At 61.1% G+C, this 115,343-nt stretch carries 95 protein-coding genes (2 of these 95 cut by a window edge); 28 read left to right on the top strand and 67 right to left on the bottom strand.

The window, feature by feature from the left end:
• From NZ746_08635 to NZ746_08400, 48 genes are all read right to left on the bottom strand, one after another.
• Nucleotides 1-6, bottom strand: partial view of a PEP-utilizing enzyme gene (locus tag NZ746_08635; protein MCS6817433.1) — the start only. The gene continues 333 nt to the left of window position 1, outside the view; 6 of the gene's 339 nt are visible here — the first part of the coding sequence; it begins with the start codon at nt 4-6; its stop codon lies off the left edge, out of view.
• Between the two features lie 33 nt (nt 7-39).
• Nucleotides 40-2,304, bottom strand: coding sequence for a hydantoinase B/oxoprolinase family protein (locus tag NZ746_08630; GenBank protein MCS6817432.1), 2,265 nt, complete (start codon nt 2,302-2,304; stop codon nt 40-42).
• Nucleotides 2,305-2,345: 41 nt separating this feature from the next.
• Nucleotides 2,346-4,508 carry a hydantoinase/oxoprolinase family protein gene (locus NZ746_08625; protein ID MCS6817431.1) on the bottom strand — a complete coding sequence of 721 codons (2,163 nt, stop codon included), beginning with the start codon at nt 4,506-4,508 and terminating at the stop codon, nt 2,346-2,348.
• 41 nt (nt 4,509-4,549) lie between these two features.
• On the bottom strand, nt 4,550-5,707 hold the full coding sequence (locus tag NZ746_08620; GenBank protein ID MCS6817430.1) for a hypothetical protein: 1,158 nt from the start codon (nt 5,705-5,707) through the stop codon (nt 4,550-4,552).
• A gap of 14 nt (nt 5,708-5,721) precedes the next feature.
• Nucleotides 5,722-6,849 carry a hypothetical protein gene (locus NZ746_08615; GenBank protein MCS6817429.1) on the bottom strand — a complete coding sequence of 376 codons (1,128 nt, stop codon included), beginning with the start codon at nt 6,847-6,849 and terminating at the stop codon, nt 5,722-5,724.
• Nucleotides 6,850-6,872: 23 nt separating this feature from the next.
• Nucleotides 6,873-8,147 (bottom strand): MFS transporter, encoded by a 1,275-nt coding sequence (locus NZ746_08610; GenBank protein ID MCS6817428.1) that lies wholly within the window; start codon nt 8,145-8,147, stop codon nt 6,873-6,875.
• Nucleotides 8,148-8,189: 42 nt separating this feature from the next.
• Entirely contained in the window at nt 8,190-9,146 is a 957-nt protein-coding gene (locus tag NZ746_08605; protein ID MCS6817427.1) for a hypothetical protein, read from the bottom strand.
• A gap of 64 nt (nt 9,147-9,210) precedes the next feature.
• On the bottom strand, nt 9,211-10,008 hold the full coding sequence (locus NZ746_08600; GenBank protein ID MCS6817426.1) for an enoyl-CoA hydratase-related protein: 798 nt from the start codon (nt 10,006-10,008) through the stop codon (nt 9,211-9,213).
• An 18-nt stretch (nt 10,009-10,026) separates the two neighbouring features.
• Nucleotides 10,027-11,034: an electron transfer flavoprotein subunit alpha/FixB family protein gene (locus NZ746_08595; protein MCS6817425.1), complete on the bottom strand. Its 1,008-nt coding sequence runs from the start codon at nt 11,032-11,034 to the stop codon at nt 10,027-10,029.
• 13 nt (nt 11,035-11,047) lie between these two features.
• Nucleotides 11,048-11,860: an electron transfer flavoprotein subunit beta/FixA family protein gene (locus tag NZ746_08590; GenBank protein ID MCS6817424.1), complete on the bottom strand. Its 813-nt coding sequence runs from the start codon at nt 11,858-11,860 to the stop codon at nt 11,048-11,050.
• A gap of 58 nt (nt 11,861-11,918) precedes the next feature.
• The gene (locus NZ746_08585) at nt 11,919-13,082 is read right to left on the bottom strand and encodes an acetyl-CoA acetyltransferase (protein ID MCS6817423.1); all 1,164 of its coding nucleotides are present in this window, start codon (nt 13,080-13,082) and stop codon (nt 11,919-11,921) included.
• Entirely contained in the window at nt 13,075-14,475 is a 1,401-nt protein-coding gene (locus tag NZ746_08580) for an OB-fold domain-containing protein (GenBank protein ID MCS6817422.1), read from the bottom strand. The genes NZ746_08585 and NZ746_08580 overlap by 8 nt, the downstream gene beginning before the upstream one ends.
• Complete coding sequence (locus tag NZ746_08575; GenBank protein MCS6817421.1) at nt 14,475-16,121, bottom strand: hypothetical protein; 1,647 nt, start codon at nt 16,119-16,121, stop codon at nt 14,475-14,477. The genes NZ746_08580 and NZ746_08575 overlap by 1 nt, the downstream gene beginning before the upstream one ends.
• Nucleotides 16,122-16,123: 2 nt before the next feature.
• Nucleotides 16,124-17,500: a phenylacetate--CoA ligase family protein gene (locus NZ746_08570; GenBank protein ID MCS6817420.1), complete on the bottom strand. Its 1,377-nt coding sequence runs from the start codon at nt 17,498-17,500 to the stop codon at nt 16,124-16,126.
• Between the two features lie 18 nt (nt 17,501-17,518).
• Nucleotides 17,519-18,016, bottom strand: a complete 498-nt coding sequence (locus NZ746_08565; protein MCS6817419.1) for a VOC family protein — start codon at nt 18,014-18,016, stop codon at nt 17,519-17,521.
• 31 nt (nt 18,017-18,047) lie between these two features.
• Entirely contained in the window at nt 18,048-18,872 is an 825-nt protein-coding gene (locus tag NZ746_08560) for a 3-oxoacyl-ACP reductase FabG (GenBank protein MCS6817418.1), read from the bottom strand.
• An 18-nt stretch (nt 18,873-18,890) separates the two neighbouring features.
• Nucleotides 18,891-20,096, bottom strand: a complete 1,206-nt coding sequence (locus tag NZ746_08555) for an acyl-CoA/acyl-ACP dehydrogenase (GenBank protein ID MCS6817417.1) — start codon at nt 20,094-20,096, stop codon at nt 18,891-18,893.
• Between the two features lie 4 nt (nt 20,097-20,100).
• Entirely contained in the window at nt 20,101-20,841 is a 741-nt protein-coding gene (locus tag NZ746_08550; GenBank protein ID MCS6817416.1) for a TetR/AcrR family transcriptional regulator, read from the bottom strand.
• Between the two features lie 122 nt (nt 20,842-20,963).
• Nucleotides 20,964-22,874, bottom strand: coding sequence for an FAD-dependent oxidoreductase (locus NZ746_08545; GenBank protein MCS6817415.1), 1,911 nt, complete (start codon nt 22,872-22,874; stop codon nt 20,964-20,966).
• Nucleotides 22,871-23,668 carry a hypothetical protein gene (locus NZ746_08540; GenBank protein ID MCS6817414.1) on the bottom strand — a complete coding sequence of 266 codons (798 nt, stop codon included), beginning with the start codon at nt 23,666-23,668 and terminating at the stop codon, nt 22,871-22,873. Before NZ746_08540 ends, NZ746_08545 begins: the two co-directional genes overlap by 4 nt.
• Before the next feature lie 3 nt (nt 23,669-23,671).
• The gene (locus tag NZ746_08535) at nt 23,672-24,565 is read right to left on the bottom strand and encodes an acyl CoA--acetate/3-ketoacid CoA transferase subunit alpha (GenBank protein MCS6817413.1); all 894 of its coding nucleotides are present in this window, start codon (nt 24,563-24,565) and stop codon (nt 23,672-23,674) included.
• Nucleotides 24,566-24,585: 20 nt separating this feature from the next.
• Nucleotides 24,586-25,983, bottom strand: coding sequence for an FAD-dependent oxidoreductase (locus NZ746_08530; protein MCS6817412.1), 1,398 nt, complete (start codon nt 25,981-25,983; stop codon nt 24,586-24,588).
• Nucleotides 25,984-25,999: 16 nt separating this feature from the next.
• Nucleotides 26,000-27,148: an acyl-CoA dehydrogenase family protein gene (locus NZ746_08525; GenBank protein ID MCS6817411.1), complete on the bottom strand. Its 1,149-nt coding sequence runs from the start codon at nt 27,146-27,148 to the stop codon at nt 26,000-26,002.
• A 30-nt stretch (nt 27,149-27,178) separates the two neighbouring features.
• Nucleotides 27,179-27,595, bottom strand: coding sequence for a Zn-ribbon domain-containing OB-fold protein (locus NZ746_08520; GenBank protein MCS6817410.1), 417 nt, complete (start codon nt 27,593-27,595; stop codon nt 27,179-27,181).
• Nucleotide 27,596: 1 nt separating this feature from the next.
• Nucleotides 27,597-28,064, bottom strand: a complete 468-nt coding sequence (locus tag NZ746_08515; GenBank protein ID MCS6817409.1) for a Zn-ribbon domain-containing OB-fold protein — start codon at nt 28,062-28,064, stop codon at nt 27,597-27,599.
• A 35-nt stretch (nt 28,065-28,099) separates the two neighbouring features.
• A complete protein-coding gene (locus NZ746_08510) occupies nt 28,100-29,263 on the bottom strand; it encodes a thiolase family protein (GenBank protein ID MCS6817408.1) in 1,164 nt (387 codons plus the stop codon).
• A gap of 6 nt (nt 29,264-29,269) precedes the next feature.
• Entirely contained in the window at nt 29,270-30,388 is a 1,119-nt protein-coding gene (locus tag NZ746_08505; GenBank protein ID MCS6817407.1) for a thiolase family protein, read from the bottom strand.
• Entirely contained in the window at nt 30,385-31,176 is a 792-nt protein-coding gene (locus tag NZ746_08500) for an enoyl-CoA hydratase-related protein (GenBank protein MCS6817406.1), read from the bottom strand. Before NZ746_08500 ends, NZ746_08505 begins: the two co-directional genes overlap by 4 nt.
• Before the next feature lie 3 nt (nt 31,177-31,179).
• A complete protein-coding gene (locus NZ746_08495; protein MCS6817405.1) occupies nt 31,180-32,034 on the bottom strand; it encodes an amidohydrolase family protein in 855 nt (284 codons plus the stop codon).
• On the bottom strand, nt 32,031-32,459 hold the full coding sequence (locus NZ746_08490) for a VOC family protein (GenBank protein MCS6817404.1): 429 nt from the start codon (nt 32,457-32,459) through the stop codon (nt 32,031-32,033). Before NZ746_08490 ends, NZ746_08495 begins: the two co-directional genes overlap by 4 nt.
• Nucleotides 32,460-32,495: 36 nt before the next feature.
• Nucleotides 32,496-32,726, bottom strand: a complete 231-nt coding sequence (locus NZ746_08485) for a hypothetical protein (GenBank protein MCS6817403.1) — start codon at nt 32,724-32,726, stop codon at nt 32,496-32,498.
• A gap of 114 nt (nt 32,727-32,840) precedes the next feature.
• Nucleotides 32,841-33,077 (bottom strand): hypothetical protein, encoded by a 237-nt coding sequence (locus NZ746_08480; protein MCS6817402.1) that lies wholly within the window; start codon nt 33,075-33,077, stop codon nt 32,841-32,843.
• 52 nt (nt 33,078-33,129) lie between these two features.
• Nucleotides 33,130-36,066: a TonB-dependent receptor gene (locus NZ746_08475; GenBank protein MCS6817401.1), complete on the bottom strand. Its 2,937-nt coding sequence runs from the start codon at nt 36,064-36,066 to the stop codon at nt 33,130-33,132.
• A gap of 72 nt (nt 36,067-36,138) precedes the next feature.
• Nucleotides 36,139-36,630, bottom strand: a complete 492-nt coding sequence (locus NZ746_08470; protein MCS6817400.1) for a DUF2889 domain-containing protein — start codon at nt 36,628-36,630, stop codon at nt 36,139-36,141.
• Nucleotides 36,627-37,664 (bottom strand): LLM class flavin-dependent oxidoreductase, encoded by a 1,038-nt coding sequence (locus NZ746_08465; protein MCS6817399.1) that lies wholly within the window; start codon nt 37,662-37,664, stop codon nt 36,627-36,629. Before NZ746_08465 ends, NZ746_08470 begins: the two co-directional genes overlap by 4 nt.
• 40 nt (nt 37,665-37,704) lie before the next feature.
• The gene (locus NZ746_08460; protein MCS6817398.1) at nt 37,705-38,748 is read right to left on the bottom strand and encodes an LLM class flavin-dependent oxidoreductase; all 1,044 of its coding nucleotides are present in this window, start codon (nt 38,746-38,748) and stop codon (nt 37,705-37,707) included.
• A 72-nt stretch (nt 38,749-38,820) separates the two neighbouring features.
• Nucleotides 38,821-42,150 (bottom strand): TonB-dependent receptor, encoded by a 3,330-nt coding sequence (locus tag NZ746_08455; protein MCS6817397.1) that lies wholly within the window; start codon nt 42,148-42,150, stop codon nt 38,821-38,823.
• Nucleotides 42,151-42,257: 107 nt separating this feature from the next.
• Nucleotides 42,258-43,949 carry an AMP-binding protein gene (locus NZ746_08450; protein MCS6817396.1) on the bottom strand — a complete coding sequence of 564 codons (1,692 nt, stop codon included), beginning with the start codon at nt 43,947-43,949 and terminating at the stop codon, nt 42,258-42,260.
• 29 nt (nt 43,950-43,978) lie between these two features.
• Complete coding sequence (locus NZ746_08445; GenBank protein ID MCS6817395.1) at nt 43,979-44,371, bottom strand: nuclear transport factor 2 family protein; 393 nt, start codon at nt 44,369-44,371, stop codon at nt 43,979-43,981.
• A 32-nt stretch (nt 44,372-44,403) separates the two neighbouring features.
• Nucleotides 44,404-45,180, bottom strand: coding sequence for a glucose 1-dehydrogenase (locus NZ746_08440; GenBank protein ID MCS6817394.1), 777 nt, complete (start codon nt 45,178-45,180; stop codon nt 44,404-44,406).
• 9 nt (nt 45,181-45,189) lie between these two features.
• Nucleotides 45,190-46,344: an LLM class flavin-dependent oxidoreductase gene (locus NZ746_08435; GenBank protein MCS6817393.1), complete on the bottom strand. Its 1,155-nt coding sequence runs from the start codon at nt 46,342-46,344 to the stop codon at nt 45,190-45,192.
• Nucleotides 46,345-46,358: 14 nt separating this feature from the next.
• A complete protein-coding gene (locus tag NZ746_08430; protein MCS6817392.1) occupies nt 46,359-47,165 on the bottom strand; it encodes a hypothetical protein in 807 nt (268 codons plus the stop codon).
• A 3-nt stretch (nt 47,166-47,168) separates the two neighbouring features.
• Nucleotides 47,169-48,065 carry a CoA transferase subunit A gene (locus tag NZ746_08425; protein ID MCS6817391.1) on the bottom strand — a complete coding sequence of 299 codons (897 nt, stop codon included), beginning with the start codon at nt 48,063-48,065 and terminating at the stop codon, nt 47,169-47,171.
• Nucleotides 48,062-48,622: a pyridoxamine 5'-phosphate oxidase family protein gene (locus NZ746_08420; GenBank protein ID MCS6817390.1), complete on the bottom strand. Its 561-nt coding sequence runs from the start codon at nt 48,620-48,622 to the stop codon at nt 48,062-48,064. Before NZ746_08420 ends, NZ746_08425 begins: the two co-directional genes overlap by 4 nt.
• Nucleotides 48,623-48,638: 16 nt before the next feature.
• Entirely contained in the window at nt 48,639-49,922 is a 1,284-nt protein-coding gene (locus tag NZ746_08415; protein ID MCS6817389.1) for a hypothetical protein, read from the bottom strand.
• Nucleotides 49,923-49,937: 15 nt separating this feature from the next.
• Nucleotides 49,938-51,131: a hypothetical protein gene (locus tag NZ746_08410; GenBank protein MCS6817388.1), complete on the bottom strand. Its 1,194-nt coding sequence runs from the start codon at nt 51,129-51,131 to the stop codon at nt 49,938-49,940.
• A gap of 20 nt (nt 51,132-51,151) precedes the next feature.
• Nucleotides 51,152-51,685 (bottom strand): VOC family protein, encoded by a 534-nt coding sequence (locus NZ746_08405; GenBank protein ID MCS6817387.1) that lies wholly within the window; start codon nt 51,683-51,685, stop codon nt 51,152-51,154.
• A 414-nt stretch (nt 51,686-52,099) separates the two neighbouring features.
• Nucleotides 52,100-54,109 carry a heterodisulfide reductase-related iron-sulfur binding cluster gene (locus NZ746_08400; protein ID MCS6817386.1) on the bottom strand — a complete coding sequence of 670 codons (2,010 nt, stop codon included), beginning with the start codon at nt 54,107-54,109 and terminating at the stop codon, nt 52,100-52,102.
• Nucleotides 54,110-54,178: 69 nt separating this feature from the next.
• Here NZ746_08400 and NZ746_08395 point away from each other — a divergent pair, with 69 nt between their 5' ends.
• From NZ746_08395 to NZ746_08380, 4 genes are all read left to right on the top strand, one after another.
• The gene (locus NZ746_08395; GenBank protein ID MCS6817385.1) at nt 54,179-54,304 is read left to right on the top strand and encodes a hypothetical protein; all 126 of its coding nucleotides are present in this window, start codon (nt 54,179-54,181) and stop codon (nt 54,302-54,304) included.
• Nucleotides 54,305-54,503: 199 nt separating this feature from the next.
• Nucleotides 54,504-55,214, top strand: coding sequence for a DNA/RNA nuclease SfsA (sfsA, locus tag NZ746_08390; protein MCS6817384.1), 711 nt, complete (start codon nt 54,504-54,506; stop codon nt 55,212-55,214).
• Nucleotides 55,215-55,706: 492 nt separating this feature from the next.
• Nucleotides 55,707-57,755 (top strand): sodium-translocating pyrophosphatase, encoded by a 2,049-nt coding sequence (locus NZ746_08385; GenBank protein ID MCS6817383.1) that lies wholly within the window; start codon nt 55,707-55,709, stop codon nt 57,753-57,755.
• A 78-nt stretch (nt 57,756-57,833) separates the two neighbouring features.
• Nucleotides 57,834-58,328, top strand: a complete 495-nt coding sequence (locus NZ746_08380) for a 3D domain-containing protein (protein ID MCS6817382.1) — start codon at nt 57,834-57,836, stop codon at nt 58,326-58,328.
• 8 nt (nt 58,329-58,336) lie between these two features.
• Here the strand turns inward: NZ746_08380 and NZ746_08375 are convergent, their stop codons facing one another.
• A complete protein-coding gene (locus tag NZ746_08375; protein ID MCS6817381.1) occupies nt 58,337-60,418 on the bottom strand; it encodes an anaerobic ribonucleoside-triphosphate reductase in 2,082 nt (693 codons plus the stop codon).
• A gap of 165 nt (nt 60,419-60,583) precedes the next feature.
• Between NZ746_08375 and gltX the strand changes: the two genes are divergently transcribed.
• From gltX to mutS, 8 genes are all read left to right on the top strand, one after another.
• Nucleotides 60,584-62,104, top strand: coding sequence for a glutamate--tRNA ligase (gltX, locus tag NZ746_08370; protein ID MCS6817380.1), 1,521 nt, complete (start codon nt 60,584-60,586; stop codon nt 62,102-62,104).
• 404 nt (nt 62,105-62,508) lie between these two features.
• Nucleotides 62,509-62,847, top strand: a complete 339-nt coding sequence (locus NZ746_08365; GenBank protein MCS6817379.1) for a YtxH domain-containing protein — start codon at nt 62,509-62,511, stop codon at nt 62,845-62,847.
• A gap of 24 nt (nt 62,848-62,871) precedes the next feature.
• Nucleotides 62,872-63,405 (top strand): hypothetical protein, encoded by a 534-nt coding sequence (locus NZ746_08360; protein ID MCS6817378.1) that lies wholly within the window; start codon nt 62,872-62,874, stop codon nt 63,403-63,405.
• On the top strand, nt 63,402-66,212 hold the full coding sequence (gene ileS / locus NZ746_08355) for an isoleucine--tRNA ligase (protein MCS6817377.1): 2,811 nt from the start codon (nt 63,402-63,404) through the stop codon (nt 66,210-66,212). Before NZ746_08360 ends, ileS begins: the two co-directional genes overlap by 4 nt.
• On the top strand, nt 66,209-66,712 hold the full coding sequence (gene lspA, locus NZ746_08350; GenBank protein MCS6817376.1) for a signal peptidase II: 504 nt from the start codon (nt 66,209-66,211) through the stop codon (nt 66,710-66,712). The genes ileS and lspA overlap by 4 nt, the downstream gene beginning before the upstream one ends.
• 12 nt (nt 66,713-66,724) lie before the next feature.
• Nucleotides 66,725-67,552 carry a prolipoprotein diacylglyceryl transferase gene (gene lgt / locus NZ746_08345; protein ID MCS6817375.1) on the top strand — a complete coding sequence of 276 codons (828 nt, stop codon included), beginning with the start codon at nt 66,725-66,727 and terminating at the stop codon, nt 67,550-67,552.
• 51 nt (nt 67,553-67,603) lie between these two features.
• Nucleotides 67,604-68,308 carry a hypothetical protein gene (locus NZ746_08340; GenBank protein MCS6817374.1) on the top strand — a complete coding sequence of 235 codons (705 nt, stop codon included), beginning with the start codon at nt 67,604-67,606 and terminating at the stop codon, nt 68,306-68,308.
• The gene (gene mutS, locus NZ746_08335) at nt 68,290-70,857 is read left to right on the top strand and encodes a DNA mismatch repair protein MutS (GenBank protein ID MCS6817373.1); all 2,568 of its coding nucleotides are present in this window, start codon (nt 68,290-68,292) and stop codon (nt 70,855-70,857) included. The genes NZ746_08340 and mutS overlap by 19 nt, the downstream gene beginning before the upstream one ends.
• Nucleotides 70,858-70,860: 3 nt before the next feature.
• Here the strand turns inward: mutS and lepA are convergent, their stop codons facing one another.
• The gene (gene lepA, locus NZ746_08330) at nt 70,861-72,678 is read right to left on the bottom strand and encodes a translation elongation factor 4 (protein MCS6817372.1); all 1,818 of its coding nucleotides are present in this window, start codon (nt 72,676-72,678) and stop codon (nt 70,861-70,863) included.
• A gap of 6 nt (nt 72,679-72,684) precedes the next feature.
• Nucleotides 72,685-73,650: an ROK family protein gene (locus NZ746_08325; protein MCS6817371.1), complete on the bottom strand. Its 966-nt coding sequence runs from the start codon at nt 73,648-73,650 to the stop codon at nt 72,685-72,687.
• Between the two features lie 185 nt (nt 73,651-73,835).
• On the opposite strand from NZ746_08325, the gene fusA reads away from it, so the two are divergent.
• Nucleotides 73,836-75,941, top strand: coding sequence for an elongation factor G (gene fusA / locus NZ746_08320; GenBank protein MCS6817370.1), 2,106 nt, complete (start codon nt 73,836-73,838; stop codon nt 75,939-75,941).
• A gap of 67 nt (nt 75,942-76,008) precedes the next feature.
• Complete coding sequence (gene rdgB / locus NZ746_08315) at nt 76,009-76,617, top strand: RdgB/HAM1 family non-canonical purine NTP pyrophosphatase (GenBank protein ID MCS6817369.1); 609 nt, start codon at nt 76,009-76,011, stop codon at nt 76,615-76,617.
• 24 nt (nt 76,618-76,641) lie between these two features.
• Here rdgB and NZ746_08310 read toward each other — a convergent pair whose 3' ends face one another.
• From NZ746_08310 to NZ746_08265, 10 genes are all read right to left on the bottom strand, one after another.
• Nucleotides 76,642-77,493 carry an NAD+ synthase gene (locus NZ746_08310; GenBank protein ID MCS6817368.1) on the bottom strand — a complete coding sequence of 284 codons (852 nt, stop codon included), beginning with the start codon at nt 77,491-77,493 and terminating at the stop codon, nt 76,642-76,644.
• Nucleotides 77,477-78,361 (bottom strand): carbon-nitrogen hydrolase, encoded by an 885-nt coding sequence (locus NZ746_08305; protein MCS6817367.1) that lies wholly within the window; start codon nt 78,359-78,361, stop codon nt 77,477-77,479. Before NZ746_08305 ends, NZ746_08310 begins: the two co-directional genes overlap by 17 nt.
• Before the next feature lie 14 nt (nt 78,362-78,375).
• Nucleotides 78,376-79,020: a hypothetical protein gene (locus NZ746_08300; protein ID MCS6817366.1), complete on the bottom strand. Its 645-nt coding sequence runs from the start codon at nt 79,018-79,020 to the stop codon at nt 78,376-78,378.
• 65 nt (nt 79,021-79,085) lie between these two features.
• Nucleotides 79,086-80,372: a putative DNA binding domain-containing protein gene (locus NZ746_08295; protein MCS6817365.1), complete on the bottom strand. Its 1,287-nt coding sequence runs from the start codon at nt 80,370-80,372 to the stop codon at nt 79,086-79,088.
• A 166-nt stretch (nt 80,373-80,538) separates the two neighbouring features.
• Nucleotides 80,539-81,819, bottom strand: coding sequence for a DUF3808 domain-containing protein (locus NZ746_08290; protein ID MCS6817364.1), 1,281 nt, complete (start codon nt 81,817-81,819; stop codon nt 80,539-80,541).
• A gap of 23 nt (nt 81,820-81,842) precedes the next feature.
• Nucleotides 81,843-82,742 carry a diacylglycerol kinase family lipid kinase gene (locus NZ746_08285; protein MCS6817363.1) on the bottom strand — a complete coding sequence of 300 codons (900 nt, stop codon included), beginning with the start codon at nt 82,740-82,742 and terminating at the stop codon, nt 81,843-81,845.
• A 21-nt stretch (nt 82,743-82,763) separates the two neighbouring features.
• Nucleotides 82,764-84,221, bottom strand: a complete 1,458-nt coding sequence (gene guaB, locus NZ746_08280) for an IMP dehydrogenase (GenBank protein MCS6817362.1) — start codon at nt 84,219-84,221, stop codon at nt 82,764-82,766.
• 92 nt (nt 84,222-84,313) lie between these two features.
• The gene (gene prfA / locus NZ746_08275; GenBank protein MCS6817361.1) at nt 84,314-85,396 is read right to left on the bottom strand and encodes a peptide chain release factor 1; all 1,083 of its coding nucleotides are present in this window, start codon (nt 85,394-85,396) and stop codon (nt 84,314-84,316) included.
• A 96-nt stretch (nt 85,397-85,492) separates the two neighbouring features.
• Complete coding sequence (gene rpmE / locus NZ746_08270) at nt 85,493-85,714, bottom strand: 50S ribosomal protein L31 (GenBank protein MCS6817360.1); 222 nt, start codon at nt 85,712-85,714, stop codon at nt 85,493-85,495.
• A gap of 91 nt (nt 85,715-85,805) precedes the next feature.
• Complete coding sequence (locus NZ746_08265) at nt 85,806-87,167, bottom strand: cystathionine beta-synthase (GenBank protein MCS6817359.1); 1,362 nt, start codon at nt 87,165-87,167, stop codon at nt 85,806-85,808.
• 129 nt (nt 87,168-87,296) lie between these two features.
• Between NZ746_08265 and NZ746_08260 the strand changes: the two genes are divergently transcribed.
• Entirely contained in the window at nt 87,297-87,701 is a 405-nt protein-coding gene (locus NZ746_08260; GenBank protein ID MCS6817358.1) for a hypothetical protein, read from the top strand.
• A gap of 3 nt (nt 87,702-87,704) precedes the next feature.
• Here the strand turns inward: NZ746_08260 and NZ746_08255 are convergent, their stop codons facing one another.
• Entirely contained in the window at nt 87,705-88,514 is an 810-nt protein-coding gene (locus NZ746_08255) for a BtpA/SgcQ family protein (protein MCS6817357.1), read from the bottom strand.
• Between the two features lie 360 nt (nt 88,515-88,874).
• On the bottom strand, nt 88,875-92,096 hold the full coding sequence (locus NZ746_08250) for a carboxypeptidase-like regulatory domain-containing protein (GenBank protein ID MCS6817356.1): 3,222 nt from the start codon (nt 92,094-92,096) through the stop codon (nt 88,875-88,877).
• Nucleotides 92,097-92,391: 295 nt separating this feature from the next.
• On the opposite strand from NZ746_08250, the gene NZ746_08245 reads away from it, so the two are divergent.
• The gene (locus NZ746_08245) at nt 92,392-93,591 is read left to right on the top strand and encodes an ArsA family ATPase (GenBank protein ID MCS6817355.1); all 1,200 of its coding nucleotides are present in this window, start codon (nt 92,392-92,394) and stop codon (nt 93,589-93,591) included.
• Between the two features lie 8 nt (nt 93,592-93,599).
• Here the strand turns inward: NZ746_08245 and pyk are convergent, their stop codons facing one another.
• The 3 genes from pyk to hflX all read right to left on the bottom strand — a co-directional run bounded on the left by pyk (nt 93,600) and on the right by hflX (nt 99,552).
• Nucleotides 93,600-95,030 (bottom strand): pyruvate kinase, encoded by a 1,431-nt coding sequence (gene pyk, locus NZ746_08240; GenBank protein MCS6817354.1) that lies wholly within the window; start codon nt 95,028-95,030, stop codon nt 93,600-93,602.
• Between the two features lie 77 nt (nt 95,031-95,107).
• Complete coding sequence (locus tag NZ746_08235) at nt 95,108-97,615, bottom strand: HDIG domain-containing protein (protein ID MCS6817353.1); 2,508 nt, start codon at nt 97,613-97,615, stop codon at nt 95,108-95,110.
• Nucleotides 97,612-99,552: a GTPase HflX gene (hflX, locus tag NZ746_08230; GenBank protein ID MCS6817352.1), complete on the bottom strand. Its 1,941-nt coding sequence runs from the start codon at nt 99,550-99,552 to the stop codon at nt 97,612-97,614. Before hflX ends, NZ746_08235 begins: the two co-directional genes overlap by 4 nt.
• Nucleotides 99,553-99,584: 32 nt before the next feature.
• Here hflX and NZ746_08225 point away from each other — a divergent pair, with 32 nt between their 5' ends.
• The 6 genes from NZ746_08225 (at nt 99,585) to trxB (ending at nt 106,390) form a co-directional block, all read left to right on the top strand.
• Nucleotides 99,585-100,406 (top strand): uroporphyrinogen-III synthase, encoded by an 822-nt coding sequence (locus tag NZ746_08225; GenBank protein MCS6817351.1) that lies wholly within the window; start codon nt 99,585-99,587, stop codon nt 100,404-100,406.
• Nucleotides 100,403-101,482 (top strand): uroporphyrinogen decarboxylase, encoded by a 1,080-nt coding sequence (gene hemE, locus NZ746_08220; protein MCS6817350.1) that lies wholly within the window; start codon nt 100,403-100,405, stop codon nt 101,480-101,482. The genes NZ746_08225 and hemE overlap by 4 nt, the downstream gene beginning before the upstream one ends.
• Nucleotides 101,483-101,513: 31 nt before the next feature.
• The gene (gene hemN, locus NZ746_08215; protein MCS6817349.1) at nt 101,514-102,902 is read left to right on the top strand and encodes an oxygen-independent coproporphyrinogen III oxidase; all 1,389 of its coding nucleotides are present in this window, start codon (nt 101,514-101,516) and stop codon (nt 102,900-102,902) included.
• Nucleotides 102,903-102,915: 13 nt separating this feature from the next.
• Nucleotides 102,916-103,914 carry a ferrochelatase gene (gene hemH / locus NZ746_08210; GenBank protein MCS6817348.1) on the top strand — a complete coding sequence of 333 codons (999 nt, stop codon included), beginning with the start codon at nt 102,916-102,918 and terminating at the stop codon, nt 103,912-103,914.
• Nucleotides 103,911-105,284, top strand: coding sequence for a protoporphyrinogen oxidase (gene hemG, locus NZ746_08205; protein ID MCS6817347.1), 1,374 nt, complete (start codon nt 103,911-103,913; stop codon nt 105,282-105,284). The genes hemH and hemG overlap by 4 nt, the downstream gene beginning before the upstream one ends.
• Before the next feature lie 110 nt (nt 105,285-105,394).
• Entirely contained in the window at nt 105,395-106,390 is a 996-nt protein-coding gene (gene trxB / locus NZ746_08200; GenBank protein MCS6817346.1) for a thioredoxin-disulfide reductase, read from the top strand.
• A 299-nt stretch (nt 106,391-106,689) separates the two neighbouring features.
• Here trxB and NZ746_08195 read toward each other — a convergent pair whose 3' ends face one another.
• Nucleotides 106,690-108,378, bottom strand: coding sequence for a D-aminoacylase (locus NZ746_08195; GenBank protein MCS6817345.1), 1,689 nt, complete (start codon nt 108,376-108,378; stop codon nt 106,690-106,692).
• Nucleotides 108,379-108,484: 106 nt separating this feature from the next.
• Between NZ746_08195 and NZ746_08190 the strand changes: the two genes are divergently transcribed.
• From NZ746_08190 to NZ746_08165, 6 genes are all read left to right on the top strand, one after another.
• A complete protein-coding gene (locus tag NZ746_08190) occupies nt 108,485-111,271 on the top strand; it encodes an ATP-binding protein (GenBank protein ID MCS6817344.1) in 2,787 nt (928 codons plus the stop codon).
• A gap of 13 nt (nt 111,272-111,284) precedes the next feature.
• Nucleotides 111,285-112,181, top strand: a complete 897-nt coding sequence (locus tag NZ746_08185) for a mechanosensitive ion channel family protein (GenBank protein MCS6817343.1) — start codon at nt 111,285-111,287, stop codon at nt 112,179-112,181.
• A gap of 283 nt (nt 112,182-112,464) precedes the next feature.
• Nucleotides 112,465-112,716: a 4Fe-4S dicluster domain-containing protein gene (locus NZ746_08180; GenBank protein ID MCS6817342.1), complete on the top strand. Its 252-nt coding sequence runs from the start codon at nt 112,465-112,467 to the stop codon at nt 112,714-112,716.
• An 11-nt stretch (nt 112,717-112,727) separates the two neighbouring features.
• Entirely contained in the window at nt 112,728-113,828 is a 1,101-nt protein-coding gene (locus NZ746_08175) for a 3-methyl-2-oxobutanoate dehydrogenase subunit VorB (GenBank protein ID MCS6817341.1), read from the top strand.
• Nucleotides 113,779-115,230: a 2-oxoacid:acceptor oxidoreductase family protein gene (locus NZ746_08170; protein ID MCS6817340.1), complete on the top strand. Its 1,452-nt coding sequence runs from the start codon at nt 113,779-113,781 to the stop codon at nt 115,228-115,230. The genes NZ746_08175 and NZ746_08170 overlap by 50 nt, the downstream gene beginning before the upstream one ends.
• A gap of 62 nt (nt 115,231-115,292) precedes the next feature.
• Nucleotides 115,293-115,343: the start of a response regulator gene (locus NZ746_08165; protein MCS6817339.1), read on the top strand. Its footprint extends 321 nt past the window's final position; only the first 51 of its 372 coding nucleotides appear in the window; it begins with the start codon at nt 115,293-115,295; the stop codon falls past the right edge of the window.

Raw genomic sequence — 115,343 nt, 5'->3', positions numbered from 1 at the left:
TCGCATCTTGTCCTCCCCCAAAGCGAAGCTAGCGCGCGGTCATATCTTCTGAGGCTCGATCTGAATATCCCACAAGGGTGCATCCGAAGGCCGAGCTAGCTCAGTTTCAAGGAGCGCGCCACATCCCGGACAGTAAAAGTGGCGCCACTCGATTGTTTCCTCGATGTAGGTCTTCGGATCGAGGATATGCGGGTTGGCCTCTTCGAGGGAAAAGCTCTTTTGGAGGCAACGGAGCTTGTAATTCTCCGCTGCCGGCGCGAGAGGATGATCGCAATACCGGCAACGGATCCATCCCTCGATGAGCTTCAGACCTTCCGCCAAAATTCGAGCCTCGGGCTCATCAGTCGCCGTTTGCGGCTTCGGTTCAGTCCCGATGCGCTGACGGCGCATCTGCAAGCGCAAGTGCTCCGTCTCGCGAGGAATAACGGCTCCGACCTCGTCGAGCAGGACGCCATAGGCGCGCCGCGCCCATTCTCGCGTGATGCGTCCTTCACGATAGTCTTCAGCAACGCGCTCGGGATCGCGGAGCAATGGATCTCCGTATCCCCCGGCCGATGCCCACGCCATCATGAAGACGTCCTCGGGACCTTGGACGATATTGAAAGCCTTCGGCGGCAGGTGCTCCATCTGACCGCCCAGGACGTCGGCGCGATCCGGCATGCGCCCCGCCGACATGAGCTGTCGCGCGTGGGCTCCGCGAACTAAAGTATATCGTGTCGTCGAAGTAGGGAATCCTCCAAATAGTCCCGGTCCTGGCACAGCGCAGTGTCCCGTCGCCGTAAAGAGCGTGATGCGCTCCGTTCCATGGGGGATGAAGGCCAACTCTGCGGCGTTTCCGCCACGAAACTTCCCCGCCCCTCCTGAATCCGGCAACTCACGACGCCAGAGATAAAGGATCGGATAGAACCATTCAATCTCCTCGACGTTCGGCATCGTGCTCTGTAGGTCCCACGGCCAGCCTCCTGTATCCACGCCGTCCCGCCACGAGAGTCCAGCCAACGCGGCCCCAACTGGATCGAGGAGGAATGAGACATATGGCGCCCCACGCTGATTCACGCCGCTGAGCGCCACGATCGGATACATGGGTGCTCCCATGCAGCTCTGCACCTCTGTCCGTAGCTCCGGATCGTTCGAGCAAGCGAGCATTTTTGAGATCACGAGCCCAGAGAGGGCGATCGTTTGAAGGAGCGTGAGAGCGGGAGCCGCGCTCACCGCCGCTGGGAAGAGCGCGCATGTGAGCGTGCCCGGTTGGACGTCGAACTCCACGTGACGATACGCCCCCTCAACGACAAACATCTGATCGAAAAGCATCTGCGCCGAAACCATCGCCATGATGGCTCCCCGCCAGGCAACGAGGGTGCAATTGAGGGTGCCCGCTTGTGGATCCGTCCCCTCGTTGGAGAAGATTAACCGATCCCCGCGCTTGGTGAGCGTCAAACAGTTCCGATAGATATGTCGATCATCGGGATGTGCCCACTCCACCCATCCGACCTCGCGCCATGTACCGTCAGGGATGGTCTCTAACCTCCTCACGAAGGCTTTCTCCGAATCGTCCTGTAGCTTGCGCATGACGCCTTTGACAGTCGCTGCCCCATATCGGGCGAGCAACTGCTTGATCCGCTCGCGAGCGACATGGCATCCGGCGATCTCGGCGCGCAGGTCCAAAGCGACCAGCTCCGGCATACGAGATCGGCGAATGTATTCCTCCTCGAGATCGCGACGCAGCCGTCCGCGCTCAACGATCTTGATCGGAGGGATGCATCCGGCCTCCCAGTAGACGTCCGGAGCCATGGGATTGAATCCCCCGGGCGCTGTCCCCCCGAGGTCCCATTGGTGCAGGGTGTTTCCCACCCAGCAAAATAGCTCCCCCTCCCAGAAGACGGGCGCAATCAACGTCACGTCCGATTGGTGCGTCGCCCCAATCCACGGATCATTCGTCAAGAAGATGTCGTCTTCCTCGATCCCAGGATTCTCCGAACGGTATTCCAGCGTCCACTTCACCGCTGAGCTGGTCGCCGAGGAGAGGTATTGAAGGAACGGGCCGAAGAAGACGAAATCTCCCTTCTCGTCCAGAAGACACGGATTGAAATCATGCCCATAGGCGCAAATGGGAGAGCCGGAGATCTTCATGATCGTCAATCCATGCTCGACATTAATGTTCCACAAGGCGTGGCGAATGACCTCGTAGGTGATTGGATCGATCCATTCGGCAGCTTCCATGTGCACTTTCAAGCCAGGATCGATCTTCAATTCCCGACCGTAGACGTAGGGATATTGGCGGCCATCCCACTTCACTGAAGACATGTTCGCTTTCCTCCTTTCGTCCATGAGCCCCTCAAATCCGCTCAGGCGAGGGTCAGGATGAAATTCCCGTATTCATCAGTCGTGAGCACACTGTCTGGTCGAACGACGATCGTCGTCACGGGGAGCTCGAGGATCGCCGGGCCTTCGATCACCCCTCCGCGAGGCATGGTCTCCCCATTGAAGATGGGTGTCTGATGATGGCTTCCAAGCTCGCGCCAGTAGACGTCGCGCTGCCCGATGGGCCTCAACTCCTGAGCGCGCTCGCAGGTCTTCTTCCGCATGCCCCGAGGGGCGACGCGACCGAGCCCGATGACGCGCAACAGGCCGATCTCCATCCCCGCCGCCGTGTACGCGGATCCGCGCCCATAGAGCGACTCGTACTTGTGAACAAATGTCCGCTCCAGATCGCGCATGTCTTGATCGGTCAAAATCCCTCCAGGGACGGGAACTTCAACACGGTGGATCTGCAGGCGGAACTTCATCTCGACGAAGCGCTGAAGGAGAACGCGGTCTTCTGGAACTCCCTCTTCGCGCAGTTGGCGTCGCACTCGTTCTTCCAATTCGAAGAAGATCTCAGTGACGCGCGCGGCTTCGAAGGGCGCGATGAGCAGCTCCGCTTTCTCGTAGACGTGCTGAATATCGGTCGAGAGAATGCCAAAGGCCGACCAGGTCGAAGCTAAAGCTCCCCCTGGGACGACAACCGTGCGACACCCGAGTTCCCGCGCATAAGCGGCCGCATGCGCTCCAGCCGCTCCGCCATATGCATAGACGACAAAATCGCGCGGATCATACCCGCGCTGAATCGTCATCTGCCGGATGAGGTCAGCCATGTGCGTCTCCACGATCCGCGTAGCTCCATCCGCTGCTTCCAAGACCTCGAGACCGAGTGGCTCAGCCACCGTACACATCGCCCGATACGCGGCCTCGCGATCGAGCTTGAGCTGACCGCCCAAGAAGAAGTCCGGGTTGTAATAGCCCAGAAGCAGATCAGCGTCCGTCACCGTCGGTCGCATGTTCCCCCGTCCATAACAAGCTGGCCCCGGATCTGCCCCCGCCGATTCAGGGCCGACCTTCATAGTCCCGCTCAGCTCATCCACCCAAATGATGGAGCCTCCACCAGCACCGATGGAAATGATGTCCAGACGCGGCATGAAGAACGTGTATTGATGGAGCGTCGTCTCGGAGGCCGAGAGTGGTCGCCCCTCGACGATGAGGCCGACGTCGAAACTCGTCCCTCCCATATCGGTGGCGATGACGTGTGAGTGCCCAAGCGTCTCAGCTAAGAAGCGGGCCCCCATCAGCCCCCCTACAGGACCCGATCCGATGGTGAACAAGGGCGCCCGTAAGATCTCTTCGGCTGGGGTCACGCCGCCCGCCGCCTGCATGACGAGCAACGGAGCCGTATAACCGAGTTCACGAGCGCGCCTTTCCACCCGCTGCACGTAATGTGCGGTCTTTGGTCCGATGAAGCAGTTGATCACGGTCGCCGCCGTCCGTTCGTACTCGCCCGGCTTGGCAATCAGCTCATGAGCACATGTGACGAACAGATCGGGAGCCATCTCCTGAACCATGCGGCGCACTTCCTGTTCGTGAATGGGATTGATGAACCCCCAGAGGAACGCAATGGCGATCGCCTCGACCTGCTGTTCCAACAGCTCCTCGATAGCCCGTCGCGCCTCATCTCGATTCAACGGCACGATGACCTTGCCCTGCCAATCCACGCGCTCGCTCACTTCGCGGATGAGATGGCGAGGGACGAGCGGTTGAGGCTTCTGATGGCGCGAGACGTGTAAGAGCCTCTCGATCGGCAACCCGGCCGAACGCCCCACCGAGCGCATGATGAGAAGCGCATCGCCATGTCCCCGCGTCGTGATCAGCCCTACGCGCGCGCCCTTCATCTCCACTATGGCGTTGGTTCCTACCGTCGTTCCGTGAAGAAGCATCCGCGTACGCGCCATCAACTCCGCGAGCGTGAGTCCCAACTGTTCGGCCGCAGCCGAAAGCGCGGCGAAGAATCCCTCGGAGAAATCCCACGGCGTCGAAGGGCTCTTGGCGAAGCTCAGATTCCCTTCCGAATCGCGGACAACACAGTCGGTGAACGTCCCGCCCGTGTCCACAGCGCAATAATATTCCCTTGCGTCCCGAATAGGCTCCGAACGTTCTCGCTCAAGGTCATGCGGAGTGAGTTCGCTCCTCATCTTCATTACCCCTCATCCTCATCGTTTGCGCCGACGATCCCTCTCGTTCACTGTGGCAGAGAGACCGGATAGAAGAAATCCCCCTCCGTCGTTGCCATGAACGGCCAGATCGAAGGCGGCTCGGCTTCATCGAGCAAGCGGCGAAGGAACGGAGCCGCCGCCTCTTGGAATGCTCGTCGAATTCGCTCCCCAGCCTCCATACCCGCGATGTCAAAGAACGTCTTCATATGGTTCGCGAAGAGATGCAGGCCGTACTCGATCCTGAAGCGCGGCGACCAGGAGAGCGCCACTCGGTATAGCTCCAACTGCGCATCGGCCGCGCGCGCCTCGATCTTCGCGATCTCCTCGAAAGGAACAGGGCATACCGCCCCATTGTCGCGGGCGGTCAGGAGCGCGCAGGCGCGCACGCGATCCGCGTATTCCGAAGGCTCTATGTGCACGCCGCCGAAGAGGTCGAATCGCACCTTCACATCCCGAAGGACGAGCGCGAGCGCCAGATTCGGGTAGGGATTTCGCGCGCGCGTTTGAGCCCAGGGGAGATACGTGTTCTGCAGATCGGTGAACTCACGAACGACGAGCACATCCCGATCATCCAGAGCGTATGGTCCGTGCGCGAAGAGGCCATCGCGTTGCTCCCCGTGCAAGATGAATGCGTACAGCTCCAGTGTCGCCGCCATTCGACGCAAGCGCTGGAGCGTGAGCGGATCCGCATCGACGAGATGATTCCGCAGCGCAGCGATCGCTGCCGACGGTAAGATTCGCATCGTCGCTTCCGACCCGTTCGGAAGGAGTTCATCGGCCTCGCGATACGCCCGACAGACTCGCCGCCAGAAATCCACGACGAATCCGATCTGCTCCAGATCATCCTCAGGAAAGGGCTCACCCGGCTTCACCCCCAAATCGAGAATATGTTGCTGACGCCCGCCGAGGTAGCAACAGATCAGGACGCTCAAAGTGAGGAAGTTCGGGCGCGCGCACACGCGCTTCATGCGTCGCCCGATCGCCTCGGGAGCGATGACTGTCGTCATCTCCGCGAGCAGCGGATACGCCGTGCGATAGAGGCATTCCCATCCAAGCGAGGAGCGGCGCGGCACATCGAAGAGCGCTGATCGCAGAAGCGCTCGGCGCTCCGACCGCATGAAGGCTTTCAGGCTCTGGGAGACAATCCGAATGTGATGATTGACCTCTTCGAGCGTCATCCTCATGATCATCCGCTCCCTCACTCCAAGGGGCTATAGATCTCTCCCTCCGTCTCCGCAATATGCCGCAGAATGAGCGGAGGCTCGCCCGCCAGCAGAGCCTCCAGGTGCCGTTCCACGCTCTCGCGAAAGCGCTCGCGGATCTCCTGGGGAAAGGCCGCTCCGAGCCCAGCTTGATCGCCGAATACTCGAAGAAGATTCCCATATAACTCCGCCCCATAAGCGATGCGGCGACGATCATCCCATGTGAGGAAGCGCCGGTAGAGGCGCATTTGGGCATCGGCGGCTCGTGCCGCGATGTCTTCCAATTCCTCAAGCGCTACAGGGCGAAGGCCTGCCTCCTCCGTTGTGAAGAGACCATAGGCTATGACGTTTCGGCTATACTCTTTGGGGTCGGTCCAGAGCGATCCAAAGAGGCCGATCCGCACCGCGACATCCTTCAGGCGCATGACACACGTCAGATGCGCGACGGGGAGCCGCACGGATTCGTCCGCCCAAGAGTAGAAATCATCTTGCAGTCCCAATTGCTCTTTGATGAGCAAGCACGTGCCGTCCGACAGCGGATAGGGTCCGTGGTGAAAGATCCCCACGCGCGCTTCGCCATTGAAGACGAAGGTGAGGAGGTCGAGCGTCGCCAGCGCGCGATGCAAACGTCGACGCCGCGCTTCCTCCGGCTCAGGACGAAGCATCGGCAGGAGCCTCTCCACCATCTGGTCCTCTAAGACCGGCAACGTGAAGCCGCCCTCCTCCGGCAAGAGCCGACCATCTCGACGATAGACGGAGAGAAACCGCGCCCAAAAATCCAAGAGGAAGGCGATCTCGTCAGCTTCTCCCTCCGCCAGATGACCGAGTAATCGCTTTTGCTCGCGGCCGTTCAGGTACCCGAGCAGCAGCGAATTGATGTGGATCTCATTGGGCCGCGCGCCAAGTCGCTTCACCCGATGCGCCAGCGCTTCTGGAGACAGTCGTTCGACGACTTGCCCGAGCAATGCTACCAAGTGCTCATGATAGCAGTAGCTCCCTAAAATCAATCGCCCGGGGAGATGAAAGAGTGGCGAGAGGAGCTGCGAACGCTGTTGCGTGCGGAAGAATCCGCGAACGCTCTCCCCGAACTGATGGAGGAACATATTCATATGAGCTCGTTCCATGTCTCTCCTCAACGCGCCAGAGCCTATGCGCGAGCTGCTCGTCCCCATGCAGGTTCCGCATGATATGTTCCCAAACGGGTCAGGAGTCCGGAGGCTATGAGAGTCATCAAGAACAAAACGAGCAAGATTTCCCGATAGGATCCAAGCTTCTCAAAACCCACGCCCATGAGAAAGGGGCCGACTATGCCTCCGAGAAGATACAGGGAGAGACTGTATCCATAGATCTCCCCAAAGGAGCAGAGGCCGAAATATCGGCTCACCAGGTAGGCGATGATGTCTATTTCCGCTCCCATTGTGAGTCCGATTAAGAACGCCGCGACGAAGGCGATGATGCCCCCTACTCCTAACCACAAGAGCAGAATGCCTACTCCGGCGAGGCTGAAAAAGGCGACCGCGACAAAAGGAGCGAAGAACCGATCCAACAAGACGCCGCAGATGACTCGTCCCATGAGAAGGGCGGCGCCGAAGATAGACATAGCCAAGGCAGCCCGTTCGGCCGATAGACCCCGATCCACAAGCAGTGGAACAAGGTGAATCATGATCCCGATCGCGCAGAGGGACATGAGAAAGAAAGCCATGCCCATAATCCAAAAGGTTCGCGTCCGCAGCGCTTCGGATGGGCTCAATCCCGAAGGCGCTCCCGATGACGAAGGGACTTCTGCCCCGAACCGACGGTCTCCTTCGTTCCCCCCAACCCCATCTGGCCAAAGCCCTAGGTCCTCAGGTTTCTCCTTAAGCAAGAGTCCCGCGATCGGGACGACGGCGAGAATTGGAAGGCTCCCCAAGAGGGCATAGGCGGCACGCCATCCCAAGTGTTGGATCAGGAGATGAGCGAGGAAAGGCATGAAGGTCGTCCCTATCCCTAGCCCCGCCATAGAGAGCCCTAAAGCCAGGCCTCGCCTCCGATCGAACCAGTTTGAGATCACCCGCGCATATGGGACGTGAGCCGATCCCCCACTGAGCATCCCTATCACGGCGAAGACGACATAGAGATGTCCGAGATGAGGGGAGAGCCAGGCGAGGCTCATCAGCGCGCCGCCGAAGAGCGCGGCGGCCGGAATGATGACTCGGCGTGCTCCCCAACGATCCACGAGCTTTCCGACCACAGGGGAACATACAGTCATAGCCGAGAGAGAGATCGAATATGCCGCAGCGATCTCCGCGCGATTCCAGTTGAACTCATCGGCCAGCGCGTTTAAGAATATCCCGAAGGTAACTCCGACGAGAGGACCGAAGCTGAAAAGATAGGATATGGCCGCTACTAAGACAATCACCCATCCATAGAAGATCGCCGCCATCGCATTTCCCACAGGGGATGGATTGAACAGTCAGGCGACCGTTCAGAATTCGATCACCGACGGCCGCTCATCTGCGGTGACGAAGCTCCAGGTCAGGCACCCATATCCCTTCGTCCCTTGGACGTCATACTCTCCGATGGAGAAGAGCAAATGATCGAACCGGTGGGGCCAGTGATGCGACGTATCAATGATGCCAAGCGGTCGCGCCGAGAGCGCGAGCGAGCGCCCACGCGCATCGGTGACGCGTACCTCTACTCGTTCGATGGATTTCCAGCGCCGCTCGCTCCAGGTGATGGCCAGACGGGCCGAGCGCAAGAGCGCGCGTTCCCTATCTTGATGGATGTAGCCACAGAGTTGGCGCCGACCGTCGGCGAAGTTCATGGCGGCCACGTTGACGACGAGCGAGGGAGAGAACGGGACCCACAGCACAAGATACCCTCGCCAGAGCGCGCGTGCTCCCCATCCCCACATCCGATCGCGCATTCCGAGCGCGGCGATGTCGATCTCTTCCCCATCGAGATTCATCCACCCTTCGTACCATCCGACCTGATCGAAATGGCGACTCTGTTCCCCCACAGGAGCTTCTTCCATCCAGAGCTTGGCCTCTGCCCAACTGAAGGCGCGGTGAATCGCCCGGAACGTGAGGTCGAACTGCAAGCGCGGGCTATCATACTGCAAGCGCCATCGCACGAACGGCTCGAGCATCTCCAGCTTCAAGGGGCCGAAGCACAGGCGCTCCCGCCCAACGTCGGACGGGATCGCGTAGTCCATCTTCATCAGTTCATAGCCCGGGCGCCCGTCCGTGAAGACATAGAGGGTGAGATCACCTCGACCGGCATTCGGGAAGACGCCTTGGTAGACCTGAAACTGAAGGCGCCTGGCCGGATCGAAGAACTCGAAGTACCATGCTTCGCGCCACCAGGGCTCGGGACCTATGGCATGGATGTCATCATCGGTGAGATCGAGGCCGACGGGGACGAAATCGCGCTCTTCGGACATACGCTCCTCTCCCTATCGCATCATATCGCCTATTGTGAATGGAGAGAATCGAATCAACGACGATTTAACCACCGCGGAAGCGCGGCGACCGCTTCTCGATGAAGGCGCGCACGCCTTCGCGAAAGTCATCGGTCGCCGCGAGCCTACCGACGAGCTGCCGTTCGCGCTCCAACTGCTCGTCCAACGAAGCCGTGAGGCTCGCCATCAGCAGATGCTTGATGGTGACGAGCGCCTGCATCGGTCCTTGCGCGATGCGGGCGGCGAAGGCGCGCGCTTCGTCAAGCAACACCTCTTCGGGAACCACACGATGTATGAGCCCCCATCGCGCTGCTTCCTCCGCTTCGATCAACTCGCCACTCACCATCCACTCGAAGGCTCTCCCCCATCCGATCAACCGCGGCACGATGAACGTTCCTCCGCAATCCGGTGCGATCCCCAGTCGCACGAACGCTTGATTGAAGCGCGTCCCCGCGGCCGCCAATCGGTAATCGCATGCGAGCGCGAGATTACAGCCTCCGCCGCTAGCAACCCCATGAATGGCGGCGATGACAATCTTCGGCATCCCGCGAATGATACGGATCACGTCATTCAAGGGACCGAGTAATTCGTCCAATAAGTGATCGGCCGAGGCGCCTTCCTCCAATCGCCGCTCGAGATACTTCAAATCAGCTCCCGCCGAGAACGCTCGCCCAGCTCCAGTGAGAATCACCGCGCGAACGTCTTCCCGTGCCTGAAGGGTTCGAAAGACATTCCGCAGTTCGGCTGCCAATGCAGCATCAATGGCATTCAACACCTCTGGCCGATGAAGCGTCACCCTGGCCACGGCCTCGCTCACTGTGAGTTGTACGGTCTGTCCGCCCATTCCTCCCTCCTCGTGCGCTCATGTCCGTTCCGCCGCACCCAAACGCTTCACCTCTTCGATCAGGGCCGGCACGATGTTCTCGTAAGCTTCGACGATCCCCAGATCAGCCACTTTGAAGATCGGCGCGCGCGGATCCGTGTTGATGGCGACGATGCACTTGGCCCCGGAGATCCCGACGACGTGCTGGCTAGCCCCAGAAATGCCGACGGCAACATAGAGATCAGGCGCGATCTTCTTTCCCGTCTGTCCGATCTGCCAACTGGCCGGCACCCATCCGGCATCGCACGCCGCGCGCGAAGCCCCAATGGCTCCGCCCAATAAGCGCGCCAGTTCTTCAAGCTGTCGGAAGCCCTCAGGCCCCCCTATGCCTCGCCCACCACCCACAACGATCCGTGCTTCTTCGAGCGGGACGGCGGTCGCCGACTCCTCGCGTATCCGCTCGACGATGCGCGTCCGAGCGCTCGATGGGTCGAGCGTCACCTCGATCGGCTCTAACCGTTCCCCAATGAAATCTCCTTCAAATGGATCGAATGCGCGGGGGCGCACGCAGATGACGACAGGCGGCTGAGGAGCGACCAACACGGCATGGGCCTTCCCCCCATAGACGGGTTTCGTGATAACCACCGCCCCATCTTCAGCCCGAAGCCCGATGACGTCAGTCGCGATCGCCGCCCCTAACCGATAGGCCAATCGCGGAGCGATCTCCAACGCGATCGTCCGACCGGGGAAGAGGATCACGTCCGGTCGAACCGTCGTCAGCAACTGCTCAGTGGCGCTCACGTATAGCTCAGGCGCATATTCCCGGAGCATCGGATGGAGGACGAGGAATGCGCACGTGCTCGCCGATGCCCCGGACGTTGGACTCACGTCCTCTCGACGCTCGGCGATGGATTCCGCAGCCGGACCGATGAGCGCCACGTTCACTTCGGCATCGAACGCGGTCGCGAGGAGGCGGGCTGCGCCGATCGCTTCGCGCTCGCTCCGCCCGACCTCGAGTGTTGGCAGGACGACCAAGATGACACGCATATGCTTTCCTCGCTCAGAGAATTCGCCGCTCCCGCAGTGCCCGCACAAGGTGTGCGGCCTTCTCCCCCACGGTCTCCCCCTCGATCCACTCGCACGCTTTCGACGTGCTCGGGATAACCAACTCTCGCAATTGCAGACGTTCGCTCGCTCCCCAAAGCTCGACCGTCCCCCCCACTAACTCTGAGACCGTCCACACGGGGATCGACGCGCGCGCTGCCATCATCGTGTCTCGGACTTTCGGCAAACGCGGGACGTTCGCCTCGTCGTTCGTGATCGTTGCCACCGCTGGTCGCATCGCGCGCACGATCTCCCATCCTTCGTCCGTTTGCCGCCGCATGAGGAAGCCGTCCTCCGCCACCTCGACGCGCGAAACGAAGTTCACACAGGTCCACCCGAGTGCTTCGGCCAGGAACGATCCGACCAGCCCACCGTGCCAATCTCCGGTCTCACGCCCACAGAGGACGAGATCCACCGGAAGGAGCTTCTCCACCGCTGCCGCTAGGAGGCGAGCGACGACGAACCCGTCAAGTGAAGGACCATCCTCGCTTGAGATCAAGATCGCGCGATCGGCGCGCAAGCTGAGCGCTTTCCGCAACACATCTGCCGTCGAGGGCGGGCCGACCGTGAGGGCGATGATCTCCACCGGTTCGCGATCGGCCATCCGCTCCCGCAGTTGCAAGGCGACTTCCAGTGCGTTTTCATCGAAGATGCTGATGACCAACTGCCCGATCCCTTCGGCTGCTGTCTTTCGTCCTGAATCGAGCCGAAACTCACTGGGCGGAATCTCCGGATCTAAGATCTGTGTCACGCAGACGACGACGCGCATTCCTCCTCCTTTCAAAGGCACACGAGCGTTCAGGGCTTTGTGAGAGGATCGCTGGGAATCAGCGTCCTAAGACGACGACGCAGGCGACCGAGCCTGGTCCTCCGAGATTGTGCACGAGCCCGAGCTCGGCGTTCTTCACCTGTCGGGCCCCGGCCTGTCCGCGCAATTGCAGGACGATCTCCGTGAGCATGCGCACGCCGCTGGCACCAATGGGATGGCCGAACGATTTTAGTCCCCCGCTCGGATTCACCGGCAGATCGCCCGTGAGCGCACTCCGCCCCTCTTCGATGAAGTATCGTCCCTCCCCCTTCTTGCAGAAGCCCAAGTCTTCGTAATTTGAGATCTCCGTCCACGTGAAGCAATCGTGCACTTCCGCGACGGAGATCTCCTGCGCCGGATTCCGAATCCCCGCCATACGATATGCCTCGGCCGCTGCCGCCACCGTCGCTGGAAACCCGACGTATTCGAACGTTGGATCGAAGAACGGCCATCCCGTCTCGACGGCCAATCCGATTCCTTTAACGTACACCGGATCCTCTCGGAACCGCCGCGCGAGATCGGCGCGACAGATGATGACGGCCGCGGCTCCATCGGTCGTCGGACAGCAGTCATAGAGTCCGAACGGATATGCGATGATCGGCGCGGCCAGGACTTGCTCTTCGGTCACTTCCATCCGAAAGTGGGCCTTCGGATTGAGAGAGCCGTTATGATGATTCTTGACGGCCACCTTCGCCAGCGTGCGCCGATCTCCACCGAAGCGATGGAAGTAGCGATTCGCGGCTAAAGCGAAAAGGCCCGGCGGCGTCGAGCCCGCTTCCAGATACGGATGCGTGCCCTCCCGCTGCAATCCCCGCACGGGACGATCGCGCAGTTTCTCCGCTCCCACGACCAATACGACTTCGTACACCCCAGCCGCCACCGCCAAGCATGCGTTCCGAAAGGCATCCGTTCCCGTCGCACAATAGTTCTCCACTCGCGTGATCGGCTTCCCATAGAGTCGCAGCGCGTCAGCCAAGGTGACGCTCGCTTTCCCTCCACCGAATCCCGGCGAGAATGTCCCCAACCACGCGGCCTCCACACGCTCGGGCTCGATCCCCGCGTCCTCGTAGGCGGCGAATGCGGCTTCGGCCATCAATTCCGATAGGCTCTTGTCATGCAACTCGCCGAACTTCGTGCATCCGATCCCAATGATGGCCACTTTGTCCTTCAGACTCTCAGCCATCGCTCCCTCCCTCTGGTCGACACTTCCAATAGTAGTGGTAGAGGCCGCCTCCGACCCCTAGCCGCCGCAGCGTCAACCGCACCGGCATCCCAATTCGCACCTCTGAAGGTTCGACGTCGGTCATTTGCAAATAGAGTCGCCCTCCCCCTTCGACATCCACCACTGCCAAGACCGTCGGCGGCATGGGCGAAGCGGCCAGCCAATCCACGGTGTAAGTGAATACTTCCCCCCGCCGCCCGAGCGGGACTTCACGCAATCCCGTCGTGCTGCGGCATCCTTGGCAAATGAACGTCGGCGGAAACTGCCGCAAGCCGCATTCTCCACATTCTGTGCCCCGCAGACGAATCGTGCGCGTCTCTTCCTTCTCGTAAAAGATGTTCGACAGGACCGGCCCATCCTCGTGATGCCGAAAATACTCCCGCGCCTTTCGAAATCGCTCGTAGGACGGGAATCGCAGCCCGCGCCGAAGTTGTGCCGCGATCGGATCACGCACCACATAGTCCTTGATCCGAGGAGTCACCTCTAACAACACGGCATCAGCGCCACTTCCATATCCGACCAGGAGAATTCGATCTCCGGGTCGCGCTTGTTCGAGCGCCGCGCTCAGCAGCAGCAATGGCGTCGCACACCCGATCATCCCCACCTGCTCCAGAAAGGTCTCTTGCAGTTGCTCAGCGCTGAATCCCAATTCCGTCGCCGTCCGCCCCATCGTCTTCGGATCAGCAGGAGGCAGGATCACGCGCGCGATCTCCGAAGGCCGTAGCCCGCTGTCGTCCAATACCCGCGCGATCGCGCGACCCACGATTCGCGTGTACCCCTCCACCGTGAACCGAGAGGCGAAGCTCGTGATCCGCTCGTCCTTATCCCGCCGGACGAAATCCAGGAAATCGTCACTCACACTCGCCCATGCCTTCACCTCAGCCACGACGTCCTGGCGCCCAACGGTCACGGCTGCGGCTCCATCTCCGAACCATTGCTCCTCCGGCGATTCCGGCGGCGCGTCTCGGGCATCGGCGGCGACGACGACAAGTGGTGCCGTCCCTCCTGCCGCCACGCGATCCACAGCCGCGAGAAGCGCCACTGTGCCCGCGCGCAGCGAATGCGCGAAATCCGCGACCGCGATTTCCTCCGGGAGATCGCACGCTGCCGCTAAAATCGCGGCGTTCATTCGCTCCAGATAGGGTGCCGTTGTGGATGCGAAATAGATCCCCCCGCACGCAGACAGGCCCAATCCCTGTACGGCCTCCAAAGCAAGCGTCAACGCATCCTCGTCAATCCCAATGGCCGTTCGCTCCCCCTTCAGGACAGGCGGCATCCCGTGAGCGGCGGCGATCTTCTCCCGCTCGATCCGATGCCGCGGCAGATAGATGGCATGTCCCGTGATCCCGATCATCACTCCATCGCCCGTAACATGCCTCGACGGTCTATCTGCGTCCGCAATAGCCGCAGCTCCTCTGGCGTCGGCGGCGGCGTCTCCGGCACATGGGCCGGGATGACCAACTCGAAACCCGTGTTCTCCCGAATCCGATCCACCGTCACTCCTGGATGACGCGAGACCACGCGCATCCGCCCTTCGGCGTCGAAATCCAATACGGCCAGATCGCTGACGACCCAAAAGGACCCGCCTTCCATGCTTGAACGAGCATAGCCTGGCGCCGAGACGAAATCAACGCGCTCGACGAAGACCTGACGCGTATGCCGACGAAAGAACGCCACACGGCGCCGCACGCAGGGGACCAGTTCTAATCCTACGCTCCCTGGCCCCCTCAGCCGTGGCGCTGACCACGTCCCCACTCCCACCAAGTTCACATTCCCATGCCGATCTATTTGCAACCCGCTCAGGAACATCACATCAAAAGCCCCCCGCAGCTCCAGATCGAATAATTCCTCCAACCGCACCACGGCCTCCGCGCGGGCGATCGCCCGCGCGGAATTCACCGAAGACAACAACTCCTCCAGCTCCGGATTGAGCGCCGCTGTCCCTCCCATAGTGAACGAGAGATTGGGCGCGTGCGTGAGTTGCGCCAACCGCAATCCAGCCGCCACCTCCCAACAGCCCGTACCGACGCCGACGAAATCTCCATCCTTGACCAAGCGAGAGAAAATAACGGCCATAAGCTCTCTGGATGAAGGTGGCGCGTCTTTCAGCGCGTGCTCTGGAGTTTCTCCCTCTCGCTCTTCCGATGCACGTGCGATCCCCGCTCTTCGCAGATAAGCCGACTCATCGGATGCGAGCACGACGTCCTGGAGATAGCGCGCCATCCCCTCGCGCGTCCGACCGTGGGCAAGGTAGGACTGCAGATGCTCACGATCCACATCATAGAGCGGCTCACTCGCCGTCGGATGCGCCGCTCCAAACAGAGGGACGACCGCATTCACCAAGATGGATGGAAGCGTCGTCCGCCACGGTTCCTCTCGCATGGCCTCGTGCGCGATCAGCTCATCGCAACTGAGGATGACGCGACGAGCCGCCCGCGCTAGCAACGAGTCCATGTAGACCGATCCGAGGTGTCGCGCGTTCCCGAAGGGATCACTCTGCTGCGCATGCAGCAATGCCCAATCGGGCACGAGCGCGGGCACGCAGAGGACCTCGGCGCCGGTGAATGGATCGCGCGTGAAGCGATAGTCGGCGTTCACCCGAACCAAATCCGTATAGGCGAGCGCACGTGGCAGAGCGAAGAAGGGCGCGCCCGCTGCTCCCGCCTTCAGTCCAAAGGCGAGGAATGCTTCCCCGACCTCGCGAATCTCAATCTCTCCACTCTCGGCCGCACGCCGGAAATTGGGCGCTCCTCCGAACTCCTCCAATCCGACATAGGGACTGATCACCCGACGCACGCATCCGGCCCCGATGAGCAAATCGAGCGGAAGGCCCGCCACAGCAGACGTAATCACCGTCAGATCCCGCTTTCGCTGCCGAATCAACTCCCGCACCAACGCCATTGGCGCGTTGAACAACGACAGTCCTCCAATGGCGATCGCGCTGCCATCTTCAATCCGCGCGATGGCCTCGCGGAGCGAGACGATCTTCGCTCGTCGCATTGTCACTTCTGATACCGTCGCTCGATGAGCTTCGTCTTATGAGCCGTGCGCTCGAGCGTCCCTTCGGGAACCATCTCGATCTCCGGGCGCACGCGCAGGCGCGCGTGCATCGCTTCGACGATCTCTCCCTTCAGGCGCTCAATCTGCTCGCCCTCGAGACTTGCGCGATATTCAACCCGAAGCCGTAGCGGCGGCGTCACACGCGGTCCTGGCTCAGTGAGTACGATCCGCATCTCTCCGGTCGCGCGCGGGGAGAACGATTCGATGAGATTCTTCACGGCTGCCGGATAGACCTTCACCCCCTTGACAATCAGAAGGTCGTCCACGCGCCCGAGCACCTTGATGCGCGGCCCCGGTTGTCCGCACGGACACGGCGTTGTGAACACTTGATAGATATCCCCCACGGAATATCGAATTGGCGGCTGCGCCTCCCATTCTAAGGCTGTCTTCACCCGTTCCCCAATGGCTCCGTCCACCAGTGGGATGGGCTCTTTCGTCTCCGGGTCCACAAGATCGTAAGAGACCGAGAAATCGTCGCCCACGACGTGCATTCCCTGATACTCAGGGGCATCGCACGAGACATTGAGGATCCCATGAGCCCCACCGAGCATATCATAGAGTCGTACGCCGTAGGCTTCCTGGATCTTTCGACGCACTTCAGGCAATCCAGCTCCCGGCTCCCCCGCGCAGCAGATGATCTCGATCCCCAGATCACTGACCTCACATCCGAGGACCTTGGGCGCGACCTCGATCAGGTATTCGGCATACGAGGGCGTACACAGTAAGGCGCGCGGCCGCGTCCACCGAATGAGTTTCAACAACCGTTCGCTTCCAGCCTCGGCGCCACAGGGAATCGGGCGTGCTCCCATCCTCTCCAAGGCGCGAACGACAGGCACCCCGGCCAGGAACATGCTCAACCCAAAAGCATGCATCACGGTATCCCCCGGCCGGATTCCGGCCCGCCAGAATCCGCGCGCCCAGAGGCGATCGGTGACCTCCACATCGTGTCGCGTGAAGGCATAGAAAGTCGGTTCCCCTGTCGTCCCCGACGTCGCCGCGACAGCGACCACCTGCTCCAGCGGCGCGCAGAGGAACATGCCAAATGGATGACCCAACTCCCGAAGCGACTGCTCCTGACTCTCCCGATGGATCTCCGGTGTGAGGAAGATTGGCAACCGATGCAAATCCTCTAGCGTGCGAATGTCCTCCGGATGAGCTCCCGCTTGATGGAACTTCTCGCGGTAGAAGGGCGATGCCTCGTAGGCATAGCGGAGTTGACGCCGCAGCTTCTCCAGGCGCACGGCCTCGAGTCGCTCACGCGGCATTAACTCCCACTCCGGCTCCCAATATGCCTCGGATCGTCGCTCGATTGATGACATACGCCATCTCCTCCTCAGTCAGGAAGACTCCAGAGGCGCATCCTCCGCCTCTTCCAAATCGGGGACCCACCGATTGTCCTCCACGCGGTAACGAGTGGCGACCTCAATGAGGACCCCATGCGCCTTACGCGGCGGGACGAAGACCCACTTCAGCCATGGGATGTTCGATGGCCCCGTCGGCTCCGCACTCGTCAACGGGATCCCCGCCTGCTGGAGGTCTGCGATCGTTTGCGCGAGATCGCTCGTCGTGAAGGCGATGTGATGCACCCGCTCGCCATATTTCTCCAAGAGCTTTTGATCAGCCGGATGCTGGCTCTCGAAGAACTGAATCGAAGTCCCGTGGGGATTCACGAAGGTCGCCCATCGGAGCTTATATCCGTCGGCCTCACCTTCGTCCCACACGATCTGCTGGGCTTGTTCGGGATCGAGGACGCTCAGGATCTGCTGATAATCCTGCACGGCCTGATCCAGATCGCGCACCAGGAAGGCAATGTGATCAAATTTCAGTTTCGGCATGGCTCTTCCCTCCTCGCCGAAAATCTCGTCCTCACATTCCCGAGACGGGATTGATGAACTCCAATCCACCATCAATTTGCAGGACTTGGCCAGTGATGAAATCGGCTTGTGGAGAAGCCAGGAAGGCGATGGCTGCGGCCACGTCTTCGGGGTATCCGGGACGCCCGAAGGGCATCTGTCGGAGGATGCGCTCGCGCACATCTGGGGGAAGTCCCAATCCCGATGGAGCCTCCAGCCCCCGCGCCGCCGTCAGGCGCGTCTCGATGAATCCGGGCGCGACCGCATTGACATTGACCAGAAAGGGCGCCAGCTCGCGAGCGGCGGCCTTCGTCAATCCGATCACGCCCGCCTTGGCCGCCGCATAATTGGCGTTGCCCACAGCGCCATAGATCCCGGCGATCGAGCTGACGTTGATGATCTTGCGATGCACGCGCTCGCCGCGCTGTTGATCGCGTCGAAACGCCTCACGGAAATGGGCTGCCGCCGCGCGCATGACGTGGAACGTGCCGCGCAATACGACATCCATGACGCGGTCATACTGCTCGTCCGTCAGCCGATGCAGCATGGCATCGGCCGTGACGCCCGCGTTATTGACGACAATGTCGAACTGTCCGAACCGCGCGATCGCCGTCTCCACGAGCATCCGCGCGACGTCCGCTCGCGCGACGCTCCCCAAGACGACGAGCGCCTGCCCACCATGCTCACGGACGAGTGCTTCGGTCTCGCGCGCGGGCTCCTCATCCACATCGTTGATGAGGACGCGGGCGCCAAGTGCCGCGAACGTTAACGCTGTGGCTCGCCCGATCCCTCGCCCCGATCCCGTCACGGCGGCGACTTTCCCTTCCAGCGAGATCATCGTCCCTCTCTCCGATCGTCAATAGCTTCGCGGCAGTCCCAGCCGTTCCCCGATGAAGTTCAAGACCATCTCATCTGTGATCGGCCCGACGCGATGCAACCGCACGTCGCGCCAGTAGCGCTGCATGTCGTACTCGCGGCTGTAGCAATATCCCCCCAAGATTTGCATCCCCATGTCCGCGACCTCGAACCCGAAGTTCGCGGCCACGAGCTTCGCCATATTCGCCTCCACGGCGCACTCTCGTCCCTGCGATTGCAACCACGCCGCCTTATACGTGATCAACCGCGCCAGCTCCAGCTTCGTGTACATCCACGAGAGCTTATGCTGAATCGCCTGAAATTGACCGATCGGCTTCCCAAACGCCTGCCGCTCCTTGGCATACGCCAGCGCATCCTCGAATGCCCCTTGCGCCTCGCCCACGCACATAGCGGCCGTCAAAATCCGCTCCTCATTTAGCATGCCGAACAATTGATACATCCCTTTGTCCCGCTGCCCGAGCAGATTCTCCCGTGGGACGCGTACGCGATCATAGAAGACCTCGAAGGATTGCGTGGCGCGGATGCCCACCTTCTCCAGTTTCCGCAGTGTGATCCCCGGACTCCTCCGATCCACAAGGAAAGCCGAGATGCCATCCACCCGCTTCGTCACCTTCTCATTGGTCCGCGCGAAGACGATCAGATAGTCCGATACATGCGCCGCCGTCGTCCACACCTTCTGCCCAGTGATCACATACCCATCCCCATCTTCAACAGCTCGCGTCTTCATGGCTCCGGCCACGTCCGTCCCCCCATCGGGTTCGGTCAAAGAGATGGCGAACTTAATTCGTCCCTCGGCCAACAGCGGCAAATAACGGCGCTTCTGTTCCTCGGTCCCCGCCAGAAGCAACGTCATTGCTCCGAAACAGGCCGACATCCAGAAGGTCAGCGCGATAGCGCCGCTGCGACGCGCCAACTCCTCGGTCACGATGACCAAATCCATGATGTCTCCTCCAACCCCGCCATAAGCCTCCGGGATGGGAAGTTGCAGAAACCCATATTCGGCGAGCTTCTGCCAGACGCGTTCAGGATATTCCTCCTTCTCATCTAATTCCCGCACATACTCCCGCGGACACTCTCGCTCGACGAATGCCCGAATGTTTTGTCGCAACAGCTCCTTCTCCTTCCCCAGATCGAAGTTCAATCCCCCCCCCAGCGGGGTCTCCAATTCCGAATGATGCGCAACCATACGCTCACCTCCTGCAGATCAAAGGCTCTCTGCTCGGAACCACAGAGGCTCCTTCGCGGTTCTCACCGCCGCGCCGAGGAACGCGCTTTCGCCCCCCCCCCTTCGCTCGGCGCGGTGAATTCGAGGCCGTCGAATCTCGTTTCACAATTCCTTCAAGGATGAGGTTCGTGAAAACGGCCGTGATCTGCTCCAACGTGAAGCCAAGATCGGGTCGATACCACCGGTAGACCCAATTACACATCCCCAGGATTCCATAGACCGCTAATCGGGGATCGAGCTCGCGGAAGACGCCGGCGGCCTGTCCCTCGCGGATGATCTCGATGTACCGATCTTGGAACCGACGCATGCGTGCCAGGATACGGCGCCGACGCCGCTCCGAAAGTGTGTCGAACTCGTGCAGGAAGAGACCCACGGTCACCTGATCCCGGATGACATACTCGATCTCGGCCTCGATGGCGCGCCGCAGTTTCTCGATGGGATCGCGAGCCGACGCGACTTTCTGCAGAAAGTAATCGTCGCCCTTTTTGATGACCTGATCGAGGGTGATGTAGAGGAGGTCTTCCTTGGAAGCGATATAGTAATAGAGCGATCCCTTGAGCATCCCCACGCGATTGGCGACGTCCTGCATCGTCGTCGCGTGATATCCCTTCTCATAGAAAAGCTCGGCAGCAGCCCTCAGGATTTCCTCGAACCGATCTCCCTCCTCGGGAGCCCGTCTTCGCGAACGTTCTCTTGCGACGACCACTGTCGTACCTCCTTCCACAAAGATCTCCAGCGCCTCAAGCTTGCCTCACCTCGCTTGCTCCCGACAAGTCCTCGGATGTCGAAGAAATCGCTGAGGCCACAAGGCACGAGTCCTTCTCCGGATCATAGCTTCGCCGCCAGATGAGCACCTTGCGCCACGGCATCCAAGATTGTCCCCGGGCGCACACAATCTCCAATTCGATAGACGGGCACGGGGAAATCCTCCTCCAGGCAGAAGGCCATCTCATCGCTCGGCCGATAGCCCATGGCGAGGACGACAGAATCGCACGGGAGGATTCGCTCTTGATCTCGTTCGTCCACCACGACGGCACGCCCCTCTTCGATCCGCGCGATGCGATGGCGGGTCAGCAGCTGCACGCCTGCTTCTTTGAACTCATAGTAGAGCCATCGTCGAGTGATCGCTTCGATCCCCCTCCCGATATGCGAAAGCAGCTCCACGATCGTGATCTCATGGCCTCGATGTAGCAAATATTCGGCTACATCGCACCCGGTCCCTCCTCCTCCAACGATCACCACACGACGGCCAACCGAAGTACGACCGAGCAATACCTCCTCGGCGATCGCCACTATCGGGAGATCGGCTCCCGAGAGCGGCGGAATCATCGGTACACTCCCCGTCGCCAAGACGACGACATCGGGGTGCATCCCCAGCAACTCCTCGCGTGCGAGCGTCACACCGAGTTCGACCCGAACATGGTGCCTTTCAATCTGGCGAATCAAATACTCCGTGAATCGGTGGATCTCTTTCTTCGATGGAGCGGCGGCTGAGACATGGAGCTTTCCGCCCAAGCGCCTCTCCTTCTCGAAGAGCCACACCTCATGCCCACGCTCAGCAGCCACGCGCGCGGCCTCGAGTCCGGCCGGTCCTCCGCCGATGATGAGGATACGCTTGCGCTGCCGCGCCGGCCGGATCTGAAAGACGAACTCCTCCCCCAGTTCGGCATTCACAGTGCAGCGCGCCTCCAGCGCCCGCGAGACGAAGTCCACGCAATAGTTGCAGGAGATGCACGGGCGAATATCCTCGATGCGATTTTCGATCACCTTCTTCGCCCATTCGGGATCGGCGATGAGGCCGCGTCCGACGGCGATGAGATCAGCCTTCCCCTCCTGCAGGACGCGCTCGGCTACCTCTACATCGTGCAAGCGACCGACGGCGATGACGGGAATGCGCACGGCGGATTTGATCGCCCCGGCATCTTCGGCGAGATACCCCTTGGGCATGAACATGGGCGCCATGATGTAATGCAGCGTCTGCCAATTCCCCGCCGAAACGCTGATCGAACTGACGCCGGCTTGCTCCAGACGCCGGGCGATCTCCCGCGTCTCCGCGAGCGTCAAACCATCGGACACATACTCCTGCCCCGAGATCCGAACCTGAATGGGGAAATCCGTTCCCACTCGTTCCTGAATTCCGGCGATGATCTCCAGCAGAAATCGGAGTCGCCCTTCCAAAGAGCCGCCGTACTCGTCGTCACGACGATTCGACGCCGGCGAGAGGAACTCGCAGATCAGGTATCCATGCGCGCCATGCAACTCCACGAAGTCAAATCCCGCCTCGCGCGCGCGTCGCGCTCCTTCCACGAATTCCTCCACCACGAACCGAATCTCCTCCGGAGTGAGCACTCGCGGGATCGGCCCCTTGGGGGAGATCGGGATCGGCGAAGGAGCGATCGGTGTGCCGAGCGTCGTTTGCCGCCCCATGTGATTCAATTGCAACCCCACGACGACCTCGTACGGCTTGAGCGCGGCCACGAGCCGCCGCAGCCCCTCGATGTACCGATCGTCGTGGATGCGCAACTCAGGTCCCACGCCGACGACATCGGGGTCTACGATGCAATTCTCGACCACGATCATGCCGACGCCACTTTGGGCCCGCCGCAGATAATATCGGATCACGCGATCCGAGACCGTACCATCTTCATGCGCATATCCCATCCCCATCGGGGGCATGACGATACGGTTCTTCACGCGCAGGCCGCTGAACGTGATGGGCTCCAAGAGCTTCAGGCTCATGTCCGCAACATTCCCTCCACGTCAATGCGCTCGCGCAGCACCCGTAACTCCTCCGCCGTCGGGGGCTCAGTCTCCGGCACGACCTCTGGGATGATCAGCTCGAATCCCGTGTTTTGCACCACGTCATCCACGGTCACACCAGGATGGACCGATTGGAGACGCATCCGTTTGGTCTGCGGCTCGAAGTCCATGATGCACAACGGCGTGATGCAATAGAGAGGTCCGTTGTCGGGAAGGCCCAGTCGCCGGCGGCCCTCGGCCCCTCCTTCACCCCATCCCACTGTCGAGACGAAGTCGCATTTCTCGACGAAGATACGACGATCGTGAGATTGAACGTAGAGGTAGTAGCGATCCACATAATGCGCCATCGAGGTGGTGCCGACGGCCCCGGGTCCGCGAAACGTCAGGCGCCGATAGTCCTTGCCAACGCCGATGAGATTCGAATTCCCGTAGGGATCAATCTGAAGCGCTCCGACGACGAACATGTTGGAGACCAAGCGCGGATTCTCCTGGAAATCGTCGTGCAGGACATAGGCTTCGGCCCACTTCGCCGGCCGGAAATCGGTCACCGTGTAGAAAGGCTCCATCCGCGGCTCCTTGAGGACGTTCGTGAACGTCATGACCATATAGAGCCGGACGTTGGGACAATAGAGCAGATGCGCCAGCAAAATCCCCGCGCGCGGCACATGGAGTCCCGCTCCAACGGCCACGCGCTCGCCATCGCGTACCTGACGGGCGATAAAGGTCGCGATCAATTCTTTGGTCGTGAAGTCCCTCGCGGATTCTCGCGCCATGGCCTAGTACTCGTGCAGAGAGATGAGGCGTTTGATGCCGATGACCTCCAGATAATCGGCGTGCGTCTCGGGATCCAGGACATACTTGCGGAGATACGCCTCGAAGGGGCCACGATCGCCATGCTTGGCATAGGCTGTCGCCGCAGCGACGTACTCGCGCAAATGCTCAGCGTCCTCGATGTAGTAGCCCGGCGCAGCGAATGGATGCGACCCGTAGGGCGCGCGCACAATGGCATCCACGCCATAGAGTGATGTCGCCAGCGGATTCTTCCGCACCTCCTCGTTAGGGATGATGCGCTCGACCTGGACGATCGTCCGATCTGCCGCGCGCCAGAGGGCACGATCCCCGAACCCCGTGCCAATGTGTTGGACATTCCCATAAGGATCAGCGTGAGCGGCGTAGATGATGGCGATGTCGGGTTTGATGGCCGGGATGGCGAGAAGCGGCTCGCCTGTGATCGGATCACTGAAGACCTTGATATCGGGATTGACCTCGGGAAAGGAGGTGCCGATCCCAGCCTTCCACGGCGTGAAGGGCAGGCGCTGCGCCGCTGCGCGTAAGGCGCAGTAGTACATTCCTTCATCGCACTCCCACACGTCCAACTCCCCACGTTCGACGGCCGCGCGAAACATCGGAGCGACCGGACAATAGTGCTCGCCCCCCATGTAAGCCGTCACGAGTCTCCGGACGCACCCGGCTCCAATGAGCAGATCCAAATCCAAGCCACCGGAAGCTGGCCCGACGACAGTGAGATTCTTCACCCCGCGCCGGATGATCTGACGAACGATCGCCATCGGATGGCTCGAGTTAATGAACCCCCCAATGGCGATCGTCATCCCATCGCGAATCCATGAGGCCGCTTCCTGTTCGTCAAGGACAAGCGATCTCCGTTCCAAACCCATAGCGATCCGTTTGCTCAATAGTGCCAGGAATTCTTGAACTCCGGAATGCGAAAGCCCAAGATTTCTTCGACGCAGGTCAAGGCAGCCCGCGCGGCGCGATCCACGCCGATCCCCCGCGAGCGAAAGGTCTCCGAGGCGAAGAACAGGCCTTCGACGTTCGGCGCTCGATGATCAGGCCGATACCGACCGACTAAGCACGGCTTTTGGATGACGCCGAACGGCGGATACGCCACCAGGTGGCGCTTCTTCCAAATGATGTTCTTCGCCGTGAACGTACTGGGATACATGGCCGCTAAGTCGCGCTCGGCCTCCGCGAACTTCCGTTCGATCCATTCCCGATCCCGTATCCCTTGAAACGCAAACCCGCAATTGAACAGATGCTTCCCTTCGGGAGCCGTCGTCGGATCCATTCCTGAGACCAGGAATGCCCATCCGGGCAAGCGGCTGTAAGGCGCCTCAAACCACACGGCCAGCTCCGTGAGCGACGTGCCCGTGTAGATCGGCTCATGGCAGGCAACGTAGAAGCCCAACCAACAGACACGGAACTGATCCTGCGCCAAGAGTTTCACCTGCGCCACGTACCAATCGGGCAGGTCTTGCTCCCACACCACGTCCAAGACATTCCACACGGGCAATGTGCAGATGACGGTCTCCGTCTCCACGTATTCCAGGTTGAAGGCTTCCGTCGGAATCGCTTTCCGAACCGGTTCGAGCGCGACAGCCACGACTCGACCGTTCTCGATCACGACGCGATGCGCGCGCGTCTGAAGCCGGATCTCTCCGCCGTACTCGCGTACCGCATCGGCGAGCGTGTGAAACATCCCGTCCCATCCGCCGACGGGCCAGAAGGAGTACCCGGCCGTCTGCTTCTCCTGATAGTGCATCTTGCGAACGTAGAGGTTATCGCTAGCCGAATGATCGTACCATTTCTCCGTAAGACATTCGGCCATGGCGATGTACTCGAACAGCTCGATGATCCCCTCGCTGCGCGTGTGTTCCAAAAGCCACGCGCGAAGCGGCAGATGATCGTACCGATCGAACGCTTCGAATTCGGTCTCGCATAAAATGCGGATCACTTTCTTCAACTCGCCCTTGTCCACTCGGTATCGCTCCTGGATGGGCCGCCACCGCCCCGCACTGTTATCCCAGAAAGGAAGTCCTTGGTTGACGACGCCGTGTTCGAGCCGCTTCCCGAGGAATTCGAAGATGCGGGTGAGGCCCGAACCACTATCCTCGAGCAAATGCCCGCCGAGGTTGAGCCGATACCCCTCATACGGAATGGCCATGGCGCGCCCGCCCAAATGGACATCGCGTTCGATGAGGAGCACTTTCTTCCCGAACTTGGCCAAGAGCGCGCCGGCTGTTAATCCAGCCGCCCCAGCCCCGATGATGACGACATCATATTTCGCCATATGACGCTTCCTCTCCCTACCGATAGCCCAATGCGTATTCAGCGATGAGCACGCGGTGTAGCTCGTTGACCCCTTCGACGATCTGGAAGACCTTGGCGTCGCGATAGTACCGACTGACGGGATATTCGGCCGAGCACCCGTAAGCGCCGAAGATCTGGACGGCATGCGTCGCGGCCATCAGCGCCACATCCGTCGCCACCATCTTGGCGATCGAAGCCTCGCGGCGCACATCGGGCACCCCGCGGTCTTTGAGCCACGCTAACCGATACGTCAGATAGCGCGCGCTCTCGATCCCTACGACCATGTCAGTGATCTTGGATTGCACGAGCTGGAACTTCCCAATGGGTTGACCGAAGACCACGCGCTCGCGCGCGTACGTAAGAACTTCGTCCAAACACGCTTGGGCCATCCCGACAGCGCGCGCAGCCACTCCCAACCGCCCGTTCTCCACCGCGCACATGGCGACGCGAAAGCCCTCGCCCTCCTCGCCAATTCGATTCTCGACCGGCACCCGACAGTCCTCGAAGACGACTTCGCCGGTGCAGAGCGGTCGAAATCCCAGTTTGTGTTTGTACGGGCGGAGCGTCATTCCCGGTGTCCCTCGCTCGACGATGAACGCGCAAATTCCCTTATGCCTGAGACTCCGATCAAGCGTGGCGAACGTCAGCACCCAACCACACACATCGAGGAAGCTGATCCATGCTTTCGCCCCGTTGAGGACGTAGTATTTTCCATCCCGTCGGCATGTCGTGCGCATGGCGCCGACGTCCGTACCGGATCCCGGTTCGGTAAGTGCCACGGAGGCGAACACCTCGCCCTGCGCAAGAGGCTTCAGATACTTCTGCTTCTGTTCCTCCGTCCCATAGCGGAGGATCGCCGAACCGGCCAGACCGCTCGGGAAGGAGAGCGCACAGCCGATGATCTGACACACGCGCGAGATCTCCTCGATGAGGAGCGCATAGGTGACATGGTCCAACCCAGCCCCTCCATACTCGACCGGGACGACGCCCCCCATGTACCCCTGCGCCGCCGCCTTCCTGACGATCTCAACGGGGAAGCGCTCCTCCTGATCATACGCGGCTACATAAGGCGCGATCTCCCGAAGGGCGAATTCCCGCACAGCTTTTTTGATTTGTAGCTGTTCCTCCGTGAATCCGAAGTCCATCGCTGGATCCCTCCTTCTCCGAAGAGCCGATCACCTGACGGGAGCGAAATAGACGATGTCCAAGATGCTCCCTGTGCGCTCCTGGCGCCATACGGCGCGAACGCGGACCACTTGCTCCAGCTCGGTCGGCTCCACCTCTCCCAGACGATGCACGAGATGAGTATCCGCGCCATCCAGTCGAATCAGGCCGAGAATCACCGGCGGTTCTATTGGGCGCACCGTGTAGCTCACCAACTCCCCCTCATCCGGCAACTCGCGCCATTCCGCGATCTCCCGCCAGCATCGCCCGCAGAATCCGAGGGGCGGGACGTACACGCGCCCGCACTCTCCACATCGCGTCGCCCAAATGCGACGCTCAGCCAGTCCCATGAGGAAGCGCGATATCGTCCGACCTGCCGTATATTCGAAGGGGATGCGAATCCTCTGATGAACAACCCATTCGCTCATCTCAGTCCTCAAGGAGACGAAAATACAATATGTCTCGCAATGATCCTTCACGTTGTTCGCGGAAGACGGCGCGCACGCGTTTCCCGACGGCAATCTTACTCTCGTCGGTTTCATCTAGAAAGTGATAGAGACTCGTCGAAGCGCCATCCAATCGGATAATGGCGAACCCATAGGGGACGGGGCGCTGCTCCCCCGTCATCGGGTCAATGAACGGGATGCGCACGACAGTCCAACCGACGATCGTCCCCTCCGGGCCGACTTCGACCCACTCCTGCAGCTCACGATAGCAGATGCCGCATACAGGCCGCGGCGGAATATACACGCGTCCGCACTCCGGGCACCGCATTCCCATGATCCGCGCGTGATCGCGCAGCTCGGTGAAGAATCGCGTTCCGTAGTGACCGACCGCGTAGTGATATTCGGTGTTCAGAAAGAACTCGACGCGAAGCATCGGCGATTCCTCACTCACGGTTTCTCCTGACTGAAGCTTCGGCGATTCCCCACTCATGGTTTCTCCCGACTCAGAATCATAATATCGGTCCACGCATTCCCCCCATAGCCTGTCGCCAATGCCATCCGCGCTCCTTCGACCTGCCGCCGCCCGGCTTTCCCCATGATCTGCAAAGCCGCCTCGGCGACGCGAATGAGCGCCGTGGCCCCAATGGGATTCGTGGACATGACGCCTCCGGAAGGATTCACCGGCAACTCCCCAGTGAGCTCCGTGACGCCCATATCTATGAGCTTTCCACCTTCACCACGTTCGCAGAAGCCAAGGTTCTCGTACATGGCCAACTCCGCGAAGGAGGCGACCTCGTAGATCTCGGCGACATCGAGCTCTTTGCGTGGGTTCGTAATCCCCGCCGCTTGATAGGCGCGACGCGACGCTGCGATCAAACTCCGCATCTCGGCCAAGCGTTTGGGGCTATCCCCCATGTACTGCTGTTCGTGCGCTGTCGCGACGGCCTTGACCCAGGCTGGACGCGGACACAGCCGTTGCGCCTTCGACTCTTCGGCGAAGATGACGGCCACCGCCCCATCCGACTGCGGACACATATCGAGCCGCTTCACCGGATAGGCGAGCATCTCCGACTTCAAGACGTCCTCGACCGTGATATCAGGCATCTGCAAATGGGCGTACTCGTTGAGACATGCGTTGCGCCGTGCCTTGACGGCCGCTTTTGCCGCTTGTTCTTCAGTCACTCCGCTCTCGTGCATGTAGGTCGTCGCCATGACGGCGAAATTCCCAATCGCCCCAGCCATGATCGATCGTTCCCAGATGGGGTCGCCCACGGTCGTGATGGCCGTTTGCGTATGTCCCTCGGATTGTTTCTGAAATCCGATGGCCATCACCACGTCGTAGATCCCGCTGGCGACATAGTAATACGCCGCGATGGCCGTCGTCGTCCCCACCGTCCCTCCCGTATTGAACTTCACCGAGGGCTTCATGTATCCCCCCCACCCTTCGACGGCCCACAGCTCGGGAAAGAGGAACCCCTCGAACGGCTCCATGTTGCTGAGCAGCACAGCGTCGATCTGCTGCATTGTCAGATCGGCATCTTGCAGCGCGCGGATGACGGCCTCAGAGATCAACTCGCGGATGTTCACATCCAGCCGTCGCGCCGCATGCTTGGTCTGTCCCGTGGCGATGATGGCGACGCGTCGCGGCATACCCGTTCACTCCCGTCTCAGGATCACTACCGTTTGATTTTGACCACAGATACCACCAGCGCCGTGAGCCAAGGCCACGCGCGCCCCTTCGATTTGACGCTCCCCCGCCTCTCCGCTCAATTGCCAGTAGGCCTCGATAGCGCGAGCGAGTCCACTGACGGTCGGCGGATTCCCACAGAGCGGCCCTCCAGAAGGGTTGATGAACCCAGCCCGTTCTTGCGCGATCAACTCCACCGGCGCAGGATGGAGGCCGAGCGCCTCAATGGCCATCAGCTCTTCATGCGCATACCGTGCCGAGATCTCCACGACGTCAATCTCGTGGGCGGGATCGTTAATGTCCGCCATGGCATAGGCGCGCCGCGCAGCTTCCCGAAGCGCATCAGCCTCGGCCACGTCGCGCTCCGTCCAATAGGCGTCGGTGCAATTCCCAACGCCGACAACATATACCGGACAGTCCGTGAGCTGACGCGCTCGCTCCTCGCTCGCCAAGAGCAGGGCACACGCACCATCGGAACGTGGCGCTGCCTCCAGCTCGTGGATGGGATCGGCCAAAATAGGCGAGGCCAGCACATCCTCCACAGTGAACGTTCCGGCTCGCAGGGCATACGGATTCTTGAGCGCGTGACGATGGGCTTTCACGGAGACGAGCGCGACATCTTCCGGCGCGAGTCCTCGCTTCCGGCAGTAGCGGCGCGCTTGAAGCGCCGCGGCCGTCAATTCATCAAGCCCCAGGGGCCGTTGAACAAAAGGATCGAACATGAGCCCGGTGATCGCCGACGGCTGCCCCACAGATTCTTTGCAGTGGGCGACGACGAGCGTCAGGTCGAACTCGCCGGAGAGGACGCGCGCGACTCCATAGAGCAACGCCTGAAGACCATCGGCCGCGACTTTCGCCTCAGATTTCAAGTAAGCGCCCACGACTTCATTGATGGCCATCCCAGAGATGGTCTTCCCATCGTAAGCGTCTTGCGAGGCCGTCACCATGCTCTCGATCTCGTGCATCGAGATCTCCGTGCGGTCGAGCAGCTCCCGGACAACCCCATAGACCAGTTCGTTAAACGCGAGCGAGGCCTTTCGAGCCTCAAATCGCGTCTGCGTGGCTCCGATGATTGCGACCCGTTTCATCGTCCTTTCCACCGAGGAAGACGTTTTTCGAGGAAAGCGGCGATCCCCTCCCGCGCGTCTTCAGAGAGGAGCGCATGCAGGCAATATCGCTTCTCGATCTCCAATCCCTCCGCCAATGTCACCTCTGTCGACTCGACCAAACAGCGTTTGATCGCGCGCAGAGCCACAGGAGCTTGAGCCGCCAGACGGTGCGCGAATGCGCGTGCTTCCTCACGCGTGCGCTCCGGCTCGCACGCCCGCGTGATCAGCCCAATGGCTTCCGCTCGATCGGCGTCCACCAGCTCCCCCGTCATGATCAGCTCTGCGGCGCGCGCGCGGCCGATCAACCGCGGGAGACGCTGCGTCCCCCCCCCTCCTGGGAGGATGCCTAGCCGAATCTCCGGAAGCCCAATGCGCGGCGTTCCCCTGGACATGAAGCGAAAGTCTAAGGCCAGTGCCAGTTCGCACCCCCCGCCCAGCGCATGCCCGGTGATGGCCGCGATGGTCGGTTTGGAGAGACGTTCGATGTGGTTGAAGGTCGCATGCACCAGTTCGATCTTCCGCTCGAGCGGCTCTCGCTCGAACCGATACTCGGCCATCTGCTTGATGTCCGCGCCGGCGATGAAGATGTCCTCCACGCCACTGGCGAAGACGATGGCGCGCGTCTCTTCATCCGTCTCTAATTCCGCACTCACCCGAACGAGTTCCTCGTATAGCTCCGGATCCAATGTATTCTTCGGCGGCTTACACACGATCACCTCGGCCACGCCATCGGCCCGCGCGATCGTCAGGAAGCGATAATCGGACATCGCTCACTCCTCGAACTTGAAGACCTTCACGGCCGTATCCCGTAGGAGCGCTTGTTTCGCCTCAGGCTTCAACCCAAGTTGCTCTATCTGCGTGAGGCTCTCTTCATGCAGGATGAGCGGGTAATCCGTCCCCCACATGACCTTCCCAATGCCGCGCGAATTGAGGAAATGAACGAGCGACTTATCCCAATACCGAGGAGCGTGCCCGCTGACGGCGATGTACACGTTCGGATGCTTCCACGCTAAGGCGATCAGCTCCTCCACCCATGGCCATCCCGTATGGGCGGCGACCAAACGCAGTTCGGGAAAATAGAGGGCGACATCATCGAGGAGGATCGGACGACCACAAGCGCTCGGCATGAATTCGGCCGAATGACCGGTCTGAATCACAATCGGGATGTCCAGCTCCGCGCACTTGGCGTAGAAGGGATACCATTCGGCAGCGTTGAGCGGTAAACCAAAGCCATAGGGATGAATGTGCGCGCCCCGAAATCCATATTCCCGGACAGCATACTCGAGTCGCCGCACGCCCGCCATGCGCTCGAAGGGATTGATGCCCGCCAATCCTACGATCCGCCCCGGATATGCCCGAACGAGCTCGGCGATCTCCTCATAGGAGAAATCCGCCCCCATCTTGTTCTTCCGGTAGAACGCTTGCTTGAGCGCCGGCACGCACACTTTCTCGATGCCGAGCCGATCCATCATGGCGATAAATTCGCGGGGCTCATAGCCCTTCATGTTGGCGGCGCGCCCCCACTGGATCCCCATCATGAAGTAGACTTCCTCGTTATCGAGGAAGAGATGCTTGATCCCTGATGGCGTGAACGGATTACACCAAACGTCAATGGCTCCCTTCATGCGCTCCCTTCCTCCGCACGTTCGTTCGGCTCCTCCGCTAACTCGATGAGGATCTCCCCCCTCGTCCCCATATTGAGGAACGCGATCTTCCGCCCATGCAGTCCTGTCCGCGGCTGCGGATCGAGGACGCGCGCCCCTTGTTCCCGAAGACGCGCCAGCTCCTCCTCAATCCCCGACGCGTGAAAGGAGATATGATGGATGCCCTCGCCACGCTCGCGGAGCAGGCGCCCGACCTTCGTGTCCGGATCCTTGGCGCTGAGCAATTCCAGATGCACGCCCTCGATCTCGAGCACAGCGACATCCGTCCGCGACTCCGGCAAGAAGCTCCGTTCCAGCAGCGTCGCACCCAGTAGCCGCTGAAATCGCTCGATGCTCGCCTCCAGGTCCGTGACCAAAAGCGCGATGTGATTCAGTCCGCCAATCACCGCCACCTCCTTTTACCAAACGCTCGTTTGGTAACTTTACTCGATGGGAGAGCCGGTTGTCAAATCGGTTTCCCCTGACGGGCACGGGGGATCGGTCTCGCACGCGTAGAAGATGCGAAACACGGTGTTGAACTTTTGGAACCCCGTGACGAGGGCGAAGTACATACCCACCTCTACCAGCTCCTCATCGGTCAGCTCTCGCTTCACCTCCTCGAGGACCGTCCCCTCCAACACCGCCTCCGCCCGATGCGCCATCAATTCGGCCACGCGCAGGATAGCACGCTCGCGCGATGTGAACGGTCCGCGCTCGGGATCGTCAACGCCCTCGACCTTTTCTTCAGGAATGCCGTTTCGCCTGGCCCAGGCGAGGTTGGCCGCCTTTCAGTACTCGCACCCATTCAATCGCGCCAAGCGCAAGCGCGCTAATTCCTTGATCTCAGACTCGACACGACCGTTGAGCAGCGAGAGGTAGAACTCGTGAAAGGCGCGAAAGGCCTCAGGCCGATGGGCGATGACGCGGGCGAAGACCGTATCGCCAATCCACGCCTCATACATGGCCACAAGCTGTTGCAGGTCCAAGGGAAGATCGCTCGTCTTTTTCAATTCCACGGCCGGCATCTCTCTCCTCCTTGGAGCATCGCCCCATCGCTGACGGCGAGGGGGCGACGGCTCAAAACGTGAATCGCAGGGCGAGTTGCGTCTTGAAGGCATCACCGACGGCGCGCGGCGTGTTGAAGGTGGCGATCGGCGGTTGCGCCAGCGTCGGCCGCCCCCACACGGTGAAGAGATCGGTGATATTCACCCGATTGAAGAGATTGTAGAACTCCACAATCGCCTCCAGGTTGGAGCGCTCAGTGATCCGGAAGCGTCGCACGACGCGCATGTCCAACGATAGGAAATCATCCCCCCGATGGGTATTCCGCCCAAGCGTGTCCGGCCGATCCGTAACAGCGTTGAGATCGCGATTCACATCCGAGCCCACCGTCACGTTGAAATATCGAGGGCTTTGTGCCGTCGCGATCACATGCACTCCGAATCCCCTCAGGAGCGGGAATTGCCACGGTGCTTCCGCACTCAGCGTCACGATGAGGCGATGCTTGGCATGCTCGGCCGAAACCGCTCGATCCAACCGTGTATTGTATGGATCTTCAGGTGCGATGAACGTGCTGTTGCCCGCCCCATTGTCGATCGCCCGCGAGAAGACATAGCTGGCCGTCAGCCCGAAGTGACGGACGAACGCTCGACGCACAGTGAGCGTCCCCGCGTGATAGATCGAATATCCGACGGGCTGTCCGATATGGGTCACGCCGAATCGCGTATCGTAGAGACGATTCTGATAGTCGTTCTTCCCATTGGGCAGGCGCGCGACGGCCGGCCGCAGGTTATGGTTGATCAAGAGCGGCAGCTTGAACGAACGCAAGCCCGAGTACCCAACGGTCACCGCCCAGGACGAGGAGAGCTGTCGCTCCAACTCCAAGCTCCACTGCTGGGCATACGGATTGGGCATATCTGGAGCCGTGACGACAACGAACTGCGGCGATGGCCCGGTGGGAATCACCCCCCGCCGCACATAGTTCAGAAAGGCTGCCGTCGCCGCATCCGTTCCCGTGATGATGATGGGAACGACTGTGTCCGGCAGCGGCTTGTACTTCCGAACGAAGGGATTCGCCCGGGTGTATTCCTCATTGAAGCTCGGGAAATTGGAACCATGGACGAATCCGTCAAGGATCAAATAAGGGTGGTAGCGATCGGAGACGAATATCCCATAGCCACCGCGAATCACCGTTGGACGGAGCTGTCCAAAAGAGTAGGCGAATCCCACGCGAGGTTGGAAATTGTTATGATCTCCCTCGGAGAGTGCCGTGATCCCCCGAATCCGCTCGACGTCGTACCGAATCCCATAGGTGAGAGTGAAATTCCGGCGCGCTTGCCATTGATCCTGCACAAACCACCCGAACTGGTCCGCGTCCATGAACAGGCGCAACCGATACTGTTCCGGATGGATGCGGATTTGAAAGACGAGCGGTCCGTTCGGTGCCGTGAAGGCCGCTAGGCCAGGGATGACGGCCAGGGAGCCGGGGGTGACGTGGTTCATGAGATCCGTCCGCAGGTATTCGGCGCCGAACTTCACGTGATGCGCGCCGCGCAGATAACTCGCATTGTGGAAGAGGTGCCACCGCTTCTCATCGAGTCCTTGCTCATCAGCGGCCTCCACTCCAGTAGAGAATGCCCCCACGATGGCCAGCTCCACCAGCGGCACTCCCGGCCGTGGCCGTAATTGATAAGCATGCTTAGCGAAACCGAATCCTGTCGTCATAACGAAGCGCGGCGAGAACGTGGAATTCAGCGTCATGACCAGCCCTTGGTCCCGCAGCGTGTGATGGCGCGCCGCCAGTGTCGTGATCGGTTCCCCTGTCACTCCCGATGCTCCGATCCGATCATTCCGATTCTCCATGTCATAGAAGTTGTAGCGCACCTTCCCCATGTGCTTCTCCCCTAAAGCGAAATCCGACCTCACCAAGAACTGGTCCACATCCGACGTCTGCAACACGTTGGGCGTCTCCTGCTCCGGATACCCGAGCCGCTGCAACACGGCGTTAACGGCTCCCAGATTCTGCAGATAGACCGCTGGGAATCGCGGCGCCTTCGCCTGCCGCTGGCCCTCGTAGTTGCCGAAGAGGAAGACCCGATCCCGCCGTAGGGGACCGCCAATTGTCCCCCCAAACTGCCCCCGCCGAAAGGCGCTGAAGCCCGGCGTCGTCAAGATGTCCGTCTTGTCCAGCTTGTCGTTCCGCAAGAACCCATATCCGCTCCCCCGCCACTCGTTCGTCCCCGAGCGCGTGATCACGTTGATGATCCCCCCCATGGCATGCCCCTGCTCGACCGTGTACAAGCTGTTGACGACTCGAAACTCCCGTACGGCTTCGAGCGAGTAGAAGGATTTCACGACATTGGCCGTCCACACATACGCATCGGCTCCATCCATCGTTTGGTAGTTGAATTGATAGCGTAGCCCACTGAAACTGAACTGATTCTCCTTGTAACGATCGCCCATGTACGCTCCGCGTCCGCTGGCGGCACTGGCCGGAACGACCTTGGGCGTAATGAGGGTCAACTGCACGAAATTCCGCGTGTTGATCGGCAAGGCGTGCACTTGCCGCTCGTCCAACACCTGCGTGATCTCCGTCCGCGTCGGCTCCACAAGCGGTGCTTGGGCCGTGATCTCCACCATCTCCTCGACCGCCCCAACCTTCAATGTGATGTCCACAGTCGCCGCCTGCCCCACGGTCAACGCGATGGGGATCACGCTCACGGCGAACCCCCGCGCTTCAACGCGCACCTCGTATCGCCCCGGCGGAAGTGAGATCGCGCGATATCTCCCATTCTCGTCTGTCTCCACGCGTTGACTCACCCCCGTATCGAGATTCCGCACGCTCACCTGCGCCCCCACAACGACATTCCCTGCCGGGTCCGTCACTATGCCGCTCACGCTCGCCATCGCTGGCGTCTGTGCAGCGAGAGCGGCATTCGCAGACAAAACCACGATGCCCACTAGGGCACAAAGCCACGCCCATGTTCGAGTGGATTTACTCACGCTCTGTCTCATTTTCTCCTCCTTTCTCCCTGCTACGGGTAGTGGTTTCTCCCCCCGTACAGGGGGTGGTCAAAAGGCGGACCCTCACGCGTGCTCGGAGACCGAGGGCGGCTCCTCCTCACTTACGCGAAAGACTTGGCAAGTATTTTTGAGCAACGGCAGCCATCGCTGGCGGTGCTCCTGCTCGGAGAGGTTCCCCAACCCCTCCTCGCTCATGCCGGTCCGCCGATCAATCAAATAGGTGGCTGTGAATCGAACGGCCGACTGCGCGATTTCCACCAGATGGACGCAACCACTCGTTCCCCCCAGCAGCTCCGCGATCCGCCGATTGATCCCCCGCCCGATGACTTCCCCCTCCAGACGGGCGACGTTCGCCAAAGCCGGCAGACAAAGCGTCGGGTAGGGCCGCTTGATCATCTCAGCACGCGCCTGAAGGATGCGTCCGGTCTCGACCTCCACGATCAGCTCCAGATGAAAGCTGTGTTCGACATCCAAGAGCGATCCCTGTACGCGGAGGTTTGGCCCTCGATCGTCGAAAATCTTCACGTTGACGTTGCGTTCGAGGATCTTCGTCATGCGCTCTTGCCATGAAAATACGGCACGACCTCGCGTCCAAAGAGGGCGAGACATCGCAAGACCTGATCCCACCGAGGCCCTTTGGGCAACCGGAAGCGAAGGACGATCTCATCTACGTCATATTCGCGCGCGTACATCTCAATCTGGCGGATGCATTCTTCAGGAGACCCGAGGATGAAATGGCGACTGGCGCGCTCGATAGTGAAGTCGGATTCGGACTGGAATTCCGGGTGATGCGTGAGGATGCCCCAGCGGAAATAGAAGAGCCATTCCTCGATGGCGAGTCGCCCAAATACCTCTTCGGCTTCTTCTCGCGTGGGCGCCACCCATCCATCGCGCATGAGGACGACCTTCGAGGGACGACCGGCCGCGCGCGCAGCCTCTCGATAGAGCTGAACCTGTGCGAGCCAAACCTGGCGATCTAGTGGGAACGGGTCACTGCACCACGCATCGCCAATGCGCCCGGCTCGCGCAATCGTCTTCGGGAACATACCGCCGACCCACCATTCCGGCATCGGCTTCTGATAGGGCTTCGGCGTCAGCATGATCTCATCGAACTGATAGTACCGACCGTGATAAGAGAACCGCTCCCGGGTCCAAGCGAGCTTGATGATCTCGACCTGTTCTTCGAATCGCGCGCCCCGTTCGTGGTGAGGGATGCCGAACATTCGGCTGTACCCGGAGTGGTACCCAGCGGCAACGCCAAAGATGACGCGCCCGCGGGAGACCTGATCAATCATGGCCACCTGTTCAGCCACGTGAATCGGGTGATGGAGCGGGAGCACAAGAATATAGCTCCCCAATCGAATGCGGCTCGTTCGAGCCGCGATGACCGAGAGTAACACCAATGAGGAAGGGAAGAAACACTCAGTCCGCCCATGTCGCTCGGGGACGACGATCGAATCGAATCCCCCTTCCTCGGCCAGCTCGATCTCGCGATAGAGTTGATCTATGAACGCGCTCACCTCTTCGCGCGTCGGGATCGGGCGATTATAGAATCCGGCATGTGTATCCAGGAGATAATGCAGCTTCACGACTCCCTCCTCGTGATCCTCTGCCAGCGCGATCCGCCGATCATTGACGGAAGTGTGGGATGACTTCTCTTCCGAATAACTCGATGCAGCGCATCGTCGCGCGATGGTCCGGCCCCGTCGGATGACGGAAATAGAAGACGATATATTCGCACCCAACCTCGCGGCGATATCGTTCGATCTCGGCGATGACTTCGTCCGGCGTCCCAGCGATCACCCGATTGGGAGCCACGCGCTCATAGGTCCAGTCCTCGTCGCGAGCCGTGCGCACCCAAGGTTCCCACTGAGCATTGAAGCGACCGGATTCAAAAAAGCCGAGGTGCTTGTAGAACAGATGGTAGTCTCGAACAGTCGGCCACCACAACTCGCGGATCTCTCGGGGATCATGCGAGACCCATCCATCGCGGATGAGCACGATTTCGATTCGATCCGAGTGACCGTGCTCGATCGCCGACTGCCGGTAGATATCGGCCCAAGCCCTCATGACCTGAATGACGTGCAGCGGATCGGAGATCCATCCCGTGCCTAGGCGTCCGGCGCGGCGCAAGGCAGGTTCGCTCATGGCACCGATCCAGATAGGGGGATGCGGCCGCTGCACGACGCGAGGCGTGACCTGGACGTCTTTCAACACGAAGAATTCCCCTTCGAAGGAGAAGGGCTCACCGCTCCAGGCGCGCCGCAGGATCTCGATTTGTTCGACGAATCGCCGGGTGACCCCTTGCCGCTCGACGCCAAAGAGCCGGAATTCAGACTCGACGAGATTGAGGCCAACGCCGAGGATGACGCGCCCTTTCGAGATGTTGTCCAGTACGGCGACCTCCTCAGCCACATGGATCGGATGCCATTCGGGAAGCTGCAGAATGGACGTGCCCACGCGCAATCGCGTCGTGCGGGCTGCTATGGCGGCCAGAAGGACCAGTGGTGCGCTCAAATATCCATCGGGCATCATGTGATGCTCGGGCACGAAAACCGCGTCGAACCCGACAGCCTCGGCCAATTCAGCTTCCTCTAAGATCTCGTCATACAGCGCCGCGATCCGCGCCCCGTCAGGCGGATCCTGTGTATTGACAAGCATGCCGAATTTCATTCCACATCCTCCCGGGACCGACACGAGGGGGCGCGCCTTAAGGGGACGCGTCCCCTCAACCTGGCCTCCTCTTCACCACGTCAATTTCAGCGCGAACTGAATTTGCCGCGGCGTCCCAACAGTGCTGGTGATCCGACCTGCCTGCGGATTGCAGGAATGAATTTGCGCTTGCTCGGCCGTCAGCCGGCACGGAAGCGCCTCCAATTCGGCCGGCGTCGGAGCGCGCCGAAACTGTGGGACGAAGCCGACGTAGAGCTGATTGAACGGGAGCCCGAAATTGGGATGGTTAAGGACATTAAAGGCCTCAGCGCGAAATTGCAGGCGGACGGTCTCCCGAATGGGAAATTCCTTCGAGAGCCCGACGTCGAGGTTCGAGAAGCCAGGCCCGCGCACAGACGTGCGCGGAGCGTTCCCCAAGCGACCGGGCTCTTGCAGCGCGAACGCCTTCGGATCGAAATACCGATCCACGCGCCCGATGACGGGGTTGGCCCGCAGGATGTTCGGTCGATCGGGGAAATCTATGTTGTCCCCGACGCCCGTGATGCCGAATCCGGCCAACACGGAGAAGGGGTATCCGCTGCGGAATTCACCGAGAGCGGTGATCCTCCACCCACCAAAGAGCGCCTGCGCGAGACCGCGCGCGTCGCCGAGGAATCGTTTGCCGCGCCCTACGGGCAGCTCATACACGGCGTTCATGGTCGCGCGATGCCGAATACTGAACAGCGATTCCGAGCGATCCAACTTGCGATCCAACGGATATTGACTCGCTTGCGCGACGCCACGAATGATGTTGTTAGAATTGAAGGCGTCAGACTCCGAGAGGGCTTTGGAGAACGCATAGGAGCTTTGGAACGTCAAGCCCCCGGCAAGCCGACGTGCTACCTGAATGCTCATCGAATGGTAGTTCGCCGTCGTATCGAAGCGCCGCGCATAGAGGGAGAACGCGATCCGACTCACGGCTGGAGCTGCCGTCCCGCATCCTCCGGTGAAGATGGGCCTCCCGTTCTCGAATCGGCACGGGAGATTGTGATTGGCTTCGATCTTCCGCGGAATGTGATAGGACTGAGACCCCGCGTAGGTGAGCGTCAGACTCAACCTCGCCGGCAGCTCGCGCGCGATCTCCAGATGCCACTGAATCGAAGTGGGCGAATTGACGGGATCGAGCAACCCAGTGACCAACCCCACGTAAGGCGTCGGCCGTGTACACGCTGCACACTGGGGAAATGGAATTTGGGGCAAGAACCCGGGTGCCAACGGTTCTCCGAAGAAGGTGTTGAGCACCGGCTGTGGCGCGTTCCATTGAAGAATGCCTTGAGCTGTCCCCTCGAAGCCCAAGAATTCATTAAAGACCCCGAAACCCGCGCGAATAACCGTCTTGCCATTTCCGAAAGGATCGTAAGCGATGCCCACGCGAGGTTGGAACTGCGTGAGCGAGTAGTTATCATAGGGCTGGCCGACAGTGACCTGCGTATCTTCAGGACGCCGCCAATTGCCCAACTTGTTATGGATGTCTTTGAGGATCGGAACCTGGAACTCATGCCGCAGTCCGAGCGTGAGCGTCACTCGGGGAGAGAGCCGCCAAGCATCTTCTACATACCAGGCGAAGAGCGTCGTGCGAATGCCAAAACTGGCATCAGCCCCATCTCGGCGGATGATCAAGACGGAGGGATTTGCCGCGAGCAAATCGTTTAATGTGAGGAAGGTGTAGCTTCCCCCGGGGATGACGGCCGAATTCCAATTCCACTGGAAGCGGTTCACCATCCCCCCAAGCTTCACTGTGTGATTCCCGCGTGTGTACACGAGGTCATCATTGAAAATGAAATTGTTCCGCACGAGCTGGAAGGGGCTGGCGTCATCGTTCCCGAGCAACGTCAATGTACCGCTGACTGTACCCGCTGTCCCTCCTCCAACAGAGATCACGCCAATCGTCTTTCGAGCCGGGTTGCCTGTATATTGCTCTGGGCGCAAGGAGACGGTCGGCTCGGTGGCTGCGAAGACCCTGGACCGCAGGAAGCTGAAGCTCGCCGTGTTGACAAGGTTGGGCGTGAAGACACGTGACCATCGAAGCAGGTAGTTCTGTACGCGATCTGTCCTCACGAACTCGAAAGTTGGGAAGTGAAAGGCAGCGACGGCATCGGCATCCGTCAGGGACCATCGACCAGCGAATTGATCCTTCGGCGAGAGCGCCGACGTGATATGAACGAGCCCGAAGTCCTGGCGCGTCGGTTGACGATTTTGGAAGATGTACTCGGCGATCCCCCCACCGAGATCGGCACCATTGGGCTTGGGATAGAGCTCCAGAATAGCTTTCACAGCCGGGGAGATGGCAACGGGGCGTCCTCCGGGACCGATGACCGGAAAGTCGCACGTTCCCCCGAGGCCTCCGTTTCGCGCGCATTCGCTCGGAACAAAAGAGATCTCCGTCACCGTCAGCCGCTGTCGCAATCCCTCGTAGTTGGTGAAGAAGAACGCGCGATCTCGACGGATGGGTCCCCCCAAGGCCGCTCCGAATTGGTTCCGTCGGAAAGGTGGTTTCTCCCGATCGAAGAAGGAGCGGGTATCGAAGATGTCGTTCCGTATGAACTCATAGGCGCTGCCATGCAGCTCGTTGGTGCCGCTGCGCGTGGCGAAACTGACGACAGCTCCTGAAGCCCCTCCATAAGCGGCACTGAAGGAACGGGTGATCACCTTGAATTCCTGAATGGATTCGACCCCGGGCATATCCCCCGCGGCAGCCGTCCCGGGAGCTGTGAAATTCCCGTTGCTGAAGTTCACGCCATCAATAAGGTAGGCTACGGAGGATCCCATCAGTCCGCCAGCACTGATGTAAGACCCCGTATTGGTCGCCGCGCCGAGCACGGTCGGCGGCGTGGCGTTGGTCATGCGCACAAGTCCTGGTTGCTGCGTGACCAGAGCCGTGAAGCTCCGCTGGTTCAGCGGCAGCTCGCGCACCTGCACCGGGAGGATGACGTTGCTGACTTCGACTTTGGTTGTCTCCACGACCGGGACGACTTCCGTGCTCACATCAACGCTCTCAGTCAGTTCGCCGACTTCGAGCGTCACCCGCACGGTCTCGGTCGCCCCCACCGTGAGAGTTACATCCCGAATGATCGTCCTTTTGAATCCCGGCGCTTCGACGCTCACGTCGTAGCGTCCGGCCGGGAGCTGGGAGATAACGAACTGTCCCTGCTCTCCCGTTATGGCTTCGCGGGTTAATCCGGTCTCCTGATTCTTGACGGCAACGCGCGCTCCGGAGACGACAGCACCGGTTTTATCCGTGACGTCCCCGGCGATGGTCGCAGTCGTCACCGCTCCTTGCGCGAAGACCGGTGATTCCCCCCACGAATTGCACACGAGCGAGAGCAGGGTGATCCAGAACAGAAGCACGCCGCTCTTTCCCATGGCCCTCACCTCCAGAATGGGAATTTTCCCCGCTGGGACTTATTGAAGAGAGCCTTCCAGATGGCGCCTTCCCACGCGGAAAGGCATTTCTCAACCATCCGCACGAGCTATGAGGGGGTCTCTCCTGCCGCCTCTCGCTCGAAGGATGCTCGAAGCTGCAACTTATGAATCTTCCCACTCCCGGTCATCGGGAATTCCCGAACGAAGCGAACATATCGTGGAACTTTGAAGGGAGCGAGATGCTGACGGCAGTACGCCACGACCTCTTCCTCAGTCAGGCGCTCCCCTTCCTTGAGCTGCACGAAAGCAGCCGGGACTTCCCCCCACTGCGGATCGGGGACGCCGATGACGGCCGCAGCAACGATCTTAGGATGTGACACGAGGAAGCTCTCGACCTCCAGAGCCGAGACGTTCTCACCCCCAACGCGCAGCACATCCTTCAAGCGCCCCAGGAAGATCAGGTATCCGTCTTCGGTGAGCATGCCACGGTCTCCCGTGTGCAGCCATCCTCCCGCATCAATGGCGCGCGCCGTCTCCTCGGGCATTCCATAATACCCCCGCATCACGCTGTAACCGCGCACGCAGATCTCCCCGGGTTGCCCAGGCGCCAGGCGCTCTCGGGTCTCCGGATCCCGGATCTCCACTTCGATGCCCGACTGAGGCCGCCCATTCGTCTGCAACCGCTTCTCCCGCGCATCCCGCCAATCGGTGATGCAGACGTTCGGACTAGCTTCCGAGAGCCCATACACGGAGCACACCTGTCGGATGCCGATCTCATCAGCGATCATTTGCAGCAGTGCTGGAGAGCCGGCCGCCCACCCCTTCCTCAAACTCGAACGATCTCGACGCGCGAAGTCCGGATGCTCCCGAAGCATGAAGAACATCGTCTCGATGCCGATATATGCCGTGATCCGCTCTTCCTCAAAGAGCCGCAACGTCTCCCCTGCGTCGAACTTGGTCATCATGTGTAAGACGTGGCCGCGCGTGATGGCCCCAAGGAGCGCACACACCGATCCCCCAATGTGAAACAGGGGCATAGCCGAGAGCACGCGATCGTTCTCGTCGAAGCCCGCACGCCCGGCCATGATGAAGGCGTTGCGCAAAGTCTGATCGTGCGCGAGCATGACGCCTTTCGGAAAGGCCGTGCTGCCAGACGTATATTGGATGAGTGCGATGTCATCCGGACGAACGTCCGCTTCCCGTTGGCGAAGTACACGCTCCCACCTGGGTTCAGCGCCAAGCGCAAGCACATCGGCGTAGGCGAACATCCCCGGCGACTGCGGCCCGAGCGTGACGAGGCGTTTCAAGTATGGGCACCGACGGGATCGAAGCTCTCCGGGCGCACAGACGCTCGCCTCCGGACAGAGTTCGCGAACGACAGCCTCGTACTCGGTGTCTAAAAAGCGATCCATCGTGATGAGCGTCGCCGCTTCGGATTGCCGCAGGACGTATTCGAGTTCCCCAACTTTGAACCTCGTGTTGACATGGACCACGATGGCTCCGATCTTCGCGATGGCGAACTGCGCAATGGCCGCTTCCGGCAGGTTGCCCAGCCACAAAGCGACGCGTTCCCTCGCAGCGACGCCGAGCGCCAGCAACCCGCGAGCTAAGCGATTTACTTCGGCCAAAAATTCTGCCGCCGTGTACGCCCGCCGGAGAGCCTTTCCACCGGGTCCAGGGTTCTCAACGTGATGGAAGACGAAGAGCTCTCTTTCCGGAAATTGCGCCGCCAATCGTTCCAAAGCCACCCCATAAGTGAGAGGTGACCACTCAAAGGTCTCGTTGTAAAACGCCGTCATGCCTCCTCCGTTCACGGCCGAAGCAGACTTCAGGTCTTCGGAAGCGCTCCGATCATCTGCAAGACGCGCGCGCTGTCGTAAAAAATCTGCAGCTTCCAGATCTGCCCGTGTCGAATTGTGAAGAGATCCACGGCCTCGAAGGTGACCTGTCGCCCGGTCTGCGTCCGTCCCTCGAAGTGAATCTCGACAGCGACATCGCCCTCTGAGCTGAAGAAGAGTCGCCGCACGTCATCGAACCGCTCGGGATAAAACTGCAGCACGTTCGCATAGAACTGGCCGATCGCCTCACGCCCGACGATGGGATCGGACATCGGAAAATGCAGTGAGGCATCGGGTGCGAAGAGCGCGACCAAATCATCAAGGCGGGTTTCATTCACAGCGGCGAAATACGCGCGAACGACCTTCTCCGACTCGACGTTCATCGAGCTTCCTCCTCCCATTCAGATGCTTCCTTTCACTGAGCGGTGAACCCACCATCAACGACGAAGACGGCCCCGGTCACATAACTGGCCTCGTCGCTGGCGAGGAAAACGATACAGTTGGCGATCTCCTCGGGCCGCGCGATCCGCTTGAGGAGCGTGAAGCTGGCGTACATCTGTCGCACCTCTTCCGGACTTCCACCGCTCGCAACGCGCCGACAGGCGCGGTCGAGCAAGGGGGTATCCACCGGCCCCGGACAGACGCAGTTCACCCGAACGCCGTACTCGGCGTAATCGGCGGCCATATTTCGCGTCAGTTGAATGACGGCCGCCTTGGAAGCGCCATAGGCGGAGAACTCTCGCACGGCCACGAGACCGCCAACTGAGGCGACGTTAACAATGGCTCCTCCACCGGCCCGAATGATCTCGGGGATGGCGAACCGACTCATGCGATAGACGCCGTTGAGATTGACGGCGATCTGCCGCTCCCACTCCTCGTCGCGGGCCGTCGTGACCGAACCGACGGTCTCGGTCCCCGCATTGTTGATCAAGATATCGAGTCCGCCTAGGGAAGCGACGGCCTCAGCGACCATGCGTTCGGCGTCCTCGAGCCGCGAGACGTCACCGACGACAGCCACGACGCGCGCTCCTTGGGCGCGCAGCGTACTGGCCAACATGCGCGCCGACTCCTGCTCTATATCAGCGATGGCAACGGCTGCGCCTTCGGTGACGAATCGTTCGACTACGGCTCGACCGATGCCTGACGCTCCCCCTGTCACCAACGCGCGTTTCCCAAGGAATCGCATCTTCATCCTCTCCAGTCATGCGCTCCCAGACACGAGCTCCTTCACTCGATCCAAGGCTTGAAACGAAGCGCGCGCGCGAGCGGGATCCGCGAAGGGCGTGATATTCCAGAGCACGACGTGTCGCAGTCCGGCTTTGGCGAGGGCCCAAATCTGCTCAGCGATGTCCCCCGGAGTTCCATGAAGCGTGAAGTAGGCGACGATCTCGCGGGGCACTTTACGAATGGCTGTCATGGCCTCTTCGTATCCGAAGCGCGCCGGAATGTAATCGTGAAAACCGCTCACGCCGGGACCAAACGGCGGCTCATAGCCGAAGCGGCGGAAGACTTCGGCCGGAAGCAGCAAACACAGGGCTTTTACGAGGACCGCCTCCATCATGTGGGCGACGGCCGCGCGGTCCTCATCCACGAGCACATAGGCGAGCATGCCCGGCGTAATCGCTGCGGGATCGCGTCCGGCTTCGCGAGCAGCTCGGTGAATCTGCGCCAGCTTCTCGCTATATTCGGCCGGCGTCATCTTCGTCGGCAACCATCCATCGGCATAGCGCCCGGTGAGCCGCAACATGCGCGGCCCATGAGCGGCGATCCAGATCGGCGGGCATCGGCCTTCATAAGGCTGGAGACCAAGCACGGCGCTCTCCAAATGCCAAAATCTTCCCTCGAAATCAACAGGTCGCCCACCAGATCCCCACAATCGGCGAATGATCTCTAGCCCTTCCTCAAGCCGAGAGACGGGTTGATCGAAGTCGAGTCCATAGGGTGTGATGTTCAAGCGCTCGCCCGAGCCGAGGCCCAGGATCACTCGTCCGCGCGTGATGTGATCGAGCGTGAGCGCCGCTTGAGCGAGCATGGCTGGATGCCGACGGATCACATCGGTGACTCCAATCCCCAGTCGAATGCGGGTCGTTTGCACACCGACGGCGGCGACCGTCGCCACAGGATCGAAATAAATATCCGCATTCGGTTGCGTTTGCGCCAAGGGCGTGATCTCTGGCCGCCAAATCGCTTGTGGATGCCAACCCATCAGATGACAGGGCCACCAGACGGCGTCGTATCCTTTCGCTTCGGCCCGTTGCGCTTGCTGGATGACCTTCTCGAAAGGAGGCATGATCCCCCCAGGCGCGCCAATCTCGACACGCCGCCGCTCCACCTCCTCGGACCCTCCCCACGACATGGGCCGATCCTCCTTCACTCCCGCCCCGGGGCGCCGCGGAACTCCCGTCGTCTCATCCCATAGGGGTCAATGACCTCGCGCAGTAGACGAATCTCCTCGACCGTCGGCGGCTCCGTCTGCGGGACGTCCTTGGGAATAATCAAGGTGAATCCTGTCTGCACTTGGACCTCCTCGGCCGTAACGCCCGGGTGCAAGGACTTCAGCCGCATGTGCTTGCTCTCTGGCTCGAAATCCATCACGCACAAGTTCGTGATGACGAGCTGCGGCCCATTCTTCAACCCCAATCGCTCGCGGGAATCCCCTCCCTCCAAATATCCCGCGCACGAGCGGAAATCCACTCGCTCGACGAACGTCCGCGGCGTATGCGTCGTCGTCCAAATGAAGATGCGCTTGTCGAGCGACCCCATATCGCCCATCCCCGCCGATCCAGGCAGCCGTACTCTGGGTCGCGCGTAGTCGCCGATGACCGTGTTGTTAACGTTGCCGTATTTATCGATCTGCGCGCCCCGAATGCAAAAAGTCTCCAGAACGCCGCGATGCACGTAGGACCACATGTGCTCCTGCGACAGATACATGACGCACCGCTTCCACATCGTCGGATCGAGCGTATTGCCAATGATGGGCTCGGGTTGAGCATCCACGCCGACAGCCCCGGCGACCCATGTGAGCCCCGGCGCATGCGTGGCCCGTGCGAGCAGAATCGCGGCGACCGGAATGAAGGAGACCGTCCCGTTGAGAACGATGTCCTCGTTCCGAAACTGCCGAGCCAGTGTGACGACCATCAGCTCATCAATTGTGTAGTCGCGTGCGATCTCGGCCATACATCACTCCCATCTCCGGATGCGCAAAAGCGCTTCCGCTCCTCCAATCCGCTGCAGATACTCTTGGTGGGAGGCTGGCCCGTAGATGTATTTCTCGAGAAAGGCCCGCGTCCCTTCGATCGTGCGCGAGGCGGTCGCGTATTCCTGGAAAATCGCTCGATCGAAGGCGTACAAGGGATAAAGAGAACACGGATGAGCCCCATACGGGACCTCGACGACAGCATCCACCTTGAAATAGGGAATGCCCGTGTGAAGGGGCGTTCGCCGGATCTCTTCGTTCTCGACGATCTCTTCGACGGTGACGATGACGCGCCTCGCGGCACGCGGGAAGACATCTGCATCAAGCCAGATGGGCTTGGGGAAGAACTGGATGTTGCCGTAGATGTCCGCGCGATGCGCGTGGAGAATGGCGACGTCCGGTTCCAGGGCCCGACAAGCGACAACCTCTTGCCCGGTGAACGGGCAAGTGAGGATTCGCGTCGTCTCCGGATGCAACGCCAGTAAGTCCGTGCCGAGTCCAGAGCGCGTGACGAGAAAGGGGAGCCCATAGGCGCCCGCCAAAAGGCGCGACAAGAGCTGATGCTCGCTGTATTCCTCCATGACGACCGCGCCGGCTTCCACGGCTCGGCGGAAAGCGTGAGCCATACCGAATTCGTCGAGATTGACGATGATGGCGATGACGCGTCGCACGCATCCGGCCGCGATGAGCCAGTCCAGCCCAATCCCCCCGACGATCATCACGATCGTGAGATCGCGCTTGCCCGCTCGGATCAGCTCACGCACTAGCGCAAGCGGACTCATCTGTGTCCCCATGCCTTGCAACGCCACAATATCTCCATCCCGCACGAGGGACGCCGCTTCGGCCAGAGACACGACTTTTTTCGCCTTTTTCCCCATCATGAGTGCTCTCCTTCACCTGAAGGCGTCGCTGCACCCCACACGTCGAGGCCTTCCCTCTCAGCGCGAGTCATCTTCTCCCGGTCGAAAGTTCGCATCTTCTCCACATGAATAATGAGGATGAGCCGATCTGGGCTGTCATACCGAGCCACCTCGAGTTGCCTCTCTTCCGCGCTCATCTGCTGCCCATAACTCTCCACGTACGCAGCGATCCACCGGCGGACGAGCGTCGGGTCATCGGAGAATTCCACACGACCGCGCACAGTCACATGTTTTGAACCTTTTTCATCTTGGAAGCAGAGGGAAATCGCGGGATTCTTCCGGAAGGCTTTTACCTTATCCCGCTGCTTCGTGGTCGTGAGCATGATCTTCCCATCGAGGACTTGATACGCCATCGGAGCAACTACCGGTTGACCGTCTCGGGTGACCCAAGCGATCACGCAGCGCCAAGGGGGAGAAGTGATGAGCTGCCACGCTTCTTCATCGGTGAGCGTGAACGGTTCGATGTACTGTCGGCTCCACCAAATCGGCCGCGCGGAAGGTGATGATTTCTCACTCATAGCCTCACCCGTTCATTCACACCCGCCGAAGGTCTTCGACGACCGGCGCGTCGGGGGGAAAAGATCCTTCGGGGACGAAGACGATCTCATCGGGAGTCATGCGGATCTTCTCCTTCAGCTCTTGGGCGAGCACCTCCCTCAAGTTCGACTCATCGGCCGCGCCCTTCAATTCAATTTTCACCGTGAGCCGATCCCGAATCTCCGGGCGGTCTACGACGAGTTGAAATCGCCCGAGCTCGGGATGCCGACCGATGACCTCTTCCACCTCCCGTGGGACGATGAAGAGCCCTTTCACGCGAGGAATTTGCCCAACCCGGCCGAGGATCGGTCTCATCCGAGGCGTCGTTCGCCCGCACGGACAGGGCGTGCTATCGAGCCCTTCAGTGATGTCACCCGTCCGGTATCGGATACTCGGTTGAGCTCGTTTCATCAAATCGGTGATTACTAACTCTCCGCTCTCCCCTTCAGAGACCGGCTGCTGCGTCTGCGGATCGAGGACCTCGACGATGAAGCGAGGATCCAGGTGCATACCACCGTCTTCCGAGCATTCGGCGGCCACAAATGGGACTTCGCTCGTCCCGTAGATCTCACGCGTCCGGAAGCCAAAGGTTCGCTCCAGCTCTTGACGTAATGTCCGTGCCCGCAACTCCCCAGTTACGATGGCTAACCGGAGTGAGAGATCGCGTGCGGGATCGATCCCCATCTCCATGGCGACCTTGCCCAATTCCTCAGCAAAAGTAAAGAAAGCGAAAAGCACGGTCGTCCGCGTCGCCCGCATGACGTCCACATGCATTCGGCTCTGTCCAGCCCCCCCAGGAATCACCGCGCATCCGATCTTCCGAAACGCTTCGTCAACGACTGTCCCAGCAATGACCCAGTGATACGTGCACGTTACGTTCACGATATCTTGTGGACGGACACCACAGGTGAAGAACGCCTTGGCGGCGAGATCCACCACATAGGCGTAGTCCTCCGACGTAAAGATGATCAATTCTGGTCCGGGCGACCAGTAGATGCGGACCAGCGTTTCTGGCGCGACGGCCAGTAGCCGCCCAAATGGCGGATGCTCGCGTTGATCCTCAATAATTTGCAGCTTAGTCAGGCACGGCACCGCCGTTGTGAACTCTTCCAAACTGGCGATCGCCTCAGGTCGAACCCCGGCCGCCTCGAACGCGCTCCGATAGTACGCCGAATTCTCGTACGCGTAGGCGAGTTGCTGGCGCAAGCGCTCCCATTGCCAGCGACTCAATTCCTCGCGCGGCATCGTCTCTAAGCGAGCGTCCCAATAAGCCTCGATCATGTCTCCTCCCTCTTCTTATCCCGCCTGAGTGCGGAGCGGTTCTTCATATGCTTCGACGGGGATGAGCCGCTCCCTCGCTTTTTGAATTGCCCGAACGATGTCCTCGGGTTGGATCAAAGGCATCTCGAAATCCGGTCGAGAGAAGATGCCTTCCACTGCCCGCCGAATCTCCTCTTCGTCGCTCACGGTGATCCCCTGCAAGGCCTTGCGAAAATACTCCAGCGCGCCCGGCGAGAAGAGCGTCGCCTGCGGCCTCCAGTAAAAATCCCCCATAATCAAGCAGTCTTCAATGTCCCCCTGCTTATTGACAAGGAGGCTGGTGACGATCAACTTGCGCGCCTTATACGCTGCTTTGCCCAATCGGCTCCCCGAAGGCGCTTCCATGCACATCCGCTTTGTCGAGAGCCGCTTGATCCACGTCTCGCTCTCGAAGAAAGACACGGTCCGCGCCAGCTCAGCCGCCTCCTCCTCCGCCCACGCCTCGGAGACGATCCTTTCCTCTCCCATGAGCGCCCTCACATTCTCCTCGATCACCGCCTCGATGACTTCTTCGAGCCGAAGCGTCATCCCTTGCTGTTCGGCAATCTCCCGCAGCGGTTTCATGCGCGCCTGTGGTGTCTTGGTCTCTTTATCTTCGAATTTCTCCGGATAGTGATGCAGGCATTCAACATACGCGCGAGCTGTCTCCGGAGGCAGCGGGTCCCAGATGATCGAGCTGCATGCGGACCAATAGTCGGGCAAAGCGTAGTTTCCCGCGTAACTGGCGACGACCTTGTATCGCGCTTCCCCGAGCAGAATCTCCGTATCTCCGATGGCACGATATTCGGCCGTGAAGCCCAGCCGACGAAGAGCTGCTGCATTCGCCCGGCCATTCAAATCGGACTGAGAGAGAAGTGTGACAGTGGGTTTCTCGTAGGGCCTCCGATAGTAGTAGAGGATCAAGGGCAAGCCTTCCGTAAAGGCACCTGCTCCTCCTCCGCAGCAAAGATGGCGAAACGGAACGTGTCCGCGCTCGCGGACGCGCCGCGCGTCTATTCGATCCCCGTCGTCGTTCACTCCAATACTCAAGGAGGGACGTTCCTGGCTGAAGCGAAGCACAACGACAGTATTGCGGAACGTTCCCTCCCCCATTTCCTGTGCCATCAAATTGTCGATGGCTGACCAATACGAGTTCGGAACACCGACCATCTCAATCTTTCGAACGGACATAGCTCTCGCCCCCTTTCTCATCAAGAGTTTTCCGAAGGCCCCCCATTTTCTCCATCCTCTTTCCTGAGATCGGCAGGTGATCGAAGTCTGGGTCGATCCTCCCACCATTGGACGTGCCCCCTCAGCACGTCCTCGAGCGTGATACCCTCAATAGGCTGGTCCCAGCGAAGCGTCGTGTCCACGACCTGCAAGAGAACCCCAAAAGTGGATTTCGGTCGAAGGAATGTCTCCCGCCACGTCGGGGAGGAAAGATCAGTGCCAATCGTTTCAAATCCAAGAGCGCGGAACTGCTCCAGAGCAGCTTCGAGATCAGAAACGATGATCGTGAGATGATGGACGCCTGGTCCCCGGTGCCGCAAGAAGCGATGAAGGAAGGAATCGTCACGGATCGGCTGTAACAATTCGATCTTCACACCCGGCGGAAGGCGCAGTTGGACGGTCCGGATGCCCAACCTCTCATCATCTCCGCCCATGAGGAACTCGCCGCCGAGAACATCTTGGAACAGGACGAGCGCTTCCTCAATGGACCACACGGCGATGGCGATATGATCCACAGCCTTCACAGAGATACAGGTCGATGAGGATCCTGACACGTTGCTTTCTTCAAACGCGTTGGATTGGTCAGCCGATTCGAAGAAAATACCCGCGAGGGCCTGACAGGCTACCGCCATCCCAGTCCTCGAGACAGGACCAGCCGGACGCATCCTTCGATTTTCCGAACCCTTTCACATCCGCTCGAACGCTGCCCAGAGGCTGCCCCCCTCGCTCCTCAAGGCCAACCTCGCGCTACGAGCTCCCACATCCGTCATCAAACAACCGTTTGGTAAATTACCACACCTCGCCCATCGAGTCAAGTCCCCTTTTCCCCGCCCATTTCGGGGAGACCATCGAGGAAATCCGCATTGCCCCCACCGCATGTCTTGGGATATAGGGCGTCCCCCTACCGAGGGCTCTCGCAGCGACTCGGGCTAATGCTCCTCGCCCTTACCTAAGGCGCGCTCCAGAAGCTCGGCGATGTCGAGAGTCTCGATCGCTCGCCCCTCGGCCTTCGCTTTGACTCCGTCCTCCAGCATGATCAAGCAAAAGGGACAGGAGACGGCGACGACCTCAGCCTGCGTCGCGAGAACGTGCGCCGCCCGTTCGTGATTGATGCGCCGTCCCAACTCCTCCATCCACATCAGTCCGCCCCCGGCGCCGCAACAGAAAGCGCGATCCCGGCAACGCGACATCTCTCGCAGCTCGTGCGCACACGCTTGAACGACATCCCGCGGAGCCTCGTAGATGCCATTGTATCGCCCGAGGTAGCAGGGATCATGATACGTCACTGTCTGAGCCGAGAACTGCCAGGGACGCAAGCGTCCCCTTCTCACGAGATCGGCCAAAAGTTGGCTATGGTGAAGCACCTCGTAATTTCCCCCGAACTGAGGATATTCATGCGCGAGACAATTGAAACAATGTGGACACACGGTCACGATCTTGCGAACGTCATACTTCTCCAGGCGTTGAATATTCTCGCGCGCGAATTGCTCGAAGAGATATTCGTTTCCGATCCGACGGGCCGGATCACCAGTGCACCGCTCTTCCGCGCCGAGGACAGCAAAACGCAGACCAGCCTCTCGCAGTACGCGGACGAGAGCCCGAACGACCCGTTGATTGCGTTCGTTGAGCGCCGAGGCACATCCGATCCAGAGCAAGAAGTCTATCGAATCGGCCTCTCGAACATGCGGCACCATGAGATCGCGACACCAGTCGGTGCGCGAGAGCGTCGTCCCTCGGAAGGGATGGCCCCGGTCCTCGAGCGATCGAAGTGCTTCGGCCATCAGCTCTGGCACGCGAGCCTCCTCCATGACGAGATACCGTCGCAGATTCACGATCTTCGGCACATGCTCGATGAAGACGGGGCAGGCCTGCATACAGGCCATGCACGTCGTGCACGACCAAAGCGTTTCCTCCCGGACGAACCGCCCAATGAGGGGAACGCTCTCCTTCCCTGATGTCGATAAGGCCTCCCGGAGATCGAGAATAAGTGTTTTCGGAGAAAGTGGCTTTTCCGTCGCGGTGGCCGGACATTCCTGCTGACACCGCCCGCACGCGGTGCAAGCGTCCAAGTCGAGCAAGTCCTTCCAAGTGAAATCCTCGATGCGATTGATGCCCAGCACTTCGGACGCTTCGACGTCGAGTGGCTTGAGGCGCGCGCCAGCGGGCTCGATGGGACGGAGAAAGATGTTCGCCACGGCAGTGAAAACATGCAGGAGCTTCGTATACGGCAACCACGCGATGAATCCGAAGGAAAGCACCAGATGGAGCCACCAGAGGAACCGATGAGCACTCCGCATCGTCCCGACGTCCCACTGAGCCTCGAACCATTCAGCCAAGAGCCAGCCGATAGGCGACCAATGCCCCCACGGATCGTCAGTGGCCGCGATTCGTAATCCTTCGATGAGAAAGCCGGTGACCAAAATGCTGAAGACAAGGGCGAAGAGGCCGGCATCCTCCCAAGGTCGCTGTCGCAGCGCATTAGCGCGCTCGGGGACATTGACGTGCAATCGGGGTGATCGAACGAGATAGCGCTTCACGGCGAGCATCACCAGGCCGAAAATGGCCAACGCCCCGAATACGTCGAGAGCAACCGATTGAAAATAGAGATAAAAGGCGCCCTGCATGATCCGAATCTTGAAATCCTCATGAATCATCACGACGAGCGTGCCCACGAAAAGGACGAGAAATCCGGCGAAGAGAAGGAAGTGAAAGAATCCAGAGTAAGTCTCTCGAAGCATGCGCTGATGCGCCAACACCTCCAGGACGACGACCTTCGCGCGCGGAAGCACCTCTCCCCATCGGAACGCATATGGTCGCCCTCTTCGCCACAGTTGGTACCGGCGGTAAATGCCGTAGCCGAAGATCACCAAGGTCGGGACAAGTAAAGCATACATCACCCAAACATGGTCAATGTTCCAATAGACCTCGCGTGTTGGCATGCTCTTTCCCTCGACGATGCTTTTGACAAACGCCCGTTTGAGAAGTGGAAAAGGATACGCGAGGAAGCCTTGACTGTCGAGGATTCGCTCGCCTTTGGGAACGAGGCGTTCGCCGAAGGTCTGGAGGGGATCGCCCGACAATTCCCCCGTCGCGAGCTTTTGCTCTCACTTCTCGTTCTCCCGAACAACCCATAGATGAACCGATTCGAAGTGGCGTATACTAGCGGGTCGTGCGCTTTGCGAGAAAAGGCGTGACGGAAGCTGCCGCGCGCAGATCAGGTAGCCCAATGGAGCGAGCATTTGCTTCGGGGTTGATTTTCTCTGACGAAGCGAAGCCCTATCTCTCAACGGGAGGAGCTTCCGGGGCCGATTCTTTTCGCCCGAGGGATGGGTGATGCGCATTGGCCTGCCGCTCCCTCAACCGCTTCTTCCGGGTCGCGTCGTGCGACGCGTGAATCGTTTCGCTGTCGAAGTCATCGTCGGGGACTCGATTCGATATGCGCATCTTCCGAACTCCGGTCGCATGAAGGAGCTTTTAGTTCCCGGCGCCTCGGTGCGCATTCATCCGACGGAACGCGGTAAGACATGGGGGACCGTGCTGCTCGTCCGACATCAGGGCCGATGGGTGGGGGTGGACAGTCATATACCGAATCGCCTGTGGGAGGCGGTCCTTCGCGCCGGAGGCCTCCCGCCAATAGAGGGGGTGCGCTCTTGGGAGCGAGAAATCCAGTTGGGGGGAGAACGCATAGACTTCCGCGTACGGGCGGCCGATGGCTTTTGGTTTGTGGAGACGAAATCTTGCAATCGAGTGGAAAGAGGCATCGCGCTCTTCCCAGACGCTCCGACGGCTCGAGGCGCGCGTCACTTGCGCGCGCTCGCGCGCGCGGCGCGGCACGGGATGCACGCCGCTGTGATTTGGTTCGTCCAGCGGGATGACGCGCGTCTTCTGCGGCTCGATGCGCATGCGGATCCGGATTTCGCTGAAGCTGGGCGAGAAGCTCAGCGGGCCGGCGTGAAGTTCTGGGCTTATCTCTGCTCACTCACCCTTCGCCGCATCACGATAGAAAGCGCCATCCCTGTCGAGATCCCCTCCTGCCTCTGCTGATGGGCGTCAGGACTTCTTGAAGTGGAGCGAGCGCTCTCACAGCATGCCTTTCGCCGCGGTCGCGATGGCCGGCCTCATCGGCTCCGTTTTGATTCGAACAGATTCGCTTACTGTCGCTCATCCCCGCGCGGCTTGATGCATTGACCTTCGCCATTTCTCCATCGCATCTCAGCCGTCTCTCCGTGGAAAGGCGAAGTCTTCCGCTGAGCGAGAGGACGGAATGTCGAACTACAGCGCCTCAAAGGAGGTCACCTCTCTCGGCGAATCCCGGCTGCGGTGAGATCGGATTTGAAGTTCGATCGGCTGAGCATCTGGCGCATCAAACGGTTTCAACCCTCGTTGAATCTTTCGAACGAAGCGCACTACGATTTTTTCGCCTTCTCTCGTGCGCCTCTTTTGCTGAGATCTGGAGCGCTTACGTCGGTCTTGAAAAGATCGGGCGGGTGTGCTAGCCTTTCACGACCAATTCATGGGGGGAGGTCGGGCGGTCCTATGTTCGAGGCAACAGGCATAATGATCATCGCGGCCCTTTTAGGGCTGATGGGATTGGGCTTCGCGGCGCTCACGTATATGCAGGTCGTTCGGCAGCCGGCCGGAGAGGGTGTGATGATCGAAATCTCCAACGCCATCCACGAAGGGGCGATGGTCTTCCTGAAGCGAGAGTACAAGATCCTCTCGATCTTCATCCTCGTGGTGGCGACGGCGATCTTCTTTGGACTCCCGGAAGGAAATAAGACGGCGCTCTCGTTCGTCTTCGGAGCGCTCTGCTCGCTCTTAGCCGGATTCTTCGGCATGAAAGCGGCCACGCGAGCGAACGTGCGCACGGCCGAAGCAGCTCGCCGGGTTGGTCAACGCGCTGCACTGATGGTGGCCTTCAGCGGAGGCGCCGTCATGGGGATGTCGGTGGCGAGCCTTGGGTTAGTGGGAGTAGGCCTTCTTCTTTACGTGTACACGCAGCTTCTCGGCTTCCCCCCCGATAAGACGGCGATGATCATCAGCGGTTTCGCCATGGGCGCGAGCTCCATCGCCCTCTTTGCTCGCGTCGGCGGCGGCATTTACACGAAGACGGCTGATGTAGGAGCGGATCTGGTGGGGAAAGTCGAAGCCGGCATCCCCGAAGATGATCCGCGCAATCCGGCCACGATCGCCGACAATGTAGGAGATAACGTGGGAGACGTGGCGGGCATGGGTGCCGACCTCTTCGAGTCCTACGTCGGCTCGATCATCGCGACGATCACGATCGCGGCGACGATCCCACTGCCAGGAGATCGGCTACCGTGGATGGTGTTGCCGCTTCTCGTGGCAGCGATTGGAACTGTGAGTTCGCTGCTCAGCGTGCTGTTGGTGCGTTTGTTGAAGAAAGCCGATCCCGCCACTGTGCTGCGGACGGCGACAGCATTGGCAGCGCTTTTGATGCTCGCGGGAGCGCTGGCGGCTGTCGTCGCACTCGATCTGGACCTGCCGGAAAGCCCCGTCTATTACGGTCCCTTCTGGGCGCTCGCTAGCGGGACTCTGGTGGGTTTGCTCATCGGATACATCACCGAATATTACACGGCGAAGAAGCCGATTCTCGAAATCGCTCGCGCGGCGACAACGGGTGCGGCGACGAATATTATCACGGGCCTCGCGGTCGGAATGAAATCTACGGTCCTGCCCGTTCTGGGGATCTGCCTCGCCGTTCTGCTCTCCTACACGGTCGCGGGGCTCTACGGCATTGGCATCTCGGCCGTCGGCATGTTAGCGACGATCGGCTTGGTGATGTCCGTGGACGCGTACGGACCGATCGCGGATAACGCAGGAGGGATCTCGGAGATGAGCCGCTTGGGCCCGGATGTGCGCCGGATCACCGATGGCTTGGATGCGCTGGGCAATACAACGGCGGCTGTCGGCAAGGGATTCGCTATTGGGTCCGCGGCGCTGACGGCGTTGGCACTCTTCTCAGCCTATAAGAGTGCGGCCAGGATTCCCACGATCGATCTGACGAGCCCCTATGTCGTCATCGGCCTTTTCATCGGAGGCACCATGCCCTTCTTCATCGCCGCTTCGACGATGGCCTCGGTGGGCCGCGCGGCCTTCAAGATGGTGGAAGAAGTGCGTCGCCAGTTCCGCGAGATCAAAGGGCTCATGGAAGGACGCGCCAAGCCTGACACGGCCCGCTGCATTGACATCTCCACGATTGCAGCATTGAGGGAGATGATCACGCCCGGTTTGGTGGCCGTTCTGACCCCTGTCTTCGTGGGGCTCATCTTCGGAAAAGAGGCGCTGGGCGGGATGTTGGCTGGTGCGACCGTGAGCGGCGTGATGCTCGCCCTACTCATGGCAAACGCTGGGGGAGCGTGGGACAACGCCAAGAAACATATTGAGAAGGGCGAATTCGGTGGGAAAGGGAGCGACGCGCATAAGGCGGCCGTCGTGGGCGACACCGTGGGCGATCCGTTTAAGGACACGGCTGGTCCTTCGATGAACATCCTCATCAAGCTCATGTCCGTGGTGAGCCTCGTCATCGCCCCCATTCTTGGCTCCGGAATCTTCTCGCGGTGAGGGAATCACATGTGGATTGTGACTGAGCCGGACGAGGGGGAATTCGTGCGTGCGAGATCAGCGACAGGAGGTGGACCGATGAGCCGAAGTCGCGCTTGCGGAACCGCGCGCGGCTGGATGAGCACATCGCTACTCCTCTGGCTGCTCCTCGCCATGGTCTCCACGCACGCTTATTTTTCCGCCCGGGCGTTGAGAGAGGAAGAGGCGACTCCGAACGTCTCCGTGACGACTCCGTCGGAAGAGGACGTACTCCGACAGGATATCGAGCGTCTTCCGGCGCTCACGTTTCTCGCGACGGCGTATTCGCTGCCTGGAAAGACGGCTTCAGGAGAACCCGTCCGTAAAGGAATTGTCGCCGCTGATCCCAAGATCCTGCCGATCGGCTCGATCGTTCATCTCTCGGCCGGCCCCTATTCGGGGATCTACACGGTGCTCGACACAGGATTGAGCATCCGTGGACGCATGCTCGACATTTGGATGCCCACAGTGCAAGAAGCGCGAGCCTTCGGCGTGCGACGGGTGAAGGTGCGCGTCCTCAGATGGGGAGAGAAGACTTCGGCCTCTCATCGGTGAGCCTCTGTTCACCCCAGGTCCTCATCCACGCGATAGCGATGCCGCCATTCAGCCAGAAGGCCACGATTCCACGTCGAGAGGCGACCGAAGGCATATGTGCCGAGCGCCAATCCGTCGAGTCGCGAACTGTAACAATACGGACATTGCTTGTGGAGGCCGCGCGCGTATCGCCCGCACTCCATGCAGAGCGTGAATTCCGGCGCCAGCAGAATGCCCGCGGAATGCGTTTGGAAGAATCCGCGTGAGATGAGTGCTGCCAGCGGCTCTGCTGCCGTCGCCTTTTCTCCCAGCCAGATTGGCGTCGTGACGCCGAACGGCCCGAGGTCATGAAGCAACCCTTCGATGCGCACGCGTTCGAGAGCGCGCACGGCAGCCTGGGGGAGCACCTTGAAGGGCCGACTGTAGTACACCTCATTCCGCTCCACATCCCCGGAGACCGTCGCAGCAGCACGCGCGGCGAACGGAGATCTCAAATCCAGGCGCGCCAGTCGGGCAGCAGCGACTTCGTCCGTCGAATCGGCCACGATGAACCGAACCTTATGCTTCGCACTCAGACGCTCAGCTTCTCGCATCAAGTGGGACGTAATCCGCAAGGCCATCTCCACGGCCTGATCGGACTCGTGCAGATGCTTGCCCGTGAGCATCCACACCGCCTCGTCCAGCCCGAAGGGACAGAGGAGATGCGTTGTCCACGCGAGCTTGAGGAACGCCATCTCCGAGCGGCGCAAGGCCAGTAGAGCGAGTGGCCCCGATTCCCCAAGCGCCATCAGCTTCTCCAAGAAGATGCGCTTCTCCAAATGCGCCTGCGCGGCCAACTCCATCACGTGGGTGAGCTGTTCGAAGAAGGCGGGCACGTCGCCCTCGGTGTGATACCCGATGCGGGGGAGGTTCACGGCGATCGCTTGCAGCACAGCTGTGCGCCATCGCCAGGTCTCGGCACGCTCATGGCCAACCTCGAAAGGAACGCCGAATCGCAAGAAGAAGCTTCGTGTCTCATCCCGATCGAAGACCAGGCGCACGCCGCCGCGATGTACGAGGACATCGCACAAGAGCTCGAGGAACTCGCGATAACCTTCGATCGTTGCGAACCGATCCGTCAGATGCAGGACGAGACGTGGGGTGAGGAAAGGCCGCCCTTCGGCGTCCCCCTCTCGATAGACCTCCAGCAATTGGCGTAAAAATCGGCGCGCCACTTCCCCATATGCCGCATAGGGTTCGCCCGTCTCTTCACCTTGAGGCCCGAGCGCTGGACGAGATGCCAGATATGCCGGCACCTCCCAATCCAGATGCACATCGCACGCGACGACTTGCCCCCCTCGCGCGACGGCCGGAGCCGAGAGTTCGAACATGAGCGCTTGCGCCAATTGGCGGAGATCGCGATCCTCAGCGCCCACCAAATACGGTGCGAGCGCTACATTGAGGCTATCCCAGACGACCGGCCCGGCCAAATAGCCATGGAGCGCCGCCGAGAATTTCACCACATGCGCGAGCAAGACCTCGGGATGCCGCGCCGGTCGCGCGCTCGCGAACCCGTGCGGCAACACGATCCCATAGCGTTTGAGATAATCCACGGAGCTGGCCAAAGCGTAGGGGCGATCCACCATCCCCAGACCTTGAATATGAATCGCTCCGGCCAGATGGGCCTCCGCGACCGCTTCGGAGAAGACCTCTCGAATCGCATATTCTCGCTTGATGGCTTCCGCGAGAACGAGGCTCGTGCCTTCCGGCCCATGCGGCGGGGCATCTTGCTCCCGTGCACTCTGCCGAATGATCCGATCGGCGTCGTAGAGCGGAACCCCGAGTCGCGAATGCGCGCGATATGCGGCCTCCAGGCCGTACTCCAAGAGTTTCACGTTCACCAGCTCGCGGATGAGTGAAGAGTTGAGCGTGCGGATGCCCGCGTGCGTGATCGCCTCTTTGACCTCCAGGCTGATCTTCGTCGCCAGCTCGACATCCACGTGCGCTTCCCGAACCAACGCCTCCACGATCTGCTGAGGATCAAAGCGCGCGAGTTGCTCATCGGAGCGGCGAACGTACAGCTGTGAATCCGATCCTGCTTCTTCTTGTGACCACGCCACGTCCCCTGCCATAATCCATCCCCACCAGCGGAAGATCGCCCTTCCCCCCTGTGGCCGTCCATGCTATCTCAAAACCCTCTTCGATTCAAGGCCCCCTCCGACTATAATAAGCCCGAGGGCCGAAGACGAAATTCGCGCGCCGCTCGCGAGAGCGGGAATGGGGAGAGGAAAGCGGTGATGACTGTACGAGTACGCTTCGCGCCGAGTCCGACGGGAGAGCTTCATGTCGGGAACGTGCGAACGGCGCTCTACAATTGGCTCTTCGCGCGACAGCACGGCGGCCGCTTCGTCCTGCGCATCGAGGACACGGATGTGGAGCGCTCGCGCCGAGAGTACGAAGCGCACATTCTGGAAGATTTGCGCTGGCTTGGCCTCGATTGGGACGAGGGCCCCGATGTCGGTGGAGATTTCGGTCCGTATCGGCAGAGCGAACGCCTGACGCTCTATCGGGAATACGCCGAGCGGCTGCTAGATGCGGGATGGGCCTATCGGTGCTTCTGCACGGAGGAGGAGCTGGAACGGGAGCGCGAACGCGCGCGCGCGGAGAACCGTCCGTATCGTTACGGGGGACGGTGTCGCGCGCTCTCCGATTCGGAGGCGCGCGAACGAGCGGAAGCTGGGGAACCGCATACCCTGCGTTTCCGCGTGCGCTCGGGGCCCATCGTCTGGGAGGATGTGGTGCGCGGCTCTGTGCGATGGGAGGCTGAGGTCATCGGCGACTTCGTCATCCTGAAATCCGACGGCTGGCCCGTTTACAATTTCGCCGTCGTCGTGGACGATCTGCTCATGCGCATCACTCATGTGATCCGCGGTGATGGGCATCTGCCGAATACTCCGCGGCAGCTTCTGCTCTATGAGGCCTTAGGAGCAACGCCTCCGGTCTTCGCGCACCTCTCGACGATCCTCGGGGCAGACGGAACGAAGCTCTCCAAGCGACATGGCGCGACGGCCCTTCGCGAGTTCCGCGAACACGGGTACCTGTCCGAAGCCCTGTTCAACTTTCTCGCCCTGCTCGGTTGGGCACCTCCACAAGAGGTGGGCGAGATCCTCTCACGCGAGCAGCTTCTGCAGTTGTTCGCTTTGGAGAACGTCTCCAAGGCGCCGGCGATCTTCGATCTGCAGAAGCTCAAGTGGATGAACCGCGCGTATCTGAAGGCCAAGCCGCTCGATGAGCTGGTGACGGCTGTCCTGCCGTATTTACAGGAGGTGGGGCGTATCCCCGCGTCCGTAGATGCGCCGACTCGCGAATGGCTTCGCCGCGTCGTGGATGCCGTGCTCACTCATCTGGATCACCTCTCGCAGATCGTCGAGGAGACGCGAATCATCTTCGACTATGATCTCTCGGCCGCGCTCGCATATCCGGAAGTTCGCGAAGTCATAGAGGATCCGAGCGCCCTCGACGTCCTCGCCCGATTGGATCAGGAATTGGCTGAGGTCCCCGAAATCACGGCCGAGACCTTTCGCGCGGCGGCCGCTCGTGTCCGCGAACAGACAGGGCGCAAGGGGCGTGCCCTCTTCCACCCTATTCGGATCGCGCTCACGGGTCGTCCCTCAGGACCGGAGCTGGACAAGCTCGTCCCAATCTACGAGATCGGTTCGATGCTCCCCCTGCCGCATCCGATCCCCTCGGTGCGGGAACGGCTTCGAACGTTCCTGATGTGGGCCGAGCGCGCGCGAGCAGAATCGCCATCGCGCTGACGCCGATGATGAACACCGAACGGCTCTTCCGGCCGGATGAACGCCCTCTTTTGCGGAGATAGGGCGGCGAGCTTCTTTTGGAGACTCGGACTCATGAGCGAGCGTGCATGGGGACGCCTCTCGGAGGAGGCAGTGGAGCGCTTCCCGCGGCAGCTCGCATCGGCTCGTGTCAATCAGTACCCTCGCGCTGTGCCTTCTCCTGCTCGCCCCAAGCGATAACTTCAGTCGGTGGTCCTCTGTCGGTCGCGAGTTCCCCGGCTTTCGCTCTCATCTTGGCCACCGTGATTTCACTTAGACGAGATGAGAAGTGAGTCGCGCCAACGAAGAGTCGGCGCTTCATTGACGGATTTCCCAAAGGCCGAGTAAACTGAACGGGTGAACGCTCAATTTGCGAGGAGGGCACTATGGCGGAAAATAATGGAGCGAGCCGATTGACCTATTTTTTGATCGGATTCGGCTTGGGAGCTGTTGTTGCTCTACTCTTCGCTCCGAAGTCCGGGCGAGAATTGCGCGAGGACATCGCTGAGAAGACTCGGCGCGGCTTGGAGAAGGCGAGCGAGGCCTACGAGACGGCGCGCGAGCGGGCGAAGGAATTGGTCGAGACTGGGCGCGAGAAAGCGGCGGCGCTCGCTGAAGAAGCTAAGGAGCGCGTGGCTGAAACGCGAGAGCGCCTCTCGGCGGCCATCGAAGCCGGCCGACAAGCTTATCGCGAGGAGAAGCGGAAAGCGGAAGCCGAAGGATGAGCCCCCGTAAAGGAGAAGCGAGCCGTGGGACATGTCGTCTTTGAGTGGGTGATCGCTATTGCTGTCCTTGTCGTCTTCGCTCTCAATATCGTCTTCCTCTGGCGCATCAATGAGAACCTCAAGGCCTTGATGCTGAATTCGCAGCGGATGAATGAACGGTTGAATACCCTGCTCGATGAGGCTCGAGGGGTCTTGGGGGATGCACGTGGCGCGATCGCCGCACTCGTCGGAGAGGCGCGCCCTGTCGTGCGCGCTATCGCGACGACGACCGAGGAGCTGACGGACATGATCCATCGGCAAGCGCTCGAAGTGCGCGGGCTACTGCGCGACACAGTCCTCGTTCTGCGCAACAAGGTCGAGCAGCTCGATGACCTGGTCACGCGCACGACCGAGCGCGTGGATGAGACGACGGCTATCATTCAGCGACAGATCCTGGAACCCGTCCGAGAGATTCATTATCTGACGACGGCCATTCGGCGCGCTGCTGGCGTGCTCTTTGCCGGCCGCCGGAAATCCGTGGATCGAGTGTATCAAGACGAGGAGTTGTTCATCGGATGACGGCACGAGCACCACTGGACGTGAAGCAAACGGTGAACCTCCCGAAGAGAATCCTGCCGATGAAGGCGAACCTCGTGGAGTCGGAGCCGGCGCGCTTGCGCCGGTGGAAGGAGATGCGTTTATACGAACGCATCTTGGAGTCGCGACGAGATCGCCCGCTCTTCATCTTGCACGATGGTCCTCCCTACGCCAACGGCCACATCCACATTGGACACGCGCTGAACAAGATCCTGAAGGATTTGATCGTGAAGACGCGCACGATGATGGGGTATCAATGCCCCTTCATCCCGGGATGGGATTGCCACGGCCTGCCGATCGAAATTCAGGTGGACGAGAAGCTCGGACGGCGCAAGGCCGAGTTGTCCATCGTGGAGATCCGACGCGAAGCGCGGCAACTGGCGGAGTATTACATGCGAGCGCAGTCGGAGGAGTTCCAACGCCTGGGCGTCTTCGGCGATTTCGAACATCCGTACTACACGATGGACCCGCGCTATCAAGCGGACATCGTGCGCGTGCTCGGAAAGTTCATCGAGCGAGGGAGCGTCTACAAAGGTCTGCGCGCGGTCCATTGGTGCATTCATTGTCAAACGGCCTTGGCGGAAGCCGAGATCGAGTATGAGGAGCACACCAGTCCTTCGATCTACGTGAAATTCCCGCTGGATTCGGACCCGGCCCGGATTGATCCGGCGCTCGCGGGTAAACGCGTCTCGATCGTCATCTGGACGACGACGCCATGGACCTTGCCAGCAAACCTGGGAATCGCCTTCAACCCGGGCTTCGACTACAGCGCCGTCGAGGTGGGCGACGACGTCTATATCGTCGCGACGGAATTGCTCCCCCGAGTTGCGGAGAAGCTCGGATGGCGCGAGTCGCGCGTGCTCACCGTCGTGAAGGGATGGAAGCTGGATCGGCTCCAGGCGCGCCATCCATTCCTGGCGCGCCAATCGTTGCTCATGCTCGGTGAACATGTCACGTTGGAGGCTGGGACTGGATGCGTGCATACGGCGCCCGGGCACGGCTACGAGGACTACGTGATCGGCCAGCGATACGGACTTCCGATCTATTCGCCCGTGGACGCGCAGGGCCGATTCACCGCCGATGTCGAATACTTCGCCGGGATGCAGGTCTTCGAAGCGAATGGACCGATCGTTGCGCACTTACGCGAAGTGGGGATGCTGCTCGCTGCTGAAGAGATCGTGCACGCGTATCCGCACTGTTGGCGATGTCATAATCCCGTCATCTTTCGCGCGACGCCGCAGTGGTTCATCTCGATGGAGAAGACGGGGCTGCGGCAGCGCGCGCTCGAAGCCATCGAGCGCGTCAGCTGGATCCCCCGCTGGGGGTTGGAGCGGATGCGCAACGCTGTCCGCACGCGCCCGGACTGGTGCATCTCGCGGCAGCGCGCCTGGGGAGTGCCGATCACGGTCTTCTACTGCCAGACGTGCGAGGCCATCTTGGCCGATCCGCAGCTTATCGAGCGCGTCGCCAGCATCTTCGAGCGCGAAGGCGCCGATGTGTGGTACGAGCGCGAACCCGAATATTTCCTCCCGGAGGGCACACGCTGCTCGCAATGCGGAGGGACGACGTTCCGAAAGGAGACGGACATCCTCGATGTCTGGCTCGATTCGGGGACGAGCCATCTGGCGGTCCTCGACCGACGAGGGCTGCCGTGGCCAGCCGACATTTACCTGGAAGGTGGAGATCAATTCCGCGGCTGGTTCAACTCTTCGCTCCTCGTGGCCCTGGAGGTGAAGGGCGCTCCCCCCTATCGCACGGTCATCACCTCGGGATGGACGGTGGACGCCGAAGGGCAAAAGATGTCCAAATCCAAAGGGAATGTGATCGAGCCGCAGGAGGTCATCGCTCGAAGTGGCGCTGAGATCCTGCGCCTTTGGGTCGCCTCCTCCGACTATCACGAGGACGTCCGCATCTCGGAGGAGATCCTCCATCGCCTCATCGAGGCCTATCGGAAGATCCGCAACACGGCGTGCTACTTGGTGAATAACCTCTACGATTTCGACCCGGCGACGGACGCCGTCCCCTACGACGAGATGGAAGAGCTGGATCGGTGGATTCTGGCGGAGTTGAACCAGCTCATCCGAAAGGTCCTCGCCGCATACGAGGCCTATGAATTCCACCTCGCCTATCATGCGATCTACGCCTTCTGCACTTCGGAACTGTCGGCGATCTATTTCGACATCCTGAAGGATCGGCTCTACACCTTCGCGCCGAAATCCCGCGGGCGGCGCAGTGCGCAGACGGCGCTGTTTCGCCTTCTGGACGCCCTCACGCGCTTGATCGCGCCCATCCTCGTCTTCACGGCTGATGAGATCTGGGAGGTGATGCCGGGATCGGCGAACCGCGAGTTGCCTTCGGTCCACATGGCTGAATTCCCGCGCGTCGAAGAGCGACCGGGCGAAGCGGAGCTACTGGCGCGGTGGCACCGGCTGCTCGATGTGCGCGACCGCGTGCTGAAGGCCCTGGAGGAGAAGCGCGTCGAGAAGCTCATCGGCGCATCGCTCGAAGCGAAAGTGACGCTCACGGCTGGCGACGATCTCTACGATTTCCTGTCGAGTTTCGGCGAACAGTTGCGCGCCGTCTTCATCGTCTCGCAGGTCGAGTTGCACAAAGGCGAGGGGGATGGGCTCACCGTCGCGGTCACGCGGGCCGATGGCCAGAAATGCGAGCGCTGTTGGAACTACGCGACGACCGTCGGCGCGAACGCCCGCTATCCGACCGTGTGCGCGCGTTGCGTGGCCGTATTGGAGGAGCTGGAAGCCGAATGGGACGAAGTGCGCACGCGATGAGAAAGCCGCACTATTTCGCCCTGGCATTGGCGATTTATGCCGCCGACCAGTACACGAAACATCTGGCGACGGGACTCAAGCATGAGCCGAGTCTTCCCGTCATCCCTGGTCTGCTGCACTTGACCTACGTCGAGAACGCTGGGATCGCGTGGGGCCTCTTCGCCGATGCGGGTCCGGACGGGCGGTGGATCCTCTCGCTCATCTCGTTGGTGGCGGCCTTGGGCATCGCGCTCTACGCTGTGCGCACGCCCGTTCAAGAGCGGATGACGCAGTGGGGACTGGCGCTCGTGCTCGGAGGAGTGCTCGGGAATCTCACGGATCGGCTCTTGCGCGGCGCTGTCGTAGATTTCCTCGATCTCTTCATCGGTCGCTACCGATGGCCGACGTTCAACCTCGCCGATGTGGTCATCACGACGGGCGCGCTGCTGCTGTTGGCCGATGCCCTGCGTCCCTCATCAGAGACGCGCCGACACCTCCAGGCCAATAGAGGGCCCTCGTAGGAGCGGGCGACGATGCATCCGGAACTCTTTCGCCTGCCGTATGTGAACGTCCCGATCTATACCTATGGCGTCTTTCAAGCTCTCGCCTTCCTCCTCGGCTTGTGGCTGGTGCTGCGGCTGGGCGAAGCCGATGGCCTGAATCGGGCGCATCTCTTCAACTTCGGGATCGGCGCACTGTTAGGCGGCTTGATCGGCGCGCGCGTGCTGATGATCATCACCGAGTGGAATCTCCATGAAGACAAGTGGCGGCTGATCTTCTCCTTCGATCTTTTGCGCTCGGGGGGCGTGTACCTAGGCGGATTTCTCGGGGGATTGGCCGTAGCCCTCTGGCTCGCCCGGCGGTATCAACTCCCGTGGTGGCGGACGGCCGATGCGTTCGCCCCGAGCGTCGCACTGGGGCTTGGGATCGGACGGCTGGGATGTTTCTCCGCCGGCTGCTGCTGGGGAAAACCAACCTCAGCTTGGTGGGGGGTGGAATTTCCAGAGGTCGCCCATCACTTCGTCGGCACTCCGATAGGAGTGCGCTTGCATCCCACGCAGCTCTATGAAGCGACAGCGGCTTTCGCGCTCTTTCTGTTCCTCTTGTGGTTGCGACGGCGTCGCGCCTTTCCCGGCCAATTGATCCTCGCCTACATGTTCCTCTACGGCGCAGTGCGGTTGATCATCGAATTCTGGCGCGATGATTGGCGCGGATGGGTGGGGTCGCTCTCGACCTCGCAATTCCTCTCCGTCGGCTTGATGGCGACTGCGCTCTTTTTTTACATTCGACTCTCGGCCCATCGGCCCGAAGCGGCGCCCTCAACCGAAGGTGAACGCTCATCCTCCCCACGCGGAAATTGAGGATCAAGGTGACGTGTGCTATAACATTCCCACTTCTTGAGGCCGCGAGCTATGGCATTGCCGGAGAGCGCTCGGTTGGAAGGACCGATCCTACAAGAGTTATTGGCGCTGGGTGGCCAAGAGCGGCTCCGCGTCCTTTATCAGCGACTTCTGGCGTATTTCCCTCATCTGGACGAGAAAGAGCGGGATTACGCCTCGGTGCGATGGCGGGCGCTGGTGCAGCGGGCTGGAGCTCGCTTGGTGAAGAAGGGCGAACTTCGGCGGGAAGCGGGATGGTGGAGGCTCACCGAACGGGGTCGTCAACGCGCCGAATCAGAGAAGATGCTCCCAGAGCCGACTCCGATGGAGTCTCCTCGACGCGCGCTCTCGCACGAGGAGTTGCAGACGATGCTCGTCGAGATCGGACGCCTGCTCGGCAAACATGCCGAGCGAGAGCACGAGCGCTATGACGTCGTGTGGAAGGACAGCCCCTTGTCCCCGCGCTTGAGCCATGTGTTCGAGGTTCAGGTGCACGGGAAATTGGAGAGCGCTCTCGCTAAGCTCAAACACGCCTATGACACGCAGCGCTCGAAACCCGTGCTCGTCGTCTCAGACGCGCGAGACGAGCGCCGCGCGCGCGAATGGTTGCGGCCTTATCTCTCCGGCTCCTTCCATGAGATCGGTGATGTGACGGTCGTGCTGGGCGCTGAGGATGTCCGGCGCTTGCATCGCGCGCTCACGTCCGTCCACGACATGCTATGCGGGATCCTCACCTGACGCCGCCTCTGCGCCGACAGTATCTGGAGATCAAACGCCGCTATCCAGATATGCTCGTCCTCTTTCAGGTGGGCGATTTCTTCGAGGCGTTCGATGAAGATGCCGTCACGCTCGCGCGCGAGCTGGGGCTCGTGCTGACGACGAAATACATGGGCAAGACCCTGCGCGTGCCGCTGGCAGGGATTCCCGTCACCTCGCTCACGCATCACTTGGGAAAGCTGATTCAGAAGGGGTATAAGGTCGCCATCTGCGAGCAACTGACGCCGCCGGGTCGGCGACTCATCCATCGCGACGTCACGCGCGTGGTGACGCCGGGGACGCTCACCGAACCGGCGTTGCTAGAGGAACGCGCGAGCAATTACTTGGCGAGCTTCTGCGCCGAAGGTGAGCGCGCGGGATTAGCCATTGTCGAGGTCACGACCGGGGAATTCATGGCGACCGAAGCCGCTCGCGAACAGATCTGGGAGGAGCTGACGCGCCTGGGGCCGACCGAAGTCCTCGTCCCGCAAAGCGTCGCGCAGACGGAGGGAGCGAAGATCCCCGCCTTCACGCTCGGACGCGCGGCCACGGTCACACCGCTAGAGGATGAGGCGTTCGCCGCGGATGCCAGTCGTCATGCGCTCAGCGAGCAACTCGGCGCGATCCCGCCTGGGATGCCTCCGCTGGCGCTTCGCGCGGCTGGCGCTATCGTGCACTATCTTCGGCGAACGCAACCCCGTTTGGTCGAACAGCTCGATCGGGTGAGCACGTACGCTCTGGATGCCTTCATGGTGATGGATCCGCACACGATCGCCCACTTGGAGATCTTTCACAGCCGCGCTGGGACGACGGAAGGATCGTTGCTCGGCGTCCTGGATCGCACGCTCACGCCGATGGGGAGCCGTCGGCTGAAGCAGTGGTTGCGGTATCCGCTTGTGGACCTCGCGGCGTTGCATGCGCGTCAGGAGGCGGTCCACTGGTTCCTCGAACACGCGACCATTCGTCGGGAATTCCGGGCGCAGCTTGGGCAACTGACCGATGTGGAACGAGTGATCGGACGGATCGCGAGCGGATCGGCCACGCCACGCGAGGTCATCGCTCTCGGTCGCAGTGCGCGCACGATCTCCGCTCTGCGCGCGCTCTTTGCCGACTCACCATCGCCGCTGCGTCCCTGGCTCGCCGATGTTCTCCCTCTGGATGAGATTGCCCAACTCATCGCAGAGGCCCTCGTCGAAGATCCTCCTCCCTCGATCGAACAAGGAGGCGTCATCCGAGCGGGATTCTCCGAGGAATTGGACCAACTGCGCGCCCTCCTCAAAAACGGAAAGGCCTATCTCGCCGATCTCGAAGCTCGCGAGCGCGCCCGCACGGGCATTCGTTCGCTCAAGGTCGGATACAACAAGGTCTTCGGCTACTACATCGAGGTCACCAAGCCCAATCTGCATCTGGTTCCGCCGGAGTACATTCGCAAGCAGACATTGACCGGAGCCGAACGATTCTTCACGCTCGAACTGAAGGAGCACGAGACAGTCGTGGCTCACGCGGAGGAACGCATTCGGGAACTCGAAACGAGCCTCTTCCGACAGCTCTGCGCGCGTGTGGCGGAACGGCGCGCGGACATCTTGCGAACGGCCCGCGCGCTCGGCGAACTGGACGTGCTGGCGACGTTGGCCGAAGCTGCTGCCGCCTACGGATACGTGCGTCCGCAGCTCGTCCTCGAACCGCGAATCGTCATTCGCGGAGGACGGCATCCGGTCGTCGAGCGCACTCTGCCCGCTGGACAGTTCGTTCCGAACGATACGACCCTCTCGGCCGAAGACGCGCAAATCCTCATTCTCACGGGCCCGAATCTCTCCGGCAAGTCCACCTATCTCCGCCAAGTCGCCCTCATCGTGCTGCTGGCTCAGATCGGCAGCTTCGTCCCCGCCGACGACGCCATCATCGGCGTGACCGATCGCCTCTTCTATCGGTTCGGCTCGGAGGATTACATCAGCCAAGGCCGCTCGAGTTTCTTCGTCGAGATGATGGAGACGGCGGCGATCTTGCACCACGCGACGCCGCGCTCGCTCATCCTCTTCGATGAGATCGGGCGAGGGACGAGTACATACGACGGCATGGCCTTAGCGCGCGCCGTGATCGAATACCTTCACAATCATCCGCGCGTGCGCGCGCGGACGCTCTTCGCCACGCACTTCCACGAACTGACGGAGCTGGAGGAGATTTTGCCGCGGGTGAAGAACGTGCACATCCTGGTGGTCGAAGAGAACGGACAGCTCCGCTTCCTGCACCGCGTCGTGCCCGGGCGGGCGACACGAAGCTACGGCGTGCAGGTCGCTCGGCTGGCTGGATTACCTCGCCCGGTCGTGCATCGAGCCGAAGAGTTGCTCGCCGAATACGAGGCGTCGAATCCGCGTCGGGTCGCTGAAATGTCGGCCGACTATCACGCCTCCGCGCTTCGGGAGATCGCCGAGCGCTTGAAGCATTTGGATCCGAATGCTCTCACGCCGATCGAAGCCCTGACGATGCTCTACGAACTGAAACGGGCCCTCGAAGCTCGATCCCCGGCGTAACGGTCACTCGGATTTCGCCGAGGGGCCAGCGCGCAGTACGGCGAGGAAAGCCTCTTGCGGGATCTCGACGCGCCCGATCTTCTTCAGCCGCTTCTTCCCCTCCTTTTGCTTCTCCAGCAACTTGCGCTTGCGGGTGACATCCCCCCCATAACACTTGGCGAGCACATTCTTGCCGATGGCGCGCAACGTCTCGCGAGCGATGACGCGGCTCCCGATGGCTGCTTGGATAGGAACTTCGAAGAGCTGTCGGGGGATCAACTCTCGCAACTTCTCGACGATCGCCCGACCACGGGCGTACGCATGATCACGATGCACGATCACCGAGAGCGCATCGACCGGTTCCCCAGCCACGAGGATGTCGAGCTTCACGAGATCGGCCTCGCGATACCCGGCGAAGTGATAGTCGAGCGAGGCGTATCCGCGCGAGAGCGATTTCAGCCGATCGTAGAAATCCAGCACGATCTCCGCCAGCGGGAGCTCGTACGTCAGCAACACGCGCGTCGGCGAGACATACTCGAAGCGCTTCTGGACGCCACGCTTCTCTTCGAGCAGTTGCAGGATCGGACCAACGTACTCGGCGCTCGTGAAGATCATGGCTTCGATGATCGGCTCTTCGATCTTGGCGATCTGCCCGGGATCGGGCATCTTCACCGGATTCTCGATCTCCAGCACCTGTCCCGTGCGGGTCGTCACGCGATAACGCACGCTCGGCGCCGTCGTGATCAATTCCAAACCGAACTCGCGCTCCAAGCGCTCCTGCACGATCTCCATATGCAGCAAGCCGAGGAACCCACAGCGGAAGCCAAATCCCAATGCCGCCGATGTCTCCGGCTCGAAGAAGAACGAGGCATCGTTCAACCGCAGCTTCTGCAGGGCCTCGCGCAATTCCTCATATTGCCCGCTCTCCACTGGGTACAATCCGGCGAAGACCATCGGCTTGATCTCCTGAAAGCCGGGGAACGGGACGGCCGTCGGACGTTCAGCTTCAGTGATCGTATCCCCGATCTTCACATCGGCGATCGCCTTGATATTGGCGATGACGAAACCGACTTCGCCGACCGAGAGCTGCTCGATGCGGCGCGGCTTGGGCGTGAGGACGCCTAGTTCCTCCACTTCGTATTCGCGTCCGGTGGCCATCAGTCGAATCCGCTGCCCCGGCCGCAAGGTGCCCTCAATCACGCGCACCATGACGACGACGCCGCGATACGCGTCGAACCAGGAATCGAAGATCAGGGCCTTCAGCGGCGCCTCGGGATCACCGTGCGGCGGAGGGATGCGCTGAATGATCGCCTCGAGAATCTCCTCGGTGCCGATGCCGAGCTTAGCGCTGGCTAAGATCGCATCACTCGCCTCCAGGCCGATGATGGTTTCGATCTGCTCCCGCGTCTTCTCCGCATCGGCATTCGGCAGGTCAATCTTATTGATGACGGGGATGAGTGCGAGATCGTGCTCGATGGCCGCATAGGCATTAGCGACCGTTTGCGCCTCGACGCCTTGCGACGCATCCACCACGAGCAACGCGCCCTCGCAGGCAGCGAGGCTGCGAGAGACCTCATAGGAGAAGTCCACATGCCCCGGTGTGTCGATCAAGTTCAGGACGTAGGTCTGACCATCGCGCGCCGTATAGTGAAGGCGAACGGCATGGGCTTTGATCGTGATTCCCCGCTCTCGTTCCAAGTCCATCGAATCGAGGACCTGCTCGGTCATCTCCCGCTCGCTGAGCGCCCCGGTTCGCTCCAAGAGGCGATCAGCGAGCGTGGACTTGCCGTGGTCAATATGCGCGATGATCGAGAAGTTGCGAATGAGTTCGGGTCTGACCATCTCCGACTATCGGAACGTATCGCGTGCGAGCATGGCGCTTCCGATGACGCCCGCCTGTCCACCAAGCAGGGATGCGACGATGTCGCAATGCGCGACCATGGCCGTGAACGCACGTCGTTTGACTTCGGCGATGATGGGATTCAAGAGCAATTCGCCAGCGACCATGACGCCGCCGCCGAGCACGACCATGTCGAGATTGAGCAGATTGAGGACATTGGCCACGGCGATCCCGATCCACTTCCCCGTCTGTTCCAGGATCATCAGCGAGAAATCATCGCCGTTGAGGGCTTCGGCAGCGATGCGCTCGGGCGTCAGCTCTCCCTTGCCCGGCACGGCCAGCCGCGAGAGCGACGAGCTGCGATCGCGAAAGAGCCGTTCGCGCGCGCGCCGAACGATATTAGGGCCGGAGGCGATCGTCTCCAAGCATCCGCGATTCCCACAACGACACGGCAATCCGTCGGGATCTACGGTCGTATGCCCGAATTCGCCGGCAAATCCCAACGCCCCGCGATAGAGTCGGCCCTCGTAGATGAGCCCAGCGCCGATGCCGGTCCCTATGGCGATGTAGATCACATGGGCTCGACCGCGAGCCGCTCCGCAAACGAATTCGCCATAGGCGGCCATGTTCGCATCGTTCTCGATGAGCACGGGGCAGCGTACCTTCTCGGCGACGGCTTCTGCGACGTTCAGTTTCACGAGCGCGGGGAGATTCGGCGCCGCCTCCACGCGTTGCGTCTGCGCGTTCACCAAGCCGGGGAGGCCCACACCAACGCACCGAATGGACCAGTGGCGCTCGTTCGCGCGTTCTCGCAGGCGCTCGATGGATCGGCAGATGCCATCCAGGACGGCGTCCGGATCATCGCCGATGGCTTCCTGAGTGATCTCGTAAATCTCCCCATCGGCGTTGACGAGCGCCGCTTTAACGGTCGTCGCGCTAACGTCGATCCCCATGTAGATGGTTCCCTGGTCCATAGCGCCTTCTCACTCTGGTTTTCGCTACTATAGCAGATCGAATGAGGGGGCGTCAAAACCTCTCCTTTCGGACCTCCTCCCATAGGTCCCGCGCGCCCTCGTGCTTTTGATCTTGCGCGAATCGTCGGGTATGCTAAATTTACCACTTCGCAAGAGAATCTCGCGTCGAGGGAGAGGGGTAACCGATGAAGACATACACGGGCTCGGAGATCCGAAACGTCGCCGTCGTCGGACATGGGGATGCTGGGAAGACCTCGCTCGTCTCCGCCATGCTCTTCGATGCGGGCGCTACTCCCCGACTGGGGCGCGTGGACGAGGGCACGACGGTGACCGATTACGATGAGGACGAGATCGAACGCAAGATCACCATGCATACGGCGCTCGCCCATCTGGAGTGGAAGGGGACGAAAATCAACCTCCTGGATACGCCCGGCTATCAAACGTTCATCCATGATGCGCGCGGCGCCGTGCGCGTGGCCGATGTGGCCTTGGTCGTGGTGGACGCTGTCGAGGGCGTGCAAGTGCAGACCGAGAAGGCCTGGAGCTACGCGGAGGAGTTCGGTACGCCGCGCATCCTCCTCATCAATAAGATGGATCGGGAGCGCGCGGACTTCGAGGCCACTTTGGAGGGAATCGTGGAAGCATTCGGTCGCGCGGCCATTCCTTTTCAAATCCCTATTGGGAAGGAGCGCGACTTCTCTGGCGTCGTGGATGTGATCACGCGCCGCGCCTATCGCTTCCAGAACGATGCGAGTGGGAAATTCACGGAGATGGATCCTCCGGCGGAGCTGAGCGATCAGATCGAAGCGCGCCGCGAGGCCATCATCGAGATGGTGGCCGAAAGCTCCGACGAGCTGCTGGAGAAATTCTTCGCCGAGGGGACGCTCTCGGATGAGGACTTACTCGTGGGCATCCGAAAGGCCATCTTGGAGAAGCGTCTCTTCCCCGTCTTCGCTGCCTCGGCCTATTTGAACATCGGCATTCAACCCCTTCTGGATGCCCTCGTGCGATATGCGCCAGCGCCGACGGACGTTCGCATCGTCCGCGGGCGCGCGGGCGTTGAAGCCGATGCGCCGGTGATCGAGCGTCTGATCTCGGATGATGCCCCCTATTCCGCCTTCGTCTTCAAAACGATCGCCGATCCCTTCGCCGGACGGATCACGCTTTTCAAGGTCTATTCGGGCATCTTGCGCTCGGACATGACGGCGTACAACATCACCAAGGGCGTCCAAGAGCGGCTCGGCCCGCTCCACGTCGTCCAAGGGAAGCACTTGGAGAAGGTCCCGGAATTGCACGCTGGGGACATCGGGGCCGTCACAAAACTCCGCGAGACGCAGACGAACGACACGTTCGCGGACAAAGCGGCGCCGATCGTTTATGAACCAACCCCATTCCCGCAGCCGGCCATTGCTTTCGCCATCGAGCCGAAGTCGCGGGCAGATGAGGATAAGCTCTCGGCGGCGCTGCATCGGCTGCTCGAAGAAGATCTCGCTCTGCGCTTTGAACGAGATCCGCAGACGAAAGATTTTCTCCTGTCGGGGACTGGACAACTACACATTGAGACCGTCGTCGCTCGACTCAAGAAACGCTATGGCGTGGATGTGAATCTGAAGCTCCCGAAGGTCCCCTATCGCGAGACGTTCAAAAACCGCGTCGAGGCACACGGTCGGCACAAGAAGCAAACGGGTGGGCGCGGGCAGTTTGGCGATTGCGTCTGCATCTTCGAGCCGCTGCCTCGCGGTGCGGGTTTCGAGTTCGTGGATAAGATCTTCGGGGGCGTGATCCCGCAGCAGTTCCGCCCGGCCGTCGAGAAGGGCATTCTCGAAGCTGCGCAGAACGGACCGCTGGCCGGCTATCCCGTCGTGGATTTCCGCGTCGAATTGATTGACGGGCAAACGCATCCGGTGGATTCCGACGAATTGTCCTTCAAGCTCGCGGGGATCAAGGCCTTTCGCATCGCCATGGAGAAGGCCAATCCCGTGCTGCTGGAGCCCATCATGCATGTGGAGGTCGTCGTCCCACAAGAGTGCGCTGGCGATGTCATCGGGGACCTGAATGCCCGCCGCGGCCGCATCTTAGGTATGGAAGCGCGCGGCAAACAACAGGTCATTCGAGCGCAAGTCCCCTTGGCCGAGATGCTGACCTATCAATCCACGCTCAATTCGCTCACGGGAGCGCGCGGCACCTATACGATGGAGCTGTCGCATTACGACGAAGTGCCTCCGCATATCGCCCAGAAGATCATCGCCGAAGCTCGCGCTGAGGGACGGATCAAGGCGGAAGAGGAATGATCAGCAAGGGCCGGCATCTTCGAGACCGAAGATTATCCGATGGCCTTCTCTTCCTCACGTGACTCGCATGCGCCAGGCGTTACTCATCGCGACGCGGAATCGCGGGAAGTGGGCGGAGATTCGCGAGCTGCTCGCCGATCTCCCTCTGGATCTCATCGGGTTGGAGGCTTTCCCTCAACTGCCCGAGGTTGAGGAATCCGGCACGACGTTCGAGGAGAACGCGCTTTTGAAAGCGCGCTTTTTTCACGAGCGAACGGGATTGCTCACAGTAGCGGAAGATTCCGGACTTGAGGTCGAAGCCCTAGGAGGCGCTCCTGGCCTCTTCTCCGCTCGATATGGACGCAGCGACGCCGAGCGCATCGCGCGATTGCTCGCGGAGCTGCGCGATGTTCCCGAAGAGCGGCGGATGGCGCGCTTCGTCTGCGTGGCGGCGCTTGTCGGCCCGCAATTGGAGCGCACATTTGCGGGAGAAGTGCGCGGGAGAATTCGCTCGGAGCCCGCGGGATCAAATGGTTTCGGCTTCGATCCCGTCTTCGAGTACCCCCCTTTGGGGAAGACCTTCGCCGAATTGACTCGCGCTGAGAAATCCGCCGTGAGCCATCGCGGTCACGCTTTTCGGCAGCTCCGCGATTTCCTGCTTCGTTGGCTCACTCACGCGGAAGGACAAGGCTGCTGAGGCGCGAGGAAAAATCCGCCAGATTCAACTCCCCCAGTCGCGCTTATATCGGAAATCGTGCCCGATGGAGCGCGAGGAGATCTTCGGGCAGAGGGGCGTTCGCCGTTTGAAGTGAGAGCGGCGCACCATCTCGACGACCCGCCGCAAGAGCGCCTCATCGTAACCCTTTTGCACGAGCGCTTCCACCGTTTGGCGCCGATCCACGAGTTCAACCAGAAGAGCATCGAGCACGTCGTAGGTGATCCCCAACTCTTCCTCGTCCGACTGTCCGACCCAGAGATCAGCCGTCGGCGCCTTTTGCCGAAGGCGTTCGGGAACGCCCAAATATTCGGCGAGCTGTCGCACTTCGGTCTTGTAGAGATCGCCGAGCGGCCACATCGCCGCCGCCATATCGCCGTAGATCGTCCCGTAGCCGACCAGCAGCTCCGTCTTATTGCTCGTGCCGATGACGAGCGCGCGCAGCGCCGCCGAGAGATCGTACAGGATCAGCATGCGCATGCGCGCCATGACATTCCCGCGCCGGACGCGATCGGCGTCCGGGAAGCGCTCGAAATAGGCGTCCACCATGGGCGTGATCTCGACAAGAAGCGTTCGAATCCCCAACTGATCGGCGACCAACTCCGCGTCCGTCACGCTCGTCGGATCGCTCGTCCGATAGGGCATCAGCACGCCATAGGTATTCTCCGGTCCAAGCGCGCGCGCCGTCAGATGGGCAACGACTGCAGAATCCAAGCCTCCAGAAAGACCGAGCACGCCGCGCTCGAATCCGACTTTCGTCACCTCCTCGCGAATGAAACGCACGAGCAGCTCCGCCGCGAGCGCGGGATTGAACGCTCCAAACGCCTGCTGCGATCTGACATCAGACGCTTTCATCATAGGGCGAGAGATGGTAACGCCGAGCGTAAATGCGCCGCAATTCGCGCAAGACCAAATCCAACCGCTCATCGCGCAAGAGAGGGTAAAAGGTGCGCGCTCGCCGAATCTCCTCCAACTCCACCTCACCCACGAGCACGGCTTCATCCAGCATGGGGGCGCTCACCACGAGACGCCCGAATGGATCCACGATCACCGATCCTCCGGCGAACATGGCGCCGTCCTCGAATCCCACGCGGTTCACGTAGACGACGTAGATCATATACGCCTGCGCGGCCCCGCGGGTGATCGTCTCCCATGCCTCGACGCTGCCGAGTTTCGTCTCGCCGCGCACGCCGCGTCCAGGACTAGCCGAGAGGCAGAGGAGAATCTGCGCGCCGTCCTGCGCGAGCAGATACACCGATGAGGGATGCCACATGTCTTCGCAGATCAGCATCCCGAAGCGTCCGAACCGCGTGTCGAAGGCCCGCAAGACATCGCCGGGCGCCAAATAACGGCCTTCGTCGAACATCCCGTAGGTCGGCAGATAGAGCTTGCGGTGGACGTGAACGATCTCCCCGCGGCTCACGTACACGGCAGCATTGAAGAACCGAAAATCTTCCGAGACCTCGACGCCGCCAAACGCGATGTCCACGCGGTGCGTCGCGCTCGCTTCTCGCAGCGCGGCCACAACTTCCGAACGCGTCAGTTCCAGGGCGACCTCGGGGACCAAATCCTCCAGATAGTAGCCCGTGAGGGACAGCTCCGGGAAGACGACCAGATCTGCTCCTCGCTCAGCAGCCTGCGCGATCACTTCCAGATGCTGCGCGAGATTTCGCGGGATGTCGCCCAGGGCGGGTCGAATCTGCGCCAACGCGATCGTGAACCGCATGCGCTCGTCACTCCTCAGCGAATCTCCACGTCTTGGCTCACGATGAGACGGAAGCGCGTCCCTGGACGCAACGAGATGTCTTCGCCTGGGAGCGTGATCTCCGTGACTCCGGATTCTCGCGTCGAGACTTTCATCAACTCGACGCTCTCGCGCCGCAGCCCGCGTTTGGACGGCTTGCCTTCGGGAATCCCCGGATCCGGGATTCGGCGGATGCTGATCCCACCAGAGACCTCGATGCGCGGCCCGCGACGCGGCTCCCCTGTTGTCGTCTCCCCCGGGACCATCTCCTTTGGGGGCGGCGGTGGCTCCAGCGCTTTCACTCGCAGGGCGATCGGAAGCGCGCGCGCGCCCAAGGAGATTTCTTGAAAGCGCACAACGAGCGTCGAGAAGTTCCCGTCCTCATCTTGTTCGGCTCGCGCCACGCCGATGATGCGCGCGCCGCGAGGGAGGATTTCCTTCCCCCCGACGACGAGCGCATGCGCCAGACGCAACGCGAACCGCCCTTCTTCGCCGATCAGGCGCGTGTCCAAATCCTCCTCCAGCTCCGCCACTAGTTCGGTGCCCGAAGGGATGAGCGCGCGCTGACCGCCGAAGCTCACCACGGTCACCAGCAGAAGCGCGCTCAGAACAATGCCTCGGCCGAGGATCCTTCGATTCATCCCGTCCTCCTTTCGAGAGCCTCGAAAAGCTGTTGCCCTTCGGAATGGCCCTTATGCCTCCTCATTCACCGAAGGCCATAGAGCTTCAATCGGAACTCATCGTTGACCAACTTGATCTCGGGGCGAATCCCCGAGAACCGTTGGGCGACAGCGAGCAGCATGGGGACGCCTCCGGTCACCGTCTCCATGCCGTAATAGGGGCTTTTGAAGATCGCCTTCAGGCGAGGATGTGGGGCGCTAACGACGCCGTAACAAATGGGATCGAGCGCCACACCGCCAGTGCGCATGGGATTGATCAGCTCGATGCGGTCATCGAAGATGAGCAATCGCGTCACTTGATCGCGCGCGCTGTAGTCGCGATGCACAAGGGCATTGGTCAACGCTTCGAGCACGGCCGCGCGGGGATAACTCGCCCGAGGGGCAACGGGCGACGTCCCCGACCATCGGCGCAAGGGGCGTTCCGCGAGCAGATCCGTGTAGCGAGTGAGGAATCGCAGCGCCCGCTCGTAGATGCTCGCCAGATTCCCCACGATCTCCTCCCGCTCGACGATGGGATCGGTGATCTCCACGCCGCTGAAGCGCGTCGCCACCAGGCCGCTGCGCGGCAAGTGCTCGGCCACCTTCTCGTCCTTCCCGAAGAGCAGGAGACCGGCTAGCGTCGGGACATTCTCCCGGTCCATTTCGACGGCCAGTTGCAGATAATGGACCATGACCTCGTCCACCGGATATCCGTGCTCTTCGAACTCGCTCAAATCTCCCCCACGCAATTCGCGCACGTAGCTCCAGAAGATCGCCTCATCAATATCGTCCAGCGTCGCCGTCACGATGGGAAGCAGCTCGAATCCGTAGGAGTGACGGGGATCATACATCTCGGCGATCTCTTCGGCCGTCGCTTCCCGCTTCGTCGAACCCACGCGCACGTAGCACCGATGATCGAACGTCCGATAGGGCCGATGCACACCCGTGACTTCCAGAGCGACGATGCGTTTGCCGTTATCGAAGGCGATCTTGTTGATCTGCGGACGAATCGGGGGGATGACGAGCCGCCGGCAAACGTCAATGAGTTGTTGCTCCACCCATTCGGGATCGTCCACCCCTTCGACGCGCCGATTGTCGTTGACTCCGATGATGATGAATCCACCTCCCGAATTGGCGAGCGCGACGATCTCGGCCGCGAGTTTCTCGGGATTGTTCAGACGGACCTTGAATTCGACGTAGCTGTCCTCCCCGCCCTGAATGAGATTGAGCAGCTCCGTCCGATCGAGCAACACATGCTCCTCAAAATACTGTTGCGCGAAGAAGGAGCGCGTGGAACTCGGAACATGCCGGTTGCGGAATCGCTTCCTGCCCATGAGCCGCCCTCACGCCTGGAGACTCGCCCTCGCGCGCCTTGCGCTTGAGGGAGCCCCCGGTGGAATGTCCGAGCCGTTCGCACAGGGAGAATATACACGATCCGCCATCGCCGATGCAAAAGCTTTTCTCAGAGGGGGGGACACTGGCGGCATCAAAGAGAGCCGCTCATCGAGAGGACTCCGAGTATGGCTTGCGGAGGTAGCGGCGCGCTTGCTCGTGAGCGTCGAGCACATCCTCCCGCTGGAGGACGAGCCGATACTGAGCTTGCGCCGCGCGGCGCTCGCCGCGCAAATCGAGGATCTGACCGATGCGCAGATGAGCCAGCGTCTTCAAGTCCGCGTGGGCTTCGTCCATGGCCACCACGCGGCGAAAATGATGCAGTGCCGCCTGCTTATATCCGCTCTGAAAGAGGGCTTCCGCGTACTGATAGCGGATCAGATCCTGCGTCTCCCGATAGGTCGGCTGCGCGAGCAGCTCCTCGAACGCGCGGACAGCCTCGGCTCGCTCGCCGATCCGCATGAGGAGATTCGCTCGCTCCAATCCGAAGAGATAATTGCGGGGGTATCGCGCGATCAACTCATCGAGCAGACGGAGGGCGTCCGAGAATCGCCCTTCGCGATAATACACGGCGATCAAGAGGGTGCGCGCGTCATCGGCCACATATCGGCCCGACCGCACGGCTTCCTCCAACAGCTCGATGCCCCGCTCGCGACTACCGCGAATCCCTCCCAGGGCGACGAGGATTTTGACGGCTAAGGGCAAGCTCCCCACGATGTATTCGTACAGACCGACCGTCAGCTTGGCATCGGCGAACTGGGGATCGCGGCTCAAGACCTCGCGATGCTCCTTCACCGCGCGAAAGCCATTGCGCAGGGCCGAGAAGAATTTTCGCAGAACCGTCGCCTCGTATCCGGCCAATAACGCATACGCCGCGCCCAGGAAATATCGCGCCTCGACGTCATCCTCATTCGCCCGAAGGCGCGCTTCGGCCCGCTCAATCGCCTGCTCGATGTACGCGCGAAACCGCTGCTGTTCCTCCTCGCTCACCCGCGCTTCCGATTGCGCGTAGAACGCTGGGTTGATGTAGATGCCCGCTTGCAGCCGTCGCGTGCGATTGAGCCAATCAATCCACGCATGCGTGGCCAGATAGAGCGGACCCGCCGGATGCTCGGGGAAATCCGCGGCTAGACGCTCGAAGGATCTCCGCGCTTCCTCGTAATCGAGATTGTAGAAGGCTTCGAATCCCACCCGGCGCAGTGCTTCGAAGGCTTCCGACGACGGCGCCGTTTGATCCATGGATTGAGGGTGAGAGCGCGCCTGCTGCGCAGCCCTCATCAACTGGACGGCGAGCGCGCGCTCCTTCCCAATCGCGATCCAAGCCCCTTCCGAACCAATGAGCGCGCCAAGGAGAAAGAGGCTGACCAACGGCGCATTCCGACCGACCATCACAAGGGATTATTTTAGCATCCTCACGACCTTCGGGGAACAAGAATGCGGAGCGCTCGCGGGATGATCTCGAATTCCACCGGTAGCTTCCCGGCCAATTCACCGTCCACTTGGAAGAAGATCTCCTCTCCCGAATCGGAATAGGCGCGCCCGCGCCGCGCGCTCACATAAAGGACGCCGGGTTGATGGACGTGCCATCCGAGGAATGCCAGCGGGAGATAGAAGAGCAGATAAAGCAGCTTCCATCGGGTTGTGATCGCGCAGACGCGAAATTCCTCCGTCTCAGGGCGCGCCCCTGGCGCCATGCGAATCCCTCCGCCATAGCTCGGCACATTGGCGATGGTCGCGAACGTCGCGCGAATGCGCTGCTCTTCCAATTCGAGGGTGAAGACCGGAGCTTTCCACGTGAAGAGATGCTTCAATCCGGCGAGCCAGTAAGCGAGGATCCCCAGATGGCGCTTCAATCCGAGGTTCACTTCCCGCACGATCGAGGCGTCGAGTCCGATCCCGACCATTAGCACGAAATATCGGCCATTAGCCCGACCGACGCTCACCTCGCAAGCGTGGGGTTCAGCGATCATGCGAGCGAGATCGGACACGCGGCGCGGGATCCCGAGCACCTCGGCCAAGACATTCGCCGTCCCAGCCGGCCAGATCGCTAGGGCGATGGGAGCGCCGATGATCCCCTGCAACGCTTCATTCACCGTCCCATCGCCGCCGCGAACGATGAGATAATCCGCCCCGGCCTCGACGGCTTGACGGGCAAGATGCGTGGCTTCGCCAGGGCCGGACGTCGCCACGACATCCAGATGAATCCCTCGCTCGGCGAGCATCTGCTGAAAGCGCGCGATCTGCTCGTGCGCTGTCCGCTGACGCCCAGCCGCTGGATTCGTGATGAGAACCGCGCGCGTTGGAGGGGACACCCTGCCAGACAGTTCCCACCTTCACTCGAGGCGATAGTTGGGCGCTTCTTTAGTGATAATCACGTCGTGCACATGGCTCTCGCGCCATCCGGCTTGGGTGATGCGAATGAAGCGCGCCTTCTCTTGAAGCTCTCGGATCGTGCGACAGCCGCAGTAACCCATGCCGGCGCGCAATCCCCCGACCAATTGTTCGACGATCGCCGCCAGTGGCCCTTTGTACGGGACCTTGCCCTCGACGCCTTCGGGGACGAGCTTCCCGCGTTCGAGCGCTTGCAGGTATCGGTCGCCACTGCCTGCGAGCATCGCGCCGAGCGAGCCCATCCCTCGATAGGTTTTGAACGTGCGCCCTTGATAGAGAATCGTCTCCCCGGGGCTCTCATCGGTCCCGGCGAAGAGCGAACCGATCATCACGCAGTCTGCGCCGGCTGCGATAGCCTTGGTGATATCGCCGGAGAAGCGAATCCCCCCATCGGCGATGATGGGAACCCCCGTTCCGCGCGCCGCGCGCGCGCAATCCATGATGGCGGTGATTTGCGGTACGCCCGCGCCCGTGACCACGCGCGTCGTGCAGATGGAGCCCGGCCCCTGCCCAACTTTCACTCCATCGGCGCCCGCGGCAATCAGCTCTCGCGTCGCTTCGGCCGTGGAGACGTTTCCGACGACCACATCAACTTCCGGGAACTTCCGCTTCACTTGCCGAAGCGCGTCCAGCACGCGCGTCGTGTGCCCATGCGCCGTATCAATGACGAGCACGTCCACACGCGCTCTCACCAACTCCGCCGCGCGCTCCAAGAAGTCCCCCGTCGCCCCAATCGCCGCCCCCACGCGCAGCCGCCCCAACGGATCCTTGGCCGCATTCGGGTACTTGATCGCCTTCTGAATGTCCTTCACGGTGATCAGCCCCTTCAGCCGAAAGTCCTCATCCACGATCGGGAGCTTCTCAATGCGATACTGCTGCAAGATCACCTTCGCATCTTCGAGCGTCGTCCCCACGGGCGCAGTGATCAACTTCTCGCGCCCGGTCATCACATCGCGGACGCGCAGGTCCATTCGGGTCTCGAACCGCAGATCGCGATTCGTCAAAATCCCCACGAGCTTCCTATCATCGTCCACGACAGGTATGCCCGAGATCTTGTAGTGCGCCATCATCGCCAGCGCTTCCGAGATCGGCCGATCCGGAGTGATCGTGATCGGATCCACGATCATCCCGCTCTCGGAGCGCTTCACTTTGTCCACCTCGGCCGCTTGCGCTTCGATTGAGAGATTGCGATGGATGACCCCAATCCCCCCTTGCTGAGCGAGCGCGATGGCCAGATGTGCTTCCGTGACCGTATCCATTGCCGCGCTGCTGATCGGGATATTCAACCGCACGTTCCGCGAGAAGAAGGTCGTCGTATCGGTCTCCGTCGGCAGGACGTCGCTCTTGGCGGGGATCAGAAGGACATCGTCGAACGTGAGCCCTTCCGGAAGGCTCGTCATCGGTATAGTCTCGCTCTTGTCGCTCATAGCTAGGCTGCGAGTTTACGCAAGGCGGGTCGGATCGTCAAGGAGGAAGACGAGGCGGGCGCCGCTCATGCGGCGACGACCTGTTCTTTCAACCGCTCCGCTTGATGATGGGTGATGAGCGCTTCGATCAGCTCGTCCAACTCCCCATCCAGGATGAGGTCGAGCTTGTAGAGGGTGAGGCCGATGCGGTGATCCGTCACTCGGTTCTCCTTGAAGTTGTACGTGCGGATCTTCTCACTCCGATCGCCGCTTTTGACCTGCTGGCGACGCTCAAGCGAGATCGCTTCCTGGTGCTTCCGCCGCTCCAACTCCAGCAACCGCGAACGAAGCACGCGCATAGCGCGTTCGCGGTTTTTGATCTGCGAGCGCTCATCCTGACAGGTCACGACGAGTCCCGTCGGCAGATGCGTGATCCGCACCGCCGAATAGGTCGTGTTGACCGATTGCCCACCATGCCCCGACGAGCAGAAGGTATCAATCCGCAGGTCCTTCGGATCAATCCGCACCTCCACTTCCTCGGCTTCGGGAAGGACGGCCACCGTGGCCGCCGACGTGTGGATGCGACCGCTCGCCTCCGTGATCGGGACGCGTTGCACGCGATGTACGCCGGACTCAAATTTCAATCGGGAGTACGCCCCCTTCCCCTCGATCAAGAGGATCGCCTCTTTGACCCCGCCGATGTCTGATTCGGAGACATCGAGCAGTTGGACGCGCCATCCTTGGCGTTCGGCATAGCGCGTATACATGCGCAAGAGATCGGCCGCGAAGAGCGTCGCTTCCGCACCTCCGGTCCCGGCACGAACCTCCAGGATGACATTCCGTTCATCGTTCGGATCCTTGGGCAGAAGGAGGAGTTTCAACTCCTGCTCGCACTGAGGCAGCTTCTCCTCCAGCGCTCGCACCTCAGCGCGCGCCAGCTCGCGTAGCTCCCCCTCAGTTTCTTCCTCGAGCAACGCGCGCGCTTGTTCCAGTTCCCGGCGCAGCCGTTCGTACTCCCGATATTTCTCAACGATCGGCTCTAATTCCCGCTGCTGCTTGAGCAGCTTCACATATCGCTCCGAATCCGAGAGCACTTCCGGTTCCACGAGCTGCCGCCCAAGTTCCTCGTATCGCGCGACGACCTCTCTGAGCTTCTCCAATAGCTCCATCGCGGATGTCCTCCTGAGAGAGAAACATCGAGGGCCACAACGGCTCGCCCTCTCTGCCGCGCGCACGCTGTGGCCCTACTGGTAGCGCCGATGCCGTTACCCTTTGCTTTCGCCAGCCTGTCGCGCCCCGTACTTCTTCTGGAAGCGCTCAACTCGGCCCGCCGTGTCCACGTACTTCTGCCTCCCCGTGAAGAAGGGATGACACGCCGAGCAGACCTCCAGATGGATCTCCCGTTTGGTCGAGCGCGTGCGCCAGGTCTCGCCACAAGCGCACGTGACGATCGCTTCCACGTACTCTGGATGAATGCCTTTCTTCACGGCTTCCCCCTCTTTCTCGCGATCTTTCCAGGAGAGGAAAGGTACACGGCGCACTCCCCGATTGTCAAGAAGGCGCTGGGAAAGGCCTTTCTTAGGATGGGAGATCGAGCACATCGTATCGGGTCACAATCCCCACAATTCGTCCATACTCCTCGACGAGGATGGCTGGGGAATGCTTGAGATATTTCACAGCCGTCTCGACTTCGACAGTCTCGCTCACGACCGGGAACGGAGCCTCCATGACCTCGCTCACGGGCGCCTGCAACAGGTCGCGATTTTTGAGGAGCTTGGCCATGAGCCGCCCCTCGCGCACGCTGCCGACCGAACGTCCCCCTTCGAGCACGGGCAGTTGCGAGAGCCCATATTGATTCATCTTATGCAAGGCCTCGGCCACACGGTCCCAAGGCGCAACAGCCACAAGTGGCGGTACCATGCTCGTGTCCTTCATTTGGAGGAGCGTCCCCAAGGTCAGCCGCTCGAAGCCCAACAGTCGCTTCTCCTTCATCCATTCGTCCGAGTAGAACTTGGACAGGTAGCGCTCGCCTGTGTCGCAGACGATGAAGACGACGACATGCTCACGCGTCAGCCGTTCAGCGACCTTGAGGGCTGCATATGCGATCGTCCCGGTGCTCCCGCCAGCGAAGATCCCTTCCTCCCGTGCCAATCGCCGCGCCATGTTGAACGAGTCGCGATCGGTGACGTTGATGATCTCATCAATGTACTTCATGTGGACATTGGCCGGGATCGTCTCCTGACCGATCCCCTCGACCAGATAAGGCGTTGCCTCCATGAGCTGCCCGGTCTCCTTATAGGCCTTGAAGACCGAGCCATAGGGATCGGCCCCGATGACCTGGATGCGCGGATTCTTCTCCTTGAGATATCGTCCGACACCGCTGATCGTCCCTCCAGTTCCAATGCCCGCGACGAAGTGAGTGATTCGCCCTTCGGTCTGCTCCCAGATCTCCGGACCCGTCGTGCGATAGTGGGCTTCGGGATTCGCCGGATTCTCGTACTGATTGAGCATGATGGCTCCTGGCGTCTCACGCGCAATTCGCTTGGCGGTATTCACGTAATGATCGGGAGAATCAGGTTTGGCTGTGACCGGGACGATGACGACCTCAGCCCCCAAGGCCTTCAAATACCGAACCTTCTCCTGACTCGCCTTATCGGTCATCACGAAGATCGCCTTATAGCCTTTCACCGCGCAGGCCAAGGCCAAGCCGATCCCCGTATTGCCGCTCGTCGGTTCGACGATGACCCCCCCCGGCTTCAGCCGACCTTCTCGCTCCGCCTGCTCGATCATGGCGATCCCGATGCGGTCTTTCACACTCCCTCCGGGATTCATGGACTCGAGCTTGGCGAGGACGGTCGCCTCGATCCCCCGGGTCACTTTGTTGAGCTTCACCAGCGGCGTTCGACCGATGAGCTGCAGGATATTCTCCTTGTACTCCATATGCCCCCTCCGAGTCTTGCCAAATTCGCCGCGTTATTTTACCCGGATTCCGGTCGGCTTTCACGCGCGCCTGCGGATTTCTCCCCAGTGGGCACGCAGGCCTACAATACGGATTCGGGAGGAACAACCATGATCGTGCCGCGAGCGGAAATCCGCCGCTTCGATATCTTCGCCGAATGGAATCGGCTGAAGGCCGTGACGCTATTGCGGCTGCCGGAGCCGGAGGCGCGCACCTATGGGCTCGCTGTCGCCAAGGTCGTCGCGGCGCGCAAGCTGCATGGGTATAAGCCGAGGGAACTGGCCGAGCTCAAGCGCCAAGCGCGAACGCTCGCACGGCCTGAACAGATTACGATCCCCTGGTGGCACAAGCTCGCCTCAGCGGAGGAATTCGAGAAGGAGGTCGTCCAACGCATGGGGCGCGATTTCTACGAGCGTGTCTTTCAACCCGCCATCGCTCGAGCATGGCATGAGGGGAAAACCTACGAGGAGATTCACGACACGCTGCGCCAGCGGTGGAACCAACAGCTCCGGTAGCCCTCACGTCCATTCCTGCCGCAGACGGCGAACACGATGCATGAACGCTCGCACGCGCTCCTCGTCCACGGGGCGATGCACAACTCCGTCTTGCTTGAAAAACGTGCCCACGATCGCCCCATCGGCCTCCCGCAGCAAGCGTTCCACATTCTCCGCCGTCACCCCACTGCCGACGAGCACGGGCATCTCGCGCGCAACGGCTTTCGCCACGCGAAGGCTTTCAAGCGGCGTCTCCCGCCCCGTCATCGCTCCGGAGAGGATGATAGCGTCGGCTCGCCCCCGCTCGATCACTTCCAAGACCTCTTCCGAGAGATCGCGCGGCGCAAGCGGCGCCGAATGCTTCACGGCGACGTCGGCGAAGACTTTCACCGGGCTTGCGAGCATCTGCCGATCGCGAAGCAGAAGGTGTGCCATCCCCTCGATCACTCCTTGATCTGTCACGCGCACCCCGAGGTAGACGTTGACCCGAATGAACTCCGCACCGATGGCCGTCGCGATAGCCAGCGCGCTACGTCCATCGTTGCGCAGGACATTAATGCCGAGCGGCTTGGCAAACGCGCGCTTGACGTCATGACCGAGCACGGTCAAAAAAGCCACCGTATGCGGAGGAACGCGACGGGGATAATATGGCGCGTCGCCGAAGTTCTCCAACAGGAACCCATCCACGCCGCCCTTGGCCAACGCTTCCGCATCGGCCAGAACACGCGTGCGCACGCCCGTCCAATCGCCATCGAATCCCGGAGCCCCCGGCAAGGCCGGCACATGCAGCATGCCAATGATGGGCTTCTCGACATCAAAGATGTGCCTCAACATCTGCACGGCATCAGTCTACGGCCTCCCCCTTCGGAGCGCAACGCCAACGGATGGCCGCGCCGCAAGCACCAACATACGACGCTTTTCCGCGAACGCGCGTTCGCTTCGCGAGAAGAAATTTTCCTCCGCCGCAATGTCCTCGAGCTCGACTCCTCCTTGCAAATCACATTCGATCTGAAGTCGTCCGCTATCCAGACGCCCCCTGCGCTCGTGAGCGAAGGCCTCTTGGGAAGCAAGATAAGATCAGCTCTCTCCAGGAAGCGTTGCAAAGATGGCGATGGGAACCAGCCTGAAACTCCGCAACTCGTCTGAAGTGTGGGGGGATCTCGGCAGCCGCGAGATCCCCCTGGTTTCCTCAAATCAGAAGAAGACCTTCAATCCGAACTGCAGGATCCGCGGATCGAAGGCGGAGGTGATCACGCCAAAGAGGGGCGTTCCGACGGTGATGTTCGGTCCACCGAAGTTCGTCCGGTTGAAGGCGTTGAAGAATTCCGCGCGAAATTCCACGTACACCGTCTCCGTGATCGTCGTCTTCTTGATCAGGGAGAAATCGAAGTTGTTGTATCCGGGACCGATGATCACGTTCCGCCCTGAATTCCCGAACTCCCCGACCGGAGGGATCACGAACGCCTCCGTATCGAACCATCGCTCGCGTCGTCGCTGACCTGGAGGCAGGTTCCCATCGCGAATCCGATTCGGGCGATCCGTCAGCCCACCCGTCAGGCTCCGATCTCCGGAGACCCGCGGTGTCCACGGCGTCCCGCTCGCCAACGTCCAAATCCCTCCCACTTGCCATCCGCCAATGAGCTTGCCAAGAAATCCCGAGACATTCGCGAGGTATTTCCGCCCAGGCCCGAAAGGCAGCTCGTAGATGCCGGTGAAGGTCGCCCGATGCCGCTGATCGTAATCCGAATGCGCCCGCTCGGCCCGAAGATTGCGCGGATCCTGCGGGAAGAACTGCTCGCTCGCGCCTCCCACAGCTCCAGGCGAATTGTCAATCGAATGCGAATAGGTGTAGCTCCCCATGAGCAACAGCCCTCGAGAAAGACGCTTCTGCACGAAAAGCTGCAGGGCATTGTAGCTGGAGTTAGCGTGGCTGAACGTCGTCAGGAACGTCCCCCAGTTCGGGAACGGTCGGAAATACGGTGCCTTCGGTGTCCCCGGCACTGCTCCCTGATTCACCCACTTGATGTTGTCGAGATTGGTCCCCTTGCTCCCCACATAGCTGAGATCCATCATCAGATCCGAGAAGAACTGATGCTGAATCCCCAAGCTCCACTGCTGGACGTACCCATCTTTGAAATCAACAGCGAGATTCCGCCCGCCTGGGACGCCCACAACTCGTCCCTCCGGAAACGGCGCCTCAAACGAGAGCAGGAGTCCCACGGCCGGATTCGCCCGGAAGGTCTCGTCCACCCGGAACGGGATGTTATTCCAAGCGAGAAAGATGCCGTTCCACAGGGCGAGATTGTAGTAGATCCCATATCCCGTCCGCAGCACCGTCTTCCCCTTTCCCGTCAGATCGAACGTCAACCCCAAGCGCGGGCCCCAATTTCGCGTCGTGTAGGGATAGAGCGAGCGGTTCCGCCGACCGCGAAAGCCGTTGTTCGGATCTCCGGCGATCAAGATTTGACCAGGCCGCGGTGGATCGAGATAGCCATCAGGAACGAACACGCTCATGCGATTCTGCTTGTCTACGAACGGCTGATACAGCTCATAGCGAATCCCATAATTCATCGTGAAGCGCGGGGTCACCTTGTAGTCGTCCCCGAAGTAGAAGGCAAAGAGCGTCGAACGCGCATCCGCCCGAGGAACGCCTCGCGTTCTCTGCGCCACCTGAGGAAGACCGAGTAGGAACTCCGGCAACCCTGTCGAAGCGCCCGTCAGGAAATTCGTGAAGGTGAAAACCCCACGATTGAAGGCGAGCACGCTCACGTTATTGAACTGGAGCGGGCGAATGTCGAGTCCGGCGCGAAACGTATGCTTGCCTCGGATCGCCGTGACGTTGACGACGATCTGCTCGGAATTCTCCACGCGCTGTTCGGGCGCGAAGGAGAGATCGCCGAGTGTGGCGAAGCCGCTGATGCTGATGCTCGGATAGCCGTCCAGTTCGGGCGGCAACGGCAGCAGCCCCCGAATGCCCAATTGCTGCGTCCCTCGAAACTTCCCCACCTGCTCGGACGTGTTCAAAGCGCGCTCTCGGTTATACCCCAAGCGCACCTCGGCAATCAGCGTGGGACGAAACGTGTACGTGTTCACCACCGCCACGTTCTGAACCGCCAGCTCGTTGAAGAGCCCAAAACGCGGGATCGCACTCGGCGTGAAATCGTCCGTATCGGACCAGGTGTATCGAGCGAACAAACGCCACCGATCCGAGACGTTATGATCCACGCGGATGTTGAATAGATCGCCATCGAGCCGCCGACTCTGAAAGTTGACGAAGTTCGGCCGCTGGAAGGGCGCATTCGGCAGCGGATACAAGGCGATCAACGCCCGAGAGATCGGATGAATTCGATCCGAAGGGATCCGATTCCCCGGGAAGGGCCGCCCGGTCTGGGGATCTATCACGGGTCGAGGATCCGCCGAGAAATCGCCTGCGCGCTCGGCCGCCGTGGGCACCTGCGCCGTCGCCGTCACCCCTCGCCGAAACCGGAGCCACTCCATGCTGGAGAAGAAGAACGTTCGATCCCTTCGGATCGGCCCTCCTAGCGTCCACCCAAATTGGTTCCGTCGGAAAGGTGGTGGCTCCTGGAAGTCAAAGAAGTTTCGTGCGTCCAACACATCGTTCCGAATGAACTCGAACACGTTCCCATGAAATTCATTGGTGCCCGATTTCGTCGCCACGTTCACCTGTCCATTGGAGAAATACCCGTACTGCGGATCGTAGGGCGAGGTCTGCACCTTGAACTCCTGCACCATCTCGATCGAAGGTTGCAAGCTCGTGTTCCGAAACCGAAATCCGGAGGATTCCACGCCATCAATCAGGTAGCTGTTGTTGCTCGCCCGACCTCCGCTCAATTGCAACCCGATGTTGTTCGGTCCAGATCCCCGTAGCGTCACATGCGCCTTGACCGAAGGAGCTGCCCCCGGCACCAAATACGCCAGTTGTAAATACTGTCGGCCGTTAAGCGGCAACTCCAACACCTCACGCCGATTGATCACCGCCCCGATATTCGCATTCTCCGTGTTCACCAGCGGGACCTGCCCAATGACGACGACTTCCTCTCTCACCTCTCCGGGCTGCAGCACGATGTCCAAACGAGCCGCCTGCGCGACTTCCAAGACGATCCCACTTTGAACGAACGGCCGAAATCCCACGCCCTCTGCCCGGAGAGTGTATTCCCCCGGCAGCAGATTGAGGACGCGGTAAAGCCCATTCTCATCCGTGGTCGCCGTCCGCGTCTCGTTCGTCCGCACGTTCTTTACCGCGATCGTGACGCCCGGAACGACAGCCCCCCTCGCATCCGTGACGATGCCCGTCAAAGAGGCCACCGTGGTCTGCCCTATAGCGGGACGGAAGAGGAAAAGGGGGCACAAGAGAATGAACAGAGGAACGAAACGAAAAACACGCTGTGTGCTCATAGCGTCCCCTCCTGATCAAGTGATCGCGGCCAGAAGGATATGTCCGTTCCCGCAGGAAGTCAAACTGGAAGATTTTATGGGATTGATGAGGATCCCTTATGGGAAGCGGAGGGGCGCGAACCGCCCTACGCCGGGACACCATCCGCTTTCTCAAGAAGACCGCGAACCGTAGGAGGACCAAGCGGGGAAGCGCGATGAGCCGAAGTCACGGGTCGCATCCAGAGCTTTCCTCGCCCTGAAGTTTCATTTGCTGAACGACGCGTCCCTCTGCCATAATCTCCTGGCGGAGTTGATCATGAAACCACGGATTCTACTCTTCTCCGGCAAAGGGGGCGTGGGCAAGACGTCGGTCGCTGCGGCCACCGGAGTGCGCGCGGCCGAACTCGGCTATCGAACGATCGTCCTCTCGCTCGATATTGCGCACAGTCTCTCGGATGCTTTTGACCTGCCCGTCGGTCTACACGAGAAGAACAAGGGTCGTCCCGTTCGCATCACCGATCGTCTCGACATCCAAGAAATTGACGTGCAGGAGGAGCTGGAGCGATGGTGGAGCGAGGTCTACAAGTACTTGGCTGCCGTCTTCAGTGCGGCCGGCATGGGTGACCTCGTCGCTGAAGAGATGGCCATCCTCCCCGGCATGGAGGAGATCGTCGGCTTGCTCTACATCAACCAGTATCTTGAGGAACGGAGATACGATGTCATCATCTTGGATTGCGCGCCGACGGGCGAGTCGCTGCGCTTCATCAGTTTGCCCTCAGCGCTCGAATGGTTCATGGATAAGATCTTCCACCTGGAGCGCACGGTGATGCGGGTCGTGCGGCCGATGGCGAAGCCATTTGCCCCGATTCCCCTGCCGGACGATAGCTACTATGCTGCCATCGAACGCCTCTATCAACGCCTCAAGGGCGTGGACAAGTATCTCCTCGATCATCAGGTCACGACGGCCCGCTTGGTCACCAACGCGGAGAAGATGGTCGTGCGCGAGACGCAACGGGCCTTCATGTACCTCTGTCTTTACGAGATCGCTGTGGATGCTGTGATCGTCAATAAGCTCATCCCTCCGCACGTCATGGATGCTCACTTCGCGAATTGGCTGAAGACGCAAATGGGGTACGTGGAGCAGATCGAAGAGTACTTCGCTCCCATCCCGATCCTGAAGGCGCCGCTTTTCGAGAGCGAGATCGTGGGCTTAGAGCGCTTGCGGCGACTCGCGCTGGAACTGTACGGCTCGCAAGATCCGACGCTCGTGCTCTACGCGGAGAAGCCGTATCAGTATCATTTCGAGGACGGGCGATATTTTCTCCAACTCAAGCTCCCCTTCGCCAGTCGCGAGCACATTGATCTCTATCGCGACGCCGATGAGCTGATCATCCGCATCGGCAGCTTCAAACGCCACATCCTTCTCCCTCACAAGCTCCTCAAAAGCCGCATCCGATCGGCGTCGTACAAAGGCGACTCCCTGATCATCGAATTCGCGGAAGCACAGGAATCCTGAGCGCGCTCTCACAAGAATGGCTCTCCGACGCGATGGAGCTTCATCATGTCGGAGAAGCCAAACCCGCGAAGGGTTCCGGCCATGAGGACGATCACCTCCCCAGGGCGCGCTAGGCCCTCATCTAAGAGAAGCCGATCGCATTGGGAGAGGACATCCTCGGAACGAGAGGGGAATGGGAAGAGACGCGGCTCGACGCCCCAAACGACGGCCAATTGCCGATAGGTCGTCGGCGATGGCGTGAGCGCAATCATACGCTGCGGCGGGCGCAGCGCGGCCAGATGGCGTGGCATGTTTCCCCCTTCGGTGAAGACGACAATCAAGCGAGCCTTTACCTCTTCGGCAGCGAAGGCCGCCGCTTCCGCAATGGCGCGTCCGTAAGATCCCGAGGGCCGACGGCTGACGGCCTCCCGCAGGCGCGAGCGGGCGAGCGGAGAGGCTTCGGCGGCGCGGATGATGCGATCCATTGTGCGCACAGCCTCGACGGGGAATCGTCCGATGGCCGTCTCTCCAGAGAGCATGACGGCGTCCGTTCCGTCCAAGACTGCGTTCGCCACGTCGGAGGCTTCCGCGCGCGTAGGACGCGGATTCTCAATCATGGATTGCAGCATTTGCGTCGCCGTGATCACGACCTTTCCCGCTTGATTCGCCCGCGCGATGATCTCCTTTTGGAGGACGGGGACGCTCTCGACCGCCGTCTCGACCCCGAGATCGCCTCGAGCGACCATGAGCCCATCGGCCGCCTGAAGGATCTCGTCCAAGCGGCGGACGGCTTCCGCCTTCTCGATCTTGGCGATCACGGGAATGCGCGCTCCCGCTTCCTCGATCAGCCGCCGTGCGACCTGACAATCGGCCGCCGAACGGACAAATGAGAGGCCGATGTAATCCACTTCCTGCTCGATCCCGAATTGGAGATCGCGCCGATCCTTCTCCGTCAGCGCCGAGAGGGACAATGTGACGCCCGGCAGATTCAGGCCCTTCCGCGGCCCTAACCATCCGCCATGCACGACGCGACAGACGAGTGCGTCTGTCTCCTTCTCCTCGACCACCAACTCGAGCGCCCCATCGTCGAGCAAGATGCGATCCCCGACGGAAGCCTCCTGGATCAGAGCCGGATAGTTCGTCGAAAAGCGCGTCGCATCCCCGATGATCTCCTCGGCCACCAGACGCACGCGCGCGCCTGTGCGCAACTCGACCGGTTGCCCGTCTTTCAAATCGCCGATTCGCAGCTTCGGCCCGGCTAAATCCATCAAGACGGCGATCGCCTTTCGGAAACGCTCGGACAGCTCGCGCACCTGAGCGATGACCTCGGCGTGTTCTTCATAGGTCCCATGTGACATGTTCACCCGCACGACGTCCGCGCCCGCTTCGATGAGCGCTGCAAGCGTCGAACGCGCGCGTGAGGCCGGCCCCACGGTCGCGACAATCTTCACCCGCCGCATGTTCTCTGCCTCGCTCGCGATCATCAGTTCTCAAGATGAGGGGAGAGCGGATTTCGTCTCTCCGAGCGCATAGGGGTTCAAGAGGAACGACTCGCCGAAGAGGGGGAGCTCTGACCGTGAGCAAGCTCTTCGGCTTCGCTGGTCATGACGCGCCCTTCGGAGAATGCCGCGCATTCGGCCGCGGATTCCGCTGGCGGCGCCGCGGGCGCTGCCTCTTGGGGCAGATCGAAGCTGGAGACGGTCTCATAGTTCGCTTCGACGGCCCCCAACTCCTCTTCTCGGAAGCCGGGATAGGGGACGCGCGTGTGATAGATCGTCTGGAGCGTCTGCACGATCGTCTCCCGAATGCGCGTGAGATCGCGCATGCGGAGATGGCACTGGTCGAATTGACCATCGGTCACCATGTCCTCGATGATCCGGCGCACCAAGCGTCGAATCTTCTCCGGGGTTGGCTGCCGAAGCGAGCGGACGGCTGCCTCCGAACTGTCGCACATCATCACAATGGCGGCTTCGATCGTTTGGGGCTTTGGTCCCGGATAGCGAAAGCACCGTTCGTCCACGGGCACTCCCGTTCGCGCCGCGTGCTCGAGTGCTTTCGCGTAGAAGTAGTGCAGCCGCCGGGTCCCATGATGCTGCGGGATGAGGTCCACGATCTGCCGCGGTAACCCATGCGCTTCGGCCAAGCGAATGCCTTCCACGACATGCTGAACAATTCGACGCGCGCTCTCCTCCGGCGGCCAATGGTCGTGTGGATTGCTCCCTCCCGTTTGATTCTCAATGTAGAGGCTCGGATCGGCCAACTTTCCCACGTCGTGATAGTACGATCCGACGCGCACCAACAGCGCATGGGCGCCGATGGCTTTGGCCGCTTCCTCAGCCAAGGTCGCGACGATGAGCGAGTGATGATATGTCCCCGGCGCTTCGATCGCCAGGCGTTTGAGCAACGGCAGCTCCACATTCGACAATTCCAGCAGTTTCACATCCGTGACGATCCCAAAGAGCGACTCGTTGATCGGCAGAGCGAAGGCCGCCAACGCTGCTGTCAACACGCCGCCGAGCAAGCCGCAGAAGGCATTCCAAAGAACGGGGCCGAAGACCAAACTTTCACCGCGGCTTAAGAGGATGACGATCGTGGCGCCGATGTTGACGAGTCCGATGATCGCCCCTGCCCGCGTGATCGTGTCCCGCCGCTGATACCGTCCGACACCATAGACGGCCACAATATTCCCGATCAGCGCGTAGAGGAGCGGCGAGAGATCCCGGGCCAAAACGCCCGTGAGCAGCGAGACCAGCATCCCCACCAGGAGCGCGATGCGCGACTCCAGCAACAGGGCGACGACCAGAGCCGCCGCGGCATACGGGATGGCGAACTGATACCCCTCCGGGGAATCGAACGCTCCCAACCGATAGGCCACGCCGCTGGCAATGGCCATGCCCGCGCGCACGATGAAGAGTTGCGCGAAGACCGAGAGCGCCGCCAGCAGAAAGATCTTGAACGACGTGAGGTAATAGACGCGCGTGCGCAGGGCGAATCGCCACAACGCGTAGTACAGCACCAGGGAGAAGGCGAAGAGTCCGAGCATGCGCCGTCCCGGGCGCATATCGGCCTCTTGCTTCCGTAGGGCTTCGAGCGCCGCGTGAATCTGCGGAGTGACCACCTGTCCCCGAGCCGCGATCAACTGACGCGGCGCATAGCGCACCGTCGCCACCAAATGCTCGGTCGCCTGACGCCGCCATCGGGCCGTGAGGTCTTCCGCCAACAGACAATTCACGCGCACGATCTCGGCGAGCCATGCCCCGTACTGCTGGGCATCGGATTCGCTCAGACTGCGACGAAGCGCTTCGCGCGCCTGCGTGAGCGAGAGGATCTCACTCGCCCGCACGCGCGGCTGTCCCTCCAGATGCTCCACTCCCTCTACCGATTCCACCCGAGCCGGGACGATGCGTACCTCGCCGGTCAGATTCTCCGTCAGCTCGCGCACCTCGCCATCTGGGCGAATATATCGGCTCATGATCCCGGAGAGCGCGGCTTCCAAGCGGGCGAGCACCGACTCTCCACTCTGGCCGAGCGCCCACGCCTGGACGATCTCTTCCGTCAAGGGGAAAGGAACGCGTTGCGCGCGCAGCGGGGCCAAAACCTCCCTCTCCACACGCGCGCGCACGCGAGGACGTCGCCATTCCTCGCGGGTGAGGGCGCGCTTGCCGAAAACCGCCTCCATTCGCTCGATGAACTGCTGGCGCCCCAGCGCGAAATATTCCCGCAAGGCCGAACGGGCGTCCTCCGCGCGATCTGGATAAAACCGAAAGACGGGAGGAATCTTTCGCGCTTCCTCCTCCCGCAGGCGCGCCGTGCGCTCCGGATCCACGACGACCAATTCCGTCGGCGCGATCACGTCCGTCCGAAGCACGTCCCCTACGCGATAATCGGGAAGCGACATGAGCGGGAATCGCGCCACGAGCCCGGCCGTCAACAGCGACAACGGAAGCGCGCATACCCAAAAGAGCGCGCGTGGGGACAAGCGTGCAGCCACTCGCTCTCCCCAGTGCGCGATGAACGCTTCGATCTTCTCCCGCAGTCCCCTCATGTGCGCATGCCCGCTAAAGGCCTCTCGACAGATCGCCCCAACTCTTCCGCGATACGCTGGAGCAATTCTCCGAGCGTCTCCGCCCGCAGTGCGGAGATCGCCAGCGCGCCATAACTGCGGCAGAGATTGCCCATGATCTCCGGCGCCACCAGATCGCTCTTGTTGAAGACGAGCAAGCGCGGGATGTTCGCAAGGTTCAACTCTCGGAGCGTGCGCTCAACCGTCTCGATGTGTTGCTCCAGATAGGGGCTGCTTGCGTCCACCAGATGGATGAGCAAGTCCGAATCGGCGATCTCCTCCAGCGTCGCTCGAAAAGCGCGAATCACGTCCGGCGGCATGCGGCGAATGAAGCCGACGGTGTCCGAGAGGATGATCTCTTCTCCATTCGGCAATCGGAGGCGGCGACTTGTCGGATCGAGCGTCGCGAACATCCGTTCTTCGGCGAGCACACACGACCGCGTCAGTGTGTTCAGGAGCGTGGATTTCCCGGCGTTCGTGTAGCCGACGATGGAGACGATGGGGATCTGCGCCCGTCGCCGACGTTGGCGCCGCTGCTCTCGATCCGTGCGCAGGGCCTCGATCTGCTCCTCCAAATGCCGAATGCGATCGCGAATGCGCCGCCGATCCATCTCCAACTTCGTCTCCCCGGGCCCGCGTCCCCCGATGCCACCAGTCAACCGCGAGAGTCCCGTATCGGCATCGGTCAAACGTGGCAACAAGTATCGGAGCTGCGCTAACTCCACCTGCAGTTTCCCCTCGCGCGAGTGAGCTCGCTGCGCGAAGATATCGAGGATCAGTTGCGTGCGATCGAGGATCTTCAAATCCGTCGCAGCGGTGATCGCTCGGACCTGTCCTGGCGTCAGATTCTGATCGAAGACGATCATATCCGCGCCGAGCTGCAAAGCGCGAATGAGAATCTCCCGCAACTTCCCCTTTCCGATGAGGAACTTCGGATCGTACTCCTTGCGCCGCTGCACGAAGGCGTCCAAGACGATCACTCCCGCCGACTCGCTCAACAGCCGTAGCTCCTCGAGCGACTCCTCCGCATCGGCGAGCGAACCCGTCGTCACTCCCACCAGGAGCGCGCGATCGCGCTCATCCTGTGGATGCGCCAGACGCCGATTCCGCGCCAGCTCTTCTTCCAGCGATTCGATCAGTTCCAAGAAATTCACTCCGAGCTGACCAGGAGGCTTAGGCTCGAGGAATTGAAAGCGGGAGGCGACGCTCCCACCATCAGGTGCTCCCGGTTGAGCCGGCATCAGATGCGCGACGTGCACGCGCGCGGGCGTCCCATTGTCGGTCACCTCCACGATCGCCATCACGTCCAATCGCAACAAGGCCAAATCCGTCAAATCATCCTCCGTGAACGGCTCTCCATGAAGGTGCGTGTGCAGGCAGCGGAGACCGCAAAATCGTCCGCTCGACGTCCGTATGCGGCGCAGATCCGGCCACACGATCTGGCGCGCATCGCCCACGACGACGTATTCGATCCGCCCCTTACGATCGACAAGAACTCCCACCTGCCGATGCATCTCGTGGGACAGCTCAGCGAGCGCGCGCGCTAACTCCGGCGTGATGATTTGATCAGCGGGGAGACGGCGGTGATAGAGCCGTTCTAACCGCCGACGATGACTGGCCTTCAAGCCGTGCGTATGCCCGAAGATCGTACCGATAGGTCGCGACCTCCTCTGCGCATTCTTCCGGAGCGAGACGACCTCCTCGCGAGGCCGTTCGCGCTTCGGGACCTCCGTCGTCCCGAAGCGGGAGATATTGTACCACTCCGGAAAGCCTTCGGGCGAGCGAGAAGGGCGCGCCCTCTCGGAACGTCCACGGAGCAAGCGCTCACGCGCCGCATCGGTGAGCGCGTCCGCATGAATCCTCATCAAAGCTCGCGCCGCCGGCAACTCCATCGGCTTGACGTCGCGAGCCATGCCCATCTAGACTTCCCACTCTCGAGAGAGAGCGGGAGATGACGTCGGCATCCTCAACGCGCCCTTCCCTCACGGTCCTCATCACGCGACCTCGGGACCACGCGCAAGAGTTTGCGACTCTCCTTCGAGAAGGCGGAGCGGAACCGCTCTTCTTCCCGACGATCGAGATCGCTCCCCCGGAATCGTGGGAAGCGTGCGATGCCCGCCTGCAGCAGATTGACGCCTACACGGACCTGATCTTCACGAGCCCGAACGCCGTGCGCTTCTTCTTGGAACGCTGCGCGCGTTTTTTCGATCTGGCGCGTCTTCGAACGCGGACCTTCCACGCCGTCGGCCCGAAGACGGCCCATGCGCTCGCCGCCCATGGATTTTCCGTCGCTGCGCTGCCGGAGGATTTCGACGCGGCGCATTTGGCCGAAGCGATCGCCTCTGTCCGCACGACCCATGCGCGCCGATTCCTGTTTCCCAAGGGCGATTTGGCCGAAGAGACATTGGTGCGCCGATTGCAGGCGGCGGGCCTTTCCGTGGATTCCGTCACGGTGTATCGGACGGTGAAACCGAACCCGCCGGCGGAGACGCAGCGCGCCATCTGGAGGGCGCTTCAGCGCGGAGAGATTCACGTCGTCACCTTCTTCAGTCCCTCGAGCGTCCGGAACTTCGTGGACTTCTTCCCGAATTTCCCCGCGCTCTTCTCAAACGCAGCGAGCGACCGTCCGCCGAAGATCGCGGTTCTCGGAGAAACGACAGCTCGCGCCTGTCGAACACTGGGATTGCCCGTGCACCTTTGCCCCGAAGGGCGCTCGGCGGCAGCGCTCGCTCGCGCGATCCTGCAACAGCGACATCAAGGAGAGAGCGCATGAGACCATTGGAGAACGACCTCTTCCTGAGGGCATGCCGACGAGAGCCGACCGAGCGCACGCCGATCTGGTTGATGCGGCAAGCGGGACGTTACCTGCCCTCCTATCGGGCGCTGCGCGAACGCTATGATTTCCTCACGCTCTGTCGCACGCCGGAATTGGCGGCCGAGATCACTGTGCAGCCCGTCGAGCAACTCGATGTTGACGCGGCGATCCTCTTCTCGGACATCCTCGTCGTCCCCGAAGCCATGGGGCTCACGCTGCGAATCGAAGAAGGCGTGGGACCACACCTTGAGGATCCAGTGCGCACGGCTGCGGATGTCGCGCGTCTGACGGTCCCCGACCCGCGGGAGAAGTTGGGCTACGTCTTGAACGCCATTCGCGTGACGCGGGAGCGATTGCGCGGGCGCGTGCCGCTCATTGGCTTCGCTGGAGCCCCATGGACGCTCTTCGCCTACATGGTCGAGGGAAGCGGAACAGGCGACTTTCGCCGCGCGCGTGTGTTCGTTCATGAAGATCCTCGCACGGCCCACGCGCTCCTTGAGAAGATCGCGCGCACCGTCGCCCGCTTCCTTCTCGCCCAAATCGAAGCGGGCGCGCACGCCGTGCAGCTCTTCGACACGTGGGCCGGGATCCTCGATCCGGACGGCTTCTCGGAGTTTTCGCTCGCTTACGTCCGCCAGGTCATCGAAGCCGTCAAGGCCGCGGCACCGCCAAGCGTTCCCGTGCTCCTCTTCTCGCGCGGGACGGCCGCGTGGAGTGAAGCGCTCGCCGAGACCGGAGCCGATGTCCTCAGCGTGGATTGGACATGCGATTTGGCGCGCGTGCGTTGGGTGGTGAAGGATCGCGTCGCCCTGCAGGGGAATCTCGATCCCATCGTCTTGCTCGCCTCGCCGGAGGTCGTCGTTCGAGAAGCGCGGAAGATCCTCGCGCGATTCGGCGTCGGCGACGGGCACATCTTCAATCTCGGACATGGGGTCCTGCCGGAGACGCCGGTCGAGAACGTGCGCCGATTAGTGGACACTGTGAAGCGAGAGAGCCCACAATATCATGTTCAGCGCGAGGACGCACCGTCGTGACGCTTCGCGGCTCTCACTCAGAGGTGTGCCTATGAAGAGTCTGGGATTCGTCGAGCTAGATCTGTTGCGAAAATACGATCGGCCAGGACCGCGATATACGAGCTATCCGCCCGCGCCCGCCTTCACGCCGGAATTTGGGCCGGAGGACTTTCAAGCGGCGATCCGCGAAAACAATGCCGCCCGACCGAGGGCTGAACTCTCGCTCTATTTTCACATCCCGTTCTGCGACACGCTCTGTTATTTCTGCGGCTGCACGATGCTGGTGACGCATCGCCCGGAGACGATTCGGAAGTACCTGGATCATCTGGAGCGAGAGATCGCTCTCCTGCGCGCCTGGATCGCGCCGGAGCGAAAGGTCACGCAATTGCATTGGGGAGGAGGAACGCCCTCCTATCTCTCCCCTGAGGAGATTCGCGAGCTGGCGGGATTCATCGCCGAACGTTTCCCCTTCGGGGATGATCCCGAAGTCGGTGTAGAGATTGATCCGCGCGGGCTCACCCTCGAACACATGAGGGCGTTTCGCGAGAGCGGCTTCAATCGCGTGAGCCTGGGCGTGCAGGATTTCGATCCCGTCGTCCAGCAAGCCATCAACCGCATTCAGCCGGAGGAGCTCACGCGCCGCGCCATCGAGTGGGCGCGCGAATTGGGGTTCCGGAGCCTCAACATTGACCTCATCTATGGCCTGCCGTTTCAAACGCTCGATTCCTTCGCGCGCACGTTGGAGCGAGTGATCGCGCTCGAGCCGGATCGGATCGCCGTCTTCAATTTCGCCTACGTCCCGTGGCTCAAGCCGCACCAACGGTTGATCCGACCGGAGGATCTCCCGGCGCCGGAGACGAAGTTACGCTTGCTGAAGCTGACGATCGAGACGTTGAGCCAAGCCGGCTACGTCTACATCGGCATGGATCATTTCGCGAAGCCCGAGGATGAATTGGCGCGCGCGCAGCGGGAGAAGACGCTCTACCGCAATTTCCAAGGCTACTCGACGCGCGCTGGCGCTGATCTGTATGCCTTCGGCATGTCGGCCATCAGTCAGTTCGACCGCATCTATGCGCAGAATTTCAAGGAGCTGAAGTTGTACTACACCCGGATCGCGGCCGACACGCCGGCGACGGCCCTCGGCTATCGCCTGACAGATGACGATGTCCTGCGCCGCCACGTCATCATGCGACTGATGTGCGATATGGAGCTGACCAAGGCAGACGTGGAGGAACAATTCGGGGTTCGCTTTGATGAGTACTTCGCCGACGCGCTCGCGCGGCTGGAGGAGTTCGTCGCGGATGGCCTGCTGCGGATCACCGATGAGAAGCTCATCGTCACGGACCTCGGTCGGCTCGTGATTCGCAATATCGCCATGTGCTTCGATGCGCATCTGGAACGCATGATGCGCGAGCGGCCGATCTTCTCGCGCACGGTGTGAGGGACTGTTGCCTATGCCCGAGCATGGCATCGTGCTCTTGAATCTGGGTGGGCCGGATTCGCAGCAAGCCGTCGAACCATTCCTGCGGAACCTCTTCTCGGATCCGGACATCTTCCGCATCCCGATGGGACGGCTGTGGCAGCGCCCCTTGGCGCGCGCGATCGCGAAAGCGCGCGCTCCCATCGTCGCTCGCCATTATGCGCACATCGGCGGGCGATCGCCCATCTTGATGTGGACGCAACGCCAAGCGGCGCTTCTGGAGCAACGGTTGCGCGCGCACTTGGATTGTCGCGTCTATATCGGCATGCGCTACTGGCATCCATTCATCGAGGAAGCGGTTCGGACGGCCCTCGAGGAAGGCGTTCGCACGCTCACGCTCCTGCCGCTCTATCCCCAATTCTCCTTCACGACGACCGGTTCCAGTCTCAACGAATTTCATCGCGTGTGGCGACGGCTGGGCTCGCCTTCGATCCGGATCGTCACGATCCGGAGCTATCCCGATCACCCGCTCTATGTGCGCGCCGTCGCCGAGCGCATCGAGGAGACCGTCCGCCGCCATGCGCTCCCTGACGGCGCTTGGGCGTTGATCTTCAGCGCGCACAGTCTCCCCGTACGCTTCATCGAGGATGGCGATCCGTATTTGGAGGAGACGAAGCGTTCGGTCGAAGCCGTCCTGACATATCTCCGCACTCAGGGCGCATATCGCGATGTCTATGCCCGCGTGTCCACGATGCTCGCCTTCCAAAGTCGGGTCGGACCGGTTCGATGGCTCGAGCCTTCTACCATTGACGTCGTGAAGCAATTCGCTCGCGATGGGATCCGCCATCTCGTCCTCGTCCCGATCAGCTTCGTCTCCGATCACATTGAGACGCTCTACGAGCTGGGGCACCAAGTGCGCGAGATCGCGCGCGAGCACGGGATCCTCACGTTCGCCCTCGTCGAAGCGCTGAACGATTCGGAGATGTTCGCCGAGGCGTTGAAGCAAATCGTCCTGGAGGCGCTTCGAACGTGAATCCGAAGGTCGCGATCATCGGAGCCGGCATCTCGGGGCTGTGCGTCGCCTTCTTCTTGAAGCGCGCGGGCATCCAAGCCCTCGTCCTCGAAGCGGAAGAGGACGTAGGAGGGACGATGCGAAGCCGACGGATCGGCGGCTATTTGGTCGAACTCGGGCCCAATAGCGCATTGGAGACGACGCCGCTCTTTCAAGAACTGATCGCCGACCTCGGCCTCGTTCAAGAGCGCGTGTACGCCAATGAGGCGGCGAAGAATCGCTACATCTTCCGAGCAGGAGAGCTGCATCCGCTGCCGATGTCGCCGCTCGCATTTTTGCGAAGTCGGCTCTGGAGTTGGCGCGGGAAGCTGCGCCTGCTCGCCGAACCTTTTCACGGGCGCGCCGCGGTCGAAGAATCGGTCGCCGACTTCGTGCGACGGCGCGTGGGGGAAGAGTTCCTCGACTACGCCGTCAACCCGTTCGTCGCGGGCATCTACGCCGGCGATCCCGAGCGGTTGAGCGTGCGATTTGCCTTCCCGCGGCTCCATGCGCTTGAAGAACGATACGGGGGCTTGATTCTGGGACTCTTGCGCGGGGCCCGAGAGCGGCGTCGCCGCCCCGAATCCTCGAAGATCGCCGCGCGCATGTTCTCCTTTCGGGAGGGAATGGGAACGCTGCCTCGAGCTGTCGCCGCAGCGCTCGGAGAGGCGGTCTGGTGCGCGACGCGGGCCCTCAGCGTCAGCCGAATCGGCGCAGGATTCGAGATCGCGTTCGAGCGAGACGGACGCCGCGATGTCCTCCGAGCCGAGCGGGTCGTCCTGGCGACGCCCGCATACGCGGCGGCTTCGCTCATCGAGTCCTTCGCTCCGGAAGCCGCGCGCGCCCTTCGTCGCATCGTGTACCCCCCGGTGAGCGCCGTCATCCTCGGATATCCAGAGGTCGCGATAGGCCGATCGCTCGATGGCTTCGGCTTCCTCGTTCCAGAAAAAGAGAGACGGCGTATCTTGGGGACGATCTGGAACTCCGCGATCTTCCCCGATCGAGCGCCCCGGGGAAGCGTCGCACTCACGACGTTCGTCGGAGGGATGCGCCAACCCGAATTGGCCCGACGCCGCGATGAGGAATTGATCGAACTCACCTCCGAAGAGCTCAGCGAGATCCTGCGCATCCGGGGCGCTCCCGAATTCGCTTACGTCTCTCGCTGGGAGCGAGCGATCCCGCAATACGAACTCGGCTACGGCGAGATCCTCGCGACGCTCGAACGCGCCGAGCGAGAGCATGCAGGCCTCTACTTCTGCGCGAATTACCGGGGCGGGATCGCCGTGGGCGATTGTTTGAAGAGCGCCCATGAGATGGCTCAGCGGATCCTTCGAGATGATGCCCGTCTCTGACGTCCGATGCGCGCCGAGCTTGAAAGGTCGCGCTCGACTTCGGTACATTCCTCAATCGAGCATGTCGTCCAATACCGCGTGCGATTTTTGAAGTCGGAGGAGGAGAGAGAATGACGCGCGAGGGGTATCCGGATCTTTCGGCCTTTGAGGGGAAAGATTTCTCCAGTGCCGAACATCGTCAGGTGGTGATCATCGGAACGGGACCGGCAGGCCTCACCGCCGCGCTCTACGCCGCGCGGGCGAAATTGAGCCCGCTCGTCTTCCAAGGCCCAGAGCCAGGTGGGCAATTGACGACGACGACATTGGTCGAGAATTATCCAGGCTTCCCCGAAGGCATCATGGGTCCGGAATTGATGCGGCTCTTCGAGGCCCAGGCCGTGCGTTTTGGCGCTGAAGTGCGATTGGGGACAGTCACGGCGGTGGACTTCTCGCAGCGTCCGTTTCGACTGCTCGTGGACGGATACATCCCTGTGCTCGCCGATGCGGTGATCATTGCCACGGGGGCTTCGGCCAAGTACCTCGGCTTGGAGAACGAACGACGGTTGATCGGACGCGGTGTCTCTGCATGCGCGACCTGCGATGGCGCGTTCTTCAATGGCGTCGAAGTCGCCGTCGTTGGAGGGGGCGATACGGCGATGGAGGAAGCCCTCTTTCTCACGCGCTTCGCCACGCGCGTGCACGTCATCCACCGGCGCGATCAATTGCGTGCGTCCAAGATCATGCAGGAGCGGGCCTTCGCGCATCCCAAGATCACCTTCATCTGGAACACGGTCGTCGAGGACGTGCTCGGCGAACGGCGAGTCGAAGGCGTGCTCCTCAGAAATGTGAAGACGGACGAGCGGCAAATCCTTCCCGTTCGGGGACTCTTCATCGCGATCGGTCACAAGCCGAATACGGAGATCTTTCGCGGCTGGCTCGACATGGACGAACTCGGCTACATTCGGACGCGTCCCGGCTCGACGATGACGAGTGTGCCCGGCGTCTTCGCCTGCGGCGATGTACAAGACCGCGTCTATCGGCAGGCGGTGACGGCTGCTGGGAGCGGTTGCATGGCCGCCATGGATGCCGAACGCTGGCTGGCCGAACACGCGACCTCGTCCTCATGAGACGAGCCTTTCCTACAGGCCTCCGAACGTTATCACGGACGTTGGTGATCGAAGTGCGTTTCGAGCGCAGATCGGCTGCCGCTCGGCAAGTACGCGAGTTTCCATCGGGCACAGAAGGCCCCGGAATCGGCAGCGATGTCCTCTTTGCGATTTTCCTATGCGCCCGCCGAGCGAGCGATCCGTATGACGAAGAGTTCCTCTCGAGCGCGCGCGATGGTGCGTCTCCATCAGCAGTCTCGCTCCATTCATCTTAAACGAGGTTCGACCGCTCGTCTCGGTGGCAATATGCGGGTGAAGAGCTACCCGCCATTCCGCTTCCTGTATCCGGGACCGCGCACGACGCGTCCGGGCTTGGCGCCCGTGTGCTCGCCATCTTTGAGCACCTGAACCCCGTTGACAAAGACGTGTAGCACGCCGGTCGCATATTGATGCGGTCGTTCATACGTCGCGTGATCCTGAATCCTCGCCGGATCGAAGACGACCACGTCGGCGAAATATCCGACTTTCAGTCTCCCGCGCCGATCGAGCTTGAGATTCTCGGCCGGTAGAGAGGTCATACGCCGAATGGCCTCTTCGAGCGAGATGACCTTCTCCTCGCGTACATAGCGCCCGAGCACGCGCGCGAACGTCCCATAGGCGCGCGGATGTGGATTCGATTTGAGGAAGACGCCCTCAGGAGCTAACGACTCGGCGTCGGAGCCGAAGCTCATCCAAGGCAGTGCGATCTGCCGCCTCACGTTCTCCTCGGACATGAGGAAGTAGACGGCATCCACGCGGCTGTCATCTTCGATCACCAGGTCAATGATCGTGTCCTCGGGGGACTTCCCACGCAGGCGAGCGACTTCGGCGAGCGTCTTGCCGGTGAGCGGCTTCAAGGCGTCATTCTTGAAACCGACGAGCAGGACGTTCTCCGGCGAACCGGCCATGAGATAGAGATTCTCCCACCGATCGGTCGGCGTGCGCATCTCGCGCTTGACGCGCTCGCGAATAGCCGGATTCTTCAATCGCTCGATCCAAGCGCGATGCCCTCCCTCCTGGACCCAAGGAGGCATCGCGGCGTTCAATCCGGTCGCCCCCGCCGTGTAGGGATACATATTGGCCGTGATGCGCAAGCCTTCGGCGCGCGCGGCTTCGATGCGGCGGATTGCCTCTTCGAGCTTCGGCCAATTGGCGCGCCCCGCCGCTTTCAGGTGATAGATCTCCGCGGGGATCTTCGCCTCGCGCGCGATGCGAATCAGTTCGTCAATGGCTTCGAGCAACCGATTCCCCTCGCTCCGAATGTGGGAGATGTACATGCCGCCATACTCAGCGGCCACTTTGCAAAGCTCGATCAACTCGTCCGTGCTCGCATAGAATGCGGGCGCGTAGATGAGCGAGGAACCCACGCCGAGCGCCCCCTCCTCCATCGCTTGACGAACGAGCTGCCGCATGCGTTCCAACTCTTCTGGTGTCGGCGCCCGATTCTCATATCCGAGGACATGAATGCGGATGGTCGTTGCGCCCACAAACGACGCGACATTCGTGGAGACGCCACGCCGCACGAGATACTCGAGATATTCCCCGAGGGTGGTCCACGGGATGTCGTATTTGATGTCGCCCTGTCGTTCCAACATCTCTCGCTTCATCCGCTCATTCAGAGGCCCCATGGACCATCCTTCGCCGAAGACCTCCAGCGTCACTCCCTGTCGGATGTCGCTCTGCGAGCGACCGTCGGCGATGAGCGATTCGGTCGCCCAACTCAGCATGTTGATGAAGCCGGGAGCGACCGCTAATCCCGCGGCGTTGATCTCGATGCGCCCGCGCGCATTCCCCAACGCTCCGATGGCGGCGATTGTGTCGCCTCGAATGGCGACATCTCCAACGAAAGGTGGCGAGCCGCTGCCGTCGTAAATCGTCCCCCCACGGATCACCACGTCATATTCCGCGCGCGGCGAACACGACCACACGAGCATCGCACTCACGAGGATGATCCCCCACGGTTGTCTCATCCCCCTTCCCTCCGCTTCCGATGATGCGAGCGTTCAATGATAAAGCGAGCCCTTCGGCTTGACAACATATGCGTCATGGGGAAACTTGCCTCCTGGAGGCGAGAGGATGACGGCGGCGTCACTCGCACACGAATGGCTCAGGCTGAGTGAGCGCTTGAGGAGCGCGCATGCGCGCGCAATGGCCGAATTGGAAGGGTGTTGGCGAGACCTCAACGATCTCCTCGAACGCCAACTTCATGAGAGCGACGAGCTGGCGGCGTCTCGCGATGAGCCTCGCGATCTCCAAGCGTGGAGCGACGAGCGCAGAGAGATCGCGCGAAAACTCCTCCACGAACCATGTTCGCAGTGGGAGCAGATGGGACCGGCGCAGCGAGCCATGATGGCCATCGAGAGATACGAGCGCGAGGTGGAAGACGCTATCGCGGCCTTGCCCGAAGCGATCTCCCCCACGACGGCAGAGGTCCTCAGCGTGTTGCAGGCCGGAGGACGGCAGAGGTGGTGGCAGCGACTCATGGCGTTCAGGCGCTCGCAACGCCCATGGCCGCTGAGGGCCATCGTCGCGGATGAGCTTCGAAGACAGCGGCTCCGACGGCTAGATCTCGAAGGGCGATACTTCCTGCTGCTCGCCGAGATCGCGCGCGCTTTGAGAGAACCGTGGGAGACGATGCGCGCAGCCATTGATGGAGCGGCCGCGGGCCATCCCCCGACGAGCCACGAGGTGAAAATGCGGCTCCAACGGACACGGAACGCTCATCAGGAGCGGATCGGTCGGGGACGAACGGTCCTCTCAACATGGCGAGCGTGGGACGAGACGCTATCGCTCCGGCTCACGAAACGGCTTGTCCGCGAGGCGATCTGGCATCGGCGGCGAAGATCGGCGGATACGGACGACCCGGGGGTCGCTCATCGAACATACTGGGCTGCTCAGATAAGGGCGGCGGAGATGGAGATCCGATTGGAGCGCAACTTGGAACGCGCGGAAGATCGGCTCCTGAAGCTCCTTCAAAAGGTGCTGGAGAGCCTGGTCGCCGAGCATGCTGGCCTGAGGGCGGAACTCGACGAGGCGATCGGTTGGCTCAACCAACGGATCGGGCGAAGAGTGGGAGGCGACTTCCCATCTCCGCGGACGGACGTCATCCCGGCAGCTCATCGCTTGTCCGAGCTTGACGCCGAACTGAGCGCGGAGCTGAGGACGCTCCCCTCCTCGTATGAGATCTGGGCCTCCTTCTCTCCTTCGCCGCGTCGGCGTCCCCGAGTGAAGCGACTTCGCCCGCGCGACATCTTCCATCAAGCTCTCCAACGGCGAGGGTGGCGTGAGATCGGGATCGTCCTCCGGGATGTGGAGGCGAAGCACCGCGACCTCATCCAGCAACTCGAGCGAGCGCAAGAGGTGGTGCGCTTCGGATTAGAAGTGGCCGACTCCGCGCTTGCCGAGGATGCGCCGGTCGTCCGGGATGCGCTTCAGAACGCGTTATCGTTGCTTGAGTACCGGCGCCGTCAGCGATCGGATGAGCATGCCGCAGCGAGCGTTCGACTAATGCGAACGCTGGCTGCGGTGTTCCTCGAAGCTCGGACGCTTCTGACCCATCATCGGCTCGGCGTTTTGGCCTATCTCGCGCAGCAAGGACTCCGTCGAGCTATCGTCCTCATCGGCCGCAGCGGCTTTGCCGCTCTCGAGCGATCGCTCCGTCGCTTGATGAACGCGCTCGAGCAACTCATCATGCTGTTCTTGATCGCCATCGGATGGAAGCTCGCTCCTTCGAAGGGGCGAATCGAGGTCGTCACCCGGCCTTTCTTGCCCGAGGAATTCACCTTGGATCTGGAGGCCAGGGACCTCCCCGCACTCTACCGCCACCTCTTTCGACTCGAGCCGGTGCAGGATCCGAAATTCCTCGTCGGACGCGAACGAGAACTGGCGGCCATCGCCGAAGCACGAGCGCTCTGGGAAGCGGGCCGGCCCGTGGCCATCCTCGTCGTCGGCGAGCGCGGAAGTGGGAAAACGAGCTTGATCAATGGCGCCATCAGGCGATCGCTCGCGGGTCTGGAGATCGTTCGAGGGGAATTTCGCGACCGACTCGTGGCGGAGTCACAGATGCGTGAGTTCCTCGCCCGATTGGTCGGCGCTGACGAGGTCTCGCGGCTAGAAGAATCTCTGGCGGCGCCGCGGCGCGCGGTGATCGTGGAAGAGCTGGAACGCACGTTCTTACGACAGGTCGGATATTATGGCGCGATCCGAGGTTTACAACGTGTGATCGCCGCCACATGTTCATCCACATTGTGGATCCTCACGCTCAATGAAATGGCCTTCCGGTTCCTCGACGCCGCCGTCAATTTGGGGGCCAGCTTCTCCCATCGTCTCAATATCCGCACGGCCAGCCAAGAGGATCTCCGCCAGGCAATTCTACGGCGCCATAACCTCTCGGGCTTACGCTTGCAATTCCCCCCGCCTCCTCGACCGCACACCTTCGCGGATCGGTTCAAGGCCTTCGTTCGAGGTCCGATAGACCCCGAGAGATTTTTCTTCGAGGCCCTGACTCGCGAGTCCGCTGGCGTTTATCGAACGGCCTTAGAGCTATGGCTGGGGCACATCGAGGCGATCGAAGCGGGAGTGCTCTATCTGAAGCCCATTATGACTCCTGATCTCTCTTCAGTGATCGACGATTTGGATCTGGACGACCTGTTCACGCTGGTGGCCATCCTCCAACATGGCAGTCTCACGCCCGAAGAACATGCCCTTGTGTTCCAGAAAAGCGTCCCCGCCAGCCGCGCGCAGCTCGATGAGCTATTGGCTCGAGAGATCATCGAACCGGATCCGGGCCGACCGGGATTCCGCGTGCGCCCGGAAGCTTCGCGCGTGGTCCGAGAGGCGCTTTACCGCCGCAATCTCTTATGAAGGGAGGCTGACCATGTGGCATCCGCTCCTCATGTCGCTCGGATTTCAAACCCCACCGGGGACTCCTCTCGAGGTCTTGACCAGGATCTCCCTCACGAGCTTCCTTCACGCCCTCTTGGTCATCATCGCGGCATACGTCCTGATTCGCACGAGCACCAGCGCGCTGAACGCTCTCGCCCGCAAGGCTCCCCGCGCGCGCTTCTTCTTCTTGCTGCTGGCTCCTTTGATTCGATTCGCGCTCTGGCTAGGAAGTGGTGTGATCCTCCTGATGATCTTCGCCCCATCACGGGATACGCTGTTCGCCGTGCTCGCTTCGGTGGGCATCGCTCTGGGGCTCGGCGCACAGGATCTGATTAAGAACGTCTTCGGTGGGCTCGTCATCCTCGTGGATCGCCCGTATCAGGTGGGAGATCGGGTGCGGATCGGCGACGCCTATGGGGAGATCGATCACATTGGACTCCGGAGCACGAAATTGACGACGCCCGATGACACTCGCGTGACCATCCCCAACAGCGAAATCTTGAACAACATGGTATGGAACGCGAACTCAGGTGTGCCCTCATGCCAGGTGGTGACCGATCTCTATCTCCCCATAGATACCGACCCCATCCAAGCGATGGAGATCGGCTACGAAGCCGCCTACAGTTCCCCCTACACGTTGCTGACGAAACCCGTCGTGGTTCGACTCCGAGACGCTTTCGCCAATGGTCCGTATCTGATCCTTCGCGTGAAAGCCTACGTCTATGACCATCGCCACGAACCGGCGCTCCAAACGGACATCACGCAGCGCGCGAAGGCGGAGTTCCTGCGGCGAGGATTGCTCACGTCATGGAGCCGTGAAGCCCAGGGTCTTCCGATCACGGCTTTCAATGCCGGAACCCACGCTCCACATCCTCCCGCCACCGGATGAGTGAGCTGGGCGTTCTCTAGGATCCTCGACAGGAGAATGAAAAGCGACCGGACGTTCATGGTTTGATCGGCATGCTCTTTCCACGCCATCGCCGGGAGCGGGAATTCTCCCACATGGTGGTGATTTTGCGCATCGCGGCTCCGAGATGGAGGGATGGCCCCGGCCGCCTCCGATGAAGGAGCGCGGCATCAACGAATTACCAGACTTCCGGAGCCCCCATCTCCAAGACGAAGACGGAGACGGGCGGTATAGCACTTGCTTGAGAGAAGAATGGAGGGAGGAGATGAGCGTCGAGAGCCTTGAGGATCGCGGGCGAGTGGAAATTGTCGAGGACCTCTGCAAAGGATGCGGCCTCTGTGTGATCGCCTGTCCGGTGCAGGTCCTCGTGATGGCGGAATATTTGAACAGCTACGGGTATCACCCGGCGCGCTATGTGGGACGTGGATGCACCGGATGCGGCGTATGTTACTATGCTTGTCCGGAGCCTGCCGCAATCACCGTGTATCTTCGGGAAGCGGCGACAGCTCGGGCATGAGGAGGGAAGCAATGGCACGTATCCTCATGAAAGGGAATGAAGCGGCGGTCATTGGGGCGATCCTCGCCGGATGCCGATCCTTCTACGGCTATCCGATCACGCCGGCGAGCGAGATCGCCGAAGCGGCCGCCCGATATCTCCCCCTGGTCGGAGGGACGTTCCTCCAAGCCGAGAGTGAAATCGCCGCGATCAACATGGTCTACGGAGCAGCAGCGGCAGGAGAGCGCACGATGACGGCCTCCTCGGGGCCTGGATTGAGCCTCATGCAAGAGGGCATCTCGTATTTGGCCGGAGCGGAATTGCCTGCTGTCATCGTGGACATCATGCGGGGGGGGCCAGGACTTGGGAACATCGCGCCCGAGCAGAGCGATTATCATCAGATCGTCAAAGGGGGAGGGCATGGCAACTACCGCACGATCGTGCTCGCGCCGAATTCGGTTCAGGAGATGTGCGATCTGACCATGCTGGCCTTTGAGCTGGCCGATCGCTATCGGAATCCCGTCATCATCCTCACCGATGGCTTCATCGGCCAGATGATGGAACCCGTCGAGCTGCCGCGGACGCTCGCCCTGCCGATTGAGAAACCTTGGGCCGTCCAGGGGACGGCCGAGACGCGCCAGAATCTGATCACGTCCATCCACTTGAGTCCCGAAGAGTTGGAGGCGCACGTTCGACGGCTCGAAGAGAAATACGCGCACGTAGCGCGTCACGTCGTGATGTATGAGAAGCACCGCGTCGAGGATGCGGAGATCATCACGATCGGCTACGGCATCATCTCGCGCGTCCTCAAGGCGGCCGTGGAACAAGCGCGCGCAGAGGGCCTCAAGGTCGGGCTCTTCCGCCCCATCACGCTCTGGCCTTTCCCCGCGCGAGAGATCTCGGTCATGGCCGATTGGGCGCGCTGCTTTTTGGTCGTCGAGCTGAGCCACGGACAGCTCGTGGAAGATGTGCGCCTCGCCGTTAATGGCGAACGGCCTGTGAAGCTCTACACGCGATTCGGAGGGATCGTTCCAACGGCTGAGGAGCTGTTGGAGCAAATTCGCAAAGTGAGCGAGGAAGACGATGTACGTACGAGCCTACGGGAAGCCGAAGAGTATCTATGGGGTGTTTGAGCGCAAGCCCGGCGATCCGCGAACGACCCACTATTGTCCGGGATGCGGTCACGGGAACGTGCACAAGTATATCGCTGAAGCGATTGATGATTTCGGGATTCAGGATCGCACGATCCTGGTCAGCCCCGTCGGATGTTCCGTTTTCGCCTATTACTACTTCGATGTGGGCAATGTTCAGGCCGCGCACGGACGGGCTCCCGCCGTTGCGACGGCCATTAAGCGCGCGCGGCCAGAGAGCATCGTCATCAGCTATCAAGGCGATGGGGATCTGGCGGCCATTGGCGGGAACGAGATCCTCCATGCGGCGAATCGTGGGGAGAACATCACGGCCTTCTTCATCAACAACGCCATTTACGGCATGACCGGGGGACAAATGGCGCCGACGACGCTCCCCGGACAGGTCACGACGACGACACCGATGGGGCGCGCGCCTGAACGCGAAGGTTTTCCCTTGCGGGTGAGCGAACTGTTGGCCAGTTTGGAGGGACCGACCTATATCGAGCGCGTCGCCCTTTTCGATAATAAATCGCGCATGCGCGCGCGCAAGGCGATCCGCAAGGCGATTCAGGTGCAGCTCGAAGGGCGTGGCTTCTCGCTCGTTGAGATCCTCTCGCCCTGTCCGACGGGATGGGGGATGACGCCTGCTCAAGCCTGCGAATGGATCCAGAAGGAGATGCTCCGGTACTTCCCCTTGGGGGTCTTCAAAGACGTCTCGGCCACACGACCGCCCATTGGCACCTCAGCCGCACGCGCTCCCATGCCCGCACTTGCGGCGGCGTCCCCGGAAGATATTCTCGCGAGACTCGGCTTGAAGGGAGTGGAAGCAGCGCCTTCGATGCACGAGGTCGAGATTCCGGCACGATATCGGAATCCGCGCGTCAAAGTCGCCGGCTTCGGCGGGCAAGGCGTGCTCTTCCTGGGGCGCTTGCTCGCCGAAGCGGGCATGCGGCAAGGGTATCACGTCTCCTGGCTTCCCTCCTATGGCCCGGAGATGCGCGGGGGGACGGCCCATTGCCACGTCACGATTTCAACGGAGCCGATCGCCTCGCCTTTGGTCTCGCGGCCAAGCGTGCTCATCGCCATGAACCGGCCCTCGCTTGAACGTTTCGAGCCGGAGGTCATCCCGAGCGGCTTGATCCTCTATGATTCCTCGCTCATCCCCGTGCGGCCGCGACGAGCTGACGTGGAGACCCTCCCGGTGCCGGCGACGCAAATCGCCGATCACCTTGGCAGCGTGAAGGCTGCGAACATGGTGGCGCTCGGCGCCTACCTAGGGCTCACGAGGGTGCTCCCGATCGAGGTCGTGATCGCCGCGTTGGAGCAGATGGTCGAGAGCCACCCGCTTGTGGAGCTGAATGTGAAGAGCCTGCGAGCAGGCCTGGAGTATGTGAGCGCGCGATGAGCGGGAGCGCGGCCCTCACGGCGAAGTCGGAGCTACCACGCGCCCTCAGAAAGGAGGGACCTATGGCGCGTATCCTGCTCATTGACGATGAGCCGAACGTCCGGCTACTTTAT

It is taken from the genome of Blastocatellia bacterium, assembly GCA_025055075.1.
GTDB lineage: Bacteria > Acidobacteriota > Blastocatellia > HR10 > HR10 > HR10.
Note: the sequence above shows the minus strand (reverse complement) of the source record. Positions and strands in the feature narration are given on the sequence as shown.

Coding starts and splice junctions, on each gene's coding strand:
- NZ746_08630 (MCS6817432.1), bottom strand. CDS start 2,304: ATGTCTTCAGTGAAGTGGGATGGCCGCCAATATCCCTACGTCTACGGT.
- NZ746_08625 (MCS6817431.1), bottom strand. CDS start 4,508: ATGAAGATGAGGAGCGAACTCACTCCGCATGACCTTGAGCGAGAACGT.
- NZ746_08620 (MCS6817430.1), bottom strand. CDS start 5,707: ATGAGGATGACGCTCGAAGAGGTCAATCATCACATTCGGATTGTCTCC.
- NZ746_08615 (MCS6817429.1), bottom strand. CDS start 6,849: ATGGAACGAGCTCATATGAATATGTTCCTCCATCAGTTCGGGGAGAGC.
- NZ746_08610 (MCS6817428.1), bottom strand. CDS start 8,147: ATGGCGGCGATCTTCTATGGATGGGTGATTGTCTTAGTAGCGGCCATA.
- NZ746_08605 (MCS6817427.1), bottom strand. CDS start 9,146: ATGTCCGAAGAGCGCGATTTCGTCCCCGTCGGCCTCGATCTCACCGAT.
- NZ746_08600 (MCS6817426.1), bottom strand. CDS start 10,008: ATGGGCGGACAGACCGTACAACTCACAGTGAGCGAGGCCGTGGCCAGG.
- NZ746_08595 (MCS6817425.1), bottom strand. CDS start 11,034: ATGCGTGTCATCTTGGTCGTCCTGCCAACACTCGAGGTCGGGCGGAGC.
- NZ746_08590 (MCS6817424.1), bottom strand. CDS start 11,860: ATGCGCGTCGTCGTCTGCGTGACACAGATCTTAGATCCGGAGATTCCG.
- NZ746_08585 (MCS6817423.1), bottom strand. CDS start 13,082: ATGGCTGAGAGTCTGAAGGACAAAGTGGCCATCATTGGGATCGGATGC.
- NZ746_08580 (MCS6817422.1), bottom strand. CDS start 14,475: ATGATCGGGATCACGGGACATGCCATCTATCTGCCGCGGCATCGGATC.
- NZ746_08575 (MCS6817421.1), bottom strand. CDS start 16,121: ATGCGACGAGCGAAGATCGTCTCGCTCCGCGAGGCCATCGCGCGGATT.
- NZ746_08570 (MCS6817420.1), bottom strand. CDS start 17,500: ATGTCATCAATCGAGCGACGATCCGAGGCATATTGGGAGCCGGAGTGG.
- NZ746_08565 (MCS6817419.1), bottom strand. CDS start 18,016: ATGCCGAAACTGAAATTTGATCACATTGCCTTCCTGGTGCGCGATCTG.
- NZ746_08560 (MCS6817418.1), bottom strand. CDS start 18,872: ATGATCTCGCTGGAAGGGAAAGTCGCCGCCGTGACGGGATCGGGGCGA.
- NZ746_08555 (MCS6817417.1), bottom strand. CDS start 20,096: ATGGTTGCGCATCATTCGGAATTGGAGACCCCGCTGGGGGGGGGATTG.
- NZ746_08545 (MCS6817415.1), bottom strand. CDS start 22,874: ATGAGCCTGAAGCTCTTGGAGCCCATCACGTTCAGCGGCCTGCGCGTG.
- NZ746_08540 (MCS6817414.1), bottom strand. CDS start 23,668: ATGGCGCGAGAATCCGCGAGGGACTTCACGACCAAAGAATTGATCGCG.
- NZ746_08530 (MCS6817412.1), bottom strand. CDS start 25,983: ATGGCGAAATATGATGTCGTCATCATCGGGGCTGGGGCGGCTGGATTA.
- NZ746_08525 (MCS6817411.1), bottom strand. CDS start 27,148: ATGGACTTCGGATTCACGGAGGAACAGCTACAAATCAAAAAAGCTGTG.
- NZ746_08520 (MCS6817410.1), bottom strand. CDS start 27,595: ATGAGCGAATGGGTTGTTCATCAGAGGATTCGCATCCCCTTCGAATAT.
- NZ746_08510 (MCS6817408.1), bottom strand. CDS start 29,263: ATGCCGCGACGCGTCGCCATCATCGCCACGGGACAGACCAAGCATGCG.
- NZ746_08505 (MCS6817407.1), bottom strand. CDS start 30,388: ATGAAACGGGTCGCAATCATCGGAGCCACGCAGACGCGATTTGAGGCT.
- NZ746_08500 (MCS6817406.1), bottom strand. CDS start 31,176: ATGTCCGATTATCGCTTCCTGACGATCGCGCGGGCCGATGGCGTGGCC.
- NZ746_08495 (MCS6817405.1), bottom strand. CDS start 32,034: ATGAAGGGAGCCATTGACGTTTGGTGTAATCCGTTCACGCCATCAGGG.
- NZ746_08480 (MCS6817402.1), bottom strand. CDS start 33,077: ATGCCGGCCGTGGAATTGAAAAAGACGAGCGATCTTCCCTTGGACCTG.
- NZ746_08475 (MCS6817401.1), bottom strand. CDS start 36,066: ATGAGACAGAGCGTGAGTAAATCCACTCGAACATGGGCGTGGCTTTGT.
- NZ746_08470 (MCS6817400.1), bottom strand. CDS start 36,630: ATGACGAAGATCCTCGAACGCAACGTCAACGTGAAGATTTTCGACGAT.
- NZ746_08460 (MCS6817398.1), bottom strand. CDS start 38,748: ATGAAATTCGGCATGCTTGTCAATACACAGGATCCGCCTGACGGGGCG.
- NZ746_08455 (MCS6817397.1), bottom strand. CDS start 42,150: ATGGGAAAGAGCGGCGTGCTTCTGTTCTGGATCACCCTGCTCTCGCTC.
- NZ746_08450 (MCS6817396.1), bottom strand. CDS start 43,949: ATGACGGCGTTTTACAACGAGACCTTTGAGTGGTCACCTCTCACTTAT.
- NZ746_08445 (MCS6817395.1), bottom strand. CDS start 44,371: ATGAACGTCGAGTCGGAGAAGGTCGTTCGCGCGTATTTCGCCGCTGTG.
- NZ746_08440 (MCS6817394.1), bottom strand. CDS start 45,180: ATGAAGATGCGATTCCTTGGGAAACGCGCGTTGGTGACAGGGGGAGCG.
- NZ746_08435 (MCS6817393.1), bottom strand. CDS start 46,344: ATGTCGTGGGGAGGGTCCGAGGAGGTGGAGCGGCGGCGTGTCGAGATT.
- NZ746_08430 (MCS6817392.1), bottom strand. CDS start 47,165: ATGGCCGAGATCGCACGCGACTACACAATTGATGAGCTGATGGTCGTC.
- NZ746_08425 (MCS6817391.1), bottom strand. CDS start 48,065: ATGATGGGGAAAAAGGCGAAAAAAGTCGTGTCTCTGGCCGAAGCGGCG.
- NZ746_08420 (MCS6817390.1), bottom strand. CDS start 48,622: ATGAGTGAGAAATCATCACCTTCCGCGCGGCCGATTTGGTGGAGCCGA.
- NZ746_08415 (MCS6817389.1), bottom strand. CDS start 49,922: ATGATCGAGGCTTATTGGGACGCTCGCTTAGAGACGATGCCGCGCGAG.
- NZ746_08410 (MCS6817388.1), bottom strand. CDS start 51,131: ATGTCCGTTCGAAAGATTGAGATGGTCGGTGTTCCGAACTCGTATTGG.
- NZ746_08400 (MCS6817386.1), bottom strand. CDS start 54,109: ATGCCAACACGCGAGGTCTATTGGAACATTGACCATGTTTGGGTGATG.
- sfsA (MCS6817384.1), top strand. CDS start 54,504: ATGCGCATTGGCCTGCCGCTCCCTCAACCGCTTCTTCCGGGTCGCGTC.
- NZ746_08385 (MCS6817383.1), top strand. CDS start 55,707: ATGTTCGAGGCAACAGGCATAATGATCATCGCGGCCCTTTTAGGGCTG.
- NZ746_08380 (MCS6817382.1), top strand. CDS start 57,834: ATGAGCCGAAGTCGCGCTTGCGGAACCGCGCGCGGCTGGATGAGCACA.
- NZ746_08375 (MCS6817381.1), bottom strand. CDS start 60,418: ATGGCAGGGGACGTGGCGTGGTCACAAGAAGAAGCAGGATCGGATTCA.
- gltX (MCS6817380.1), top strand. CDS start 60,584: ATGACTGTACGAGTACGCTTCGCGCCGAGTCCGACGGGAGAGCTTCAT.
- NZ746_08365 (MCS6817379.1), top strand. CDS start 62,509: ATGGCGGAAAATAATGGAGCGAGCCGATTGACCTATTTTTTGATCGGA.
- ileS (MCS6817377.1), top strand. CDS start 63,402: ATGACGGCACGAGCACCACTGGACGTGAAGCAAACGGTGAACCTCCCG.
- lspA (MCS6817376.1), top strand. CDS start 66,209: ATGAGAAAGCCGCACTATTTCGCCCTGGCATTGGCGATTTATGCCGCC.
- lgt (MCS6817375.1), top strand. CDS start 66,725: ATGCATCCGGAACTCTTTCGCCTGCCGTATGTGAACGTCCCGATCTAT.
- NZ746_08340 (MCS6817374.1), top strand. CDS start 67,604: ATGGCATTGCCGGAGAGCGCTCGGTTGGAAGGACCGATCCTACAAGAG.
- mutS (MCS6817373.1), top strand. CDS start 68,290: ATGCGGGATCCTCACCTGACGCCGCCTCTGCGCCGACAGTATCTGGAG.
- lepA (MCS6817372.1), bottom strand. CDS start 72,678: ATGGTCAGACCCGAACTCATTCGCAACTTCTCGATCATCGCGCATATT.
- NZ746_08325 (MCS6817371.1), bottom strand. CDS start 73,650: ATGGACCAGGGAACCATCTACATGGGGATCGACGTTAGCGCGACGACC.
- fusA (MCS6817370.1), top strand. CDS start 73,836: ATGAAGACATACACGGGCTCGGAGATCCGAAACGTCGCCGTCGTCGGA.
- rdgB (MCS6817369.1), top strand. CDS start 76,009: ATGCGCCAGGCGTTACTCATCGCGACGCGGAATCGCGGGAAGTGGGCG.
- NZ746_08310 (MCS6817368.1), bottom strand. CDS start 77,493: ATGATGAAAGCGTCTGATGTCAGATCGCAGCAGGCGTTTGGAGCGTTC.
- NZ746_08305 (MCS6817367.1), bottom strand. CDS start 78,361: ATGCGGTTCACGATCGCGTTGGCGCAGATTCGACCCGCCCTGGGCGAC.
- NZ746_08300 (MCS6817366.1), bottom strand. CDS start 79,020: ATGAATCGAAGGATCCTCGGCCGAGGCATTGTTCTGAGCGCGCTTCTG.
- NZ746_08295 (MCS6817365.1), bottom strand. CDS start 80,372: ATGGGCAGGAAGCGATTCCGCAACCGGCATGTTCCGAGTTCCACGCGC.
- NZ746_08290 (MCS6817364.1), bottom strand. CDS start 81,819: ATGGTCGGTCGGAATGCGCCGTTGGTCAGCCTCTTTCTCCTTGGCGCG.
- guaB (MCS6817362.1), bottom strand. CDS start 84,221: ATGACGAGCCTTCCGGAAGGGCTCACGTTCGACGATGTCCTTCTGATC.
- prfA (MCS6817361.1), bottom strand. CDS start 85,396: ATGGAGCTATTGGAGAAGCTCAGAGAGGTCGTCGCGCGATACGAGGAA.
- NZ746_08265 (MCS6817359.1), bottom strand. CDS start 87,167: ATGGAGTACAAGGAGAATATCCTGCAGCTCATCGGTCGAACGCCGCTG.
- NZ746_08260 (MCS6817358.1), top strand. CDS start 87,297: ATGATCGTGCCGCGAGCGGAAATCCGCCGCTTCGATATCTTCGCCGAA.
- NZ746_08255 (MCS6817357.1), bottom strand. CDS start 88,514: ATGTTGAGGCACATCTTTGATGTCGAGAAGCCCATCATTGGCATGCTG.
- NZ746_08250 (MCS6817356.1), bottom strand. CDS start 92,096: ATGAGCACACAGCGTGTTTTTCGTTTCGTTCCTCTGTTCATTCTCTTG.
- NZ746_08245 (MCS6817355.1), top strand. CDS start 92,392: ATGAAACCACGGATTCTACTCTTCTCCGGCAAAGGGGGCGTGGGCAAG.
- pyk (MCS6817354.1), bottom strand. CDS start 95,030: ATGCGGCGGGTGAAGATTGTCGCGACCGTGGGGCCGGCCTCACGCGCG.
- NZ746_08235 (MCS6817353.1), bottom strand. CDS start 97,615: ATGAGGGGACTGCGGGAGAAGATCGAAGCGTTCATCGCGCACTGGGGA.
- hflX (MCS6817352.1), bottom strand. CDS start 99,552: ATGGGCATGGCTCGCGACGTCAAGCCGATGGAGTTGCCGGCGGCGCGA.
- NZ746_08225 (MCS6817351.1), top strand. CDS start 99,585: ATGACGTCGGCATCCTCAACGCGCCCTTCCCTCACGGTCCTCATCACG.
- hemE (MCS6817350.1), top strand. CDS start 100,403: ATGAGACCATTGGAGAACGACCTCTTCCTGAGGGCATGCCGACGAGAG.
- hemN (MCS6817349.1), top strand. CDS start 101,514: ATGAAGAGTCTGGGATTCGTCGAGCTAGATCTGTTGCGAAAATACGAT.
- hemH (MCS6817348.1), top strand. CDS start 102,916: ATGCCCGAGCATGGCATCGTGCTCTTGAATCTGGGTGGGCCGGATTCG.
- trxB (MCS6817346.1), top strand. CDS start 105,395: ATGACGCGCGAGGGGTATCCGGATCTTTCGGCCTTTGAGGGGAAAGAT.
- NZ746_08195 (MCS6817345.1), bottom strand. CDS start 108,378: ATGAGACAACCGTGGGGGATCATCCTCGTGAGTGCGATGCTCGTGTGG.
- NZ746_08190 (MCS6817344.1), top strand. CDS start 108,485: ATGACGGCGGCGTCACTCGCACACGAATGGCTCAGGCTGAGTGAGCGC.
- NZ746_08185 (MCS6817343.1), top strand. CDS start 111,285: ATGTGGCATCCGCTCCTCATGTCGCTCGGATTTCAAACCCCACCGGGG.
- NZ746_08180 (MCS6817342.1), top strand. CDS start 112,465: ATGAGCGTCGAGAGCCTTGAGGATCGCGGGCGAGTGGAAATTGTCGAG.
- NZ746_08175 (MCS6817341.1), top strand. CDS start 112,728: ATGGCACGTATCCTCATGAAAGGGAATGAAGCGGCGGTCATTGGGGCG.
- NZ746_08170 (MCS6817340.1), top strand. CDS start 113,779: ATGTACGTACGAGCCTACGGGAAGCCGAAGAGTATCTATGGGGTGTTT.